This is a genomic window from Ralstonia sp. Ralssp135, from assembly GCF_047304345.1.
In the GTDB taxonomy this organism is placed as follows: Bacteria; Pseudomonadota; Gammaproteobacteria; order Burkholderiales; family Burkholderiaceae; genus Ralstonia; species Ralstonia chuxiongensis.
Genome location: NZ_JBGLYZ010000010.1, coordinates 1 through 113,993, shown reverse-complemented (window position 1 = coordinate 113,993; position 113,993 = coordinate 1). Strand labels below are relative to the sequence as shown.

The following is a 113,993-nucleotide window of genomic DNA, read 5'->3' as shown; positions in this document are numbered from 1 at the left end:
GCGACTTGCTGGCGCTCATTCGCGAAGTCGATCACGAGGCCGACGGCGAAGATTGCGCCGACCGCGCCCGCCGCGTATTCGACAAGATGAACCTGCGCCCGCTCAAGCAGCCCGCAGTAGAACCGCAGCCGCGCCCAGCAAGAAAGCGCGGCTGAGGCATGCAGACGGCGGCGGCTTTACGGTAAACGGAATCGAATCAAAACCCGCCCAGCGCGTGACGCAGCAGCAAGGCCGACAGCACGAGCATCGTCACGCCAATCAAGCCATCCAACACCTGCCACGCCCTCGGCCGGGCAAACCATGGCGCGAGCCAGCGCGCGCCAAACCCCAGCGACACAAACCACAACAGGCTGGCCGATCCTGCCCCCGCCACAAACCAGCCGCGCAATGCCGCGGCCTGCTGAGCGCCAATGCTCCCCACCAGCAACACCGTGTCCAGATAGACGTGGGGATTGAGCAGCGTAAAGGCCGCTGCCTGCGCCAGCGCCGCGCCCCGGCTGAGGCCATCGCCACCTGCGGCGGCCCGTAACTGGCTGGAATGCCGCGCACGCCGGAGTGCCTGCACGCCATACAGCAGCAGGAATGCAGCGCCCGCCAACGCAAGAAAACGCGCGAGACTGGGTCGTTCGCCCAATGCCTGCGCCATGCCAAGCACGCCCGCCAGAATCAGCAGCGCATCTGCCATCGCACAGAACAGCACCACACTGCCCACGTGCTCACGGCGCAGCCCCTGACGCAGCACGAAAGCGTTCTGCGCGCCAATGGCCACGATTAGCCCCAGGCTCAGGGCCAAGCCCTGCAGAAACACGGAAGAGGAAGTCGCAATCGATGTTGTCATGCGCGCAGCTTGCCGGTCGGGCTTGATGAAGACAAACTATCTTTTCTTCATCCAATTCAGTTTTACTAACCTTCATGCTCGACTATGCCGCCTTGGCCGCTTTGGCTGCCGTCATCCGAGAAGGCAGCTTCGAGCGAGCTGCCCGCGCACTCAATGTCACGCCATCGGCCATTTCGCAGCGGATCCGGCTGCTGGAAGAACGCGTCGGCTGCGCGCTCGTGGTGCGTGATCAGCCGTGCCGCCCGACTGAAACCGGCCGGCGGCTTTGCCAGCATGTAGACCGCGTTCGCCTGCTCGAACAGGAACTGCAAGGCGCGCTGCCAACGCTGGCGCCAGAAGGCGTCACCCGCGTTGCGCTGCCGATTGCCGTGAACGCCGACAGCCTGGCGACCTGGCTCGCCCCAGCGATCGCCACATTCGCAGCCGCACACCCGGTGTTGATGGAGGTGGCTGTGGATGACCAGGATCACACCAGCGAATGGCTGCGCAGCGGTGCCGTGCTGGCTGCCGTTACGGCCACCGCGCGGCCAGCCACGGGCTGCAACAGCCGCCCACTCGGCGCCATGCGTTATGTGGCCGCGGCCAGCCCGGCATTCGTTCAGCAATATTTCGCAGACGGCGTCGGCGCAGGTGCGTTGGCGCAGGTGCCCTGCCTCGTGTTCAACACGAAAGATGCGTTGCAGGCAACCTGGACAAGGCGCCTGTGCCATCGGCATGTGGAACTGCCGCGCCATCTGTTGCCGTCGTCACAGGCGTTTGTGACCGCAGCTGTGGCCGGCATGGGCTGGGGGCTGCATCCGCATGCGCTGATTGCGCAGCATCTTGAAGACGGTTCGCTGGTCGAGCTGGTGCCTGACACGCCGTTGGACATCCCGCTGTATTGGCAACACGCGCGTGCGGCATCGGCGCTGCTCGACGAACTCAGCCGCCAGGTGCTGAGCGCCGCGCGTGCCGCGCTGCTCGCGCCCTGACCGATTACAGCGCGTTCAACGGAATCTTGAGGTACTGCACGCCGTTCGGCTCCGCTGGGGGCAACATGCCCGCGCGAATGTTCACTTGAATGGCCGGCAGGATCAGCGTGGGCATGCTGAGCGTGGCGTCGCGCTTCGTGCGCATCTGCACGAACTCAGCCTCGGTCACGCCATCGCGCACATGGATGTTGGCGCGGCGCTGCTCGGCCACCGTTGTGTGGCAAATGGCTTCGCGGCCGGCGGGCGGATAGTCGTGGCACATGTAGAGCCGCGTGTCCGGCGGTAAATCCAGCAGGCGGCGGATCGACTGATACAGCGTGCCCGCATTCCCACCCGGAAAATCGCAGCGCGCCGTGCCCACGTCCGGCATGAACAGCGTGTCACCCACAAACACCGCATCGCCCACCTGATATGCCATGTCTGCCGGCGTGTGGCCCGGCACGGCCAACGCCTTGGCTTCCAGATTGCCGATATGGAACACCTCGTCCGGCGCGAACAGATGGTCGAACTGCGAGCCATCGAGCAGGAACGAGGGTTCGAGATTGAAGATCGGCTTGAACACGCCCAGCACAACCCGAATCCGCTCGCCGATAGCGATGCGCCCGCCGAAACGCCCGCGCAGATACGGCGCGGCCGACAAGTGATCGGCATGCGCGTGGGTCTCCAGCAGCCATTCAACGCGCAAGTCCTGCGCTTCGATGAACGCGGCAACGCGATCGGCTGAGCGGGTCGTCGTGCGGCCCGATTTCGGGTCGTAGTCGAGTACCGAGTCGATCACGGCGCACGGCGTGCCGGGCCCCGCGTGCACCACGTAGGTCATGGTGCAGGTATCGGCGTCGAAAAAGGATTCGATCTGGGCGTGCATGGTGGACTTTCCCGAACAATCTATATTTTTATAGAATATCGCCTGACATTCTGTCTGCCAATAGTGCAAACAGCGCGAATAGAACCCTGCGCCACGCCCCATGAGCCAATCCACTGCCAGTCCCGATGTTGTGCCGCTGCCCGAGGCGGCCATTTCCATGCTGCGCGCCTCTGCGTCGCAGGCGTGTGCCGTGCTCAAGGCCATGGCCCACGAAGACCGTCTGCTGCTGCTCTGCCAACTCACTCAAGGCGAGCGCAATGTCAGCGAGCTGGAAGCACTGGTCGGCCTGCATCAGCCCAGCCTGTCGCAGCAACTTGGTGTGCTGCGTGACGAGGGCCTTGTCACCACGCGGCGCGAAGGCAAATACATCTACTACCGGCTCGCCAGCTTCGAGGTCATCCAGATCATGCAGACACTCTCCGAGCTGTACTGCGGCAAGGTCTTGAAGAAGATGGCGGGACGCTGATCATGTCGCCGATCGAAGCGAGCTGGATCATCAGCGCGGGGCTGGGCTCTGTGGTGGGGCTCATCCTGGCGCTGACGGGCGCCGGCGGGGCCATCGTTGCGGTGCCGCTGCTGATTTTTGGATTGCACCTGTCGGTGCAGCAAGCTGCGCCGATTGCACTGCTGGCGGTGGGACTTTCCGCCGGGCTGGGCGCGATGCTCGGTTTGCGGGAAGGCAAGGTCCGCTACAAGGCCGCCGGGCTGATGGCGCTATGCGGCGTGGTGATCTCGCCGTTCGGTATCTGGGTTGCGCACCGCGTGCCAAACACGCCGCTCACGCTGCTGTTTGCAGTGGTGCTTGCCTACGTGGCGCTGCGCATGTTTCGGCAAGCGCGCGCGGCACCGTCAACCGAGCCCCAGCCAAGGCGAACCGCCCCGCCCTGCCACCTTGACACCACCACAGCCAAGCTGGTCTGGACGCTGCCGTGCGCGCGTGCATTGGCCGCTTCGGGCGTGGGCGCGGGCTTTCTGTCCGGATTGCTTGGCGTGGGCGGCGGCTTTGTCATCGTGCCCGCATTGCGCCGCGCGACCGATCTGCCGATGCAAACCATCGTCGCCACGTCGTTGGCGGTGATCGCGCTGGTGTCCATGGGCGGTGTGGTCGCCTCGGCGATCGGCGGGCATGTCGATTGGCATATCGCGCTGCCGTTTGCGGCCGGCGCGTTGACGGGCATGCTGGTGGGCAGGCGCTTTGCGCGGCGTTTGGCGGGGCCTGCGCTGCAGCAAGGATTCGCTGCATTTGCGGGCGCCGTGGCGCTCGGCATGATTGTCCGAACTCTGATTTGACCGGCGTGTTGCGAAAGCAGTACAATCGCGGTCTTCGGGGCGTAGCGTAGTCTGGTAACGCGTCCGGTTTGGGACCGGAAGACCGCGGGTTCAAATCCTGCCGCCCCGACCAGAATTGAGCAGCAAACAAAAACGGCTTACGTTCACCACGTAAGCCGTTTTTGTTTTGGTGACTATGCGTCTCTACCTACGCGCTCCATGAAGGTCCTCGCCGCCGATTACTTGAACCATCTGAAAACGGCGTTCTCGCAGTCTCCTTTTAACCCATAGGCCTTGATATAGGCCTCACAGTTGGGCTCATCTGCCAACTGGTCGCGTACGTAGCCATATCCGAACAAAGCCAGCAGCCCTGCGATCAAAGCCCACGTTGGTATCCGATTCAGGATAGTTGCCAGCATCATTTCACCCGTCAACGTTGGCCTGTCAATCAACATAGACAACGACGACAGCAACCTCAAGTCCGCGAATGCGTGGAGCGCCCTCGCCACTTGAGGCGTTACGACAACACGCTTGGCGCGGTTCGTTGCAACTTGTGATGTCATCTGGCGATGCTATAAAGGCAGCATCCGCATCCAGGCAATGTCGCTCACTTTCCCCATGAACCTCATCCTGTGGCGCCACGCTGAAGCCGAAGACGTGGCCGCATCATTGCGCATCCAGCGCAACACCGATCTGCAGCGGGAACTCACCAAGCGTGGTCACAAGCAGGCCGAGAAGATGGCCGATTGGCTGCGCCCTCGCCTGCCAGAAGACACACTCGTACTTGCGAGCCCCGCTGTACGCACGCAGCAGACCGCACGCGCCCTCACAGAACATTTCCAGACGCTGGCCGCACTTGCGCCCGGCGCCGATGTCAGTGCGATCCTCGATGCATTGGATTGGCCGTCGAATACGAACCTGCTGCTGGTCGGCCATCAGCCGTGGCTCGGCCGTCTCGCCAGCTTGCTCATCGCGGGCGTGGAAATGGACTGGAGCGTGAAGAAAGCCGGCGTGTGGTGGCTCAGCCGCCGCATGCGCGAAGACGAAGCGCAGACCGTGCTGCGCGCGGTGGCCAATCCCGATCTGGTGTGACACATCGCCCTCGTCACAGCATCGCCACGCAAAATTCACGCAACGGTCACGATTGACACGCTTTTGTCGCGGATCTGTCACGCAGCGTCTCTAGAATCGCCCCGAAATCCACCCTTGGGGATGCACGAATGCGAGACCTGCCGACGCCCACCCAGCCGTTGATCGACGCACTGCCGAGCCTGAATCTGGGCAACGCACGGAGGGGCCTTCCTCGCTCACCCGACGCTGTTCCGGCGCGTGACAAACCTGTTCTGGCCGTTTCGTGGGCGCGCCATCAGGATGAAGTGACCGAAGCGCAGCGCCTGCGCTACAAGGTGTTTGCCGAAGAAATGGGCGCCCGCCTGCCCTCGGCCCACACTGAACTGGACGTCGACATGTTCGACGCGGTGTGCGACCACCTGATCGTGCGCGACCAGAAGACGCTGCGCGTGGTCGGCACCTATCGCGTGCTGCGCCCGGACGCTGCCAAGCAAATCGGTTGCTTGTATTCCGAATCCGAATTCGACCTCGTGCGCCTGGCGCACCTGCGCCCGAAGATGGTGGAACTGGGACGCTCGTGCGTGCACCGCGACTACCGCTCGGGCAGCGTCATCATGGCGCTTTGGGCCGGCCTGGGCGAATACATGCAGCGCTACGGCTTCGAATCGATGCTGGGCTGCGCAAGCGTGTCGATGGGCGATGGCGGGCACTTTGCTGCAAGCCTGTATCGCAGCTTCGTTGACGATGGCTCACTCGCACCGATCGAGTATCACGCCTTCCCGCGCGTGGCGCTGCCGGTGGACGAGCTGAACCAGGATCTCGAAGTCGAGCCGCCTGCGCTCGTGAAGGGTTATCTGCGCCTGGGCGCACGCATCTGCGGTGCACCGGCGTGGGACCCCGACTTCAACGTCGCCGACTTCCTCACGCTGCTGCGTCTGTCGGACATCAACCCGCGCTACGCACGTCACTTCCTGCGCGGCTGATATCGCTCCGAACAGCGCCGCGCAAAAGAAAACGGCCCGGGTCACTCCGGGCCGTTTTGCTTGGGATGCGGCAAGATGCTTTACACGTACACCACCTTGTAGCGGCGGCCGATGCGCTGCCACTCATCGGCTTCCTTCATCAAGCTGTATTCCACCAGCGGATTCTGCTCGATCCAGCTCTTGGGCAGCTCCACCTCAAAACCGCCTTCATTCAGTTCGCCTTCGCTGTGGCGCACGCGCAAGCCCGGCAGTTGGATCGCTCCCCGTCGGCGGCACAGCACAAACGCCAGACGCAGGCTGAACAGCATCCGCCAATCCAGGAACTTGCCGCCGCCCGAGAGCTTGCCAAGCTTGCCTGCGTGGCCCAGCAGCAGCGTCGCCAGGCGCGCCTGATCGGTCTTGGAGAAGCCCGGCATATCGGCATGGCTGGCGATGTACGCCGAGTGCTTGTGGTACCCGCTGTGCGCGATGCTCATGCCGATCTCGTGCAGGTTTGCCGCCCAACCCAGCAGCGCGAGATTGTCTTCGCGGCGCTCATCGGGCGGGTCGGGAAACTGCGACAACAGCGCGGTCGCTGCATCGCGAACGCGGCTCGCCTGCGCGCGGTCGACGCTGTAGCGGCGCATGAACTGCTCAATCGTCACCGTGCGCATGTCTTCGTGATGCGTACGGCCGAGCAGGTCATACAGCACGCCCAGGCGCAAGGCGCCATCGGTCACGTCCATGCGGTCGACGTCGAGTTCTGCAAACACGCCGAGCATGATCGACAGCCCGCCCGGCAGCACCGGGATCCGGTCCGACTTCAGGCCGTTAAGCTTCAGCCGATTGGTGTTCTCCGACTTGACGAGCGCGCGCTTCAGGCGCTCCAGCCCTTCGCGCGTGATGCCGTGTTCGTTGCTCTTGTCGTTGAAGCCGTTTAGCTCGATCAGCTCAGCCAGCGCACGTGCGGTACCCGATGACCCAACCGCCTGGTTCCAGCCCGCCGTGCGGTACTGCTGCACGAGCACCTGGATCTCGCGACGTGCGGCCAGCTCGGCTTGCTTCATCGCGTATTCATCAACGTTGCCGTTCGGAAAGAAATGCCGGCTGTGCGAAACGCAACCGATATACAGCGACTCCATCAGCTTGGGCTTGTAGCCATTGCCGATGATGAACTCCGTCGAGCCCCCGCCGATGTCGACGACAAGCCGGTTGCCCTGGCACGCCGGTGCGTCATGCGATGCACCGAGATAGATCAGGCGTGCCTCTTCGCGGCCCGCAATCACTTCGATGGGAAAACCGAGGGCGGCCTCCGCCTCGATCAGGAATTCCTGCGCATTCTTGGCAACGCGCAAGGTGTTGGTGGCCACGGCACGCACATGTTCCGGCGGAAAATCACGCAGTCGATCGCCAAAGCGGCGCAAGGCATCGACGCCGCGCCGGCGCGCCGGTTGATCCAGGTATTTATCTTGCGTAAGCCCAGCGGCCAAACGGACCGGCTCGCGCAACGCATCAACCTGGAATATCTGGGTGCCCCCAGGAGTTTCGTCGACGCGGCCAATCATCAGCCGGAAGCTGTTGGAGCCCATGTCGACAGCAGCCAGCAGACGGGGGGTGGGACTCATGAATGAAAACGGGAGAGGAGCAAAATCAGGGGCGCGGAGTATTGTCGTTCGAAACAATGCGCAACAAAATATGTCTTTATTGTGTCCCGAACGTGACAAATCCAATGTGTCACAAATTTGACACTGAATTATGAAAAAGTGGCCGGATCGTCATCCGTCTGAACACAACATGTCGACATTGCCCGCGGGCGATCTGCTCAATCGCGAACTGGGCATCCTGGAATTCAACGCCCGTGTGCTCGCCCAGGCTGCTGACCCGGGTGTGCCGCTGATGGAGCGGCTGAAATTCATCTGCATCGTGTCGAGCAATCTCGATGAGTTCTTTGAAATCCGCATTGCCGGATTGAAGGAACAGATGCGCGACAACCCTTCATCGGTCACGCCCGACGGGCTGTCGGTGCAGCAGGCATTTGGCGTGGTTTCGGAGCGGGTGCGGCAGCTGGTCGCGCAACAGTATGCCATGTTGCAAGACGAGATCCTGCCCTTGCTGGAGAAGGAAGGCGTCTTCTTCCACATGACGACCAACTGGAATGAAGCCCAGCGCGCCTGGTGCCGCAGTTTCTTCCAGCGCGAACTGGTGCCCATCCTGACGCCGATGGCGCTGGACCCGGCGCACCCCTTCCCGCGTGTGCTCAACAAGAGCCTGAACTTCATCATCGAGCTGTCGGGCAAGGACGCTTTCGGCCGTGAAGCTGAACTGGCCATCGTGCAGGCGCCGCGCGCCCTGCCCCGGCTTGTGCAGATGCCGCCGGAGCTGTCGGGCTATCAGTATGGGTTCGTGCTGCTCTCGTCTTTCATGCAGGGCTTTGTGCACGAGCTGTTCCCGCAGATCGACGTACATGGCTGCTACCAATTCCGCGTAACACGCAACTCCGATCTGTTCGTGTCGGAAGATGAAATCACGGACTTGCGCGAAGCGCTGCAGGGCGAACTGTCCACGCGCCACTTTGGCGACGCGGTGCGCCTGGAACTCGCGCACGACACATCGCCGGCACTGGTGGTGCGCCTGCTTCAGGAGTTCGGTCTAACCGATGCGGACTGCTACCGCGTCAAGGGCCCTGTGAACCTCGTGCGCCTGCTGCAGGTGCCCGACATGGTCGACAAACCGGTGCTGAAGTACCCGCCGCACGTGCCGGCAACGGTGCGACGGGTCGCCAACAGCTCGAACGTGTTCGACGCCATCCGCCAGGGTGACATCCTGCTGCACCATCCGTACGAAAGCTTCACGCCCGTGCTGGAATTGCTGCAGCAAGCTGCGCGCGACCCAGACGTGGTTGCCATCAAGCAGACTGTCTACCGTACTGGCAACGAATCCACGGTGATGGAAGCGCTCATCAAAGCGGCGCGCAACGGCAAGGAGGTGACCGTTGTCGTCGAACTGCTCGCGCGCTTTGACGAAGAGACGAACATCAACTGGGCGGACCAGCTTGAATCGGCCGGCGCACATGTCGTCTATGGCGTGGTGGGCCACAAGTGTCACGCAAAGATGCTGCTGGTGGTGCGTCGCGAGGTATCCGGCAAGGGCAAGGCGGTCAAGCTGCGCCGCTACGCGCACCTGGGCACGGGAAACTACCACCCCAAAACCGCCCGCCTCTACACCGACTTTGGCCTGATGACGGCCAACGAGCAGATCTGCGAAGACGTGCATCACGTGTTCCAGCTGCTCACGGGCACAGGCGCGCAGATCAAGCTGCATCATCTGTGGCACTCGCCGTTCACGATGCACGACAACCTGATCGAGCACATCCGAGCCGAAGCGCGTGCCGCTCGCGCAGGCAAACGTGCGCGCATCATCGGCAAGATGAACGCGCTGCTGGAGCCGGCCATCATCGACGAGCTGTACAAGGCGTCGCGGGCCGGCGTGAAAGTCGACTTGATCGTGCGCGGCGTGTGCGCCCTCAAGCCGGGCGTGCCGGGGCTGTCGGAAAATATCAGCGTGCGCTCCATCGTCGGGCGTTTCCTTGAGCACCACCGCGTCTATTACTTCCATGCCGGCGGCGAGGAAGTCGTCTATCTCTCCAGCGCCGACTGGATGGACCGCAACCTGTTCCGCCGCGTGGAAGTGGCGTTTCCCGTGCTCGACCGCAAGCTCAAGGCGCGCGTCATCAGGGAAAGCCTGCAGGTGCATCTGCGCGACAACGCATCGGCGTGGGTCATGCAGCAGGATGGCAGCTACGTGCAGCGCCAGACGCGTGGCAAGCACGTGCGCATCAGCCAGCTGGAACTGCTGAACCACTTCTCGCCGCAGGCGGCTGCGGCGGCGGAGACGGCAGCCGCAGTGGCGGCGGCAACGGCTGCGGAACCGACGGTGCGCGCTCCGGTGGAGATCTCCGCGGGCTGATCCGCCAGCCTGTGTCTGCAAACAAAAACGCACGCTCAACAGCGTGCGTTTTTTATGCATTCTATGGATGGAAAGAACCGGCGATCAGGCAACGCGCTCATCGGTCACGCTGGCACTGCGCACCACCGTACGCTCCGGCGGGAACACGGCGCGGAAGGTGCTGCCCTTGCCATGCTCGCTGGTCACCTGCAGTTCCCCGCCGTGGCGTGACAGCACGTGCTTCACAATGGCCAAGCCCAGCCCGGTACCGCCGGTGTCGCGTGAACGGCTACGGTCCACACGATAGAAGCGCTCGGTCAGACGCGGAATATGCTCGGGCGCAATGCCGATCCCCGTGTCGGTGACGGAGTAAACCGCGTGCCCGTCGCGCACGCCCCAGTCGAGGCGGATCGTGCCGCCATCCGGCGTATAGCGCACCGCGTTCGACGCCAGATTGCTGAACGCGGAAAGCAATTCAAGCTCGGCGCCGCACACGCTGACAGTGGAGTCGCACGTCATGCTGACGGTGTGCCGGCCCGCAGACAGCGCTTCGATATCGTGCTGGAGCTGCAGCATCATGCGCTGCATCGGCACCGGCGCCAATGCCGGCGGCTCGGAATTGCCCTCGAGCGTGGCGAGCGCCAACAAGTCTTCCACCAAATGCTGCATGCGCATGGCTTGCGTATGCATCATGTCCAGGTAGCGCCTCTTGTCTTCTTCCGGCAGCGGAAGGTCGCGCACCGTCTCCAGGAAACCCGAGAGCACGGTCAGCGGCGTCTTCAGCTCGTGCGAGACGTTGGCCACGAAATCGCGGCGCATCGCTTCGGTATTCTCCAGCTTGGTGATGTCCTGCGACACCAGCAGCTTGCGGTCTTCGCCGTACGGCAAGATTTGGGCAGAGATGATGCTTTGCTTGTGCGGGCCCACGTCATGCATGGTGAGCGGCTCCTCGAACTCGCCGCGCGCCAGGTAGCGCACGAACTCCGGTCGGCGAATCAGGTGGGTAATGCGTTGACGCAGATCACGCCTGGCAGACAGGCCGAAGTGCTCTTCCGCCACCGCGTTGCACCATTCGATCTGGTCTTCACCGTCAAGCATGAGCACGCCGTTTGGCGAGGCCTGAATGGCCTGGATGAAGCGGCTGTGCTGCTGCTCAACCTGCAGCACCTGGGTGCGCCAGGCCTTCATCAATCGGTGCAGGCGGTAGTAGACCTCGCCCCACAGGCCCAGCGCGCTGGGGATCTCGCCATAGGCGGGCGAGTCCAGCACGCGCCACAGGCGTTGGATCTGATAGATGTAATAGAGGAGCATCGCCAGCAGCATTGCACTGAGCACGGCCAGCGCAACCACATGGTCGACGAAGAGATAGAGGCATGCCGTGACAATGCCCATGAGGGCGGCAAAGACGGCAAAGCGGGTCCAGAAGACGTTCATGAAGGCATTCTAAGCGCTGGACCGCGACGGACGTGTGAAAGCGCGATGGATCCCCCCGCTCGCGCGCTCGTCCGACTGCGACGTTATTGCCCCGGATTGCGCGCCAGGCGATAGCCGCTGCCGCGCACGGTTTCGATCATGTTGCTGTAGCCGCCCGGAGCGAGTGCTGCGCGCAATCGCTTGATGTGCACATCCACCGTGCGCTCTTCTACGAACACATGGTCGCCCCACACCTGATCAAGCAACTGCGAGCGGCTGTGTACACGCTCCGGATGCGTCATCAGGAAATGCAGCAGTCGGAACTCCGTCGGACCGAGGTCCAGCTTGATCGGGTTTTCTGCTTCGAGGTTCGTGGCCGTCACGCGGTGCGTGGCCGGGTCCAGCTTCAGGCCGTTGATCGCCACCACGTCGTCGGTCAGCTGCGGCGCGCGGCGGCGCAGGACCGCCTTGATGCGCGCCAACAACTCCTTGGGCGAGAACGGCTTCGTGACGTAATCGTCCGCGCCACTGTCCAAGCCCATGATCTTGTCCTGCTCTTCGCTGCGGGCCGTCAGCATGATGATCGGGATCTGGCGCGTGCGCTCGTTGGCGCGCAGCTCCTTGGCGAACATCACGCCCGACTTGCCCGGCAGCATCCAATCGAGCAGAACGAGGTCGGGCAATACATCGCTCATCAGCGAGAGTGCCTGCTCGGCGTTGTATGCGCGGATCGGGTAGTGCCCCGCGTGCTGCAGGTTGACGGCGATCAGTTCAGCGATCGCCGGTTCGTCTTCTACGACGAGAATACTGCTCGGCATGCTCACGTCTCCAGTCCTGCCCTTTATTCGCCCTCGCCGAGGATCTCGCGTGCCAGCGTCTCGCGTGAAGCGTGCCGGACGTCGGTGCCCTTGACGATGTAGATAATAAACTCGGCGATGTTCTTGGCGTGATCGCCAATACGCTCGATGGCCTTGGCAATGAACAGCAGATCCAGCGCTACCGAAATCGTGCGCGGGTTCTCCATCATGTACGTGATGAGTTCGCGCATGAAACCGCGGAATTCCTCATCGATGGCCTTGTCTTCCTGCAGGATCGACAAGGCAGCAGCGGTGTCCAGGCGTGCGAAGGCGTCCAGCGCGTGACGCAGGATGGTCGCGGCCATCTCACCCGAACGTTCCACACCGGCGTAGTTCAGCGCATGTGCCGACGGGTCTTGCATGATGCGCTTGGTGCGCTTGGCGATCTTCTCGGCTTCGTCGCCGGCACGCTCGAGGTTGGTGATGGTCTTGGAGATGGCCATCACCAAACGCAGGTCACGCGCGGTCGGTTGGCGGCGCGCGATGATGTTGTTGCAATCGCTGTCGATCTCGATCTCGAGCGCGTTGATTTCCAGCTCCACGGCCATGACTTGATCGCACATGGCGGTGTCGAAATTGGCCAGCGCACGCATGGCGCGTGCAATCTGTGCTTCCACCAGACCGCCCATCTGCAGCACCTTGGTGCTGATGGTGGTCAGGTCGGTGTCAAACTGCGATGACAGATGCTTCTCAGACATCGGTTTCTCCTTTTCGCTTCAGCGTCAGCGTTGTTGCAGGTCAGCCGAAGCGGCCGGTAATGTAGTCTTCTGTTTCTTTGCGCTGCGGCTTGATGAAGATCTTTTCGGTATCGCCGAACTCGATCAGCTCACCCAGGTACATGTACGCCGTGTAGTCGGAGCAACGCGCCGCCTGTTGCATGTTGTGCGTAACGATGACCACCGTATAGTCGTCTTTCAGTTCGGCGATCAGCTCTTCGATCTTGCCAGTGGAAATCGGGTCCAGCGCCGAGCACGGCTCGTCCAGCAGCAGCACTTCAGGGCGGATGGCAATGCCGCGCGCAATACACAGACGCTGCTGCTGCCCGCCGGACAGGCCGTAGCCCGACTGGTTGAGCTTGTCCTTCACTTCATTCCACAGCGCCGCCTTGGTCAGTGCCCATTCCACGCGGTCGTCCATTTCGGAGCGCGACAGGCGCTCGAACAGCTTCACACCGAACGCGATGTTGTCGTAGATCGACATCGGGAACGGCGTCGGCTTCTGAAACACCATGCCGACCTTGGCACGCAACAAGGCGATGTCCATGCGCGAGGTCAGCAAGTTCTCGCCGTCCATGTTGATCTGGCCTTCGGCGCGCTGCTCCGGATACAGCGCGTACATCTTGTTGAACGTACGCAGCAGAGTCGACTTGCCGCAGCCCGACGGGCCGATGAACGCCGTGACCTGCTTCTCGGGAATCTGCATCGAGATGTTCTTCAGCGCGTGGAACTTGCCGTAGTAGAAGTTCAGGTCGCGAACATCAATCTTCGGGCTTTGCGTGCGCACTTCGAGGGACGTAGCAGTCATGATCATTTCTTGGTGAACAAGGCACGCGCAAGGACGTTCAGCCCCAGCACACCCAGCGTAATCAGGAACACCCCGGCCCAGGCCAGTTGCTGCCACTCGGGGAACGGGCTCATCGCAAACTTGAAGATCACGGTCGGCAGCGTAGCCACCGGCTGATTCAGATCCAAGCTCCAGAACTGATTGTTCAACGCGGTAAAGAGCAGCGGCGCGGTTTCACCGGCAATGCGGGCGATGGCCAGCAGCACACCGGTAATCACGCCGGCATACGACGCCTTGAGCGTAATCGACAGGATCATCTTCCACTTGGGCGTGCCAAGCGCCATGGCGGCTTCACGCATCGCGTTGGGCACCAGGTTCAGCATGTTCTCGGTGGTGCGCACCACGATCGGAATCTGAAGCAGTGCCAGCGCAAGCACGCCCGCGATACCCGAGAAGTGCTGCACGCGGGCTACCACGACGGCATACACGAACAGGCCGATCACGATGGACGGCGCCGACAGCAGGATGTCATTGATGAAGCGCGTCGCGCTCGCAAGCATTGAGGTCTTGCCGTACTCGGCCAAATAGATGCCCGCCAGGATGCCCAGCGGCGTGCCGATCAGCGTGGCCATGCCCACCAGCAGGAACGACCCTGCGATGGCGTTGGCGAGGCCGCCTCCCGGCGTATCGGGCGCCGGCGTCATCTCGGTGAAGAGCGACATCGACAAGCCGCCCACACCCAGCGAAAGCGTGGTCCACAGAATCCATGCCAGCCACACCAGGCCGAAAGCCATGGCGGCAAGCGACAGCGACAGCGCAATCCCGTTGACGTTGCGGCGGCGGGCCTGCAGGCGTGCCTTGATCTTTTCAGAGTCGGGGCGGACGGCAGGAATGGAAGACGTACGCATGGTGTTGGGTCTCATAGCGTCAAGCAGATCGCGTTGGTTCACTTTTGACCCTCGCTCTTCTGCAAGCGCAGAAGCAGCAACTTGGAGGCCGCCAGCACGATGAACGTGATGACGAACAGGATCAAGCCCAGCTCCATGAGCGCCGCGGTATGCAGACCCTGCCCCGCTTCCGCAAATTCATTGGCCAGCGCCGACGTGATGCTGTTACCCGGCGAGAACAACGACGGATCGGACAGCAGGTTGGTGTTGCCGATCACGAACGTCACGGCCATGGTCTCGCCCAGGGCGCGCCCCAGGCCCAGCATCACACCGCCGATCACACCCGCCTTGGTGTAAGGCAGCACCACGTTCCACATGACTTCCCACGTCGTGCAGCCCACGCCGTAGGCAGATTCCTTAAGCAGCGTCGGCGTGATCTCAAACACGTCGCGCATCACCGCCGAGATGTACGGGATGATCATGATCGCCAGAATCACCCCAGCGCACAGCAGGCCGATGCCGATCGGCGCACCCTGGAACAGCGCTCCGATGACCGGGATCTTGCCGACGGTCGCGGCCAGCGGCTTTTGAAAGTATTCGCCGAAGATCGGCGCAAACACGAGCAGACCCCACATGCCGTACACGATGGACGGCACTGCAGCGAGCAGCTCGATGGCGGTACCCAGCGGTCGGCGCAGCCACGCCGGCGACAGCTCGGTCAAGAACAGTGCAATGCCGAAGCTCACAGGCACGGCAATGATGAGCGCGATCAGCGACGTGACCAGGGTGCCGTAGACGGGCACCAGCGCGCCATAGATGTCGGAGGGCGGATCCCACTCTGAATTCCACAGGAACGACAGGCCGAATTTCTGAATCGTGGGCCAGGAGCTGATGATGAGCGAGATGATGATGCCGCCCAGCAATAACAGCGTAACGATTGCGGCAAGGCGGGTCAGACCGCCGAACACCAGGTCGCCAAAGCGGCTGGGTGCTCGCATACGGGAAGCGCCAGAGGAATCAGAGAGCGTGGCCATGAGGGAAACCGGTCAGCCGAGAAAGAAGCTTTTGAAATGGTGCGGGCGGCCGATTCATACCGCCCTCCCGCACCTTGTGCTGCACCTACTTACGAACCCTTATGCAGCAGGCAACCATCATTGGTTGTAGACAACCTTGCCCGATGCATCCTTCACGCTCGACTTCCACGTTGCGCGGATCTGGTTCTTCACAGCGTCCGGCAGCGGCACGTAGTCCAGGCTCTTGGCAGCGTCATCGCCACCTTTGTAGGCCCAGTCGAAGAACTTCATGACTTCAGCGCCCTGCGCCGGCTTGGCTTGCGTCTTGTGCAGCAGGATGAACGTTGCACCAGCGATCGGCCATGCGTCCTTGCCCGGTTCGTCCGTCAGGATCTGGTAGTACGACTTGCTCCACTCGGCGCCAGCGGCTGCAGCCTTGAAGGCTTCAGCGGTCGGTTGAACGGTGGCACCCGACTTGTTCTGCAGGTTCACGTACGTCATCTTGTTCTGCTTGGCATAGGCGTACTCAACGTAGCCAACCGCACCACCCAGACGCTGCACGAAAGCGGCCACGCCTTCGTTGCCCTTGCCACCCGTACCGGTCGGCCAGTTCACGGTCGTGCCTTCGCCCACCTTGCTCTTCCACTCAGTATTCACCTTCGACAGGTAGTTCGTGAAGATGAACGAGGTGCCCGAACCGTCAGCACGGCGCACCACCAGGATGTCCTGGTCCGGCAGCTTGGCCTTCGGATTCAGCTTGGCAATGGCCGGATCATTCCACTTCTTGATCTTGCCCAGGTAGATGTCACCCAGCAACTGGCCGTTCAGCGTCAGCTCGCCCGGCTTCACGCCCGGCAGGTTGATCACAGGCACCACGCCGCCGATCACGGTCGGGAACTGGATCAGGCCATCCTTGTTCAACTCCTCGTCCTTCAGCGGCATGTCCGATGCGCCGAAGTCGACGGTCTTGGCGGTGATCTGCTTGATGCCGCCCGACGAACCGATACCTTGGTAGTTCACCTTGGTTTGGGTCGCCTTGTTGTAGTCGGCCGCCCACTTGTTGTAGACGGGTGCCGGGAACGTCGCGCCTGCGCCAGTGATATCTACAGCAAATGCGGCACCAGCGAAAGCCAGTGCAGCCACGCCAGCGATTGCGGTTTTGACCAGTTTCATGAGTTCTCCAGAGGAGCGGTTGAGCGATGACAGATTTTTGACATCCGAACTTTAGGCGGCTTGGATGACAGTTCTGTGACAACACGAAAACTTCTCATAACTGACCTGCAGCGCATGAAAGTCGACCCACGTGCATAAAAAAAGCGGCCCGAAGGCCGCTTTTTGACTCGCTTACTTGACCGAGCAGGAGCTTATTGCAACGTCGCGGCAAGACGCTCCGCATGTTGGTTGGCCAGCTCTGCGTCTTGCGCTTCCACCATCACGCGGACAACCGGCTCCGTACCCGACGGACGAATCAGCACCCGGCCCTTGCCGTCAAGCTCTGCCTCGCTGGCCTTCAGCGCCGCTTGCAGGCCAGCGTGCGATTTCCAGTCGAAACCCTTTTCGACCCGCACGTTGATTAGCTTTTGCGGGAACAGGCGCACGCCGTCCAGCATCTGGTCCAGCGTCTGGCCACTGCGACGCAATGCCGCAAGCACCTGCAGCGCCGAGATGATGCCGTCGCCCGTGCTGTGCTTGTCCAGGCAGAGCAAGTGGCCCGACCCTTCGCCGCCCAGCAGCCAACCATTCTTCTTCAGCTCTTCCAGCACGTAGCGGTCGCCCACCTTGGCGCGCACGAACTCGACGCCCTGCGCCTTGAGCGCCAGCTCCACGGCGAGATTGGTCATGAGCGTGCCGACCGCACCCGGCACCGTCTGGCCCGCCGCACGGCGCGCCTGCACCATGACGTAGAGCAGCTCGTCGCCGTTATAGAGGCGGCCATTGCGGTCCACCACCTGCAGGCGGTCGGCATCGCCGTCGAAGGCCAGGCCAATGTCGGCCCCATGCTCACGCGTGGCCTCGACCAGCTTGCCCGGCGCCGTCGCGCCATAGCCGTCGTTGATGTTGCGGCCATTCGGCTGGTTGCCGATCGACACGACGTCCGCACCCAACTCATGGAAGACGTGCGGCGCGATGTGATAGGCCGCGCCATGCGCGCTGTCCAGCACGACCTTCATACCGAACAGGTTCAAATCGCTAGGGAACGTGCTCTTGCAGAACTCGATGTAGCGGCCAGCGGCATCCTCGATACGACGGGCACGACCCAGCGCGTCTGAGGCCGCGTACACCATCGGTTTTTCCAGCTCGGCCTCGATCTGCAACTCGGTTTCGTCCGGCAGCTTGTCGCCGGTGGCCGAGAAGAACTTGATGCCGTTGTCGTAATACGGGTTATGTGACGCAGAAATCACGACACCTGCCGACAGCCGCAGTGCACGCGTGAGATACGCCACACCCGGCGTGGGCAGCGGCCCGCTCATCAAGACGTCAACACCCGCTGCGGTAAAGCCCGCTTCCAACGCGGCTTCCAGCATGTAGCCCGACAGGCGCGTGTCCTTGCCGATCAGCACGGTGGGACGGCCATGGCCATGCGCCTCTCCGCCGTGGGCCAGCACGCGGCCTGCTGCATAACCAAGGCGCAACACGAAATCCGGCGTGATCGGGCTTTCGCCGACACGCCCACGGATGCCGTCGGTGCCGAAATACTTCCTGGACATTGGGAGTCTCTCCTGGAGAATGTTTCTTTATTTGTTTGTAAGGCGCCGGCCATCGCCGGGCAATCCTCTATTTGCTTGACCCCCAGCAGCGTGAGGCTGGGGCGGCTGTCAGGCGACTGGCGGATCGACGCGTTCATGACGCATCGCCCACCACAGTTGAATCGCTTCCACCGTTGGCCGCACGTCGTGCACACGCACGATGAACGCGCCTCGCTCTGCGGCCAGCAATGCTGCCGCCACACTGGCCGTCACGCGCTCGGCCGGCGGTTTGCCGCCCAGCACAGCGCCGAGCGTCGATTTGCGCGATAAACCGACGAGCAGCGGCAGACCGATCCGATTGAACTCCGCCAAGCGATTGAGCATGGTGAGATTGTGATCCGGCGTTTTGCCAAAGCCAAATCCCGGGTCGAGCGAGATACGCTCGGCCGCCACGCCAGCAGCCATCAGCGCCTTTGTTTGCGCACACAGGAAGGTCTCAACCTCGCCCATCAGGTCGGCATAGCTAGGCGATTCCTGCATCGTTTCAGGGTCGCGCTGCATGTGCATGACGCACAGGCCCGCGTTGCCGCTGGCGACAGCGTCGATCGCGCCAGGCCGGCGAAAGCCCCATATGTCGTTGATCAAATCCGCGCCGGCATCCAGCGCGGCACGCATCACCTCGGGCTTATAAGTATCGATCGACAGCGGCTTTCCGCAGTCGTGTAACGCCTCGACGATGGGCATCACGCGGTCCAACTCAGCCTGCAGGCTGAGCGGCTCGGCGCCCGGCCGGCTCGACTCGCCGCCGATGTCGATCATGTCGACGCCTTCAGCGATCAGTTTTTCAGCATGGCGCAAGGCCGCATCGCGCGTGGCGTGCTGCCCACCGTCAGAGAACGAATCGGGCGTGACGTTGAGAATGCCCATGACCAGCGGACGCTGATCGCGCGCGTAACGGAATCGACCACACTGGAAGTGCGTTGTGGTGGGAATGGAAGCGGACAAGATAGATAGACGGAAATGCTGCGCAGGACCGGAATGCTACGCCAGGCACGCCAGAAAGCGCCAACAAAAAAGCCGGTGCGCTTGCACCGGCTCTTTTGCGTCGCTGCCAGGGCGACAAGCTAAGGAATCACCATCAGGCCGTGGCAGGCACGTTGCCCGGGTTCACACCAGCCGGCGTGCCACCACCCGGCGGGGTGCTTCCACCACCAGTCGAGCCGTAACGCGGCGGGCGCGGCGGCTTGCCGTCCATGATGTCGTTGACCTGGTCCGCGTCGATGGTTTCCCACTCAAGCAGCGCCGCAGTCATGGCTTCAACCTTCTCGCGATTCGCTTCCAGCAGCCCCTTGGCCAGGGCGTACTGTTCGTCCACGATACGGCGGATTTCCGAATCCACCTTCTGCTGCGTCGCCTCGGACACCGTCTTCGAGGCCATGCGGCCGAAGAAACCGTCCTGTTCCGTATCGACGTAGACCATGGTGCCGAGTGCGTCGCTCATGCCATAGCGCGTCACCATGTCGCGGGCCATCTTGGTGGCACGCTCGAAGTCGTTGGAGGCACCGGTACTCATCGCACCCAGGAACACCTCTTCCGCAGCACGGCCACCGAACAGAATCGCGACCTCTTCGAGCATCGTGTCCTTGTAGGCGTAGTGCTTGTCGTGCTCAGGCAGCTGCCAAGTCAGACCGCCCGCCCAACCGCGTGGCATGATCGTGACTTTGTGCACCGGATCAGCCTTCGGCAGCAGCTTGGCCACCACTGCATGGCCCGACTCGTGGTACGCCGTAGCGCGGCGTTCCTCTTCGCGGATCACAGCCGACTTGCGCTCCGGACCCATGTAGATCTTGTCCTTCGCATCTTCGAAGTCCTGCATGTCGACCACGCGCTTGTTACGGCGCGCAGCAAACAGCGCAGCTTCGTTGACCAGGTTGGCCAGATCAGCGCCCGAGAAGCCCGGCGTGCCACGCGCCAGCACCGATGCATCAACGTCGTTGCCAATCGGCACCTTGCGCATGTGCACCTTGAGAATCTGCTCACGGCCGCGAATGTCGGGCAGCCCAACGTAGACCTGGCGGTCGAACCGGCCCGGACGCAGCAGCGCCTTGTCGAGCACGTCAGCACGGTTGGTTGCCGCGATCACGATAACGCCCGAGTTGGCCTCGAAGCCATCCATCTCCACCAGCATCTGGTTGAGGGTCTGCTCGCGCTCGTCGTTGCCGCCGCCCATGCCAGCGCCACGATGACGGCCGACCGCATCGATTTCATCGATAAACACGATGCAAGGCGCCTGCTTCTTGGCGTTTTCGAACATGTCGCGCACGCGGGCAGCGCCCACGCCAACGAACATTTCAACGAAGTCCGAACCGGAAATACTAAAGAACGGTACCTTGGCTTCGCCGGCAATGGCGCGAGCCAGCAGCGTCTTACCGGTACCCGGAGGGCCCACCAGCAGTACGCCGCGCGGGATGCGCCCGCCCAGTTTCTGGAATTTCTGCGGATCCTTCAGGAAGTCGACCAGCTCGACGACTTCCTCCTTCGACTCGTCACAGCCTGCCACGTCAGCAAACGTGACGCTGTTGTTGTTCTCATCGATCAACCGCGCTCGCGACTTGCCGAACGAGAAGGCGCCACCTTTCCCACCGCCCTGCATCTGCCGCATCATGTAGAACCAGAACACGATGATCAGCAACGTCGGGCCAAGGTAGTAAAGGGCGGTGAGAAGCACACCTTGCTCTTCTTCCGCCTTGCCGGTCACCTGCACGCCGTACTTCATCAGGTCGCCCACCATCCAGATGTCGCCGGGCGAGATGATTGAGTACTTGTTGCCCTCGTTGGGCGTGACCAACAACGTGCGGCCCTGGACTTCGACGCGTTTAACCTTGCCAGCCTTCGCGTCATCCATGAATTGCGAGTACGTCACACCCTCTTGGGTGCGCGGCTTGTCGAACTGCTTGAAGACGGTGAACAGCACCAAGGCAATCACCAGCCAGATGGCCGCCTTCTGAAACCAGTTGTTATTCAAGGCGAGACTCCTTTAGAAATGCCTTGACGGGATGCTTGGCATTGTAATGCACGGACACCGCCGCGGGTTGATTGCCCGCAAGACCGAGGCACCACCATGCCAGCCGGGGCCCCTCTGTGAGTATCGTCCGTCAGCCCGGATGCTTGAGCTGCCGGCCCAACAAGAATGTTTCGGACGATTTGTCGCGGGAGGCTTTAGGCTTGCGCGGCGCAACGATCTTGAAATGGCGCTTGAACATCTCGACGATCTGACTATAGCCGCTGCCGTGAAAACATTTGATCAGCAGCGCGCCCTCAGGTTTCAGGTGCGCCATGGCAAATTCCACAGCCAGTTCAGCGATGTGCTCCATACGCGCGGCGTCTGCTGACGCCACACCTGAGAGATTGGGGGCCATATCGGACAAAACAAGGTCCACTTTGCCCCCGCCGGTGGCTTCCAGCACGATTTCTTCGAGTTGCCGGAAAACGTCGTCCTCACGGAAGTCGCCCTGGATGAAAGTGACGTCGGCAATGGCTTCCATCGGCAAGATGTCGATGGCGACGATTGCCCCATCGATACGGCCATCCTTGGCGCGCGGCGATGCGGCCAGCTTGTTGCGCACGTATTGGCTCCAACTGCCCGGCGCGGCGCCCAGGTCAACGATGACCTGGCCCGGCTTGATCAGCTTGTCTTGCTCGTCAATCTCTTTGAGCTTGTAGGCGGCACGTGCGCGATAGCCTTCGCGCTGCGCCAGCTTTACGTACGGATCGTTGATATGGTCGTGCAGCCACGACTGGTTGAACTTGTTCTTTGCCATCGAATTGGTTGCAATTTCGCCCGAATGTAGCGCCAAACATGGCAGCCCGGACTGGTTTTGGCGGATAATACGCGCCGTTTGTCTCTTTGCGTGATCCCGCCCTTATTTATGCCCGCCCTTATCCTCACCCCTGCCCAACGATCGGAACTGCGCTCCGAAGCGCACGCGTTGAACCCGGTCGTCATCATCGGTGCGGAGGGCCTGACCAAGCCCGTTCTGGCCGAAATCGACCGCTCGCTGGCGGCCCACGGACTGATCAAGATTCGCGTCTTCGGCGATGACCGCGAAGCACGCATTGAGCTTTATGACACCATCTGCGCCCGCCTGCAGGCCGCCCCCGTACAGCACATCGGCAAGCTGCTGGTGATCTGGCGCGAAGGCCCAGCGTACCTGAAGGAAAACCAGCCGCGCGACCTCAAGCCGCCACGCAAGACTACCGTTGGCGCCGGTCCGCGCTCCGTCACCGTGCGCAAGCCAAACCCGAACAGCGCACGTCGCCCGAAGCCGGTCCGCCTGAGCGTGCTTGGCAACGAACGCGTCACGGCCGGTGGCAACGTCAAGCGCGCCAAGCCGCGTCAAACCAGCCAGAAAAAGAAGGCGCTGTCCTGATCCGATCCGGGGCCGTACAAAAAAACGACCGGCTTTTCAGCCGGTCTTTTTTTTCTCAAACGGCTTGCCGAACATCGGCCGCCTTCCAGATCAGCACTAACCCCAGCAGACTCTGCACCAGATAGAACACGCTCGATACGCCGTGCAGCATGCCAAACTGTGCGCGGTAAGGCGAATCCCCCACCGCTACGCCTAGCGCATCGGCCTGTGCGCGCAGCGACGCCATGAAGGGCTGCAGACCGAAATAGCCCACCAGCACGCAAAGCAGCATCGCCAGCACAAGCCAGCGCAGCCGCCGGTATCCGGCCTGACCGCGACGCACCAGCGCCGTCGCAGCCAGCAGGAGCAAACATCCTGTCGCTAGGCCGATCCACGCTTGCGCATGAAACAACCGGCCGGCAATCGAGCCGGCCAACTGGCGATCGTCCAGCATCGCGAACAGCGTCGGAGCGACGATGTAACCGATGGTCCAGAGCGAACCGCACCATACCGTGGCAAGCAACTGGAAGAAGCGCTGCGGCATGGCGTTGCCTCGGATCGGGTTAGAGGTACTTGACGGCCAGGACTTCGTACTCGCGTTCGCCGCCCGGGGCGACCACGGTGGCGACGTCGCCTTCGAACTTGCCGATCAACGCACGGGCGATCGGCGAGCTGATCGAGATCTTGCCGGTTTCCAGATCGGCTTCGTCATCGCCGACGATCTGGTACGTGACGGGCTTGCCCGAATCCAAATCTTCCAGATCAATGGTTGCGCCAAAAACGATGCGACCGTCGGCATCCAGCGAAGCCGGATCGATGATCTGCGCGGCGGATAGCTTGCCTTCGATTTCCTGGATACGGCCTTCGATGAAGCCCTGGCGCTCCTTGGCGGCATCATAGTCGGCGTTTTCGGACAGATCGCCCTGGGCACGCGCCTCGGCGATGGCGTTGACGACGGCCGGACGCTCCTTGGTCTTCAGACGTTGGAGTTCGTCTTTCAGCATCTCGGCACCGCGCTTGGTAATCGGAATGGTGCTCATCGTAAGTCTTTCGGAATCACAAAAAAATCAGCCGCTGCGAAGCGGGAGGGCGCGTAGCGCACACCCGCCTGACGGCGGCTGTCGTTGTTTTGACACGGACGCTCTAGTTTAGGCGAACCGTCCGGAGGCGGCAACTGCCCCTCCTCCGGGAGGCCCGCCGCGACGCTATACCGCGTCGCGGGCCCTGAGGGCGGGCTTACAGGGTGGCGTGCAGGCCCTGCAGGTCATACACATCGAGGTGCTGCATGTGCTTCAGACCTTCCACCGCGGCGCGAGCACCAGCGATGGTCGTGTAGTACGTCACGCGCTGGGCCAATGCTGCCTGGCGGATGGAACGCGAGTCGGCAATCGCGGCACGCGTCTCGTCGACGGTCGTGAAGACGAGTGCGATCTCGCTGTTCTTGATCATATCGACAATGTGCGGACGGCCGTCCTTCACCTTGTTGACCACGCGCACCGGAATGCCGGCGGCTTCAATGGCCGAAGCCGTACCGCGCGTCGCCACGATCGGGTAGCCCAGCGTATGCAGCGCGCGGGCAACTTCCACGGCTTGCGGCTTGTCGCTGTCCTTGACCGTCATCAGCACGGTGCCCTTCTCGGGCAGGCGCGAACCGGCAGCCAACTGGCTCTTGAAGAGCGCCTCGCCAAAGGTCTTGCCAACGCCCATCACTTCGCCAGTGGAGCGCATTTCCGGTCCAAGCACCGGATCCACGCCCGGGAACTTGTTGAACGGGAACACAGCTTCCTTGACGCTGTAGTACGCCGGCACGACTTCCTTTTCGATGCCTTGCGAATCCAGCGACTGCCCCGCCATGCAACGAGCCGCGACCTTGGCCAACGACACACCGGTCGCCTTCGAAACGTACGGCACCGTACGCGAAGCGCGCGGGTTCACTTCCAGCACGTAAACGATGTCCTCGCCGTCCCTCTGCTGGATCGCGAACTGCACGTTCATCAGGCCAACCACGTTCAGCGCCTTGGCCATCGCAGCAGTCTGGCGCTTGAGCTCATCAACGGTGGCTTGCGACAGCGAATACGGCGGCAGAGAGCAAGCCGAGTCGCCCGAGTGCACGCCGGCCTGCTCGATGTGCTCCATCACGCCGCCGATGAAGACGTTCTTGCCATCGGAGATGCAATCCACGTCGCATTCGATGGCGTCGTTCAGGAAGCGGTCGAGCAGCACAGGGCTGTCGTTCGACACCTTCACGGCTTCACGCATATAGCGCTCGAGGTCGCGCGGCTCATGCACGATTTCCATCGCACGGCCGCCGAGCACGTACGACGGGCGCACCACCAGCGGGTAGCCAATTTCTTCGGCCAGCTTGAGCGCCTCGTCTTCCGCACGCGCGGTGCGGTTGGGCGGCTGGCGCAGGCCCAGCTCGTGCAGCAGCTTCTGGAAGCGCTCGCGATCTTCGGCCGCATCGATCATGTCCGGCGACGTGCCGATGATGGGCACGCCGTTGGCTTCCAGGTCGAGCGCGAGCTTCAGCGGGGTCTGGCCGCCGTATTGCACGATCACGCCGACCGGCTTTTCCTTGTCGACGATCTCGAGCACGTCTTCCAGCGTCACCGGCTCGAAGTACAGGCGGTCGGAGGTGTCGTAATCGGTCGAGACGGTTTCCGGGTTGCAGTTGACCATGATGGTCTCGTACCCGTCTTCGCGCAGCGCCAGCGCAGCGTGCACGCAGCAGTAGTCGAACTCGATGCCTTGGCCGATCCGGTTCGGGCCACCGCCCAGAACCATGATCTTCTTGTTGCTGGTCGGCTCGGCTTCGCACTCGCCGTGCTCAGCCTCATACGTCGAGTACAGATACGCGGTATCGGTAGCGAATTCGGCAGCGCAGGTGTCCACACGCTTGTAGACCGGACGGACCTTCTCGGCGATACGCTTCTCACGCACGGCCTTGGAAGTCGTCTTCATCAGCTTGGCAAGGCGGCGGTCGGAGAAGCCCTTCTGCTTGAGCAGACGCAGCTCGGCAGCCGACAGGCTGTCCAGCGTGCGAGCCTTGACCAGCGCTTCGGTCTTGACGATGTCTTCGATCTGCGCGAGGAACCAGGGGTCAACGGCGGTCTCGGAGTAGACCTCGTCGATCGACAGGCCCAGGCGGAATGCATCGCCCAGGTACCAGATGCGATCCGGACCGGCTTCACCGATCTCTTCGATGATCTCGTCGCGGTCGGTGGACTTTTCGTCCAGGCCATCCACGCCGACTTCCAGGCCGCGCAGCGCCTTCTGGAACGATTCCTGGAAGGTACGGCCCATGGCCATCACCTCGCCCACAGACTTCATCTGCGTGGTCAGGTGGCTGTCGGCCTGCGGGAATTTCTCGAACGCGAAACGCGGCACCTTGGTGACCACGTAGTCGATCGACGGCTCGAACGACGCCGGGGTCGCGCCACCGGTGATTTCGTTCTTGAGCTCGTCCAGCGTGTAACCCACGGCCAGCTTGGCAGCAACCTTGGCGATCGGGAAACCGGTCGCCTTCGACGCGAGCGCCGACGAACGCGACACACGCGGGTTCATCTCGATCACGATCATCCGGCCGTCCTGAGGATTGATCGAGAACTGCACGTTCGAGCCGCCGGTATCGACGCCAATCTCGCGCAGCACAGCCAGCGAGGCGTTACGCAGGATCTGGTATTCCTTATCCGTCAGCGTCTGTGCCGGGGCCACGGTAATGGAGTCACCGGTGTGGATGCCCATCGGATCCAGGTTTTCGATCGAGCAGACGATGATGCAGTTGTCGGCCTTGTCGCGCACGACTTCCATCTCGTATTCCTTCCAGCCGAGCAGCGACTCTTCGATCAGCAGCTCGTTGGTCGGCGAGAGGTCGAGACCGCGCTTGCAGATCTCTTCGAACTCTTCGCGGTTGTAGGCGATGCCGCCGCCCGTGCCGCCCAGCGTGAACGACGGACGGATCACGATCGGGTAGCCGCTCGTGCCGGTTTCCTTGGCGATTTGCGACTGCACGGCCACGGCTTCGTCCATCGAATGCGCAATGCCCGACTTGGCCGAACCCAGACCGATCTTGGTCATCGCGTCTTTGAACTTCTGACGGTCTTCGGCCTTGTCGATCGCCTCGGGCGATGCGCCGATCAGCTCGACGTTGTACTTCTTCAGCACGCCATGGCGATGCAGGTCCAGCGCGCAGTTCAGCGCGGTCTGGCCGCCCATGGTCGGCAGGATCGCATCCGGACGCTCCTTGGCAATGATGCGCTCGACCACTTCCCAGGTGATCGGCTCGATGTAGGTCACGTCGGCCGTGTTCGGGTCGGTCATGATCGTGGCCGGGTTGCTGTTGACCAGGACCACCTTGAAGCCTTCTTCACGGAGCGCCTTGCAAGCCTGCGCGCCGGAGTAATCGAATTCACACGCCTGGCCGATGATGATCGGACCCGCGCCGATGATCAGGATGGTTTTGATATCTGTACGTTTTGGCATAACCCGCTCGATTCGATTAATTCAGTGTGGCCGTCGCCAGCTTGGCGGAAAAGCCGATAAACATGGCGCCGACGCCGCTGCTCATACCTGCAGACAAACGTCGTCGCGCGCGGAACGCCGCGGCCAGCCGCGCGCCCACGAAGATGATGGTGGTCAGGTACAGGAAACTGCAGATCTGGCAGACCAGCCCCAGCACGACGAACGACACCACCGGCAGCGCGTAGTGCGGGTCGACGAACTGGATGAAGAACGAGATGAAGAACAGGATCGCCTTCGGGTTCAGCAGGCTGATGACCAGCGCTTTCTTGAACGGATGCGATTCGTCGGCCGGGGCCGCGGCCTGCTCGACGGACCCGCCGGCCTTGCGCGCGCGCCAATTGCGCACCGCGCCACGCAGCATCTGCAGGCCGATCCACGCCAGATACGCCGCACCGACGTACTTCACGACGTAGAACAGCGCCGGACTCGCCTTCAACAGCGAAGCCACGCCCGCTGCCGACAACACCATCAGGATGGCATCGCCCAGAAACACGCCACACGCACCCTGGTAGCCCGCGCGCACACCGCGGCGGGCTGCCACCGACAGCACGTACATCGAGTTCGGCCCCGGCAGCAGCACGATGAAGATCGTGCCGAGCAGGAAGGTCCAGAACTCGGTGATGCCGACGTGGGCGAGCATGAAAGCGTTCATGGCGATGCGATCTCGTTTGCTTTACTGCTTCGCTGCGTCCATCGCCGCGGTGAAGCGGTCAAACAGATACGCGATGTCGTGCGGACCGGGCGACGCTTCCGGGTGACCCTGGAAGCAGAACGCCGGACGGTCGGTCAGCTCGAAGCCCTGCAGCGTGCCGTCGAACAGCGAAACGTGCGTCACGCGCGCGTTGGCGGGCAGCGATTCCGGGTCCACCGCAAAACCGTGGTTCTGCGAGGTGATGACCACGCGGCCATCCTGCAAATCCTTGACCGGGTGGTTGGCACCGTGATGGCCGGTCTTCATCTTGAGCGTCTTGGCGCCGACGGCCAGGCCCATGATCTGATGACCCAAACAGATGCCGAACGTTGGCAGGCGACGCTCCAGGAATTCCTTGGCGGCAGCGATAGCGTAGTCGCACGGTTCCGGATCGCCAGGGCCGTTGGAGAGGAACACGCCGTCCGGGTTATGCGCCAGCACATCGGCTGCACTGGTTTGCGCAGGCACAACCGTCACGCGGCAGCCGCGCTCGGCCAGCATGCGCAGGATGTTGAACTTGACACCGAAGTCATACGCGACCACGTGATACTTCGGGGCTTCCTGCTTGCCGTAGCCGCGGCCCAGCGCCCATTCGGTCTGGGTCCACTCGTACGGCTCGGTCACGGACACGACCTTCGCCAGATCCATGCCCGACAGGCCCGGGAACGAACGCGCGAGGTCGATGGCCTTCTGCACGTTGTCTTCGCCGGCGAGAATGCAACCGTTCTGGGCGCCCTTCTCGCGCAGGATTCGGGTCAGCTTGCGGGTATCGATTCCGGCAATGGCGACGACCTTCTCACCCTTGAGGTAATGCGAGAGCGAGTGTTCCTTGCGGAAATTGGACGCGAGGATCGGCAGATCCTTGATGATGAGGCCGGCGGCATGGACTTTCGTAGCTTCGACGTCCTCACGGTTCACGCCGACGTTACCGATATGCGGATACGTGAGCGTGACGATCTGGCGCGAGTAGCTCGGATCGGTGAGGATTTCCTGATAGCCGGTGATGGCAGTGTTGAACACCACTTCGCCGATCGTATGACCGGCCGCACCGATGGAATAGCCACGAAAGACCGTGCCGTCTGCAAGCGCGAGGATGGCGGGCGGGAAAGACGGCAACACGGGTAGCTCCTGCTGGATTCACCCTGTGCCGACCTGATCACCTTGTCGCCGAAGCGGAATTCCGGCTGCGCGGAATCCGGGCCGTTCGCGAGTCGCGAGTCGGGCTGGGACAGAACTCACCAGGAATCACCGAGAAACGAGGCAGACGGGGCGGTAGGCGGGAGGTAGGAAGCGGTTGGCGCTAGGGTGATGGGTTTCTGAACTCAAACCCAAAAATTATACCCGGACGCCGCAAAAAACTCAATGAAAGGAAGGACTTAACGGCGAGCGCCAGCCGCATGGCGGCTTTCCGTCATGCCCTTACGTCCAGCTCCAAGCGGATGAGAACGTCGCGTTTGGAGTGCCCTACTCACCTCGCATGGCAGCCTGCACCTGAGCCAGTGCCGTGGGGTCTTCGATGGTGGTCAGATCACCCGGGTCACGGCCCTCCGCTACGGCCTGCATTGCGCGGCGCAGCAGCTTTCCGGAGCGCGTCTTGGGCAAGGCCCCGACAAAGAATACGCGCGAGGGCCGCGCCACTGCGCCGAGTTGCACCTCGACCGTGCGCATCAGTTCGCCCTCCAGGGCCAGACGCCCCGCCGCCTCGGTAATGCGCGAGGCATCACGCACGATGGCAAACCCCATCGCCACCTGCCCCTTGAGTTGATCGGCCACGCCCACCACCGCTACCTCGGCGATGGCCGGATGTGACGAAAGACTCTCTTCGATCTCGCGCGTACCGAGGCGGTGGCCCGCCACGTTGATCACATCGTCGGTGCGGCCGAGGATGGTCACGTAGCCTTCTTCGTCACGCACGCCCCAGTCGAAGCTCGAATAGATGTGCCGGCCGGGAAACGCCGACCAGTATGTTTGCAGGAACCGGGCATCGTCGCCCCAGACGGTGGTCATGCAGCCCGGCGGCAGCGGTGCGGCGACGGCGAGGAGCCCTTTCTCGCCCGGGGCGCATGGCTCTCCGGTCGCCTCATCCAAGATGTCGAGCTTATAGCCGTAGACCGGAAAGCCCGGCGAGCCGAGCTTTTGCTCAGAAGGCTCGACCCCTTGCGGAATGGCCAACATCGGCCAGCCAGTCTCGGTCTGCCAGTAGTTGTCGACGATGGGCTTGTGCAGCGCCTCGCCGATCCAGCTGGCGGTGGGCTCGTCCAGCGGCTCGCCGGCAAGGAACAGGCGCCGCAGACTCGACAGATCATGTCGCTGCAGTAGCGCCGGATCCTGCTTCTTGAGCACGCGAATGGCGGTGGGCGCGGTGAACATCACGTTCACGCGGTATTGCTCGACGATGCGCCACCAGACCGCGCCGTCTGGGCGGATTGGTGTGCCTTCGTACATGACCGTCGTCAGGCCCGCGAGCAGCGGCGCATAAACGATGTAGCTATGCCCGACCACCCAGCCGACATCCGATGCAGTAAACATCGTGTCGCCGGGCTGCGCGCCAAAAATGAGCGGCATCGACGCCGCCAGTGCCACCGCATAGCCGCCGGTGTCGCGCTGGACGCCTTTCGGTTTGCCGGTCGTACCAGAGGTGTAGAGGATGTACGAGGGCTCTCTCGACTCCATCCATTCGCATGGCACATCGGCATTCGCGTGCTCCGCCGCGAGCGTTGCGTAATCGACATCGCGCGGGTTGCGCTGCATGGGCGCGAGTTTGCGATTGACGAGCAACACGCGCTCGGGCTTGTGCGCCGCTAGGTCAATCGCTGCGTCAAGCAACGGTTTGTATTCGACCACCTTGCCCGCTCGCGAGCCCGCATCCGCACTCACGATCACACGCGGCGTGGCGTCGTCGATGCGCGTGGCGAGACTGTTGGATGCGAAACCGCCGAACACCACCGAATGGATCGCGCCGATGCGCGCACAGGCCAGCATGGCAAACGCAGCTTCGGGAATCATCGGCAGGTAAATCAGCACGCGATCGCCACGTCTGACCCCCAGCGCCTGCAGGCTCGCCGCCATGCGGTTGACCTCGCGATGGAGCTGGCGATACGTGTACGTTGTCTCCTGGCCGGTTTCGGTGGAGACATACACCAGCGCCGCTTGCTCGCCGCGCGTGGCGAGATGCCGGTCGACGGCGTTGTGGCACAGGTTGGTGCGTCCGCCCACGAACCACTTGGCGAACGGCAAGCGCGAATCGTCGAGGACTGCGGAATACGGCGTTTGCCACTCGATGCGCTGGGCCTGCTCGCCCCAAAAGCCTGCGGGGTCGTCAATGGAGCGCTGATACAGCGCGCGATACGCGGCGGACATGGACATGACGTTGTCTCCTGGCCATCGTGTTCGATGACTCAATCTTGATTGTGCTCGGATACACCTACTTTGCGGTCGCCAACTTACGCAGGTCTTACCGCCGCCCAAAAACAAAACGGCGCCCCGCAGGACGCCGTTTCTCTTGCCAGACTCAGCGCTTCTTGCGCTTGGCCGAACTCGATGAGGTAGCCACCGGTTTAGCCTTGACCACCGGCTTGCCGGCCACCTTTGCAGTTGGCACGCGCGTGGTTGCCGCTGTGGCGCGCGCCGTCGTGGCCGACACGCGCATCACGCGCACATGCCCACCGCGACTGCCACCGCGCGCTTGCGGCAGCATCAGCACGACGCTGTGACCCTTGGGGATGGCGTCGCCGGGGAGTTGATTCCACGCCCGAATCTGGGCGACGGACACGCCGTAGCGGCGCGACAAACCCGCAATCGTGTCGCGCTTGCCAGCGCGAACCACCACCTTTCTGAGATCTGGCATGTCGGGTTCGACCGCCATGGTGGCGTTCTCAGCCAATTCGGGGCTGATGTCGGGTGCGTTTTCCTGGGCGCCGTCGGCACGCGGCACGACCACGGTGGAGCCGGCCTTCAAACGCATGCCCTTCGGAATGCGGTTGATCTCGCGAATGGTGTCGGGATCAACCTTCAGCCGCGCCGCCAACGCTTCCACACGCTCGCGGTTACCGACCGTCACGGCCGTCCAGCTCGAAAGACCGCCGTGATAAGTATTCAGGTTGTACTGGAACGTTTCGGCGTTGTCGTACGGCAGCAGGATCTGCGGGTTAGACGCGCCCAGGATCACCGGCCGGTTGAACGATGGGTTGAGCGCCTTGAACTCATCCATCGGCAGATTGGCCAGCTTGGCGGCCAGCGTCACATCGATATCGCGTGACGTTGTGACGGTGACGAAGTACGGATGGTTCGGGATCTCGGGCAGCGTGACACCGTAGCGCTCCGGGTTGGCGATGATGTTCTTCACTGCCTGGAGCTTGGGCACGTACATGCGCGTCTCGGCGGGCATGTTCAGGTTGACGTAATCGGTCGACAGGCCCGCTGCCTGGTTGCGCGCAATCGCCCGCGCAACCGCACCTTCGCCCCAGTTGTAGGCAGCCAGCGCGAGTTGCCAGTCGCCAAACTGGTCGTGCAGCTTGGATAGATAGTCAAGCGCGGCATCGGTCGAGGCAAGCACATCGCGGCGCTCATCCTGGAAGACGTTCTGCTTGAGGTTGTAGGTCTTGCCGGTGCTCGGGATGAACTGCCACATCCCGGCGGCCTTGGCGCTCGATACAGCCTGGGGGTTGAACGCGCTTTCCACGAACGGCAGCAGGGCCAACTCCGTGGGCATGTTGCGCCGCTCCAGCTCTTCGACGATGTGATACAGGTAGCGGTTGGAGCGATCCACCATACGGCGGAAGGCATCGGGGCGCTGCGCATACCAGTCGGTACGATCGTCCACAGCCGAGCTTTGGAGATCGGGCATGGAGAAACCCTGGCGAATGCGCGCCCAGAGATCCTTGGCCGGCCCTTTCAGGGACCCCACGGGCTGCTGATCGACATTGACGACCGGCGCAGGGGCTTGGCCGGTGCCGGTGGAGGCGCTGGTGCTGGCTGTGTCGGCGTTCGGCCCGGGGGCCGTTGCACAGGCCGCAAGGAGCAGACTGAGCACAGTTGCCGCAAGAAGTCGCACGGATCGCATCAAGTTCTGTGAGGTTAGGGCTAAAAATTGCCCCAGATAGTAAGAAACGCATCCGACCGCGTCAACCCGCGTTCACCGGGCGTCGCACCTGCTGGATGCATCACATGTGGCCGCGGCATCGCCGCGCGCCCAGCATTCTCAACGGAAATCGTTCTTCCACTGACGCAACGCGGCGAATACCGCCACCGGATCATCCGCGTCGATACCGGCATGGCGTGCCACGGCATGCGTCACATTGGCGTCATCCGATCGCATGAAGGGATTGGTCGCGCGCTCATGGCCAACGGTAGTGGGTACAGTCGAGCGGCCCTCGGCCCGCAACGCCGTTACCTCATCCTCCCAGCCTGCCAAGTCGGCGTTGCCAGGTTCGACTGCACGCGCAAAGCGCACATTCGATGCAGTGTATTCATGCGCGCAGTAAACACGCGTATCGGGGGCCAGCGCCGCCAGCTTGGCCAGCGACGCGCGCATCTGCGCAGGCGTACCCTCGAAAAGCCGGCCGCAACCGGTGGCAAAGAGTGTATCGCCACAAAACAGGCTCGCCGATGCGGCATTACCCTGAAGGTGCCCCACATAGGCGACGTGACCACTGGTGTGGCCGGGCACATCGATCACCCGGAATTTAGCGGCCGGCTGCACAAGCGTGACGACATCGCCTTCACGCACGGCCTGAGTGCGGCCTGGAATCGATTCACCCGCCGGTCCGATGACCGGCAGCGGCACACCCTCGGGATTCTCCGGATACGCCGCGAGCAGTTCGCGCACGCCGCCGACGTGATCGCCATGATGATGTGTGATTACAATGGCACCGAGCGCGAGCCCGCGTTCCTTCAGGAAGCGCAGCACCGGTTGCGCGTCGCCCGGATCGACGACCGCCGCCACCCGACCATCGTGTAGTGCCCAAATATAATTGTCGGCAAACGCAGCGATCGCCTCGACCTCAAGCGCTACACCACGCGGCACACCACCCTGGACCATGTCCGACTCCTCTAACGATCGTCGCATTATAGATTGGCACCACTGGCTCGCTTCGCCGCCTGGGCAATACGTCCTGCGCTGGGAACAGGCCCAGTTCGATCGCACGGTGGCCGACATGTTCGGCTATCACGCGCTGCAGCTCGGCCACCCTGGTTTTGGGGCGCTGCGCGAGAACCGCATCCCGCTGATCGCGCGTGTGGTGGACGACATCGACCCGACGGCCCCCACTGAAACGCTCGACCCGATGGACGGCGATCCCGCCGATGCGGCCGACGGAGAGCCCGACACCAGCACGCCCCAGCGCCAGGCCACACCGCGCGTCATCTGCCGCTATGACGAACTGCCCTTCGCTTCGCAGAGCATCGACCTCGTCGCGCTGCCCCACGTGCTGGAGTTCACGGATGACCCGCATGAAGTGCTGCGCGAAGTGGCGCGCGTGCTGATGCCCGAGGGGCGTCTGGTCATCACCGGCTTCAACCCACTGAGCCTGTGGGGCATGCGCCAGGGCATGCGCCGCCTGGGCACGGAATCGTTTCTGCCTGCGCAAAGCCAGATGATTGCGTTCACGCGCCTGAAAGACTGGCTCAAGCTGCTCGGATTTGATATCGTGCGCGGCCGTTTCGGCTGCTACTGCCCGCCTAATCGCTCCGACAAATGGCTGCAGCGCACCGCCTTCATGGAAAAGGCCGGCGACCGCTGGTGGCCGATCTTCGGCGCGGTTTACATGCTGCAGGCTGTCAAGCGCGTGCGCACCATGCGCCTGGTCGGTCCGGCATGGAAGACGCGTAAGTCGCCGTCGCTGGTGCCGGCCGGTACGCCGGTCGCGACGCCTTCGGGCTCGCATTCGACCAAGGCGCCGTCGGCCACAGCGCGTGACGGCAAATCGGGCGCCTGATCGCGCCCGTTCCACTCACTGATCACCCATCGTTTTCTCAATGCAGGAAGTCACCGTCTATTCCGATGGCGCATGCAAAGGCAACCCCGGCCTTGGCGGCTGGGGCACCGTGCTCGTCTCGGGCAGCCACGAAAAAGAACTCTTTGGCGGCGAAGCGCTGACCACCAACAACCGCATGGAGCTGATGGCCGTGATCGAGGCGTTCCGTGCGCTCAAGCGGCCGTGTCGGGTGCAGGTGTACACCGATTCGCAATACGTGCAGAAAGGCATCAGCGAATGGTTGGCTGGCTGGAAAGCGCGCGGCTGGAAGACGGCCGACAAGAAGCCGGTCAAGAACGACGACCTCTGGCGCACGCTCGACGAACTCGTCACCGGCCATGACGTGAGCTGGCATTGGGTCAAGGGCCATGCCGGCCACCCCGGCAACGAGCGCGCCGATGCGCTGGCCAACAAGGGCGTCGAGATGGCGCGCCAGGCGAAAGCCTGACGCGGCCGGGTGCACGCTCACTTGCCCGCGCAACGCTGCGTGGGGATCTGCGGCGCATTTGCGGCGGTGGTCGTGACGTATTGCGGCTTGCCGTCCTGCGCATAAACCAGCCGCAGCGGGCCGCGCTTGGAAAGACCATCGTCGATATCGGCCTGCAACAGGCCTGTCTGCGCCCATAAATCACCACCGATGCTGCGCTTCTGCATCATGACGGGGCGATTTGCGCCCGGCTCCCAGTTGGCCTGGCGCTCTGGCACGTAGCGGTTGGGCAACGTGCCATAGGCGTAAAGCTGATTCAGCGTGTCCGCCAGGTAGTGCCCGGCTTGATCGTTGAACATCGGCAGATCCTGGTTTCCGAGTTCGCTGCGGATGCGCTGCGCCTCCGCCGTGCAGCTTGGCGCGACATTGTCGGCCGCGCGGGCGTAGGACACGCCGATCGCCACGGCTGCGGCGGCAAGCCAGGTCAGCACGCGATACAGGCGGCGCGGACGGGTGGTTGGAATCACGGACATCGGTTCGGTATGCATGCGAGCTTCTCCGGTGAAATAACGTGGTTTGAATCAGGACAGGAACAACTTGCGTTCGGCCTGACGACGCTTCGTCAGCCCCTTGAGCGGCTTGCCGCCTGCCTTGTCCCACAGCAGGAACTGGTTGGCCGCGCCGGCGTAGTCGCCGGCGTTGAGCTTGCGCAGCAGCGTTGACGAGCGCAGCCGCCCCGCTCCCAGGTTGAAGACGAACGACGCCAGCGCGTCGAACTGACCCTGCGTGATCGACACGCGCACGGCCTTGGCAATGCCTTGCTCGGTGTCGGCGAGGTCTTTGCGCAGCAGCGCCTCGGCCTGCTGCTGCGAGATCGGACCGTTGAAGGTCTCGCCGGGCCGAATCAGGTGGCCATAACCGATCGTCGGCTTGCCAACCGCATCCAGATACGTCGACAGACGCAGTCCTTCCGACTCCTTGATCAGCGCGAGGCCTCGCTCGCCGGTGGTGCGCGGGTTGTGCTCAGTGCTCATCGCTCTTCTCCTGGGGCGTGCTGGTGTTATCGCGGCCATCGGAGCCGCCGGCATTCGACTGCACGGGCCTTGGCACCAGCCGATTCGTGTATTCGTCAATCAGCCGCATCACGGCTTCTGGCGGCTGCAGCGCCGTGAACTTCATCTCGATGTCGATGTGCTCGCTGTCGCGGCCCGTATCCCGTTTGGAATGCGGTGCAAGCGAGACGTAGAACCGGCCAACGCCGCCCGCGGCTGCACCGTGTAAAGGCAGGGCCTCGGCGATGTCGCTGCGCACGGTCATGTTCACCGTCATTTCATCGAGCGCGATGCCGCGCGGCATCGCCAGCGAGACCAGCGGCAGCGCCAGCCGGTGCTGACTGTCGAGCGCGAGCTCCACCTCGCGGGCGACCAGCGTGCCGCTCTCGTCGGCATCGAAAAACTGGTCGAGCAGCGCGGTGTATTGCTGCGCAAGCATCTGGTTGGCAGACGCGGCGGCGTGCTGCATGCCGCGCGTGATGTCGTCGAGCGTCAAGCCATTCAAGCCCGGATGACCGTGGCTGTTGCTGCCACCACCGGTGCCACCGCCCGGCGGCGACGAACCTGGCGGCGGCGCAGGCGCATCGGATGCAGTCTCTGGAAACGGCGCTGCATCGGAAGGCCCAGCGGGCTGCGCTGACACAGGTGATGCTGGGGGCGCGCTGGTGGGCGGCGCTGGCGGTGTGGCGGGCGCTGACGACGCACGGTCATCATCACGCCCGCGGCGGCTGAAGAGATTGAACATGGTGTCGGGTCGGTCGGATCGATCAGATCAATAGGCGGCGCGCGCCAAGCGCGCACCGATCAGGACACCGGCCGTGGGGAGGCCGGCCGGCGTCCATCACCGTGGCGGCTTAGGGATTGGCCGGCGCCGGGGCCGGCGCGTTGCCGCCAGCGGGCGCCTTTTCGCCGATCATCGTGCCGTCGGTCGGCGTGGCGGGCAGCGGCTTGACGTCGTTCTCCTTGCCCTTGACGACCACCGGCTTGGTTGCCGCGTCAGTCAAAAATTCCATCACGCGCATCAGCGCTTCCGGCGGGTTCTGACGCTTGACCTGGGTGTGGAAGGAGTACTTGGCACGCGTGTCGGTGCTACGGGTCTGCTCCGACTTATGCGAGGCGCGGCCCGAGACCGAGACGCTGAACGGGCCCCAGCCGAGCTTGGCCTGGAACGACCCTTCTGCCTCGGTGCTGGACGACGATTTCTCCGACTGCGAAATCTCCAGCTCGAAATCGATCGTGCCTTCCTCGATGGCGATCACCGGATGCACGACCGCGCACAGCAACGGAATGCGCATCGTCTTCTGGATCGTGCCCTGCGACACGCCCTTCTCGTCGACGATGGTTTCGTCGTAGTCAAATTGCACCGCGACGGCTTTGCCGTTCTGAATACACACCTGCAGCAGAAAATCCGCATAGGATTTTGCCGCCGAGGTTTGCGCTGCGATCATCGCCTGCAGCGGCGCAGAGATCATCTTGTCGATCGGCAGCGCATTGATAACCGACCCGATAAGTCCGTTGTCCATTTAAAACTCCTCACATTGAATTATTTGGACGCACAGGTTTGTGTGCCCGAATCCAAAGTAAGAGTTTTTCCTGCGGGGTTCGATGCCTCGAAAGTCCCAGCCAAGGCCACGGAACAGCGGCCCAGTACCTGACGATAGGCTGCCCGTGACTTTCGGCACTGAACTTCCGTTTCAATGCATCCGGATCGATCCCGCTCTACAAAATAATCGGTTTCACCGAAAACAATTAACTGAAGTACGAGGGGTCGATGAATATTCTGGTAATCGATAGCTTGCCGCTTTTTGCGGCAGGTGTGTCCAATGTATTGAATGCACTCGACGCGCAGGGTGTGTTTATCGATACTCACTACGCCGTGCAAATCGGGCCGGCTTGCCGGCAAGCCGAACCCAGTGCTGTCGTGATGGAATGGAGCGCACAGGACGACGACGCACGGCAGCGCCTGTCGGAGTTGAAAGCGGTGTTGCCGGAAGTGCCCGTGCTGCTGACGGTGCAAGCTGTCGGTCGGCATGTGGTGGGCGACGCGCTACGCTTCGGCGCGGCCGGCGTGGTCGACCGGCAAGCCACGGCCGACGTTCTGCTCGAAGCCCTGCTGCGCATTACCTCAGGCGCGGTCTACTTGCCGCCCATCAGTAATCTGTTTCCAGACGATCCGCGCCAAAGTTCAGGAGAAAGCCCGGCCGAACTCTGGCGCCGACTCACGCCGCGGCAACATGAAGTGCTGCAACTGCTTGCAGAGGGCAAGTCCAACAAGCAGATTTGTCGCGTGCTCAACGTAGCTGAAGGCACCATCAAAAACCATCTGTACGCGCTGTTCCGGCAAATTGGCGTCAACAACCGGACCGAGGCCGCGCTCTGGCTCTCGCGCTGCAAGGCGAGCCTCGTCCGCCTGCAGATGTGTGCGATGTAGCGCCGCGATGCGCACCTGCCCGTGGCCTCCGCTGCCTTTTCGGACGTCACGGGCCCGGAGGTTCACCGCTGGGCGAAAACACTAAACTGACCACATTGCATTCACGCGACCACGCCATACACTGATTGGAAGGCGGCGCACGGTGCATCGCCGTCTTTTCATGGAGGCCGCCCATGGAAATCATCGAGTTCCACACCAGCCCGCCACGCTATTGCGCTGCGGACCTCACGCTCACCTGCACCGCCAGCGTCGACGGCACCCCGGCGTGCTATGCGGTGACGGCAGAAGCGCTCGAAGAACATTTCGGCGCCCGCTCATGGCGGCAGGAGGACCTGCTGCAAGCCATGGAAAGCCACCGCGGCACCATTGAAGACATGGCGCGCTCGCTGTTCAAGCTGACGGACTCGCACAACATCGTGCTGCGTAGCGGCCATTTCCGCTTCGGGATGTAGCTGCGCAGTGAGCAGCATGGCCGACATCCACGTCTGCAGCGAACAAAAAGAAGGCCAGCGCAAAGCTGGCCTTGTGGAAGCAGGCGCCTGCTAGTCAGGCTTGCACTCGTGCTTCATCTCGCGTCGCCCGTCTTCGTAGACAACCTCCAGCCGGCATGTAAAGCCCCACAGGCGTACAACGTGCCGCAGCATCTCTTCGTAGTTCGGCCCAAGCGGGCGGCGGCTGCTCTGCAAATGGCGCAGCGTCAATGAGCGATCTCCGCCCACGTCTACGTTGGTCACCTGGATGTTGGGCTCGATGTTGGACAAGTCGTATTGCCCTGCCAACAACTCGCGGATCTTGCGATAGCCATCGTCGTCATGGATGGCGGTGACGCGCAGCTTGGCGTCGCGGTCATCGTCGAGCACGGAAAACAGCTTCAATTCGCGGATCACGCGCGGCGAGAGGAACTGCAGCAGGAAGCTCTCGTCCTTGAAGTTGCGCATGGCGAAGTCGAGTGTCTTCTGCCAATCGCTGCCGGCGATCTCGGGCGCCCAGCGGTAGTCCTCTTCTTCTGGCGATTCGCAAATGCGCCGGATGTCCTGGAACATCAGAAAGCCCAGCGTGTACGGGTTCAGGCCGCTGTAGTACGGGCTATTGAACGGCGGCTGATAGATCACATTGGTATGCGCCTGAAGCAGCTCGAGCATGAACGCATCGTTGACGAGTTTTTCGTCGTACAGCTTGTGCAGGATGGTGTAGTGCCAGAAGGTGGCCCAGCCTTCGTTCATCACCTTGGTCTGGCGCTGCGGATAAAAGTACTGCGCGATCTTGCGCACGATGCGCACGATTTCTCGTTGCCACGGCTGCAACTTGGGCGCGTTCTTCTCAATGAAGTACAGCAGGTTCTCTTCCGGCTCAGGCGGAAACTGCGGATCAGGCTCGGGTACGTCGTCGGCCGTCGCCAGCACGCGTGCCCGGTGCGTGGGCAGCGTACGCCACAGGTCGTTCACCTGCGCTTCAAGGTATTTCTCGCGCTCCGCCTGGCGGGCCTGCTCTTCGTTGATCGACAGCTTCTTGGGCCGCCGATAGCGATCGACCCCGTAGTTCTGCAACGCATGGCAGGAGTCGAGTAGCAGTTCCACCTCCTGCTCGCCGTAGCGCTGCTCGCATTCGGCCACGTAGTTCTTGGCGAAGAGCAAGTAATCGACGATGGCGTCAGCGTTCGTCCACGTCCGGAACAGGTAATTGCCCTTGAAGAAGGAGTTGTGGCCGTAGCAGGCATGCGCGATGGTCAGCGCCTGCATCGGCATCGTGTTCTCCTCCATCAGATAAGCGATGCAGGGGTTCGAGTTGATGACGATCTCGTACGCCAGCCCCATGAGGCCGCGCTGGTAGCCGCGCTCCGAAGCAAGGAAGTGCTTGCCGTATGACCAATGGTTGTAGCCCAGCGGCAAGCCCGACGACGCATACGCATCGAGCATCTGCTCGGCGGTGATGATCTCGATCTGGTTCGGATAGGTGTCCAGGCCGAACTCTGCGGCAATCTGGGCGATGCTTTGGTCGTAGCGCCTGATCAGCTCGAAGGTCCATTCCGAGCCCGTAGATAGGTAGGCCATGCTCGTTCCCGTTGGTCTATCACACAGGGTCACAGGTGGCGTGCTCGCCATGGCACACGCTGTCTCTGCCCGGCGGCAGTGCCCAGCTGGGAGCAGCTCCTGCGGCCCGATCAGCGATCAGGCTGCGCGCTTCTGAAACAGCTCGTGCAGCACCGGATAGATTTCGTCCGCCTTGAGAATGCGCTGCATCGCGAAGTTCTCGTGCCCAGCCTTCAACGTAAGATACTCCTCCCACAGGTTCTGCGGCTCCGTCGAAACCACCTCAACATAGGCGTAATACTGGGTGAGCGGCAGGATCGACTCGCGCAGGATCTTCGCGCACAGCTCTGAGTCCCCAGCCCAGTTATCGCCATCCGAAGCCTGCGCGCAATAGATGTTCCATTGGCTTGGCGAATAACGCTCCTGAATCACTTCCGCCATCAGTTTGAGTGCACTCGACACAACAGTGCCGCCCGACTCGCGTGAGTGGAAAAAATCCTCCTCATCCACCTCCTTGGCCACGGTGTGGTGGCGGATGAAGACGACGTCGATGCGTTCGTAGTTCCGCTTCAAGAACAGATAAAGCAGCATGAAGAAGCGCTTGGCCAAGTCCTTGCGCGATTCGTCCATCGAGCCGGATACGTCCATCACGCAGAACATCACTGCCTGCGCCTGCGGACGCTTGCGCAGCACGCGGTTGTTGTAGCGCAGGTCGAGCTTTTCAATGAACGGTACGCGATCCAGGCAAGAGCGCAGATGGCGCATCTCCTTCATCAGCTCTTGCGCACGCACGCTGTATGGGCCGTCGTTTTCCAGCTCCTCGTTGTACTCGCCTTCCAGCTCATGCAGGCGGCGCTGATACGGGCTGGACAATGCAATGCGGCGACCGAGCGAGCTGCGCATCGTCCGCAGAATCGACAGATTGGACGGCGTGCCATCGAGCGAGAAGCCCGCACGCACCTTGCGCACCTCCGCGATCTTGGCAAGGCTGCGCTTGGCAAGATCGGGCAACGCCATGTCTTCGAAAAAGAAGTTCAGGAAGTCCTCGCGCGAGAGCGTGAAGATGAAATCATCTTCGCCCTCGCCCGAGTCGCTGGCTTGCGAACCGGAGCCGCCGCTGCCCTGCTGCGGGCGGTCGAAGCTGTCGCCGCGAATGAACTCTTTGTTGCCCGGGTGAACGCCTTCTCGGCGCCCGCCCGAGCCGTGGTGGAACATGGGCTCGGAGATGTCCTTGACGGGAATGGACACCTGCCCGCTCTGCTCGATGTCCATGATCTTGCGACCCGTCACCGCCTTGGCCACCGCACGGCGGATCTGGTCTCGGTAACGCTTGATGAAGCGTTGCTTGTTGACGGTGCTTTTGCCGCCACCGTTCTCCCGCCGATCAATGATCGTGCCCATGTGACTGCCCTCGATTGGAAGTTCGCTGGGTGTCTTTGCCCTCTCCTTATCTCCTTAAGATGACTTCCTGACGCGCAGGTACCACTCCACCAGCAAGCGCACCTGCTTTTGCGTATAGCCCTTCTCCACCATGCGGTTGACGAAGTTCTCGTGCTTCTCCTTGTCGTCGTGCGACGACTTGGCATTGAACGAGATCACGGGCAGCAGATCCTCCGTGGTCGAGAACATCCGCTTCTCGATCACCGCGCGCAGCTTCTCGTAGCTGGTCCAGACGGGATTCTTCCCCCCATTCCTGGCCCGCGCCCGCAGCACGAAATTGACGATCTCGTTGCGGAAGTCCTTCGGGTTGGAAATGCCCGCCGGTTTTTCCACCTTCTCCAACTCATCGTTCAACGCGCTGCGATCGAGAATTTCGCCAGTGTTCGGGTCGCGATATTCCTGATCCTGAATCCACAGGTCGGCAAACACCACGTAGCGGTCGAAGATGTTCTGCCCGTACTCCGAATAGGACTCCAGATACGAGGTTTGAATCTCCTTACCGATGAACTCCACGTACGGCGACGTGAGGTATTCCTTGATATAGGACATCAGCTTGGATTCCGTCTCCGGCGGAAACTGCTCGCGCTCGATCTGCTGTTCGAGCACATACAGCAAGTGCACCGGGTTGGCCGCCACCTCCGTCCCATCGAAGTTGAACACCTTCGAGAGCACCTTGAAGGCAAAGCGCGTCGACAACCCCGTCATGCCCTCGTCGATGCCGGCAAAGTCGCGGTACTCCTGATACGACTTGGCTTTCGGGTCGACATCTTTCAGGCTCTCGCCGTCGTACACACGCATCTTCGAGAAGATGTTGGAATTCTCCGGCTCCTTGATGCGCGTGAGCACCGCGAACTGGGCCATCATCTTCAGCGTGTTCGGCGCGCACGGCGCTGCGGCCAACGAGCTGTTGCGCAGCAGCTTGTCGTAGATCTTCACCTCGTCCGACACGCGCAGGCAATACGGCACCTTGACGATGTAGATCCGATCGAGGAAGGCCTCGTTGTTGCGATCGGACTTGAAGCTTTGCCACTCCGCCTCGTTCGAGTGCGCCAGGATGACGCCATCGAACGGGATCGCGCCAAAGCCTTCCGTGCCCTTGTAGTTGCCTTCCTGCGTGGCCGTCAGCAACGGGTGCAACACCTTGATCGGCGCCTTGAACATCTCGACAAATTCGAGCAAGCCACGGTTGGCCAGGCACAGCCCGCCCGAATACGAATACGCATCGGGATCGTCTTGCGGATAGTCCTCCAACTTGCGGATGTCGACCTTGCCCACCAGAGACGAAATGTCCTGATTGTTTTCGTCGCCCGGCTCCGTCTTGGAAATCGCAATCTGCGACAGCACCGAAGGATGCAGCTTCACCACGCGGAAACGCGTAATGTCGCCGTTGAACTCATGCAGCCGCTTGACCGCCCAGGGCGAGGCAATCGTGTTCAGATAGCGCCTCGGGATGCCGTAATCCTCCTCCAGAATCTTGCCGTCTTCGTCTGGGGAGAACAGCCCGAGCGGGGACTCGTGAATGGGCGAGCCCTTGAGCGCGTAGATGGGAATCTGTTCCATCAGCGCCTTCAACTTCTCGGCAAGCGAGGATTTGCCACCGCCCGGAGGCCCGAGCAGATAAAGGATCTGTTTGCGCTCTTCAAGACCTTGCGCGGCATGCTTGAAGAAGGAAACGATCTGCTCGATCGTGTCCTCCATGCCGTAGAACTCCCGGAAGGCCGGATAGATCTTGATGACTTTGTTGAAGAACAATCGTGACAGCCGAGGATCGTGGTGAGTGTCCACCAGTTCGGGCTGACCGATTGCGGTGAGCATGCGCTCAGCGGCAGTCGCATAGGCGGTCGAGTCTTTTTTGCAGATATCCAGATACTCCTGGATGCTGTACTCGTCCTCTTTGCGAGCTTCAAAACGCGTTGCGTAGTGGCGGAAAATATCCATATCTCCCCCGTAGATTTCTTCCCTACTCCACACCAACAAGCGAGAGCCAGGCTAGTTCTTGCGTGCGTTGCTGATTCCACTGTAGACGAATCACCGATGATCACAAGAACGGTTGAGAGCCTGGAACGGTGCACAACCGTTGCAATTGCGTTAGCGCTCGACAGCATGAAGTGCTAAACGGACCTTGCACGATGCATCAACACGCGTGCACCACGACGATCGGCTACCTCCAGCACAGCAGAAAGCGTACCCATGCCACCTGCCCGCGCTCGCAGGTTGGTACGTAACCGATCTGCGCGAGTTCCCGCGCGCACGCTGAATCCAGGAGGGGGATATCCCTGCGTTTTCGTGGCTCGCCAACTGTGGTATCGCGCATGGTGCGCACCAGCGACGCGACGCTTGTAGCGGCAGCTTTCTCCCTGAGCCGCAACAAAGCATTGCGCAAAGCATGGGGCGAAATACTTTTATCGCCCGGCATGCGCTCGCAGCTCGAAGGGGGAAAGACTGAAACAGATCGACCGAAAGTGTCTCTTTTTTGCGCCAGAGGGAAACTTGGCCGGACGCGACGAGGAGGCGGTCTGAAAAGCCGCGCACGGAGAGCGCGGACAAAGAAAAAGGCCCTCGGCGTTTGCCTGAGGGCCTTTTAAGCGATTTCTCGCCAGTTTGGTGGGTGGTACAGGGATTGAACCTGTGACCCCTGCCGTGTGAAGGCAGTGCTCTACCGCTGAGCTAACCACCCGAATGCGGTGAAAACGAGATTATGTCGAAAACGCGCGGCCGTGTAAATACCCAGACCGCACATTTTTTTGATCAGGCAGCCGGCGCCGCAGACTCCACAGCCTCGCGCGTCCAGACAGTCTTGCCGCCGCTGGCCTTGTCGATCTCCTTGAGCACGCCGGCGTGCGCTTCGGCCTCGGCTTCGGTCGCCAGCAGCACCGGCAATTGCAGCGCACTGAGGTCGACGGCAACGGCCTCGGCAGATGCGCCTTCGCCCGACTCCAGCATGTCGATCACCAGCGTGTTCTGGCCACGCGTCATGGCCAGGTAGACCTCGGCCAGAAGCTCCGCATCCAGCAATGCGCCGTGCAGCGTACGGTGCGCATTACTCACACCCAGACGGTCGCACAGCGCATCCAGGGAGTTGCGCTTGCCCGGGAACATCTGGCGCGCCTCGCGCAGGGTGTCGATGTGACCCGACAGGTGCTCGCGGAATGCTGGCAGGCCGAGACGCTGGAATTCCATATCCAGGAAGCCCAAGTCAAACGCCGCGTTGTGAATGATCGCCTCGGCGCCCTGCACGTAGTCGCGAATCTCGTTGACGATCTCGGCGAACTTCGGTTTGTCGGCCACGAACTCGTTGGTGATGCCGTGCACGGCCATCGCGCCGGCGTCGATCTCACGCTCGGGGTTGATGTAGAAATGCAAGTTGCGGCCGGTCAGGCGGCGGTTGACCATCTCCACGCAGCCGATTTCGATCACGCGGTCGCCGGTGGCGGCATTCAGGCCGGTGGTTTCGGTATCGAGAATGATCTGTCGCATCGCGCGCTCCCCTACTCTGACTGGATTACTTGAAGACGACGGTCTTGTGGCCGTTGAGCAGGATGCGGTGTTCCGCATGCCACTTCACCGCGCGGGCCAGCGCCACGCATTCCACGTCGCGGCCGACGGCGGTGAGCTGCTCCGGGTCCATGCTGTGATCCACGCGCTCGATTTCCTGTTCGATGATCGGGCCTTCGTCCAAATCAGCCGTCACGTAGTGCGCCGTTGCGCCGATCAGCTTCACGCCGCGCTCATGCGCCTGGTAATACGGCTTGGCGCCCTTGAAGCTCGGCAGGAATGAATGGTGGATGTTGATGGCGCGGCCTTCCAGCTTGCGGCACAGATCGTCGGAAAGAATCTGCATATAACGCGCGAGCACGACCAGGTCGATCTGCTGCTCCTGCGCGATCTCCCAGATGCGGGCTTCCTGCTGCGCCTTCTGCGCGTCCGTCGCCTGCAGCAACGGCAGATGCATGAACGGCACGTCGTACGACGCAGCCAGTTGGTAGAAATCGCGGTGGTTCGAGACGATGGCCGCAATCTCGATCGGTAGTTGCCCAGCGCGAGCACGGAACAGCAGGTCGTTCAGGCAGTGGCCGATCTTAGACACCAGGATCATCACGCGCGGCTTGATTGCGGCGTCGAACATGCCCCACTGCATGGAGAAACGGTCGCCGATAGGTGCAAAGTGGTCACGCAGCATGGCGAGGTCTAGCGGCTGGCCCTGCGGAACAAAATGCACGCGCATGAAGAAACGGCCCGTGAATTCGTCGCCAAACTGGTCCGAATCGAGAATGTTGCAGCCCTGCTCGAAAAGCAGGCCCGACACGGCGTGGACGATGCCCGGTTGGTCCGGGCACGACAGGGTAAGAATGAAACCGGAGTGACTCATGAAGCGTTTTATGTATTGTTGTCGGACGCAAACCGCTGCGGCGCCCGGGGCAAACTCAGGCGCGCCAGGGCGTCGAGGGTAACGAGCGTGGCGTCGACCGTCATCGCGAAGTCCGTCATGATATCAAGCGCCGCGTCGGGGCTGGCGCGCAAATGACCGGCGACCTCGCCGTCCTGATTGGCGGGGATGAAGCTGTCCGGCAGCGTCAGGTCGAAGGCGAACAGCGTTTCGCACTGGATGCCCTCGGGCACTTCGCGCAGCACATCCAGCGTGCCGCACGGCACCAGTTGCGCTGCCAGATCGGCGCCGATGCCCGCCTCTTCCCAGCACTCCTTCTCCAGCGCGCCGCGTGCATCGAAGCCATGGCCGATGCCGCCGGCGACGAGGTTGTCCCACATGCCGGGGTCGATTGGCTTGGTCGGGGCGCGGCGGGCCAGCCAGAGCACCGGCTTGGCACCGTCACCGCCGTCGATCAGGCCGTTCATGTGCGCAGCGTAGGTTCGGATGCCGAAGAAGCGCGCGGCGGCGCGTTCGATCAGCGCCAGCGTAGGCGCGCCCCAGCCGGTGTTGACGGCGAAACGCTCGTCGCGCCAGCCTCGCACATGGCCGTCTTCTGCCAGGCGCGTGATGACTTCGGCCAGCGCGGCGGTGCGCTCGGCCTCGCTGGCGAGCGTCTCGCGCAAATCGACCCGCTGCGCCGATACGTCGAACCACTGCGGCCAGCGCTCAAGCAGCGCAGCGCGCTCGCGACTCAGCCAGCCGACGCGCTGTCCGACAACAATCCAAGGAACGAGCGCATCAGCGTCGAACGCCTGCCGGGCGGCCAGGCCGTCTCGTATGCGCTGTATACGCGGGTCGGTCATTTCTGCGCCCCATCATGTCGGGCGTGCATTGTGCTTTCCGTGCAGCACGGGTCGCGCGATAATGCGCCGTTAATACAAGCCGTCATCAGACTGGAGAAACAAGGATGGATGAAATCGACGAGCTGTCGGATCTGCCGACCCCGCGGTTTATCTGGGGCTTCGCCATTGCTGTCACACCGTCCGGCGAAGTGTCGCACGATGAATTCGAATATCTGACGCACACCCGCACACCGCGCTTCACCTGCCGCGTGGTCGAACTCGAAGACGCACCGGCCGAGCCGGAAGACGAAGGTGACATCGACGGCCGCATCGTCCACTTCGACAACCCCAAGCGGATGTTCTACATCACGGACTTGGGCCTGGCGTTGATGAACTTCACGCTGTTCGACAAGGTGGATAACAAGTCCAAACTGAAGGACGCCTGCGACCAAGCCATCGCCGACTGGCTCACCCGCCGCGAATTCCTCGACTCCGAACCGGACGACGACGAGGATTGATCGCCTGATCGCCTAGCCCTGACCGGCGGCGCTGCCATCCTCGGCGAAGCGCAGGTCGGTCAGGCGCACATCGGCGTAGGAGCGCCCGGCATCCAGCAATGCCGAAACCTGTGCCTTCACCCGCTCTTTCTGATCGCGCAGCGCACGCGGCGGCACAGTCGAATCCTGACCGGTGTGGTGCAGATACAGCATCTTGTAGGTGAGTTGACTCACCATCCACTGCCGCAGCACGCGGCGCCGGCCAGCATGGTCCGCTTCCAACCCATCGATCTGACCAAGCAACGCGGAAAACGCCCGCGCCAAGCTTGCCGGCTCCGTTGCCCCGCCTGCAATGCAACGTTCGGCCAGGGCACGCGCTTCTGCGGGGGACATGGTGTCGCCCGTTTCAACGAAACGATCTGTCGTCGGGTCTGGACGCGGCGGTGCCGGCCGGCTTGCCAAGCGGGCAGACACCGCGGACAGCGCTTCCTGAGCACGGCGGATGGACGCATCCAGCGATTCCGCATTGCCCGGCACAATGCCAATGGTGGTCGGCATGTCGCCGGATTCTTCGTCGCGTTTTTGGACGTCCATCGCTCCCTCCGGTAATCGCCCTCGGCTATGGTGCCGGGCTGGCGAAGCGGAATTGTAGAACGCGACGCACATTTCGCGACAAATCAACGCAGATGTTCTTTATTGCCAAGGCAGCGCAAACGGTAACGTGGCGTCACAAAGCCACGGTGCACTGTTGGCGACGACCCACGCGGCGCGGCCTCGCCACGGGTAAAATGCCGGATTGCGCTGCCAGCGCATGCAATCAATAGCTGACCGCCCCTGTGCGGCAAGGAAATCGCCTTGATCAAGTGGATTATCGTGGCCCTCTATCTGGGCTCCATTCTGTACGTACACTTTCGTGGCAAGGTGCGCCTGAAATTCTGGCGCCAGATGTTCGATCACTCGGCCGTGGTCGCGCCGGTCAACTGCTTCATGTACGCGTTCTCGGGCGTGCCGCAGACGCCGTATGTGCCTGTCGAGCGCTTTCCGGATCTGGAAAAGCTGCAGGCCGCGTGGCCGCAGATCCGCGACGAAGGTCTGGCGCTCGTCAACCTGCGCAAAATCAAGGCTGCCGAGAAGAACGATGACGCCGGCTTCAACTCGTTCTTCAAGAATGGCTGGAAGCGCTTCTACCTGAAGTGGTATGAGGCGCATCACCCCTCAGCTGAACAGCTCTGCCCGCAGACCGTCGCGCTGCTGCGCGATCTGCCCAGCGTGAAGGCAGCAATGTTTGCCGAGCTGCCGCCGGGCGGCAAGCTGAATCCGCATCGTGATCCGTTTGCCGGCTCGCTGCGCTATCACCTGGGGCTGGCCACGCCCAACGACGACCGCTGTTTCATCGAAGTCGACGGCGAGCGCCACAGCTGGCGCGATGGCCAGGGCGTCGTCTTTGACGAGACCTATCTGCACTGGGCCGAAAACGCCTCCGACAAGGATCGTCTGATTCTTTTCTGCGATATCGAACGCCCGATGAAATTCGGCTGGGCGCAGCGCATCAACAAATGGCTGGGCCGCAAGGTCATGACTGCTGCCAGCTCGCCCAACGATGAGGGCGACCAGACCGGCGGCATCAACAAGCTGTTCCGCTATGTGTGGGTGATGGGCCAGTACCGCCGCCGCTTCAAGGCGTGGAACCGCAAGGTCTACTACGTGGTGAAATTCGGCCTGATCATTGGCGTGGCAGCGTTGATCATCTGGATCTGACCGCCAACCCTCCCCCTCTCCTGCTCTACACAAAGAACCGGCCTGAAGCGCCGGTTTTTTGTTGCGCGTGAAAAAGCTACCTGCATTGCGGTCGGCTTGCGTTTTTACAAAGCAGTGAAGCAAAAGCGCCACATGGGGCACAAATCTCGCCTAATGTCAGGAATTGAGCGCTCCGGCGCTTATGCGATATGGCGGGCACGCCGCTTGCTCCACCTTGGTCGACACCCTTGCTCAGCGCATGGGACCGAGTCAGAGCCGGGATGCGCGTGTGCCTGTGTCCCTCGTCAACAACAAAGACAGTGAGATCAATCGCCATGAAAAAGAACCTCATCAGCCGCCAGACCATCGTCACCCGCGCCGCCGCGCTTGCTGCTGTCGCACTGCTCGGTACCCAGATCGCGGCCTGTACCACGACCAGCCCCAATGCACAGGGCTCCGACGTGATGTCGTCCACCAACAAACACGCCACGACCAACTCACAGGCCGATTCAGTGCTCTCGCGGCTGTACACCACGGCCAACGGCTCGCGTGAGCTGGTGGGACGCGCCAAGGGCGTACTCGTGTTCCCGTCGGTGCTGAACGCCGGCTTTGTGGTGGGTGGCCAATACGGCGAAGGCGTGCTGCGCACCGGCGGCGGGCGTCCGCTGGGCTACTACAACATCGCCTCGGCGTCGGTGGGCTTCCAAGCCGGCGCGCAATCGCGTGCGCTCATCATCCTGTTCATGACGGATGAAGCGCTGCAGAAATTCCAGGCTAGCCAAGGCTGGACGGCCGGCGTGGATGCCACCGTGGCACTGGCAAAGATCGGCGCGAACGGCGCGGTCGATACCAACACCGCACAGCAACCGATCATCGGCTTCAACCTGACCAACGCGGGCCTGATGGCCGGCGCGTCAATCGAAGGTACGAAGATCACGAAGCAGAACAACTGATCAGCGCTTCGCTGACCAACCATACCGCCGTCTCGTACGGCGGTTTTTTTTTGCGCGGAACCCGCATGAAGCGTTGCGGCAATGTTGCAGCCCTAGGGAAATCCGGAGGGGGCGGCGCGGGGCTTCTCGGCTAGCATCGTCCGGCCGATGTTGCGGTGCACGCTGCCGTATCGGCATACGACAAAACAATCACCCAGAAAAAAGGGGGAGACATGACAGGTCGCAACGCTGCGTTGCGCAGCGCCATTGCATGCGCGTGGCTGGCGGGGTTGATGCTGGCATCTGGCCAAACCATGGCCGAACCGGGCATCACCGACACCAAGATCGTCATCGGCCAAACGGCGGGCTTCACCGGCCCCGCCGGCGAGCAGGTCAAGGAAATGACGCAGGGCGCCACGCTCTACTTGGACGCCGTGAACCGCGCGGGCGGCGTGAATGGACGCAAGATCGAGCTGATCTCGGAAGACGACGGCTTTGATGCGGCCGCCTCCAAGAAGCACGCGCACGCCCTGCTGGTCGATAAACAGGTCTTCGCCCTCTTCCTGCCGCGCGGCACGCCGAATACCGAAGCGATCATGACCGAGGCACGGCCTGTGGGCGCGCCAGTGGTGGCGCCGTCCACCGGTGCTTCAACGTTCTTTGATCAGCCTGATCCACTGCTTTTTGTGGTGCGCGCGAAATACCAGGCGGAGATTGCTGAGCTGGTGCATTACTTCGACACGCTGGGCTTGCGCCGTTTGGCGCTCGTCAACGTGAACGACACCTTCGGCAAAGACACCGAGATCGGCTTCAACAACGCCACGAAAAAACTGCCCGCCGACGCGCACAGCATCTTCACCGTCGACCGCCTGAAACCGGACATCGCCAAGGCGACGGCAGACGTCGGCAAGTTCGCGCCGCAAGCGGTGATCCTGGCCTGCCCGGGCACGACGGCGCGCGCCATGATCGAGGCGCTCAACAAGCAAGGCACGGTGACGCAGATTGCAGCGCTGTCCAACAACGCCGGCTTGGCGTTTGCGAAATCGCTCGGGGCGCTGGGGCGCGGCGTTGTGATCTCACAGGTGATGCCGTCACCTGTGCGCTCGACCTCGTTGCTGGGCCGGGAGCTGGAGTCCAGCGCGAAGTCTGCCGGCGTGACGCCGTCGTACGCCATGATGGAAGGCTATGCTGCCGCGCGCGTGCTGGTCGAGGGGATCAAGCGTGCGGGCAAGTCGCCCACGCGGGCCAGCTTTGTCTCGGGGCTGGAATCGGCCGGCACGATCGACCTGGGCGGCTTGGAAGTCCACTACGGCCCAAACCTGCGTAAGGGATCGAACTATGTCGAGCTGACGGTGATCGGGCCGAACGGCACCTTCGTCAAATAGATGCGGATGCGCCGCGGTGCAGCCTGCCTCGGCAATTGTTGCACCGCAGGAAATAGCGGTTGCCAGCGAAAAACGCATGAGTACATAAGAAAATACTATTTGGAACTCGCATACTGCCTCTACCAGAATGCACGAACTACATGCATGACTGGGATCAATCAGGCGGATGGAACTCCGACAACTCGAAGCGTTTGCCGCGGTCATGTCGACCGGCAGCGTCACCGCGGCGGGCAAGCTGCTGGGACGCTCGCAGCCCGCCATCAGCCGGCTCATCCAGGATCTGGAAGCTGAAATCGGCTATGCCCTGTTCACTCGCGCGGGGCCGCGCGTCTCGCCGACAGAGCAAGGTTTCCTACTGTACGAAGACGTTGAGCACACGCTGATCAGCTTACGGCAGATCCGCACGCGTGCCGAAGAAATCGCGCGCGGCGAGGCACGCCCGCTACGCCTAGCAGCGACGTCCGCATTGGCGGCCGGCTTGCTGCCCGCAGCCTTGGCCGATGAGCCGGAACTCGCGCAGCACATCCAGATTCGCAGCGCCTCGCCCGAGCAGGTTGTGCACGCCGTGCTGACCGGCGCCGCCGACCTTGGCCTCAGCAGCCTGCCGCTGGAGCATCGTGGCGTCACCGTGCATTGGATCGGGGAAGCCGCCTGCGTGGCTGCCGTGCAGACACACGATCCGTTGGCTGCCGGGAAGCGCGTGGCGTTGGCCGATTGCGCGGGACAGCGGATCATCACGATGCACAACCCATATCGATTGCGCCGCCGCCTGGACCAAGCGCTGGCGAAGGCCGGCGTGGAACCTGCCTCGCTCATCGAGACGAATGCCTCGCTGAATGCGCTGGCCGCCGTGCGTGCGGGCCTGGGCGTCGCGTTGCTCGAGCCGGTGACGGCGTACGGCGTGCCAATCGACGGCGTGACCGTGCGCCCGATCGACGCCGACATCCCCTTCTTCTTTGGTGTGATCACCCCCGAGGCCAAGCGGCCATCGGCGGCGGTGACTTCCCTGACCGACGCGCTCGCGCAGGCAGCGCGGCGCCTGCTGCCGGACTGCAAGCTGCACGACCCGGCGCGCCACGCCAGCATGCTGCAGGTGCTGTATGGCGAATCCATCAACGAAACCGAAGGCGCGTCCGCATGACCGCTGCACAACACGACAACGCGCCGCAAGTCACCGGGCTCGCAGCGCTGGAAGCCCGTTTGCACCAGGACCTCTCCTGGCTTGAACTCCCCGCGAAAAACTGGACGCTGCCACACACGTTAGAGGGCCAACCCGTGCTGGATGTGGCCGTTATCGGCGGCGGCATGGCTGGCCTGGCGGCAGCGGCATCGCTCAAGCATCTTGGCATCGGCGTGGTGATATTCGACCGCTCGCCCGCCGGCTTCGAAGGCCCGTGGGCAACAACGGCACGCATGGAAACGCTGCGCTCGCCAAAGCAACTGACGGGCCCTGCACTCGGCCTGCCGGCGTTGACGTTTCGCGCATGGTTTGAAGCGCAGTTCGGCACCGATGCGTGGGAGGTGCTCGACAAGATTCCGCGCCTGCAATGGATGGACTACCTGCGCTGGTACCGCCGCGTGCTCCAGCTCGACGTGCGCAACGACCACCACGTGAAGGCGATTCACCCGCGCGTGGATGGCGCCGTTGAACTGCTGATCGACGTGCCGGGCCAACCGACGCAGCGCGTGTTTGCGCGCCGCGTGGTGTTGGCCACCGGGCGTGACGGGCTCGGCGGTGCATCCGTGCCGGACTTTGCGCACCGGCTGCCGCGCCGCTGGTGGGCGCATTCGTCCGACGAGATGGATTACGGCACGCTGGCCGGCAAGCGCGTGGGCGTGATCGGCGCAGGCGCATCCGCGATGGATTCGGCCGCGACGGCGCTGGAAGCCGGTGCCGCCAGCGTCGACATGCTGATCCGCCGCCCCGACCTGCCGCGCGTGAACAAGGGCAAGGGCGCCGGCAGCCCGGGCCTGGTACACGGCCATCTGCACCTGCCCGACGCGTGGAAATGGCGCATCCGCCATTACATCAATGTCGAGCAGGTGCCCCCGCCGCGCGGCAGCACGCTGCGTGTGTCGCGACATCCGAATGCGCGCTTCAATCTCGGCTGCGGCATCCTGGGCGTGGACGAACACGACGGCGTGCTGCATGTGGCCACCACCAAGGGCGTCTTCCAACTGGACTTCCTGATCTTCTCGACGGGCTTTCGCACCGATTGGGCCTCGCGCCCCGAGTTCAGCGCATTGGCACCGCACATCCGCCAATGGCGCGACCGCTATACGCCGCGCCCCGGCGAGGAAGACGCGGAACTCGCCGATTCGCCCGACCTCGGCCACGCGTTCGAATTTCGCGAGAAGACGCCCGGCACGCTGCCCGGCCTGTCGCGCGTGCATTGCTTCTGCTATCCGGCGTCGGTCACGCACGGCAGCGTCTCGGGCGACATCCCGGCCATCAGCGAAGGCGCGAAACGCTTGGCGCAGGGCATTGCCGGCTTGCTGTATCAGGAAGACATCGACGCGCACTACGCCGCCATCCAGGCCTACGCCGAGCCGGAAATCTTTGGCGATGAATGGACGCCCGCCCCGCCGCCCGGCGTGGAAGCGAATACCACTTCCAGCCAGGAGGCTGCCCGATGACAGGTTGGCTAATCCGCCGTATCGGCCAGGCGCTGCTGGTCGTTCTGGTGATGACGGTGATCGTCTTCATCGGCCTGCACGCCATCGGCAACCCGGTCGACATCCTGATCGGTCAGGACGTGGACCAGATCGACCGCGCACGCATCATTGCCGAGCTGGGTCTAGACAAGCCGCTGTGGGAGCAGTACCTGGCCTTCCTGAACGGCGCGCTGCACGGCAATCTGGGCAAAAGCTTCGTCTACAACGAACCGGCCATCCAGCTGATCCTGCAGCGCCTGCCGGCCACGCTGGAGCTGGCGTTTTCGGCGCTGATCATCGCGGTGGTGATCGGCGTGCCGCTGGGGCTGTTCGCTGGGCTGTATCCGCGCCATCCGGTGTCGCGCCTGCTCATGACGGGCAGCGTGGTGGGCTTTTCGCTGCCGACGTTCTGGGTGGGCCTGATGCTGATCATGGCGTTCAGCGTGAGCCTGGGCTGGCTACCTGCGAGCGGGCGCGGCGAAACGGCGCGCCTGTTTGGCATCGAATGGTCGTGGCTGACGCTGGATGGGCTGCGGCACCTCGTGCTGCCGGCGGTCAACCTGTCGCTGTTCAAGCTTTCGCTGGTGCTGCGGCTGACCTCTGCCGGCGTGCGTGAGGTGCTGCCGCTGGACTTCGTGAAGTTCGCGCGGGCAAAGGGCCTGTCGCCATTGCGCGTGGTGCTGGCGCATGTGCTGCGCAATACGCTGATCCCGCTGGTGACGGTGCTGGGCCTGGAGCTGGGCTCGACCATCGCCTTTGCGGTGGTGACGGAGAGCATCTTCGCGTGGCCCGGCGCGGGCAAGCTGATCCTCGACAGCATCAACTCACTGGACCGGCCGGTCATCGTGTCCTACCTCATCGTCGTGGTGTGTCTGTTCGTGTCGCTCAACCTGATCGTCGACATCCTGTATCGGATGCTGGACCCCCGCGTGCGCGCGGCTGATAGCGCGGAGGCTGCATGATGAATACGACATCGCAATCCACGACGGCGACAACAGTGTCAGCCCCGCGCAGGCAATCGCCCTGGCGGCGCGTGGCGTCGGATTTCCTCGCCTCCAAGGCCGCCATCTTCGGGCTGGTGGTTGTGGTGGTGCTGATTCTGGCCGCGCTGGCCGCACCCTGGATCACGCCGCAGAATCCGTACGACCTGATGCAGCTCGACGTGCTCGACTCGCGTCTGCCGCCGGGGTCGCCGGCCGGCACAGGCACGTTCACGTACTGGCTCGGGACGGATGGCCAGGGGCGTGATCTCTACTCCGGCATCCTGTATGGCTTGCGCATCAGCCTGGGCGTGGGGATCGGGTCGGCAGCCGTGGCCGCCGTGATCGGCACGCTGCTCGGGTTGATTGCGGCGTATGCCGGCGGCCGTGTCGACAGCATCATCATGCGCACGGTCGATCTGCTGCTGTCGTTCCCGTCGGTGCTGGTGGCCATGATGATCCTCGCCTATCTCGGCAAGAGCATCACCAATGTCGTGCTGACGCTGGTGCTGCTGGAGTGGGCGTATTACGCGCGGACGGTACGCGGGCAAGCGCTGGTCGAACGTCGCCGCGAGTACGTGGAAGCCGCGCGTTCGCTCGCCCTACCCGGCTGGCGCATCGCGCTCAGGCACATCCTGCCGAACTGCCTGCCGCCGCTGATCGTCGTGGGCACGCTGCAGGTGGCGCGCGCGATCACGCTGGAAGCAACGCTGTCGTTCCTGGGCCTGGGCGTGCCGATTACCGAGCCGTCTTTGGGCCTGCTGATTTCCAACGGATACCAATACATGCTGTCTGGCCAGTACTGGATCAGTTTCTATCCGGGCATCGCGCTGCTGCTGGCGCTGGTAGCCATCAACCTGGTGGGCGACCGCCTGCGCGAAGTGCTGAACCCGAGGGCGCAACGATGACGGCGTCCACCAACGCGACCACACTCGAAGTCCGCAACCTGCGCACGCATTTCTTCACGCGGGAAGGCGTGCTGCCGGCGGTGGACGATGTGTCGTTCTCGCTCGCGCGCGGACGCATCCTGGGGCTGGTGGGCGAGTCGGGCTCGGGCAAGTCCGTCACCGGCTTCTCGATCATGGGCCTGGTGGACCCGCCCGGCCGCGTGCTCGGCGGCGAGATCCTCTACCAGGGCCGCGACCTCACCAAGCTCGCCCCGCGCGAGCTGCGCAAGCTCCAGGGCAACCGCATCGCCATGGTCTTCCAAGACCCGATGATGACGCTCAACCCCGTGCTGCGCATCGATGCCCAGATGATCGAGGCCGTGCGCGCGCACAGCAGCATGAGCCACAAGCAAGCCCGTGAGCATGCGCGCGACACGCTCGGCCTGATGGGCATTCCGAGCCCTGAAGAACGGCTGCGTGCGTATCCGCATCAGCTTTCCGGCGGCATGCGCCAGCGCGTGGCGATTGCCATTGCGATGCTGCATCGGCCTGACCTGATCATTGCCGACGAGCCGACCACGGCGCTGGACGTGACCATCCAGGCGCAGATCCTGTCTGAAGTGCAGAAGCTCGCGCGCATGCACGGCACGGCGCTGATCTGGATCACGCATGACCTGTCTGTTGTTGCCGGCCTGGCCGATGAGGTGGCCGTGATGTACGCCGGCCGCATTGTTGAACACGGACCGGTCGATGCCGTGCTCGATGCGCCGCTGCACCCCTACACCATGGGCCTGATCGACAGCCTGCCGAGCGAGAACCGCCGCGGCCAACGCCTGCGCCAGATTCCCGGAATGACACCGAACCTGCTATCGCTCCCGGCAGGCTGCGCGTTTGCGGCACGCTGCCCGCGTGCCACCGACGTCTGCGGCGTCCACCCGGAGATCACGCAACCGATCGTTGGCCGCCTCGTGCGCTGTTTCCACCCCGGTGCGCAGCAAGCGTCCTCGCGGGAGGTCGCATGAGCACGCCTCTCGTTGAACTCAAGCAGGTCAGCAAACGCTTTGGCGATCGCAAAATCGGCGCGGGTGATCGCGTCTTGCAACGCTTCGGCCTGGCACATCCGCCGGCAATCGTTCGTGCGGTCGACGGTGTCGACCTCGCGATCCAGCCAGGTGAAGTCGTGGGGCTCGTCGGCGAATCGGGCTGCGGAAAATCCACGCTCGGCCGGATTGCTGCCGGCTTGATGCGGCCATCAGACGGTGAGGTACGCGTTGACGGCAAGGCTGTCGATGCGCTCTCCGCAGACGAAGCCCGCGCCGCCCGCCTGAAGATCCAGATGATCTTCCAGGACCCGTATGCGAGCCTCAACCCGCGCCTGCGCGTGGAAGAGATCGTTGGCGAAGCGGCGCGCGTGCACGGCCTGACCGACCGCGCCCACTTTGCCGATTACGTGGCTGCGCAGATGCAGCGCGCGGGCCTGGACCCCGCCCTGCGCGACCGCTATCCGCACCAGTTCAGCGGCGGCCAGCGGCAGCGCATCGGCATTGCGCGTGCCCTGGCGGTGCAGCCGTCAATGCTGGTTTGCGACGAGGCGGTGGCAGCGCTGGACGTGTCGATCCAGGCGCAGATCCTGAACCTGTTCATGGACCTGCGCGAGCAGCTCAACCTGACCTACCTGTTCATCAGCCACGACCTGGGCGTGGTGGAGCACCTCTCGGACCGCGTGGTGATCATGTACCTCGGCCGCGTGGTGGAATCAGCACCGGCGGAGGAAGTCTTCCGCCGCCCGAACCATCCGTACACGCAGACATTGCTGGCGGAAATCCCGCGTCTGTCTGCCCGGCACAAGACGTTCACTGCCATTCAGGGCGAGATGCCGAGCCCGCTGCATCCGCCCACGGGCTGCCATTTCCACCCGCGATGCCCGCACGCCATGCCCCGCTGCAAGACCGAAACACCAACGCTGCGAGGCATTGCGGTCAACCATGTCAGCGCCTGTCATTTGAACGACGCGATCTGAACGACATTCAATAAGCCAACGATTCCAAAAACAGGAAAAGGGAACCCACGTGAAACGCCTCCTAGCCTCGTCGCTTGCCGTTGCGCTGTTTACCGCTGCCGGCGCTGTCGGTGCGCAAACGCTCAACATCGCCTTTGCCGATCCGCTGTCGTCGCTCGATCCGCAGTTGAACAACCACGCTGGCGACCGCTCCGTCGACGTGCATTTCTGGGATCTGCTGGTCGAGAACAAGTGGAACAAGCTGCAGCCCGGCTTGGCGCTGTCGTGGAAGACGCTGGACCCGAAGACGTGGGAATTCAAGCTGCGCCCGAACGTGAAATGGCACGACGGCCAGCCGTTCACGGCGGACGACGTCATCTTCTCGTATCAACGAGCGCGCAGCGTGCCGGGCAGCGTGGCAACGTTCGCGGGCTATCTGCGCACGGTGGAATCGGTCACGGCCAAAGACCCGCTCACGCTCATCATCAAGACGAACATCCCGAACCCGGACTTGCCGCTGAACCTGGCATCCGTGCACATCGTCAGCAAGCACGTGGGTGAGAAGTCGTCGACTGAAGACTACAACGCCGGCCGCGCCGTGGTGGGCACCGGCCCGTACAAGTTCGTCTCGTATGTGCCGGGCGATCGCGTGGTGATGGCGCGCAACGACAATTACTGGGGCGGCAAGCAGCTCTGGGAGAAGGTCAACTACCGCTACATCAACAACGCTGCCGCGCGCACGGCCAACCTGCTCTCGGGCGAAGTGGATGTCATCGACAAGGTGTCGGTGTCGGACCTCGCGCGCTTGCGCCAGTCGCCCAGCGTGAAGGTCTTCGCCTACCCCGGCCTGCGCGTGATGCTGCTGCAGCCGAGCTTCCGCAAAGGCGAGAACCAGTACATCACCGGCAACGACGGCAAACCGCTGCCGAACAACCCGCTGCTGGATGTGCGCGTGCGCCGCGCGCTGTCGCTGGCGATCGACCGCAAGGCGATCGTCGACCGCATCCTGCAAGGCGCCGCTACCGTCGCCAACCAATGGATGCCGTCGGACACGTACGGCTACAACCCCGATGTGAAGGACATCGCCTACGACCCTACGCAAGCCAAGAAGCTGCTGGCCGACGCGGGCTTTCCGCAGGGCTTCAACTTGGTGATGCACGTGCCGAATGATCGCTACCCGCAAGGCCCCGAGACGGCGCAAGCGGTGGCGCAGTTCTGGACCCGCATCGGCGTGAAGGCACGCGTGGAAGTGGTGCCCTGGTCGGTCTACTCCGGCCGCGCCAACAAGAATGAATATGCGATGAGCATGCTGGCGTGGGGCAACGGCACGGGCGAGGCGAGCTACGCGTTGGTCAACGTGCTGGCCACGGTCGACACCAAGAAGGGCCTGGGCGCGTCCAACTGGGGCCACTACAGCAATGCGGCTGTCGACAACGCGCTGAACGCCTCCACTGAAGAATTCAACGTGGAAAAGCGTGCGGCCATCCTTCGCCACTCCGTCAAGCTGGTGTCGGATGACGTGGGCGTAATGCCGCTGTACCACTACCAGAACGTGTGGGCCGCCAAGAAGGGCCTAAAGGTAACGCCGATGACGAGCGATCGCACGGCTGCCCAAATGGTCACCAAGGACGGCAAGTAAGCGCCATGGGAACATTCGCGATCAGCGTGACGCCGGCGGATGACCTGATCGACGTATCGCGCGGCATCGTCGTGACGGGGCTTGCGCCCGGCGCGCAGGTCGGCATCGTGGCGCAAACGCGTCGCGGCAATGGCGTGCTGTGGCACAGCCGCGCCGCGTTTGTTGCCGATGCGCAAGGCACCGTCGACCTCACGCGCGATGCGCCCGTCTCGGGTGATTACACCGGCGTCAGCGCGATGGGCATCGTCTGGAGCCAGCGTCCGGAAGACGGCAAGGCACGCGAGGTGTTTCCGCAGCCAGCCACGGAGCCATTGACGACCACGCTCACGGCCACGGCCAACGGCGAATCGGTCCACGCGAGCTTCGTCCAACGGCTGGCCGCGCCGGGCGTGACGCGCCACGATGTGCGTGCACCGGAGAATGAGGACGGCCTGGTCGGCACGCTGTACCTGCCCGATCCATATGCGCACCCGGGCCCGCGCCCGGCCGTGCTGATCCTCAACGGCTCGGGCGGCGGCATCAACGAACCGCGCGCGGCGCTATATGCCTCGCACGGTTACGCGGCATTCGCGCTGGCGTACTTCAAGGCACCGGGGCTGTCGGACTACATCTCGAACACGCCGCTGGAATATTTCGAGCGGGCGCTCGCCTGGCTGCGCAAACGCGTGAAACCGCTGCATGACTTCGTTGCCGTGAGTGGCCAGTCGCGCGGCGGGGAACTCGCATTGCTGCTGGGCGCGACGTTTCCTGAAGCGGTGTCTGCGGTGATCGGCTATGTGCCGGGCGCCGTCGTGCACAGCGGGCAGAACGCCGCCGACCCCGCTGTCGGACGCGAGGGCCCGACGTGGCTGTATCGCGGTCAGCCGCTGCCGCATCTGTGGGAAGGCAACCGCACCGCAACCTGGGCACCGTTTGACGAAGGCCCCGCGCCCCATCGGCATGAACGCGCCATCCGCACTGCGCTGCAAGATGCCGATGCCGTGGCACGCGCGCGTATTCGTATCGAACGCGCACGCGGGCCGGTGCTGCTGCTCTCCGCCACGGATGACGGCTCCTGGCCCTCAAGCGATTACTCGCGCATGGTCACCGCCAAGCTGGCCGAGGTACGCCACCCCTACCCCGTCCAGCACTTCGACTACGAAGGCGCGGGCCACGCCATCGTCTTCCCGTACGTGCCAACCACGCAGCTCGTTTATGCGCACCCGGTGTCGGGCCGCATCAGCACCGGCGGCGGCGAGCCACGCGCCAACGCCCGTGCCGATGCCCAGTCGTGGGCGGCGGTGCGGCGCTTCCTCGCCAGCGCGGTGGCTGCGCGCGGCGCCTCCGTACCCGATTCTCGGAGCCTTTCATCAATGGATTTCACGCCTGCACAAGACGTGGTCGACCAGATTGCTGACCTGGGCGACGGCAGCCCCACGCATGCGCTGCGCCACACCCGCGAAAAAGTCGCATCGGCCACGCAAGGCAGCTACGAAACGCTATTCGATGCCGTCCTGCCCGGCCTCACGCTGGGCGAACGCCTGCTCGTGGCGCTGTACGCCTGCCGCCTGACGCCGGCGCCGGAACTGGCCGAGCACTACCGCGCGCGCCTCGCGAACACGCCTGTCAACACAGATGCCCTGCAAGCGGTCGACCACGGCGATATCGACACGCTGACCGACGCGCGCCTCCGTGCCATCCTCACCTTCACGCGCACGCTCGTCGAACGACCCATCGAGGGTGACCGCGACGCGCTGTTGCGCTTGCCCGCGGCTGGCCTTGCCACGGCCGACGTCGTGACGCTCGCGCAGCTCATCGCCTTCCTGTCGTATCAGACGCGGCTTGTTGCTGGCCTGCGCGCGCTTCGCGAAGCTGCGGGCGCCGGCAGCGCCACCGCTTCCACGGAGACCGCAGCATGACCGAGATCATCCGCGCCCACGGCTTCACCAATGAATCGCTGGAGTGGCATGCGTGGCTCGACGTGGTCGACCTCGACCAGGCCACGCCCGAGCAGATCGCCGTGCTGGAAGAAAGCCACCCGAAGGCGAAAACGTCGGATTACTACCGCTTTCTCGTTCACCAGCCCGAGATCCTGCGTCAGCGCTCAGCGGCATTCAACGCGATCATGTATGCGCCGGGCGGCCTGTCGCGTGCCGAACGCGAACTCGCGAGCGCCGTGGTGTCGCGTGTGAACGGCTGCGTGTATTGCGCATCTGTCCACGCGCAACGCTTCGAGCAGCTAGCCAAGCGCAACGACGTCATCAAGCAGGTCTTTGAAGATCCGCACATTGCAGGCACGAATGCGCGAGAGCGTGCCATCGCGCTGTTCTCGATCGACCTGACGCTGCGCCCAGGCGATGTGCGTGGCGAAGACCTGCAGCCGCTCAAGGCCGCTGGCCTGACCGACGCGGAGATTCTCGACCTGATACACGCGGTGGCCATCTTTGCGTGGGCGAATCGCCTGATGCTGAATCTGGGCGAACCCGTGTTTCCGGGCGCGGCCTGAGCCCGGCAGCATCGCTCCAAAGAAAAAGCCGCAGGTTTGCGCCTGCGGCTTTTTCGTTTCAACACTTCAGCATCACACCATCGGCAACTGCCTCACCGGCTTGCCCGTCAACTGAGCCACAGCATGGGCCACGGCCGGCGCGATTGGCGGAACACCCACCTCGCCCATGCCGCTGGGTTCTGCCGTGCTCGGCACGATGTGCGTTTCAATGACGGGCGCCTCAGCCATCTTGAGCGCCGGGTAGTCGGGGAAATTCGACTGCACGACCTGGCCATCCTTGATGTCGATCCGGCCATACAGCGCCGCCGTCAGACCAAAAATGACCGCGCTTTCCATCTGCTGCGCAACGATGCCCGGGTTGACCACCGTGCCGCAATCGACCGCGCAGACGACGCGATGCACGCGCGGCTTGCCGTCCTTCATCGACACCTCCACCACCTGCGCGACCACGGAGCCGAAGCTCGGATGCAGCGCAATGCCGCGCGCACGCGGCGCACCGTCGGCCGCCGGGGCGAGCGGCTGCCCCCAGCCGGCTGCCTGTGCGGCCGTATCCAGCACCTTCAGCTCACGCGGATGAGCCTTCAGCAAGTCACGCCGCATCGCCAGCGGGTCAAGCTTGGCTGCCGCCGCCACATCGTTGAGAAAGCCTTCCAGGAAGAACCCGTTGTACGAGTGGCCAACGCTGCGCCAGAACCCCACGGGAACCGGCAGATCGACTGCCAGATGCGCAATGTGCTCGTGCTCAATTTCGTACGGCAGGTCGAACAGGCCTTCGGCGGTGTAGCGGTCGATACCCACCGACGGCGCGCCAAACAGGCGATCCAGCTCGCCTGCCAGAATCGATTGGCCAGCGCTGCGCGACGCGATCGCCGTGACCTTGCCGTTCTCGACACGCGCCTTGAGCCGTGCGATGGCCTGCGGGCGATAAAAGTCGTGACGAACGTCTTCCTCACGCGACCAGATGACCTGCACGGGCTTGCCATCGGTCTTGGTGGCGATGGAGACGGCTTGGCCGATGAAATCCGATTCCAGTCGCCGCCCGAAACCCCCGCCGATAAGCGGGATGTCGATATGCACCTTGTCGCCGCTCACACCTGCCGCGCGCGCCGCCACCAGCTGCGCCAGCGTGGCGACCTGCGTAGGCGCCCAGAGATGCACGCCGTCCTGCGTTACCTGTGCGGTGCAGTTGATCGGCTCCATCGTGGTGTGCGCAAGATACGGCGCGGTGTATTCCGCCTCGACAATGGTGGCGCCATCGGCCTTGTCGAAGGCTTTCAGGCCATCGCCCATCGATCGATACGTGAAGCCGCCCTTGTCGCTATCGAGCGCGCTGACGAGCTGCTGCCGAATGCCCGCGGAATCGAGCTTGGCATGCGGGCCGTTGTCCCACACGGGCTCGATCGTTGCCAGCGCCTGACGCGCCTGCCAGTAATGATCCGCCACCACCGCCACGCCCGGTGCGCCACCGGCAGTGCCTTCAAACGGCACCACGTAACGCACGCCCGGCATGCCGAGCGCCGCTTTCGATTGAAACGTCTTGAGCTTGCCGCCAAAAACGGGGCACATCACGACGGCGGCATACAGCATGCCGGGCAGGCGCGTGTCGATGGAAAAGCGCGCGCTGCCATCTGTCTTGGCCGCAAGGTCGTTGCGCGGCGCCGGTTTGCCGATCAACTGGTATTGCGAAGCCGGCTTGAGCGTGACGTCGGACGGCGCAGCAATACCGCGCGCCGACTTGGCCATGTCGCCAAACGTGGATTGCTTGCCGCCGGGGCCCATCAACTGGCCGTTGCGGATGCTGACTTCCGCAGCCGACACGTTCCATTCGCGCGCTGCGGCTTGCACCAGCGCCGCACGCGCCGTGGCGGCGGCCTCACGCACGGGCTGCCAGCCATCGGCGGTGCTGCTGCTGCCGCCGGTGATGATGAGGCCGATCTCGCGCGCACTCTTGGCCATGATCCAGTGCAGTGCGCGGGCCCAGGTCTTGTCGGCGCTATCGGGATGCAGCGGCAGGGAGCTGTCGCCCATGGCGACGACGTTGCCGTAGATGCGCTCCACGGGCGAGCTTTCGATGCTCACGCGCGAGAGCGGAATGTCCAGCTCTTCCGCCGCCAGCATCGACAGCGCGGTGTGGATGCCCTGCCCCATCTCCACGCGCGGCATGGCGAGCACAACGTTGCCTTCGGGCGTGATCTTGATCCAGCCGTTCAGCGCAATCTCACCGTTGTGCTCGGGGAAGATGGACGGATCGCCCACGCGGCTGCGCGGTGGCATCACGCCCCAACCCACCACCAGTGCGCCGCCAATACCAAGCGCGCCGAGCAGGAAACGGCGGCGTCCGCTACGCGGTTTCGTTGCTTTCGCGTTCATGCGCGGGCCTCCCGCAACGCCTTGGCTGCGCGCTTGATGGCAGCGCGCATGCGCGGATACGTGCCGCAGCGGCAGATGTTGGTCATGGCCGCGTCGATGTCGGCATCGCTCGGATCGGGGTGTTGGGCAAGCAAGTCCGCCGCGGCCATCAGCATGCCGGATTGGCAGTAGCCGCACTGGGGCACCTGCTCGTCTATCCAGGCTTGTTGCAGTGCGTGGCGTTTGCCCTCGCCGCCGGCAAGTCCCTCGATGGTGGTGATGTGCTTGCCGGCCACAGCCGCCACCGGCAGCACGCAGGACCGCACGGCCGCGCCGTCCACGTGCACCGTGCATGCGCCGCACGCCGCAACGCCGCAGCCGAACTTCGTGCCGGTCAGGTTCAGGTGGTCACGCAGCACCCACAACAGGGGCGTGGCCGGGTCGCAATCAACGCTGACCGGCTTGTGGTTGACGTCCAAATCCATGGGGCGGTGGTCTCCTTGGCTTTTGTGATTTTTTTGCTGGCCAAGCGTACGTTCAAACGGCTGATGTCAGCAATAGTGGACACCCTCGGTCGCTCGCCACGCGAAGAACCGACAACCTGGCCCGGACCAAGGCCGGAGGGGTTGGCTAGCTCGCCCGGTGTGCTACAATCGCGGGCTTCCGGAGAGATGGATGAGTGGTTTAAGTCGCACGCCTGGAAAGCGTGTATAGGTTAATAACCTATCGGGGGTTCGAATCCCCCTCTCTCCGCCAGAATACAAATGCCCGCGCAAGCGGGCATTTTCGTTTCCAAGGCACATTCCCGTAGCTCCAAAGCAAAAAGGCCCCGTCTCCCGACAAGGCCTTTTGCATCCCACCGCCGATACGTCTTGCGCGATCGGCATCCCCTCGCATAACTCAATGCAGCGTGACTTGCGTCTCGTTCGTCAGCAGCGTCTGCGTGACCTGATCGCGAATCGACTGCGCTTTGAGCAGCAGGCGCAGGGCAATATCGGCACCGCGGGCGTTGGCCACGTGCTCGATAAACGCGGCGCGTGCGCGTTCATTCAGCGTGGCGACGTGCGCGGCTTCTGACCACACCCGCCACGCGGCAGGCTGACCAACAAACTGCTCGCGGCGGCGGAGCAGGTCCGAGTCGATGGCAGCGGCAATTTCGACGTCTTGAATGGTGCGGTTCATGATGGCCCCTTACTGTCTGTGCTGTTGTTGCGCTCTTCGTGTGGCGCCCTGTGCCGGGCGCGCAGCCTGAATATGCAACGTCCATGCCAACACCGATGAGCCGCTCAACGTGCGCTTTTTGCATGCACGCGTTGTCGTTTTGATCTGTTTGAAACACCCTGTTGACGGGGCTTCGCGGGCAGCATCCCTCCGTTGGTGGGGTGCGAATTCCTCATCTGAAAACGGCAGCACCAGGCCCCTCGTTACGCGGAACGTTACGTAACGCCGGTAGCGTTCCGAGACCCAACGCACGTGCCACACCGCCGTACGGCGCCATCTGCGGGTGTCGTGCCGTGGGCATGCTTGGTGCTTTATCCATGCGCCCAAGCCCGCTGGTGCGCGGTCGGTCGTGTCACCCACCCCTCTTCTGCGCCGGCCTCTTCGCTTGCTCCGCTTCCGAACCGGAAGCGATCGGCCGCGTGCCGCCACCTTCGGCGCGCCGCCCCCCCTACACAACAAAAGCATTCAAGAGGAGACACCCCATGCAAATGGGTAACCCACGCGTGCGGCGCAGCCGCATGCTGATGTCGGCGCTGCTGTGCGCGGCGCTTTCGCTGTCGGGCTGCGGCGGCGGTGACGGCTCGACCGTCGCCAACAGCATCCCCGCAGATTCAAACACCATGCAGCCAACACAGCCGGTGCAGCCGGCCGCAGTCAACTGGACCACGCTCGGTACGCGTGCCACACCGGCGCAACCGGGAACGTCCATCAAGAGCAACGCGGGCGCGAAGTGGGTCGACTACAACCCGCCCATGCTTTACGCGGGCGTCGCGCGCCAGGCCACGCAGTACATCACCATGCCGGACGGCACGAAGCTCGCGGCATATGTGACCTTGCCGGCCGACGCATCGGGCAACGCCGCTGCCGGCACGTTCCCCACGGTGCTGGTGCAAACCTCGTACAACGGCGGCAACGCGCAATACGAAGCCTCGATTGGCGCAGCGCTGGGCGCGGCCGATCCGTACATCGTCCAGCACGGCTACGCGACGGTGGTGGTGGACGTACGCGGCACCGGCCAGTCGCAAGGCACATGGGACGCCTTTGGCGCCGATGAGCAAAGCGACTACGGCCACGTGGTCGACTGGGTGACCCAGCAATCGTGGAGCAACGGCGCCATCGGCCTTTACGGCGTGTCGTACCTCGGGATCACGACCGTCATCACGGCGGCGCAGAACCATCCGGCGGTCAAGGCGGCCTTCCCCATCGTGCCGATTGGCGACGGCTACCGCGACATCGTCTTCACGGGTGGCCAGACGAACCTGACCTTCATCCCGGCGTGGTTCGGTCTGGTATCAGTGCTTAGCTTGACCGATCCGACGCTGGTGACAGACCCGACAATCGGTTTGCCGGCCGTGCTGCAGCACCTGGTGTCTGCAGTCACGACGTTCCAGTTGCCGACCATGCTGCAGGCGCTGCTCGGCACGACGGCCACGGCCTATGACGGCGCGTTCTGGGCGACGCGTTCGCCGCTGGAAAACGACGGGAAGATCAAAGTGCCGACCTTCGTGGTGGGCGGCCTGCACGATCTTTTCCAGCGCAGTGAACCGCTCACGTACGAGAGCATCAAGACGCAGGCACCGGCCAAGCTGCTGATCGGCCCGTGGACGCATCTGCAGGCCGCTTTGGGCAGCGGGTTGCCGGTCGATGGCGTGCCGCCGCTGAACCACATTCAGCTGCAATGGTTCGACCAGTACGTCAAAGGCATGAACGTGGGCGCCGATGCGCTTCCCAACGTTACGCAATACGTGAGCGGCCTCGGCCACTACGCCACCGCTACAGACTGGCCGCATCCGCAGGTGCAGGCGCAGCAGCTCTTCCTGCGCAGCGACAAGAGCCTGTCGGCCGCCGCGCCTGCGGCAAACGAAGCGTCCAACACGGTCGCACAGCTGCCGCTGAACGGCGCATGTTCGATCAGCCTGTCGCAATGGACGGCTGGATTGACGGGTTTCCTCCCGCTGCCGTGCCAGACCGACGACACCATCGCCGAAGCCGCCGATGTGAAGTTCGAGACGCCACCCATGCCGGCGGATGTCTACCTCAACGGGCCGATTGAGGCCGATGTTTGGATCTCGACCACCGCTCTGGACGCCGGCGTCTCGGTACGCATTGACGACGTGGACGCGGCGGGGAACGTCACGCCACTCACCGATGGGCTTCAGACGGCCTCGCTGCGCGCGGTGGACGCGAGCCGTTCGCGCACGATGAATGGCCTGATGATCCAGCCATGGCATCCGTTCACCCCAAGCTCCGTGCAGGCACTCATGCCGGGCCAGGCCGTCATGGTGCCGGTGGAGGTGTTCCCGACGAGTGCGCTCATCGCCAAGGGGCACAAGCTGCGGGTGGCCGTGGGCGCAAGCAACCTGCCGCAAGGCGTACCGCCGCTGCCCACGCTGCTCAACTCGCTCGTCGGTGTGCTGACGATCTACAGCGATGCGGCCCATCCATCCAAGGTTGTGCTGCCCGTTGTGTCGGCCACGGCGCTGTAGCAAGGCCCGTCCGCGTTGATCTGACGGCCCGCTTCGCGGGCCGTTTTCTTTAGATACCAGGCACCACCAAAATATGTAATCCGCTAAATACGTCCGTGAAACTACGCATCGCGAATACCGTAGTGAAATTATCAATATCTGAATATAAATAACGCAAATAGAGTAGGAAAACGTTGGCACCATCCAGCCTGCATAATCCGTGGCACGATTCGAAACGATGGCGCCCCAGGCCTTGCCAGATAAGGTTTCACCGGTAAAACAAAGGTTCTCAATTTGCATTAAGTGAAAACGCTCAGAAAGAATGTTATTCAGGATTTTCTTTTCAATGCCGATAACCCCGTGGAGACCCAAAAATCCGACGCATACAAATCGGTCATACCGTGACATAACCTGCATCTTTCTCGAGTACGCAGTCCTTACACATAACAACGTGGTTGTCGACCGTCTTTTTTAAAGCCGCTCCGGTGCGCGACCACCTCTCAATCCATTCAGCAAACCGGAGGACGCAGTGAACTTTCTTCAGATGACCATCAAAGCCAAGCTCACAACGGGCTTTGGCGTGCTGGCAGCCATTGTCGTCGTGGTATCGGGCATGTCGCTGCGGGCGCTGTCCGAATCGACTGAAGGGTTCTCGAACTACGTGCACGGCATCAGCGCCCGCGCAGATGTGGCAAACGACGTGCGCACGGCGGTGGATCGGCGCGCCATCGCCGCGCGCAACCTGGTTCTCGTGGTCACGCAAAAAGACCTGGATCTGGAGAAGGCCGACGTCTTTCAGGCGCACGACGATGTGAAGAACAAGCTCAAGCAGCTCAACGACATGATTGCGGGCGCCAAGGACACCAGCGACCGCGCGCGTAAGCTGGTTGAAGACATCAACCGCGTGGAAGCCAAGTACGGCCCCGTGGCGACCGACATCGTCGGGCTGGCACTGGCCGGCAAACACGACGAAGCCATCCAGAAGATGGACAACGAGTGCCGCCCGCTGCTGGCCGCCCTCATCAAGACCACGGACGCGTATGCCACGTACACGCACGAGCGCCAGGAGCAGCTCGTGCAGGCGTATGAGGCGCAGTACGTCATGCAGCGCAATCTGTTGGCCGGCCTGTCGATCGGCGCGGTGTTGCTGGCAATTGTTGCCGGCATCATCATCACGCGCTCGATCACACAGCCGATCCGCACCGCCGTGGATGTCGCCCGGACGGTGGCACGCGGTGACCTGAGCAGCCGCATCGAGGTGCAAGGCAAGGATGAGACAAGCTACCTGCTCTCTGCCCTGCGCGACATGAACGGCCGCCTGACCGAGATCGTCGACAAGGTACGCGACAGCAGCACCAGCGTGGCCGGCGCAGCCAAACAGATTGCGGCGGGCAATGCCGACCTGAGCCAGCGCACGGAAGCACAGGCATCGTCGCTGCAAGAAACGGCCGCCAGCATGGAAGAGCTGACGTCCACCGTCAAACAGAATGCAGAAAACGCCCAGCACGCCACCGCGCTCGCCTCCACCGCGTCCGAAGTGGCGCTCAAGGGCAGCACGGTCGTCAGCCAGGTCGTATCGACCATGCAGGACATCAGCGACCGATCAAGCAAGATTGCCGACATCACCGGCATCATCGAAGGCATCGCGTTCCAGACCAATATCCTCGCTCTGAATGCCGCCGTGGAAGCCGCACGCGCAGGCGAGCAGGGACGCGGCTTTGCGGTGGTCGCCAGCGAAGTGCGCAGCCTGGCGCAGCGCTCGTCAACGGCGGCCAAGGAGATCAAGGAACTGATCGCGTCGTCGGTGGAGCGCATTCACGACGGCTCCACGCTGGCGGGCGAAGCCGGCGAGACCATGACGGAAGTCACGCAAGCCGTGGCCCGGGTCACACACATCATGGAAGAAATTGCCGCCGCATCGGTCGAGCAGAAGCGCGGCATCGAACAAGTCAACCAGGCGATCTCGCAGATGGATGAAGTCACCCAGCGCAACGCGGCGCTGGTGGAAGAAGCCGCAGCCGCATCGCAATCGCTGCAGGACCAGGGGCAAGAGCTGAACGCTACGATGTCCTTCTTCCGGGTCGATCCGCACGCCGCCCGCGCCTGACCGGAGCACGGTCACCGTCGTAGTTGTTATCTCCAAGCTGTCATTGCGCCCGCCGCCGAAAGGCCGCGGGCGTTTTCTCTTTTCTGTCCTGTGTCTTTCGTTAGGCCGTCGTTCGTGACTTCCGCTGCATTGGCGGACTCGCACGGGCGACGCAAAGTGGACTGGCCCCGTGTGAAACAAGCAACGGGGCAAGCCGGGGCCGTGCACGGCCCACCCTGCCGACGAAAGCCACCATGCGACACAACAGCCCACACCTGCAACGCGGCTCGCTTTCCATCATCCTGCCGAGCACGCCATCCAACGACGGGAGGCCTGCATGACCCCGCTCGGCTTCGCGCATTGGCTGCGCCCGCGTGCGGCACCGCAGGCACAACCAAACCCGCCCCTCGTTGAACAACTGCGCGAAGAATGCGAAGCGATGGCCCGCTACGCCCTGCACCACGGCTTGCCGGTCGCGCCGGAACTCATCGCCCAGCTCGGCCCGCTCATCGACCGCCAGATGCCACCGCAGGCCACGCCGCACCACGCGCTGGCAGCCATCCACCGCAAACTTGCGGCCGCCATCGCACCGGCTACCCCGCAGGCCGTCACGCTGCTCGACGCACAGCATCGCAGCGATCACCCATTCCCATGGCTCGGTCCTGTGCCGTTGATTCGGCTGCTGACCAGCGCCGCGATCGTCTTCCTGATCGCCGTGATTGCCACCGGCATGTCGCCCGACGTATCGAGCGCAAACATCGACCGAGGCTTCCTAGATTCGGACGGCGCGCCCCTGTTATGGAACACGCTGTTCCTGCTGTTCTGCGCGGGCCTGGGCGCGTCGTTTGCCACGCTGTTTCAGGCACATCGCTATGTGGCCGCAGCCACCTACGACCCGAAGTACGACGCCTCCTACTGCGCACGGTTGATCCTCGGCGTGATTGCCGGATTGATCCTCGTCGAGATGCTGCCGGCGCATCTGTTCGACGGGGGCAGCATGCACAACTTCGGCAAACCGACGCTGGCGATGCTGGGCGGCTTCTCTGCCACCGCTGTGCACCGGTTGCTGCAGCGGCTGGTGGATGCGCTCGAAACACTCGTACGCGGCGACCGCTCGGCCGATGCCGACGCTGCCATGCAGACCTACCGTGCGCGCGCCGCCAGTGAGCGCACGCAGTGGCAAAGCGAACTCGCCGCAAACCTGATCGATCTGCAACAGACGTTGGATAGCAGCGCCTCACCCGAAGCGATGCGCCAACGCCTGGCCGACTTCACGCGCGCCATGCTCGCGACCAGCGACCCGGTGGCTCCTGCGCCCCCGCCCGCCTCCAACAGGCCATCCAAGGAGTGACCTCATGCTGTTCCTCTACAACATCCCCGCATGGGCGATGGGCGCTGTCATCGTCTTCGCCACGCTGTTCGTGGCATTGGGCGGCTACGTGCTGTTTCGCCGCGTTTTTCCAGTCGCGCTCGACGCCGAACAGCGCAACATGACCATCGCCATGATGACGGCCGTCACGACCATCAACTCGTTGCTGGTCGCGTTCTCGGCCATCTCGGTATGGGGTGCGTATCAAGCCGCCGCCGACATCGTGGCCGCCGAAGCTGCGTGCGCCACGGAACTCGCGCGCGATCTCTCGGCGTTCTCGCATCCGAGCGCCACCACCGCGCGGCGCGAGCTGATCACCTATCTGGAGCACGTTGTCCGTGACGAATGGCCGAGCATGCAGCAGCAAGCGCGTCCTGATGCCGACACGGAGGCTGCGTTCAACAGCATGTTTGCCACGGCCAACCGCATCACGCCCCGCGACGACCGCGAGCGCGTGCTGCTGATCGAAGTGCTCGCCCGCGTCAACGAGATGGTGAAGTACCGGGAAAAACGCCTGCAGAACCTGGAAGCCGCCATGCCCGGCACGCTCTGGGGCGTGATGCTGATCGCCAGCGGCTTGTCGTTGTTGCTGCTCTATGCGCTGCCGGCCACGCGCTTTCACATGGCGCTGGTGGCGGTGTGGGCGACCACGCTGGGTCTGGCGTTCTTTTTTGTGCTGGCCGTGGACCGGCCCTTTGCAGGCGAAGTCAGCGTCAGTGCGGCACCGCTGGAGCGGGCCATCCAGACGCTATCGAACGACAAGCCGCAGGCGCATCCCATGCCCGACTGAGCGCGCCGCCTCGCCGCGCTGCCCCACTCGCGTTGTGGGCTGGCGGGAGAGGTCAGCCCCGGGGCCGGAGCCCCCACGCTTCGGCCCTGCCCTTTGCCGGCTCGTCGGGAGCCGGCTTTTTTACTGCGGATCGCGAATGTAGCCAACAAGTTTGTCGACCACTGGCCGGTTCGGTCTGGTGAGCAGGCTCACGACAATCGCCGCAACAAAACCCGCCGGCACGCCAAACGCACCCGAGGCAATCGGGTCGACGCCAAACCACGGCTGGCCAAGCACGCCCGTCATGCGCGTGAAGAACGGGTAGTTGGCGATGATGTAGTACACGCTCACGCCCAGCCCCGTCAGCATGCCCGCGATGGCACCGGCACGATTGGTGCGCTTCCAGAACACGCCCAGCACCAACACCGGAAAGAAGCACGACGCCGCCAATGAGAAGGCCGCGCCCACCAGGAAAAGAATGTTGCCCGGCTTCAGTGATGTCACATACGCGGCCAGCAGCGCCACGCCCAGCAACACCACTTTGGCGCTCGTCACGCGCCGCTGGTGGCTGGCCGTGTTGTCGATCATGTGGAAGTACACGTCGTGCGATAAGGCGTTGGCGATGGTCAGCAGCAGGCCATCAGCAGTCGACAGCGCCGCTGCCAACGCACCCGCCGCAATCAACCCGGATAAGACGTACGGCAGCCCGGCAATCTCGGGCGCGGCCAGCACGACCATGTCCGGCTGCATCATCACCTCCGCCCACTGCACGATGCCGTCGCCGTTGATGTCATGCAGAGCAAACACGGCCGGATCAACCTTGCGCCACGGCACGATCCACTGTGGCAGGTCGGCAAACGGCGCCCCGACCAGATGCTGCAGCAGGTCGAGCTTGACGAGCGCCGCCAGCGCTGGTGCCGAGACATACAGCAGCGCCACGAAAACCAGCGTCCAACTCACGGAATTGCGTGTCTCGCGCACCGACGGCGTGGTGTGAAAGCGCGTGAGGATGTGCGGCAGGCTGGCCGTGCCGACCATCAGGCAGAACACCAGCAGCACGAAGTTCAGCCGCTCGGTGCCGCGCTCGTTTTGCGACGCCGACGGAAATGGCTCGATGGATGGCGGCGCCATGCGGCTGCGCGCCAGCGCGTCTTCACGCTGCTGGTTCCACAGGATCGACGCGGCGGCCGCATCCGGCGGAAATTCTTCGCGCTGGCGCTCCAGAGACTTGATCTCGCGCAGCGGCGCATTGCGTTCGCGTGCAAGCTTGAGCTGCGTGTTCAGTGTTTCCCGCGCCTGCTCGAACGACTGCGGTAGCTGCGAGATGCGCTCCTGCAGCGCCTGCGCCTCGCTCAGGAACTGGTCGCGCACGTGCTGCTCTGCAGGGTCGTGCGCGATGCGCTGTTCCTCTTTCTCGATCTGCAGCAGCAGGCGACCCGTCGAAAGCTGCGGCAGCGGATCGTGATACCGATGCCAGCCGATGATCGACACCACGCCCAGAAACGACACGATCATGATGATGTACTGCGCCACCTGGGTCCACGTCACCGCACGCATGCCGCCCAGGAACGAACACACCAGAATGCCCGCCAGCCCGAAGAACACGCCCACCGAAAACTCGACGCCGATAAAACGCGTGACCACCAGCCCCACACCTTGAATCTGCGCAACGAGGTAGACGAACGAACACAGCGTCGCGCCCAGCACCGCGATGCCGCGTACGACAGAACTGCCGCCGCGCTCGCCGTTGCCGTAGCGATTGGCCAGGAAATCCGGCACCGTGTAACCACCGAACTTGCGCAGGTACGGCGCCAAAAGGAAAGCGACCAGGCAGTAGCCGCCCGTCCAGCCCATCACATAAGCGAGGCCCTCGTAGCCCGAGGCGAACACGATGCCCGCCAGGCCGATGAACGAGGCGGCGCTCATCCAGTCGGCCGCCGTGGCCATGCCGTTGAAGAACGCCGGCACGCGGCGCCCTGCCACGTAATACTCGGTCAGATCGGCCGTGCGGCAGATCAGTCCGATACACGCATAAATGGCGATGGTGACGAACAGGAACACATAGCCGAGCCACACGCCCGGCCCGCGCACGCGCTCGATCGCGCCCATCATCACGATGAAGAGCAGCAGCCCTACGGTATAGAGCCCGTAATACAGAAACAGCCGCTTGCGAAAGCGGCTGTCTTGTTGGGAGTCGGCGGCCAAGGTTGGCGACCAGCGCTGGCGGTTAGCGCGTTTCCTTCAGTTGATCGAGGATGGCCGGGTTCTCAAGCGTGGACGTGTCCTGCGTGATGTCCTCGCCCTTGGCCAGCGAACGCAACAGGCGGCGCATGATCTTGCCCGAGCGCGTCTTGGGCAGGTTGTCGCCAAAGCGGATGTCCTTCGGCTTGGCGATCGGCCCGATCTCCTTGCCAACCCAGTTGCGCAGCTCGTTGGCGATCTGCTTGGCTTCCTCGCCATCGGGGCGCGAGCGCTTGAGCACCACGAAGGCGCAGATCGCTTCGCCCGTCATGTCGTCGGGGCGGCCCACCACGGCAGCTTCGGCAACAATCGGGTTCGCCACCAGCGCCGACTCGATCTCCATCGTGCCCATGCGGTGGCCCGAGACGTTCAGCACGTCATCGATGCGACCCATGATGGTGAAGTAGCCGGTGTCCTTGTCGCGGATGGAGCCATCGCCCGCCAGATACAGCTTGCCTCCCAGCTCTTCCGGGAAGTAGCTCTTCTTGAAGCGCTCCGGGTCGCCCCAGATGTTGCGGATCATCGACGGCCACGGACGCTTGACGACCAGGATGCCGCCCTGCCCGTTCGGCACGTCGTGCCCGGTTTCATCGACGATGGCAGCCATGATGCCCGGCAGCGGCAGCGTGCACGAGCCCGGCACCAGGGGTGTGGCCCCCGGCAGCGGCGTCATCATGTGGCCGCCGGTCTCGGTCTGCCAGAACGTATCGACGATCGGGCAACGTCCGCCACCAATGTTCGTGTGGTACCACATCCAGGCTTCCGGGTTGATCGGCTCGCCCACGGTGCCGAGCAGACGCAGGCTGGAGAGATCGTACTGCTTTGGGTGGACCTTTTCGTCAGCTTCGGCGGCCTTGATCAGCGAGCGGATTGCCGTCGGTGCGGTGTAGAACGTGTTGACCTTGTGACGCTGGATCATGTCCCAGAAGCGGCCGGCGTTCGGATACGTGGGCACACCTTCAAACACGACCTGCGTGGCGCCGGCTGCGAGCGGGCCGTACGCGATGTAGCTGTGGCCCGTCACCCAGCCGATGTCGGCCGTGCACCAGAAAATGTCGTCGGGTTTCAGGTCGAACGTCCACTGCATGGTGAGCAACGTCCACAGCAGGTAGCCGCCCGTGCTGTGCTGCACGCCCTTCGGCTTGCCGGTCGAACCCGAGGTGTAGAGGATGAACAGCGGATGTTCCGCGCCCACCGGCGTCACTTCGCAGGTGTCGGGCTGGCCGCCTTCGACCTCGTCCATCGCGCGGTCACGACCTTCCACCCAGTTCACGTTGCCGTTGGTGCGGCGGTAGACGATGACGTGCTTGACCGCGTCGGTGCCTTCCATGGCGAGCGCTTCATCGGCGATGGCCTTGAGCGGCAGCGCCTTGCCGCCGCGCATCTGTTCGTCGGCCGTGATGAGCGCCACGGCGCCCACGTCGACAATGCGTTCCTGCAGCGACTTGGCCGAGAACCCACCAAACACCACGGAGTGCGTTGCACCAATGCGCGCGCACGCCTGCATGGCGACGATGCCTTCGATCGACATCGGCATGTAAATCACGACGCGATCGCCCTTCTTGATGCCCAGGGCCTTCAGGCCATTGGCGAAGCGGCAGACGCGTGCGTGAAGTTCGCGGTAAGTGACGCGCGATACCTTGCCATCGTCGGTCTCGAAAATGATGGCGACCTTGTCGGCGTTGCCGTTCTCAAGGTTGCGTTCGAGGCAGTTGTACGAGGCGTTGAGCTCGCCGTCTTCAAACCACTTGTAGAACGGTGCGTTGGACTCATCCAGCACCTTGCTGAAGGGCTTGTGCCACAGCAGATGCTCGTGTGCGAGGCGCGCCCAGAAGCCTTCGTAATCGTGCTCGGCTTCGGCACACAGCGCACGGTACGCATCCATGCCGGCGATGTTTGCCTGTTTAACAAAGGATTCGGGCGGGTCGAACACGCGCGTTTCCTGCAGGACAGATTCAATGCCAGCCATGGTGTCTCCTGATAGCGATGTCTGTTGTCGTTTTGCGGCGAATCTAAGGGGCTGACCTGACTCCAGCCTTACGCATTTCTGCACCGCAAGCCGACGTGAAGGGCACTACTATAATGCGTCACTTCACGTTACGGCACGCATCGCAACGCAACATAGCCGGCTACAGAGCCGCGCCCCGTGCCGGTTTCCACTGATTCCTCATCGTGCCCATCCACGCCCTTTTCCTGATTGCTGCCATGGCATTGGTCGGCAGCAACGTCGGTTTCGGCAAATCGATCGTCGCCGTCATGCCGGTGATGTTGTTTGCATTGCTGCGCTTTCTGATTGCTATCGTCTGCATGGCGCCGTGGTACAAGCCATCGCGCATGCGCCGCGTGACGCGTGGCGAGTGGACCAACCTTTTCCTCCAGGCATTTTTCGGTACGTTCGGCTTCACGCTGCTCATGCTCAACGGCGTGCGGCTGACCTCTGCACTGGCTGCGGGCATTATCACGAGCACGATTCCGGCCACGGTAGCCCTGCTGTCTTGGCTCGTGCTGCGCGAAAAGCCTTCAGGCCGCACGCTGGTGTCGGTGGCGCTCGCGGTGGCGGGCGTCGCCATTCTCAACGCCTATCGCGGGGGTGAATCTTCAGGCGCTGCGCCCGCCGATGCCTCGCAAGCGCTGCTCGGCAACGCACTGGTGATGGGCGCGGTGTTTTGCGAATCGATCTACGTGATCCTGTCGCGGCGGCTGACACAAACGTTGCCCGCCATCGAGATCTGCGCGTACACGCACCTGATCGGCGGCCTGCTGATGCTGCCCCTGGGGCTGATGCCGCTGCTCACCTTCAATGTGTCGAGCGTGCCGCTGCCCATCTGGGGCCTGGTGCTCTGGTATGCGCTCTCGGCCAGCATCTTCTCGTTCTGGCTGTGGATGAAGGGCATCCGGCATGTGCCAGCCCACCTTGCAGGCGTGTTCACCTCGGTGCTGCCGATTGCGGCAGCCACCTACGGAATCGTCGCCCTGGGCGAGACGCCGGGCTGGCCGCATGGCATCGCGCTGGCGTGCGTGGTGGCGGGCATTCTTGTGGCGAGCTGGCCTGCACGCCCTCGCCCGGCGATACAGCGGGGGCGGCAGCGCGGCCGCGTGGCCGATCCGCTGGACCCGCTCGACCCGTCACTCGATCAGGAATAAAGCGCATCGCAAGCGTTTTCCTGTAAGCGATGTTGTAATCACGGAACGTTACAATCACACGGCCTTTCGACCCTCCGCTCCGTTCCGCCAAATGAAGTCGCCCATCGCCCCGCTGCGCCCGATTCCGCGCCTGATCTTCTTTTCCCGCTGGCTGCAACTGCCGCTGTATCTGGGGCTGATCATCGCCCAGGCAGCGTATGTGTATCTGTTCATTGTCGAGGTCTGGCACTTGGTGTCACACCTGGGCGACTTGGACGAAACGAAGATCATGCTCGCCGTGCTGGGCCTGATCGACGTGGTGATGATCTCCAACCTGCTGATCATGGTGATCATCGGCGGGTACGACATCTTCGTGTCCAAGCTCGGCATCGAGGGCCATGAAGATGAGCCCGAATGGCTGGATCACGTCAACGCGGGCGTGCTGAAGGTCAAACTGTCGATGGCGCTGATCAGCATCTCGTCGATCCACCTGCTCAAAACGTTCATCGATGCGGCCCAGAAAGACACGCACACGATCCTGTGGCAGGTGGTCATTCACGTGGCGTTCCTGGTCTCTGCGCTGGTGATGGCGTGGGTGGACCGCATCGTTTCGCATGCGCATCCGCACGGCGAGGCTGTCGACGCACATTGACGCTGCGCCCTTGCTGGCGCGGCGATTCCGACGAACGCGCTCGGACAATCCGCGCCCGACATTGGGTGTATGATCTCAGGCTGTTCTGAGCCTGCGGCGCCCGCCGTCCAGGCCACAGGCAGGCAGCAAAAGTCACTGACCACTGCCCTGCCGCACCGGCTTTTCATTCCTATACGTTGGTCCCCCACCATGACCGTCATTCGTCAAGAAGACCTCATCCAGAGCGTCGCCGACGCCCTGCAGTACATCAGCTACTACCACCCGATGGACTACATCACTGCTCTGGGCCGCGCCTATGAGCAGGAGCAGAGCCCGGCCGCCAAGGATGCCATCGCGCAAATCCTGACCAACAGCCGCATGTGCGCTGAAGGCAAGCGTCCGATCTGCCAGGACACCGGCATCGTCACCGTCTTCCTGAAGGTCGGCATGAACGTGCGCTGGGACGGCGCCACGATGAGCCTGGAAGACATGGTCAACGAAGGCGTGCGCCGCGCGTACAACGACGTCGACAACAAGCTGCGCGCAAGCGTGCTGGCCGACCCGGCCGGCAAGCGCACCAACACGAAGGACAACACCCCGGCCGTGATCAACATGTCGATCGTGCCGGGCGACACGGTGGATGTGATTGTCGCGGCCAAGGGCGGCGGCTCGGAAGCCAAGTCGAAGTTCGTGATGCTGAATCCGTCGGATTCCATCGTCGACTGGGTGCTCAAGACCGTGCCGACCATGGGCGCGGGCTGGTGCCCGCCGGGCATGCTGGGCATCGGCATTGGCGGCACGGCTGAAAAGGCCATGCTGCTGGCCAAGGAAGCACTGATGGAGCCGATCGACATTCAAGACCTGATCGCCCGCGGCCCGAGCAACCGCGCTGAAGAGCTGCGCATCGAGCTGTACGAAAAGGTCAACGCGCTGGGCATTGGCGCGCAAGGCCTGGGCGGCCTGGCCACCGTGCTCGACGTGAAAATCCTGGACTATCCGACCCACGCAGCCAACCTGCCGGTCGCCATGATCCCGAACTGCGCTGCCACACGCCACGCGCACTTCACGCTGGACGGCAGCGGCGTCGCCAAGCTGGAAGCGCCGGACCTGTCGCAATGGCCGAAGGTCGAGTGGGCACCGAACACGGAAACGTCCAAACGCGTGGATCTGAACACGCTCACGCCGGAAGAAGTTGCTTCGTGGAAGCCGGGCCAGACGTTGCTGCTCAACGGCAAGATGCTGACGGGCCGCGATGCCGCACACAAGCGCATCGCCGACATGCTGGCCAAGGGCGAGAAGCTGCCCATCGACTTCACCAACCGCGTGATCTACTACGTCGGCCCGGTCGACCCGGTGCGCGATGAAGTCGTTGGCCCGGCAGGCCCGACCACGGCCACGCGCATGGACAAGTTCACCGAGACGATGCTCGCGCAGACGGGCCTGATTGCCATGGTGGGCAAGGCCGAGCGCGGCCCCGTCGCCATCGATTCCATCAAGAAGCACAAGTCGGCTTACCTGATGGCCGTGGGCGGCGCGGCGTACCTGGTGTCGAAGGCCATCCGCGGCTCGAAGGTGCTGGCGTTTGAAGACCTGGGCATGGAAGCCATCTACGAATTCGACGTGAAGGACATGCCTGTCACCGTCGCCGTGGACAGCTCGGGCACATCGGTCCACAAGACCGGCCCGGCGGAATGGCAAGCGAAGATCGGCAAGATTCCCGTCGCAGCAGGCTGATCCATTCACGCGATATGACGACACGCGCGCAGGCACCGGTCGGAGTCTTTGACTCTGGCCTTGGGGGGCTCTCCGTCCTGCGCGCGATTCGCGCCGAACTGCCGGCCGAATCGCTTCTCTACCTGGCGGATTCCCGCCATGCCCCGTACGGGGAAAAATCTCCCGAATACATTGCCGAGCGCACGCTGCAAGTGTGCGAATGGCTGGTCGACCAAGGCTGCAAGGCACTGGTGATCGCGTGCAATACCGCCACGGCGCAAGCTGTGCACGTGCTGCGCGAAAAGCTGGCGGTGCCGGTGATTGGCGTCGAGCCGGGCTTGAAGCCAGCGGTTGCCACGTCGAAGAGCCGTGTGGTTGGCGTGCTCGCCACCGAAAGCACGCTGCGCAGCGAGAAATTTGCACGCCTGCTGGCAGCTGCCTCCGGCGATTGCAAGGTGCTGAGCCAACCGGGCTATGGCCTCGTCCCCCTGATCGAGCGCGGCGATACCCACTCGCCTGCGGTGCTTGAGTTGCTGCAGGCCTATCTACAGCCGATGCTCGACGCGAATGCCGACACGCTGGTGCTCGGCTGCACGCACTACCCATTTCTGGAAGATGCCATCCGCGAGATTGCGGGCGACCGGCTGACATTGATCGACACCGGTCACGCCGTCGCGCGCCATTTAGGCCGCACGCTGGCGGCAGCGGGATTGCAGGCATCGGGCCAAGCCGCATCGCCACGCTTCATGAGCACCGGCGACGTGCTTCCGCTGCAAGCCATGGTGGCTGCATTGCTGGGAGAGTCGCCGATGGCACAGCGCGTCGACATTGGCGATGCGCCCCTGAGCCCGGCCGTGACCTCGCTCGCCTCTCAGCCCGAATAACGCCGTCCAAATATGACAACGCCGCCCTGAAAGGCGGCGCGCTGTCATCTTGGCTTATGGTCAGCCGACGTTTGGCTGCGGCTGCATTGCAGGTTCGGCGGCTTCCGCCACCGCATCCTCTTCTGCCGGCTCATACTTCGCCACCACGGCGGTGGCCAGGCTGTTGCCGATCACGTTGGTGGCCGTGCGGCCCATGTCGAAGAACTGGTCGATGCCGATAATCAGCAGCAGACCCGCTTCCGGCAGGTGGAACATCGGCAGCGTGGCCGCCACCACCACCAGCGAGGCACGCGCCACACCGGCCATGCCCTTGCTCGTGAGCATCAGGACCAGCAGCAGCGTCAGTTGCTGGGTGAAGCTCATCTCGATGTTGTAGGCCTGCGCGATGAACAGCACCGCAAATGCCTGGTACATCATCGAGCCATCCAGGTTGAACGAGTAACCCAGCGGCAGCACGAAGCTGGAGATGCGCTTGGGCACGCCAAAGCGGTCCAGCGCCTCGATCGTCTTCGGATAAGCGGATTCGCTGCTTGCGGTGGCAAACGCCAGCAGCGTCGGCTCGCGAATCAGCCCCAGCAGGCGGCCCAGCGAGCGGCCCAGCAGAAGGTAGCCGACAAAGAACAGGATCGCCCACAGCAGCGCCAGACCCAGGTAGAACTCACCGATCAGCTTGCCGTAGGTCCACAGCACACCCACGCCTTCCACCGTGATGGCGGCGGCCATGGCGGCAAACACACCCAGCGGCGCAAAGCGCATCACGTAGTCGGTAATGCGGAACATCAGCTTGGTCAGCTCTTCCAGGCCACGGCCGATCACGCTGTCCATCGGGTTCTTCATGGTCGACAGCGCAGCGCCGAAGAACAGCGAGAACACCAGGATCTGCAGGATCTCGTTGGTGGCCATGGCTTCCACGATGCTGCGCGGGAACACGTGCGTGATGAAGGCCTTGAGCGTGAAATCACCCGTCTTCAGGCCCGACGTGGCCGACACATCCGGCAGCGCGAGGTTCATGTGCACACCCGGCTGGAAGAAGTTGACCAGCAGCATGCCCAGCGCCAGCGACGTGGCCGATGCACACACAAACCAGATCATCGCGCGCAGACCCACGCGGCCGACCGAGCGACCGCCGCTCATGCTTGCCAGGCCCGTCACCAGCGTCGAGAACACCAGCGGCGCGATGATCATCTTGATCATGCGCAGGAAGATGTCGGTGATGATGCTGAAGTACGAAGCGATGTCCTTGGCCGCCGCAGCGTCCTTGGCATATTCGTGGCAGCCCCAGCCGACGGCAATGCCCAGCAGCATTGCCAGCCCGATATGGGAGGTCAGACGTTTGGTGTTCAAGACTTTCTCCAAGGAATACCGTGGCCGGAGGGACGGCGCGCGATAGACGCGGATCTCATGGGGCCAGGGCTGGCCCAACTTCGTCACGCTTTGTAAAAAGCGACGATATTAGACAAGCGCATGGCGATCGTTATGTCGATGTTGCATGGCACCATGCAATTTCTGCATACATTGATCTGGCGCCGTTGAAACCTTGCTGCAATGCCGCACGGGCAGTGAAACCAGCCGGTGAGAAGCGGATTATTGAGCCGCACGCAATGCCGTCACGGCGCACCAACAAGCGCCGTTTCGAGCGCATTAAATGCGACGCCTGCGCCACGTAAGCCGCTGATACCATCATGGGCTTACGTCACCCACCGGAGTCCCCGATGAAAATGGTGCCCTTCGCCTTTGGCACGACCGACTGGTCCACCGTTGAACCTACCGAACACACTGGCGAGACCGGCATGGCGATCTGGCGCACCCGTTACTTTGGGGACGAGTCAAACCGCATCCGTGTGCGCATGGTCGAGTACACGCCCGGCTACCTGGCTGACCATTGGTGCAGGAAGGGCCACATCCTGTTCTGCCTGGATGGCGAGCTGGAAACTACACTGGAAGATGGCCGCAAGTTCATCCTCACGCCCGGCATGAGCTATCAGGTGGGCGACGATGCGGAAGCCCATCAGTCGTACACCAGGAACGGCGCCCGGCTGTTCATCGTCGACTGACAGCGCGACGCACTTTCCGCGTCGCACGCGGCCCCGGTTGACCGGGGTCAAGCGATTCAAAAATCAAGGTCTTTAGGGCTCACCAACCACAATATGTAGTGCTAGTCTGACTCCATACCACTAGATGGAGTACCTCATGACGGGCACACAGGTCACTAGGCAAGTCACCAAGCGCGACGGTTCATTGGCTCCGTTTGATGCGCAAAAGATCCGCCAGGCCATCGCGGCAGCCGGGCAGGCCACGGGTGAATTCGACGCCGTCGAAGCGCTGCGCCTGACCACGGGCGTGCTCGAACATCTCGACCCGCTCCCCTGCCCCGCTATCGAAATCATCCAGAACTGTGTGGAAGAGGTGCTGGTGGACGCCGGCTATTGGCGCACCGCGCGTGCCTACATCGTCTACCGCGAGCAGCACGCCCGGCTGCGTTCACTCAAGCACACGCTGGTCGACGTCGAGAGCACGATGGACGAGTACCTCGAGCAGCGCGACTGGCGGGTCAACGCCAACGCCAATCAGGGGTACAGCCTTGGCGGTCTGATCTTGAACGTGGCAGGCAAGGTCACGGCCAACTACTGGCTTTCGCACGTCTACAGCCCCGAAGCGGGCGCAGCGCATCGCGAGGGCGACATCCACATCCACGATCTCGACATGCTGTCGGGCTACTGCGCAGGCTGGTCGTTGCGGCAGTTGCTGACGGAGGGATTCAACGGCGTGCCGGGCAAGGTGGAAGCGACGCCGCCGCGGCATATGTCTGCAGCCATCGGACAGATCGTCAACTTTCTCGGCACGCTGCAGAACGAATGGGCTGGCGCGCAGGCGTTCAGTTCGTTTGATACGTACATGGCGCCGTTCATCCGCCGCGATGCAATGTCGTATGCGGCGGTCAAGCAGTCCATGCAAGAGCTGATCTACAACCTGAATGTGCCCAGCCGCTGGGGAACGCAGACGCCGTTCACCAACCTCACGTTCGACTGGACTTGCCCTGCCGACCTGCGCGAGCAGATTCCGTACATCGGCGGCGAAGAGATGCCGTTCACCTACGGCGATCTTCAGCCCGAGATGGACATGATCAACCGCGCGTACATCGAGGTCATGATGGCGGGCGATGCAAAGGACCGCGCGTTCACGTTTCCGATTCCCACCTACAACATCACGCCGGATTTCGATTGGGAACACCCCAACACCACGTTGCTGTTCGAGATGACGGCCCGCTACGGGCTGCCCTACTTCCAGAACTTCCTCAATTCCGATCTGGAGCCGCACATGGTGCGCTCGATGTGTTGCCGCCTGCAGCTCGACCTGCGCGAACTGCTCAAGCGCGGCAATGGGTTGTTCGGCTCTGCTGAGCAGACTGGTTCCATTGGCGTGGTGACGGTGAACTGCGCGCGGTTGGGCTATCTCTACGCGGGCGATGAGGCGGCGCTGCTGGCGCGGCTCGATACGCTGCTCGCTCTCGGCCGCGACGTGCTGGAAGTCAAACGCAAGTTCGTCCAGCGCCTGATCGACCAGGGGCTGTATCCGTACACGCGACGCTACCTGGGCACGCTGCGCAACCACTTCAGTACGCTCGGCGTGAATGGCATCAACGAGATGGTGCGCAACTTCACGTGCGACGCCGACGACATCACCACGCCATTCGGCCACGCCATGGCGGTGCGCCTGCTCGACCACGTGCGTCAGCGCATGACCGAATTCCAGGAGGCGACGGGGCACCTGTACAACCTCGAAGCCACGCCTGCAGAGGGCACGACCTACCGCTTCGCCCGCGAAGACCGCAAGCGCTGGCCAGGCATCCTGCAGGCCGGTACGACAGAACAGCCGTACTACACCAACTCCAGCCAGTTACCCGTCGGCTACACCGACGACCCGTTCGAAGCACTGGCGCGGCAGGAAGCGCTGCAGAGCAAATACACGGGCGGCACGGTGCTGCACCTGTACATGAACGAAGCCATTTCCTCGCCGCAGGCGTGCAAGGAACTCGTACGGCGCGCGCTGGCGAACTTCCGCCTGCCGTACATCACCATCACCCCGACGTTTTCGATCTGCCCGAAGCACGGCTACCTGTCCGGCCATCACGCGTTCTGTCCGAAATGCGACGCGGAACTGCTGGCACAGCAGCCTAGCGACAAGTGCGGTTGCACAACGGCGGGCACTCCAGGTTCTTCCACCCACCTCCATCACGAAGGAGCCTCCGTATGAGCACCGTTGCACACACCACCAACCTCACCGTTGCACTCGACGACAGCCAGCGCACGCGCTGCGAAGTCTGGACACGCGTGATGGGCTATCACCGGCCCGTCAGCTCGTTCAACATCGGCAAGCAAGGGGAATTCCGTGAACGCCGCTTCTTTGTTGAAGACCGCGCCCGCTGAGCCACCGCACTGCCCGCCGCCGGCCATCGGCGGCCTGGCACCGTTCTCCAGCGTCGACTGGCCCGGGCAGCTTGCGGCAGTGGTGTTCGTGGCCGGCTGCCCGTGGCGCTGTCATTACTGCCACAACCCGCACCTGCAAACGCGGGCCCGCACGCTGGACTGGGACGACGTCTTTGCCTTTCTGCAGCGCCGCGTGGGGCTGCTCGACGCGGTTGTCTTTTCCGGCGGTGAACCGCTGAGCGAGCCGCAGTTGCCGCAACTGATGCGCGACGTGCGCGCGCTGGGCTACAAGATTGGCCTGCACACCGGCGGCATTTATCCGGCGCGCCTGGCCGATGTACTGCCGCTGGTGGACTGGGTGGGACTCGACATCAAGACCAGCGCACCGCGCTACGATGCACTCACGGGCCGCCGCGGCAGCGCTGCGCCGGTCGACGCGTGTCTGGATCTTCTGCTACAGAACGGCGCCGCATTCGAGTGCCGCACCACGTGGCACCCCGACTGGTTGCCCGAACCGCAGCTTCTTGCGCTGGCGCAAAACCTCAGCCAACGCGGCGTGAAACACTACGCACTACAAGCCTACCGAAGTGCCCCCGGAACCCCGGCCATCACGCTGCCCAGCGAGGGCGCCCAGCGCGCATTGGCCGCCTGTTTTTCTTCTTTCTGTTGCCGGTGACACCATGCAAGACCCCCTCAATGTGGGCGATCTGCTCAAGCACAGCCCGCTGTTCCTGGACTTCGACGACGATGACATGGCTGTGCTCACGCGAGACAGCCACGCAGTGCGTGTGTTGCGGCACGACTTCGCGTTTCACCGCGGCGATCGGGCAGATGGTTTCTATGTCGTGGTGGTCGGCGCGATCAAGCTCGTATTGCCGGGGGCGCACGGCCAATGCAAGGTCATTGAATTCTTCGGGCCCGGCGAGTGCTTTGGCGAGCCCTTCATGTTCCTGAACCGCCCTTACGCGGCAGATGCACAAGCCATGGAAGACAGCCTGCTGGTCTGGATCGACAAGCGCGCCATCGACGACGCACTGCACGTGCATCCGCGCCTTGCGCGGCAGATGCTCGCAGGGCTGTCCGCGCGCTTGCACACGTTGATGTGCGACATCGAAACCGTGAACCTGCAAAGCGCCAATGAACGGCTGATCGGGTATCTGCTCTCGCTGCCGCGCAAGTTTGACCGCACGCGGTTTCCATGCAGCAAGAGCCTGGTCGCGTCCAAGCTGGGGCTGGCGCCGGCCACGCTTTCCCGCACGCTGCGTCAATTGATTCGCGACGGGCTGATCCGGGTGGAAGGCCGCGAGGTTGTCATCCCGAACACCACGGCGTTGCAGCGCCAGCTCATGGCGGGATAAAAGCAGCAAGCCAATGCGGATCAATCGCCTGCGGTGTCGAGGCGATGCTGGAGCGTGTTGACGGCGTCATCCACCAGCGCGGCGGCGGCAGTCAATTCATCGTCACTGCAATCGGCGTGATAACGCTTCTTGGCGCCGCACTGGTTGAGCACGAGGTGAATATCTGGCGCCACGCCCGCCGTTGCCAGGCAGGCCTTGACGCACGCCAGTGCGCAACCGTCGAGCGCAAGAATGGGGCGCCCGCTGCGTGCTGTCTTGACGAGCGCGCGCACCCCGCCGCCGACACCGCTGATGCAGGACATCTCTGCCCTGCCTGCGCGGTCCAGATCGACGGCCAGGCGGTTTGCCGCTTGCGCCACACTCGAACAACCCGAGCATGCATAGACGAGCGGCAATGCACGTGATGACATGGCGCCCCTCGCTATCGCGATTGCCAGCGTGCAAGCCACGCCGGGCGTGCAGCCGCATCGAGCCAGTTCTTGACGATCAGCCCCAGCTCCGTGTCACCCGCAATCTTGAGGCGGCGTTGGAAGAAGAGCGTGTCTGCGTCGGCAGTGCCGCGAATGAGCGCAACGAAATCGCCCACGCCGGCACGCAACTCCAGTTCGGGTTCGGGGCTTGACGCGGAAAGCGTGTGGAACGCTCCACCGCGGCAGCAAAAGCAGGCGCGCAGGCCGAGGTCTTCCACGGTGATGGCAAAGCGCCGCCCTTCCAGTTCCGGGGGCGGCGTCAGCCAAGACAGGCGCCGGGCCAGATCGAGGCCCATCACAAACGGGAACGATGTCAGCGGCACCGGTAGGCTACGCGCCATGCGGACGAACACTTCAGGTGGGCGCAGTCGCGTCATTGCGGCGCCTCCAGCCATTCAATGCCGGACTGCCCGTGCCAGTAGCCGTTGCAGCGTCCAATGCCCTCCGGAGGCTGCACGTCCCGCACAGGCAGGCCAAGGCGCAGTGCATCCAGTGCCGCCACAGCCTCCAGCGTGCCTTGCGATTGCGGGCTGACACGCAGCACCTTCACGCCCAGCGCAGACAGCGCGGGCGCCTGATCGAGAATGTCGAGACATTGCCCCGATTGCGTCTGGATACCGTTGATGGCGAGAAATTCCTGCCCTTCGCGCGTGCGCACCGCCAGGCCATCAGGATGCTCGATGCAGCGGAAACCGCAGTCGTCCTTGTTGAGGCGAAAGTGTCGCGCCGTAAAGCAGCGTGCGGAAAATGCCAGCGGCAAGCGTCCCCACACCATCGCTTCGATCGCCAGCTCGGCAGGCTTCTCATGCATCAGATCGGCCAGTGTGGCCTGGCTCATCTCCAGCGGCATGACCGCACGCACCGCGCCCAGCCCCGCCAGCCATGCCAGCGTCGCGCCGTGATACGCGTTGCAATGCGGCCCTGCAACGAATGGCCGGCCGTTCAGCAACCGCACAGCGCCAAGCTCGCCGGCTTCGACCATCCAGTCGTCCTGCTGACATTGCTTGCGCAACGCCTGCGCTTCGGCGCTGGTTTCGATGAGCGTGCGCGTTGATAGCACCACCGATTTGCCCGCCTCGCGCAGCATGGCCGCGATATCGAGCCAGTCGTCCGCGCGCAATTCGTGGCGGCGGCTGCAGACCGTCTCGCCCACGTAGACGATGTCGACAGGGCTGGCGGCAACCTCCGCGTAGAAGTCGAACGTCTGTAGCCGCGGCCAGTAATACAGCAGCGGACCAAGCGAAATTTCGTAGGACATGATGTGCCTTTCTATTTCCAGGGGCGATCAAACGCGCCTTGCGTGACGTGCGCGCCTTCTGCGTGGCGCACGAGTGCCGCCTGCCAGTCGGGCTTGACGGAAAAGCGCGCCGGGTCCGCCTGTGCCGCATCCAATGCGGCGCGCAATGTGGCCACCACCTGCGCAACGTACGCCGGACTGCGCTGGCGCCCCTCGATCTTGATTGCCGATACGCCCATGGCGATCAACCTGGGCAACAGGCTGAGCGCATTGAGGCTCGTGGGCTCTTCCAGCACGTGGTCGACCTCGCCGTCGACGAGGAAGCGCCCCTTGCACAGCGTCGGATACCCGGCCGGTTCGCCCGGTGCGTATTGGTCGATCATGATGTTGTTCAGGCGGGCATCCAGGCTGCCGTCGCGCTCCACCCAGCGCACCGCATGCGCTGGCGAACACACGCCCTTGTTGTTAGGCGAATCGCCCGTGGCATACGACGACAACAGACAACGCCCTTCGGCCATCACGCACAGGCTGCCAAAGCCGAACACCTCGATCTGCACCGACGTCTGCTGGATCACGCGTTCGACTTCGGTCAAGGTCAGCACACGCGGGAGCACGGCGCGGTGGATGCCGAACTGCTCGCGCATCAGCTCAATGGCGCCGGCATGCGTAGCCGAACCCTGCACTGACAGATGCAGCCGAAGGTTTGGATAGCGGTCGCGCGCATAGGCCATCAACCCGGGGTCGGCCAGGATGACGGCATCGGCGCCCAGCATGTAGGCGGCATCGACGGCCATGCGCCACTCGATGGCGCGGCCGGGCTGCGGAAACGTGTTGATGGCAAACAGCACCTGTCGCCCTTTCCGATGCGCATATTCAACGCCAGCGCGGATGTCGTTCTCGGTAAAGTTCAGGCCGGCGAAGTTGCGCGCGTTAGTGGCGTTCTTCAAGCCGAGGTAGACGGTATCAGCCCCGGCCTCCACGGCCGCCTTGAGTGCGGCCAGGCTGCCTGCGGGCGCCACCAGTTCAATGGGGGAAGCGTTCTGTGTCATGGCGGCCAGTCTGCGACTTGTCCGCCAATGTGGTTTTGCGTTCCGTCAACCGGGCGCAAACGCTCGCGAGACACGGCGAAACGTCAGCAACGCCCGGCACAGCATCGCCCCCAGCCACACGTGCGACAGCGCGAATAGCACGCCAGCAATCACCGCCATCCGTTCAGGCTGTAACGGCACCAGCAACAATGCCAGCAACACGAGCAGCAGCAGGCGAGCATGCCAGTGCTGTTGCCGCTCGCCGATCAACGTTTGCATGGCCGGTAGCCGTACATGCCGCGGCACCCGCCTGCGCAGGTGCATCCAGATCATGAACGGGATGATCTTGCCGAGCATCGCATTGACAGGCAGCACGCCGCCGCCCACGAGGGCCAGCACGCCGATCTCCCACGCGATGGGCCAGTCTGTCGGCAGCCAGGACGCGGTCAGACCCAGCACGGCAACCACCAGCCAGGCGACGGAAGCCGCCAGCCACAGCCGCCAGCCCGGATCGTGCCGACGACGCGCGCTGCGCACGGCATGCACGCCCACCATCGCCAGCGCTGCCAGCGCGAGCCAGCCCCACGATTGCCAAAGCACCGCGCCGCGCCCGACGCCCCACAGAGTGCCAATGATCAGCGGTGCCCACAGCCACCACGGCATCAGCCGATGCCAAGGCTCCGGCAAACGCCGCGTCTGCCAGAACATCGGCAGCACGGTCGACGCCACACCCGCGACCAACGTTGCCAGCCAGCCGCCGAGGCCCCAGCCGACATGCAAAGCCAGCAGCCCGGATGATGGCGCGAACCATCCGCTGGCCAATGCCGTGGCGAGCGTTGCACCGCTGGCCAGCGTTGCCAACACCGCCCAGCCGATGCGGCGCAGTGTTCGCACTGTCGCATGCGTGCTGCGCGTCTGCACCACGCGCATCCCCGCAAGGACGATCAACGCGGCGGGCACGGCCAGCAGCGGCGCCCCCAACCATGCAGCCAGCACGAACGCGCGATGGTCCGCGCCCAGGAAACCCGTTGCAAGTGCAGATGCCGTTGCCACGCACGAGAGCGCCACCCACGGCGACACCCATCTCGCGCCACGCACAGGCACGCCGGCCACCACGGGAAGCAATTGAAATAGCGCACCGAGCATCGCCGGCAAGAGCATGCCGACGGCCAAGGCGTGAACCAGCGCGAGCGACAGCGGCGCAAATCGGTCAGGCAAACCCGCAGACGGCCCCAGCGCCAGCAGAAGACCAGCCGCCGCGCCCACCCACGGCACCGGCAGCAGGCAGCCGAACACCACGCCGGCGGGCGGCATGCGTTCGTAGAACAGCGTGGGGGCGGTTGGCATCGGGGCGGCTGAATATCTTTGTCCAGCCGACCACGTTAGCGGAGATGCGTCTGCATGCGCTTGATGTGCGTTAAGCGTCAGCGCGGTGTGAATCCGATGGAACGCCGCTCGCGCAGTTCCGGCTTGATGGAATGCTCCTGCCGCAGTTGTGCGAGGAAGGCTTCCGGATCAAGCGTCTCGCCCAACAGCAAAGACTGCTGCTTGACCACCGCAAAGTCGCCCGGCGTGAGCATGTCGAGCGACGCCAGCATCTCACGCCACACAGGCTTGAGCGCCTCGGCTTTGCCGCCCAGCGCTTCCGCAATGAACATCTGTTCGCGCTGTGCGCGCACCAGCGGCTTGAAGCGGATCTTGAACGCAAACCGCCGCAGCGCCGCCTCGTCAATCCGATCAAACAAGTTGGTCGTACAGACGAAGATGCCGTCAAAGCGCTCCATGCCCTGCAGCATCTCGTTGACTTCTGACACTTCGTAATTGCGCACCGCGCCCTGGCGGCTCTGCATGAAACTGTCCGCCTCGTCGAGCAGGAGCAGAGCGCGCTCTTCTTCGGCTCGCGAGAACATCGCCGCAATCTGCTGCTCGGTTTCGCCAACGTACTTGCTCATCAAGTCCGACGCGCGGCGAATCATCAACGGCATGTCGAGCTGCGCCGCGATGTGCTCGGCCAGCACCGTCTTGCCCGTGCCCGGCGGCCCGTAGAAGCACAGCGTGCCGCGTCGCCGCGCGCGCAGCGCTTCGATGATGCGCTCGACAGAAAACCGGGTTTCCAAGTTCAGATAGTCCAGCTTGTATTCGGTCACGACGCGATGCGCCTGCACGTCGGGCCGCAAGCCCATCGCCTGATCAGCGTGGTCAAGCTGACGCTCGATCAGTGACTCGGCGGGCTCTTCCATTGCCGGCTGCGTCAGGCGGGCAAAGCGTGCGGCAGAATCGATCTGCGCAGGTGTGAGCGTCTTGCGCGCCGCCAGCTTGGCCATGAACGCGTCCGACACCTCCAGCCCTTCCAGATGCTTGCGGATGATGCTCTCGCGCACCGTCGGCGGCGGCACCTTCAGCTCAAGGTGGAACTGGAAGCGGCGCAGATACGCCGGGTCGATCTGGCGGATGGAATTCGACACCCAGATCACCGGCACGGGGTTCTGCTCCAGGGTCTGGTTCACCCACGCCTTGCCGTTGACCGAGCCACGCGGCTCTTCGTGGCCGAAGAGACTCATCAGTTCGCGCGTCGGGCCGGGGAACACATCCTCCACCTCGTCGAACAGCAGTACCGCGCCGGGCCGCCCGCGCAGGAACGCCTGCGACACCTGCAGCGAGCGGTAGCGGTCTTTGCCCGTGAGGCTGTTGCCGTCCTTGTCGAGGCAATCCACTTCGTACAGTTCGCAACCGGCGTCACGCGCCAGCACGCGCGCGAGTTCCGTCTTGCCGGTGCCAGGCGCGCCGTACAGCAGGATGTTGACGCCCGAGGCACGCTGCTGCGAGGCGTTCTCCAACAGCGCGGTCAGGTAGCGCGCATCGGTTTCCACATGCGGGTAATCGGACTGCGACAGCGTGGTCGACGGGGCGGGCCGCGTGAAGACGGCCATCATGTCCGCCTCGCTGGCGTAGTCGCCCAGCAGCACGTGCAGAAGGCGGTCGGAGATGCGCATCAGATCGCCCAGGTCGGTGACGCTGTTCTCGGGCAGCGGCGGCTCGATGAGACCCAACGTCTCCAGCCGCGAACCGGGCCGCAATGACGCAGCAACTTCGGACGTGCTCGCCCCCGCCAGGCTGGCGAGCAGCTGGAACGCTTCCTGGCTGTGCGCGACCTTGCAATCGACCATCACCGCTCGCAGGTCGCGCTTGTATTTCACCAGGGAAGCAAACAACAGCAGCGCGCGTTCGTGCGGCGGCAGGCCGAGCACGCGGGCCAACATGTCGATGTTGCCGACGAGCAGGACACGTTCACCGGAGAGCCGCTCGCCCAGCGCATCGCACGACGCGCCAAACACGGTGAACATGTCTTTGGCGTGATGCTTGACGTACTCGTCGAGGTAATAGAACAGCGAGCCTTCATCGAAGGCGCTGCTCCACTGGCCGTGGCGGTCCATGAAGGTGGGCAGGTCGAGCTTGCCGACCGCGCGCCAGCCCGGCATGTCGGCGCAGCGTGCAGACAGAAAGCGCTGCAGCCGCTGGATGACCGTGACGGGCCAGATCAGCTCCGGCGCGCAAACGGTGAGAATGTCATTGATATTGGTGCGCAGGTTGAAGCGCAGGCCCATCGCACAGACCGTGCGCAGCGCAAATTGTGCACACATGGAATCGAGCGACGACAACAGCAGCGCCTGCGGCTGCCTGCCGCCCGTGGGGACGAACGTACCATCGTCGTCAGCGTCGTCCATGTTGAGGTTGGCTTCATCCATGGTCGCCCCCTTCTTCCCCGTTTCACGGTTGGCCGGCCGGTCACCGTGTTTGAATGATTTTCATCCTAGCGCGTTTGCGCACACAGCGTACCCCGGGTGGACCCGTGTCTTTGCAAGTGGCGAGCCCGAGGCGTCTTGAATGGCCCACCGCCTGCACAGGCAGTTTCTCGCCATCAGCCGTCTGGACGTGAGCCTCACCCCACGAAAGACAGGGAATTTCTTCGCAAATAGGAATCATTATCGTTTATACTTTACCTATCGACACAATAGGCTGAACGCAAACTGTGCTCAGTTGTCGCAACACTGTTGCAGTTGCAGGCCTACAATACCTGTCACGCTGGCGGTGACCCCGCCGGCTTCAACGCTAGGCGCCATGGAATTGCTCCTGAGTCTGCTCATCAGCATTGGGGTTTCACTGATCGTCTTCGGCAAGCGCTAACGCTGGCCGCTTTCGTTGTTCATCCCACCACCATCGCATTGCATTCCTTTTTTCTGCTTTCGATTCCCGGTCGTTGATGATTCACCCTCGTACTCTCAAGATTCTGGTGGTCGTGCTGTTGCTGCACGCGGGCGTGCTGATGATGATCCAGCTCGGCCTGATCGCCCCCCGCCCGCCTGTCGAAGAACCGCTGGAAATCCAGGCGCACATCATTCCGGCCGCGCCCGAGCCGATCAAGCAACCGGAGCCGCCCAAGCAGCAGCCGGTCAAGCAAGAGGCGCCCAAGCCCGTCAACATCGTCAAGCCGGTCGCGCAACCCAAGCCCACGCCGATGCCGACGCCCACGCTGCCGCCGTCGGACAACGCTCCCGTGGTGCCCGCCGCGCCGCCTGCACCGCCGGCACCGGCTCCTGAACCCACGCCCGCGCCAGCACCGGTTTCGTCTGGCCCGATCAGCGTCGGTATCAACGACATCCAGTGCAGCGATCCGCCGCTCGTCTATCCCAGCATGTCGCAAAAAATGGGCGAAGAAGGCCGCGCCATGGTCAAGATCTCCATCGGCACGGCGGGTGAAGTCACCAACGTGACGGTCACCTCGTCGTCCGGCTCGCCGCGCCTTGACCGTGCCGCCACTGATGCCGCGCGCGCCATCAAGTGCAGCCCTTACAAGCAGAACGGCCACGCCGTGCCCGTGGTGGCCAGCAAGCCGTTCGTCTTCAAGCTCGATAACTAATTCGATTCCGCTTCTCGCTTAGCCTCTCGCTCAATTCAGGACATTCATCATGCAGGAACTCGGTCTTTCCCACCTCTGGACACAAGGCGATATCGTCACCCGCGCCACGGCAATTCTGCTGCTCATCATGTCGCTCGCCTCGTGGATCGTCATCTTCACCAAGGCATGGGACATCGTGCGCCTGAAGTCGATGGCGCACGGCGCTGAAAAGCGTTTCTGGCACTCGGATGATTTCGATCACGCCATGCAGACGCTGGGCTCAGCCAAGGACAACCCGTTCCACATGTTGGCGCAAACCGGCCGCGAGGCCGCACAGCACCATCGCGCCAGCCAGCCGCAGCTGCACGATGTGATGGACATCTCCGACTGGATCACGCGCTCGCTAAAGAGTGCTATCGACGAGTCGGTGGGCCAGATGCAATCGGGCTTGGCCGTACTGGCATCGGTCGGCTCCACTGCACCGTTCGTCGGTCTGTTCGGCACGGTGTGGGGCATTTATCATGCCCTGCTCGGCATCGGCGCCGTGGGCGTGCCGACCATCGACAAGGTGGCCGGCCCGGTGGGTGAATCGCTCATCATGACCGCCTTCGGTCTGGCCGTCGCTATCCCGGCGGTGCTCGGCTACAACGCCCTCACGCGCGGCAACAAGGCCATCATCGCCAAGCTCAACCGCTTTGCGCACGACCTGCACGCTTACTTCGTGACCGGCGCGCGCCTGCGCCCGGGCACTTCGCGTGACGACGCCGGCGTGCGTCTGGCGGCGGTCAAGCAGCAGTAAGGAGAGACCATGTCCTTCGGATCTTTCGACAGCGACGACGAGGTGATGAGCGAGATCAACATGACGCCGCTGGTCGACGTCATGCTGGTGCTGCTGATCATCTTCATCATTACCATTCCGGTGATCAACCACGCGGTGAAGATCGACCTGCCGCGCGCGTCCAACAAACCCGACGACGCCAAGCCGCAAAGCGTGAACGTCGAGATCAACGCAGACGGCCAGGTGTTCTGGAACAACCAGCCCGTTGACGAGGCGACGCTGCAAGCCGACATCGCGCAGGCTGCGCAACAACAACCGCAGCCGGAAATGCACCTGCGTGCTGACCGCAACGTGCGCTACGAGCGCGTGGCGCAAGTAATGGCCTCCATCCAGCGCGGCGGCCTTTCGCGCATCGGCTTCGTGACGGAGCCGCAGCACTAGGCAGCACGCTTCACCATGCCCAACGAACCTCGTCTTCGAGGGTTCGTCGCTTCAGAACCTAACGCAACCGGGCCACGCGCCCGGTTTTTTTTTCGGGCACGGATCAGCACATTCTCAGATCACACTTGTAATGATAACGATTCGCATTTAATCTATCTCGCATTCGCTGGGAATGCTTCACCAGCCAGCGCCCCAGCCTCGTTTTTCGCTCGCCAGGACATTGCTATGAATGTTGCCGAACACCAAGACGCAGGACGCACCGTGACGCGTCGTCGTCACGTCATCGTGGCTCGCAAGCGCCCCGCTGATCTGAATGCCGCGCCCGAAACATCCGCCGCATCAACAGCATCCGAAGCCGTTCGGGATCTTCCCGCCACCATCGGCGACACGCGGGTAATGACTTCCGAACAACTCTTTGCCGGTCAGAACGCCGTCGCCATCCGCCATAACGGCGCGATCTACACGCTGCGCGTGACGCGCTTCGGCAAGCTGATTCTTACCAAGTAACACCGCAACACGCACCGGCTTTTGTGGGGACGTCTCTCTCAGGAGACATTCGGCCCTAGCCAGCCGTCGTCGTTTCGCATTGCTGTTTGCATGGCCAGACGACCGCCAGCCACGCCGCTCTTTCCCCTGCATCGCGCGCCCAAAGAAAAAGGCGCGACCACTGCCGCGCCCTTCCCTTTGCTGATCCGTCTAGCGTGATTGCGTATCAGCAGATCACGTTCACAGCGGCAATGCCTGCCTTGGCGATCACCACGTCTTCCGTGGACTTCACGCCCGACACACCCACCGCACCGGCACACACGCCTTCCACCATCACCGGCACACCGCCTTCGAGCATGCCCTGCAGATGCGGCGCCGACAGGAACGAAATGCGACCGTTGTTGATGATGTCTTCGTAGATCTTCGACTCGCGACGGCCCAGCGCTGCGGTACGCGCCTTTTCCGGAGCGATGTACGCCGAGATGGTGGCGCAGCCGTCCATGCGGCGCAGGCCCATCAGATGGCCGCCATCGTCCACCACGGCGATCGTCACGTTCCATTGGTGTGCGCGCGCTTCTTTCTCGGCAGCATCCAGGATCTTGGTGACATCGTCCTGGCACAGGCACGGTTTCGTTTTCATGACGTTCTCCTTGGTGGTTGTAATGCAAAGGCGCAAGGGCTGTGTAAAGCCCGTATCAGGCAAAAGTATGCCATCGGCAGTGATCACTTCCACAGCATGATCCCGCACCAATGACGCAAAAGAGCCGATACATTCCTGCACTTCAGTATCGTTGAGTATCGTTCCGCCTGCGCCGTACGCCTGCGTTTCCTTAGTCCCTTGCGAGCCCACGTTAACACGCGGCATGCGTCAGAAAGATGCACAAAGAAAAAGCCCGGGTATTGCCCGGGCTTGATGTTGCGATACGGCGGCAAACCTGCCGCTCTCAGTTTATGACTGACGGCCGCTGCAGGCGCCATCGGTGTATGGATCGGCGCGCCCCATCTTCGCCCCGTCGGTATAGGGGTCGGTGCGGCCCATTTTTGCGCCATCGGTGTAGGGATCAGCACGGCTGACCTTGGCTCCATCGGTATAGGGATCGGCGCTGCTCACCTTATGGGTGGCCTGATATGGATCGATCGAGCCGGCGTGCGCGACCGCCGCGCCTAGCGCCAGGGCCAAGCCGCTTGCGGCTGCAACCAAGGTGCGCGTTGCAAAGCGTTGCGTGGTGACTTGCATGAGGACTCCTTCGGTCATGACACTGCGAACATGACGTGCGCCGGCGTGACACACGTGTCCGCGTCGTTCACGCGGACATCATTTCGACCGGATAAACGAGCCGCCAGTTCTCCGGCGCGCTGCTTTGTCACGGGGCCGGCTACTCGATTACCTGTCATCCAAATCGACGCACGTGCCATGCCACGAGGGCGCCTGGCGCCAAAGAAAAAAGGCTCCCGAGGGAGCCTTCTTTTGGCGGATGCGCCGCTTAACGCCAGTGGCCCCAGTGGCGGCCGTCGTACCAGCGATAACGCGGGCCCCACCGGTACCAACCCGCGCCCACCACAATTGGTGCGGGGCCATAAGCGGGCGGACCGTAATACACGGGCGCCGGGGCGTAATACGCCGGAGGCGGCGGTGGCGCGTAGTAGACCGGAGGCGGCGGCGGGTAGTACACCGGTGCCGGTGCCACATACACAGGCGCCACCGGCACGCCAAACCCGATGCCGACGCTCACGTGCGCCGACGCCATCTGCGGCACGGCCAGCACTGCCAGTGCGGCTGCACCTGCAATCCACAGCAAATTGCGTCGAATCATCTTGATCACCTGCAGCTAAAGCGCCGAGCGAGTCCGTAGCCGGCGCGGAATACGGTATCTGTATTGTATTCAGGGCCGCTGACACAGGTGATACGGCACTGGCGAATTAGTAACAGAACGTAACGCCACTCCGCACATCACGCTCGCCCCGTCAGTTCAGCGCGGGGCTGCAGTCGAATTCGCCGGAGGCGATCATCGCCTCGGCATACGCTCTAGCGGCCTCAAGTGCGCTGGCGGCGCTCGGATATGTATTCGCCGACTCGCGCACGGTGGTGCGGGCTAACAGGGTCTCACCGTTACTGGCGCGCAAGATGCTCACTTCGGCGCGCCACGCTTGCGGCGAGAGTTCATAGGCAGATACTTCGATTTTGCAGTCGTCTCGGAAAGTCATGTGGCCTCCGGTTCGTATTGGATAGGTCGAGCTCCGTGTCAATGCACGAAGAGCCAGATCACCAGCAACACAAGCGCGGGAACACCCAAGAGCCACGCAACGAGATAGGGCATGACAACCTCCCACATGTTGATAGGCATGTAGGAAGTGTAGAGACGCGCGCACGGGAGGAGTGTCGAGCTCCGCCCGCGCCGTTTTGTAGGACTGTACCGAAATGACTGTCGGCCCACGCCGACGCTTCTCACCCGTACAGAGGAGCCTCAGCGTGCAGTACCGTCCTTGGCGGCTACGTCACTTGGGCTCGGGATACGGCTCGCTCCGGCCTCTTCAGCCGCCTCTGCCGCGGCCACTTCCAGGCCGACCGATGCTTTGAAGAAATTCACGGCGGCCTCGGCGCCAGGAGGCGCGGCGTCCACAAAATTTTCCGCGACGAAGCCCCATTGCCGGCGCACTTCGTCACCGTGTTGCTGCAAGGCGCGGGCGATCCCGTTTTGCGTCTCGACGCCGATCTCAACAAAGTTGCGCGTATAGCCAGAGACACGTTCGCCAGCCGGTTGCAGATAACGCGCTTGTGCATTCCACCATTCGCCGGCGTCGTGCGCACCGGCGGCGTCGTGCAGGCAGTGCTCCGTCTCGCCAAGACCGGTCTTGAGGGCCTGCAGATTGAGCCCGATCAAGCGATTGACGCCGTTCACGGCCTCTTCCGTGACTGCCATCCAGGTTTCGAGCTGCGATCGTTGCAGAACGCCGAGTTGCTCCAGAGTCATCATGTCGGTTACTCCCTCGTGAGATCGGTGAATACGTCCAGCATGTGCCGGGCGTTTCAGTGTAGCCGCGCACGATACCGATTTCCTTGACCTCAACCATTTGTCCTACAGGTGTTTCGGACGCCATCGCCTGCGGTGCCAGCCATGTGCGCGTTAGAGTGAATCGCATCCGTCACCAGACCACGGAGTCACGATGAAACGTCTCGCCGCTGCCCTGATTGCTACCGCCACCATTGCCGCCACACCGCAGGCATTCGCGCAGGTCGCGGGCCACGCTGCGCTAGGGGTATCCGTTACCGAACTCGATGCCGTCATCAAGGGCGTGAGTGTGAAGAAGCAGGTGCTGGGCAAGCCGGTCTACAACGAGGCCAAGGAGAAGGTCGGCAATGTGCAGGACTTGATCGTGACGCCGGAGAACGCCGTGTCGTTTGCCATCGTCGGTGCAGGCGGCTTCGTGGGCGTCGGCCGTCATGACGTAGCCATTCCTGTGAATCAGTTCCAGTACGACCAGGGCAGAATCGTGCTGCCGGGGGCTACCAAAGACGCCATCAAAGCGCTGCCGGAATTCAAATACGAGCGACAGCAAAAGCCTGCCAAGGCCTGATGCGCTTGGGAACTTTGTCCTCTGCAGCGGCGCTGAAGGTGTGGGAATCGACTGACAAGCCTTTCAGGCAACCTGACCTGCACATACTGGCGTGCGTGTTCTTGAATGAAGATACACAGACGACAAAAGGAGTTTGTTATGCGTGCCTTCGTATCCTTGATTCTGGCGGCCGCATTGGCATCCGTCAGCGGATGCGCGGACATGACGCCAAAGCAGCGCAACACTGCGCTAGGCGCAGCCGCAGGTGGTGTCGCCGGGGCGGCCATCTGGGGCGGTCCGGGCGCCACGCTGGGTGGTGCGGCACTGGGTGGCGTGGTCGGTAACGCCGTCACCAAGTAACCCCGCCAGAGCGCGCAGCGATGCGCGCGCTGCAAGCTCGGGCCAGGCCATGTCGCCTGGCCCTTTTTATTGCCTGAGAGCGGCGCAATGTCATCGCACATTCCCCTCATACGCATATGCGAATGCCGGCGCATAATCGGCGTTTTGCAACGGAGGCAATGTGCGATACGAGCAAGAAGGTTTTGGCGTGAGCAGCACACCGATCCTCAGTGTCGAAGGCCTGCGCAAACGTTACGGCGACCAGACAGTCGTCGACAACCTGAGCTTCAGCGTGCGGCGCGGCCAGTGCTTTGGCCTGCTCGGCCCGAACGGCGCGGGCAAGACCACCACGCTGCGCATGCTGCTCGGCATGACGATGCCCGATGCGGGCAGCCTGAGACTGTGCGACGAGCCCGTTCCCGAAGCCGCGCACCGTGCGCGCATGCGCGTAGGCGTCGTGCCGCAGTTCGACAATCTCGATCCTGATTTCTCCGTCTCGGAAAACCTGCGCATCTTCGGACGCTACTTTGGCCTGTCGTCCGCGACCATCCGCGAGCGCATCCCTACCCTGCTGGAGTTCGCGCGGCTCGAACAGAAGGCCGATGCGCCTGTACGCGCCCTCTCGGGCGGCATGAAGCGGCGGCTGACGGTAGCGCGCGCGTTGATCAACGACCCCGACATCCTCGTCATGGACGAGCCCACCACGGGGCTCGACCCCCAGGCGCGACACCTGATCTGGGAGCGCCTGCGCTCATTGCTCGCCGCCGGCAAGACCATCTTGCTGACCACGCATTTCATGGAAGAAGCCGAGCGCCTGTGCGATGAGCTCTGCGTGATCGACAACGGCCGGAAGATCGCACAAGGCAAGCCGCAAGAACTCATCGCACACGAAATCGGCTGCGACGTCGTTGAAGTCTACGGCGACGACCTCAACGCCCTGCGCGCGCTGCTCACGCCGCTCGCTGATCGCGTCGAAACCAGTGGCGAGACGCTCTTCTGCTATGCACGCGATCCTCAGCCGCTGGTCGCGGCGCTGCGCGCACAGTCAGAAAAGCACACCATGCCCGGGCTGCGCTACCTGCACCGCCCGGCCAATCTCGAAGATGTGTTCCTGCGCCTGACCGGCCGCGAAATGCGCGACTGAGAGAACCGCCTATGTCCACTGAAACCGCACTCACTCCAACGCACAAACAGGCCTTTCCGCAGCCGCTGCTGCCACTGAACTTTCGCAACTGGCAGTACGTCTGGCTGCGCAACTTCATGGTGTGGCGCAAGCTGGCCATTCCGTCGATGGCCGGCAATCTGGCTGACCCGATGATCTACCTGTTCGGCCTTGGGCTCGGCCTGGGCCTGCTGGTCGGGCGCGTCGACGGCGTGTCGTACATCGCATTCCTGGCAGCCGGCACGGTGGCGTCCAGCACGATGATGTCGGCGAGCTTTGAAGCGATGTACTCCGCGTTCTCGCGCATGCACGTACAACGTACGTGGGAAGCAATTCTGTACGCACCGCTCAGTCTGGGCGACGTGGTCCTCGGGGAGCTGTTCTGGGCTGCCAGCAAGTCGGTGCTCTCGGGCTTGGCGATCATGCTGGTTGCCGGTGCGCTCGGCTATGCGTCGATGCCGCAAGCGCTGCTCGCCCTGCCCGTCATCGTGCTGACCGGCTTTACCTTTGCCTGCCTGGCGATGAACATGACAGCGCTTGCGCCCAACTACGACTTCTTCATGTTCTACCAGACGCTGGTGATCACGCCGATGATGTTGCTCTCGGGCGTGTTCTTCCCACTGTCGCAACTGCCTGCGCCCGTGCGCGCGGCGACGAACGTACTGCCATTGCCGCACGCGGTGGATCTGATCCGCCCGCTGATGCTGGGCCGCACGCCCGACAACATCCTGCTGCACCTCGGCGTGCTGTTGCTGTACGCCGTTGGCGCGTTGCTGCTGTGCCTGTGGCTGCTGCGTCGTCGCATGCTCAAGTAAGGCGCAGTCCGAACAGCCAACAAAAAAGCCCGTCGCGATGACGGGCTTTTCCTTTGCTGCGTTCGAGACTCACTCGTTCACGGCAGAGCGCTGCAGATGCAATTGCGTACGCGGATCATCGTTCTGCGCATTCTCACGATCGGCTTTGGCCGAGCTGTTGCGCGCGGCCTCCAGGCGATCGAGGTACGCCTCGTCAATGTCGCCGGTCACGTACTTGCCGTCAAAGCATGACGCATCGAAATCCTTCAGCGCCGGATTGACGTCGCGCACGGCGCGCTTCATATCTTCCACGTCCTGGTACACAAGCTGGTCCGCGCCGATGATCTTGGCAATCTCTTCGTGCGTGCGGCCATAAGCCACCAGTTCGCCGCGCGTCGGCATGTCGATACCGTACACGTTCGGGAACTTCACCGGCGGCGCGGCCGAAGCGAAGATCACCCTCTTCGCGCCGGCATCGCGCGCCATCTGCACGATCTCCGACGACGTCGTGCCCCGCACGATGGAGTCGTCGACGATCAGCACGTTCTTGTCCTTGAACTCGATCGCCATGGCGTTGAGCTTCTGGCGCACGGACTTCTTGCGCACCGCCTGGCCCGGCATGATGAAGGTGCGGCCCACGTAGCGGTTCTTGAAGAAGCCTTCGCGATACGGCACGCCCAGGTGGTTGGCCACTTGCATTGCGGCCGGACGCGATGAATCCGGAATCGGCATCACCACGTCGATCTTGTCAGTCACCTCGCGCTTGATCTTCTCGGCTAGGTAATCGCCCATGCGCAGGCGCGCGTCGTACACCGACACGCCATCCATGCGCGAATCCGGACGGGCGAGATACACGTATTCAAAAATGCACGGCGAAAGCACCGGGTTCGCGGCGCACTGCTTGGTGTGCAGCTTGCCCTCGAGATCGATGAAGATGGCTTCGCCAGGGGCCACGTCGCGCTCGAACTTGAAGCCAATGCCTTCCAGCGCCACGGATTCCGAGGCAACCATATATTCGATGCTGCCCTCTGGCGTTTCCTGGCTGCCCAGCGCGAGCGGGCGGATGCCGAACGGGTCGCGCACAGCCAGCACGCCGTAGCCGGAAATCTCGGCAGCGATGGCGTACGAACCGCGCACGCGGCGGTGCAGGCCTTCCACCGCGGTGAAGATGGAATCGCGATTCAGCGGGATGTCGTTGCTGGCGCGCTGCAGCTCGTCGGCCAGCACATTGAGCAGCACTTCGGAGTCGGACTGCGTGTTGATGTGGCGGCGATCACGCCGGAACATCTCGTCGCGCAGTTGATCCGAGTTCGTCAGGTTGCCGTTGTGTGCCAACACGATGCCGAACGGCGCGTTGACATAAAACGGTTGGGCTTCTTCCTCGCTGGAGGAACCTGCGGTCGGGTAGCGCACTTGGCCGATGCCGCTCGTGCCGGGCAGGCCGCGCATGTTGCGCGTGCGGAACACGTCACGCACCATGCCATTGGCTTTGTGCATGTGGAAAGTGCTGCCTGAAGCGGTGGCAATGCCCGCCGCGTCTTGCCCCCGGTGTTGCAGGAGCAACAGACTGTCGTAGATCAGCTGATTGACGGGCGTGGCTGAAACCACCCCAACGATACCGCACATGTCGAACTCCAGCGAGAACGTATTTGGTGGCGCCCACACCCGTTGCGGGCGCCGAAAAGGCTTCCCCGGATTGCCTAGCTTGTGGCCAGACGCTCCAGATCAATAGTGAACATACTTCGCGACATCAGGGGGCAACAACGGCTTGGCTGCTTGTGCTGCCTGCTCCGCATAAGGCCTTGTAATCGCATCGCGCCAGAACGGCTGCTCAGGCAGGCTGGTAAAGCCGGCCACCGTCATCAACACGAGGATGATCACGCCACCGCGTGCCAACCCGAACACCATACCCAGACCGCGATCCGCCGGCTTGAGCCCCGCGCTCGCTAGCGCCGCCGAAAGTAGTGCGCCCACCAGCGAAGTTGCAATCACCGTCACGATAAACAGTAGGACGAAACCGAGAATGGTGCGTGCGACCGGCCCACCGGGCAGCGATTCCGGCATCCAGCCCGCCGCCACGCCTGAAAACGTGTACGCCACCCACGCGGCAAACAACCACCCGAGCAGCGCCAGCACTTCGCGGATCAGCCCGCGAAACAACCCAATCAGCGCCGACGTGACGATGATGAACAGCACACCGTAGTCAAAGAAAGTCGGTTGCATCGGGCAGCGGCTTGGATTGACTGAGGCGGAATGTGGCGTGACGAATCAGCAAATCTGGCGAGCGCGCTATGTACACGTTCGGCCGCATCGTCATTGCTGCACGAGTTTGGGCGTCAGGCCAATCTGCTCGGCACGCTTCTGCGCCGCTTCTGCAGACGCACGATCGTTGAACGGACCCGCTCGCAGCAAGGCCAGATCGCCCTTCTCAGGCACTTTCTTGTGTTCGATGTAACCCGGAATCTTCTCGCTCTTGAGCTTGCCCAACCAATTTCGGGCGCGGTCTTCGGAAGCGAACGCGCCGATCAGGAGAATGAACTTGCCACCGTTGGCATCGGTGCTCGCTGCGGCCGTTTGCTGTGTGGGCTGGGCTGCCGGTTGGGCAGGTTTCGCTGCGGGCTTGGATTCAGCAGGCGGCGTCGGACTGGTGACGGGCTTGGGCGGTGTCGCTGGCTTGGCTGCAGCCGGCGGGTTCTGAGCTGCGGGCGGCGCGTCATTGCTTGCAACAACCTCTTCGCCCTGGTCAAGCGCCTGCGCCTGATCCGTCGACGAAGCTGCAGGACGCGACGCGGAACGCCGGCTGGCGACCTTCGGCTCATCGGTCGAGGCCTTGGCGCCACGATCGACCGGCTGATCCTGGATCTGCACGGCCACCGCATCGGTCACGGGGCGCGGCTTGGCATCAAACACCAGGGGCAGCACGATCACGGCGGCGCCAACCAGTACCAAGGCGCCGATCAGCCGACGGCGAGCGCGTTGCTTTTGCGGGAGTTCGGGATCAAGACCGTCGTCGTCATCGTCGGTGCGACGGGAGGCGCGGCTGCGAGCATTCGACGATGCGCGCGAACCACGCACCGCAGCGCGAGCCACATCGGCAGCACTGCCGGCGGCTGCGCCGCGTGTGCGTTCGCCTTCAGCGTTCTTGCGGGAGGAGAAAATGGAAAACAGTCCCATGAGGGCCCCGGTTTTAGTGCGCGCGACTCTTGCGCTCCGCCAGCACGCCGGCAACGGTGTAGAACGATCCGAAGACCACGATTCTATCATCCTCGGTGGCCCGCTCCATGGCGTTGCGATAGGCTGTGGCGGGATCGCTGAATGTGCTCACGCTCGATTCCTTGCCTGCGCGGAAACCGGCGTCGGTCAGCGCCTGCGCCAAGTTTGCAGCGGTCGCAGCGCGCGGCGTCGGCAAGTCGGTCAGGCACCAGTGATCGACCTTGTCCAGCATGTGCCGGAGTACACCTTCGATGTCCTTGTCCTGCATCGCACCGAACACCGCGTAGGTGTAGCGGTAGAAACCCATGTTCTCGAGGTTCTGGCCCAGCGCGGCCGAGGCGTGCGGGTTGTGTGCGACGTCCAGGATCACGGACGGACGCCCCGGCAGAACCTGGAAGCGCCCCGGCAGCACCACCTGCGACAGCCCCAGACGCACGTCCTGCGCCGAGATCGGCAACCGATCGCGCACTGATTCCAAAGCAGCCAGCGCTGCCGACGCATTCAGCAGTTGGTTCGCCCCGCGCAATGCGGGATAGCCCAGGCTCGGCCAACGGCGCCCGCGGCCGCTAAAGCCCCACTGCTGCTTGTCACCTTGGAAGTTGAAATCGCGACCGATCAGCCAGAGATCCGCGCCAACGGCTTCAGCGTGCTTGACCAGGGAGATGGGCGGCACCGGGTCAGAGCAGATCGCCGGCTTGCCCACGCGGAAGATGCCGGCTTTCTCAAAGCCGATCGCCTCGCGGGTATCGCCCAGGTAGGCCATGTGATCGAGATCGACGCTGGTGATGATGGCGCAATCGGTATCGACAATGTTGACCGCGTCCAACCGGCCACCCAGGCCGACTTCCAGGATCACCGCATCAAGGCCCGCATTGGCGAACAGATGCATGATCGCCAGCGTCGTGAATTCGAAATAGGTCAGGCTGACAGGTTCGGGGAAGCTACAGCGCGCACGCTCCACGGCCTCGAAGTGCGGCAGCAACATCGCGTCTGTGGCGATCTCGCCATTCACGCGAGCACGCTCGTTAAAGTCGATCAGGTGCGGCGAAGTATGGCAACCCACCTTGAAGCCGGCCGCCAGCAGGATCGCCTCCAGCATCGCGCAGGTCGAGCCCTTGCCATTGGTGCCGCCCACCGTGAAGACGACTGACTTGAATTCCAGCCCGAGCGCCTCGCGCACGCGACTGATGCGGGCCAAGCCCATGTCGATGCCGACCGGGTGTGCGATTTCCAGGTGGGCCAGCCAGTCGGGCAACGTGTCGAATGTAGGCATGCGAAATAAGTGGCGCGGCTTCAGGGAAACGGGCCGCGCAAAAACAAGAAGCGCGGACTCACGCCCGCGCTTCGGTTCAACAGATGTGCTGCATCAGGCCAGTGCGTCGGCTGGTTGCTTCTGCAGGAGCGCCAGGAGCTCGGCGATCTCGCGACGCATGTTGCGGCGATCGACAATCATGTCGATGGCGCCCTTCGTCAGCAGGAACTCAGCGCGCTGGAAGCCTTCCGGCAGTTTCTCGCGCACGGTCTGCTCGATCACGCGCGGGCCGGCAAAGCCGATCATTGCCTTGGGCTCGGCGATCACCACGTCGCCCATGAATGCGAAGCTGGCTGACACACCGCCCGTGGTGGGATCGGTCAGTACGCTGATGAACGGCAGCTTGGCTTGCGCCAGCTTCTGGACCATCGCAGTGGTCTTGGCCATTTGCATGAGCGACAGCAGGCTTTCCTGCATGCGCGCGCCGCCCGACGCCGTCACGCAGATGAACGGCACCTTCTGTTCCAGCGCCATCTGCGCGCCACGCGCGAAGCGCTCGCCCACCACCGAGCCCATCGAGCCCGTCATGAACTCGAACTCGAAGCAAGCCACCACCACCGGCAGCGCATGGATGGCGCCGCCCATCACGACCATGGCATCGGTCTCGCCGGTGTTGTCCATGGCCGCCTTGATGCGGTCGGGGTACTTTTTGCTGTCCTTGAACTTCAGCGCGTCGACCGGGAGGATCTCCTGGCCCAGCTCATAGCGGCCTTCGGCGTCCAGCAGCGCGTCCAGACGCGCACGCGCGCCAATGCGCATGTGGTGGTCGCACTTCGGGCAGACGTGCAGATTGGCTTCGACGTCGGTACGGTACAGCACCGACTCGCAGGCCGGGCATTTGACCCAAAGGCCTTCCGGAATGCCCTTGCGTTGCGACGGATCGGTCTGTTGGATCTTGGGCGGAAGCAGTTTGTCCAGCCAGCTCATGCGTGCTCCTTGAATGCGGTGTCGCCGAGATCAGGCGTCGAGCGCCTGGCGAATCTCCGCGATGAAATCAGTCAAGTATTGTACCGCTTGTTCGCGAGGTGCTTCTTCAAGCAATTGCACAATGCGGGATCCGATGACCACCGCATCGGCCACGCCGCTGATCGCACGTGCCGTTGCCGCATCACGGATACCGAAACCGACGCCCACCGGCAACCGCGCGTGCTGGCGGATTTGTGGGATGCGTGCCGCCACAGCGTCGAGGTCGATGGTGGCCGCGCCGGTCACACCTTTGAGCGACACGTAATAGATGTAGCCACTCGCCACGCGGGCGATCTGGGCGATGCGCGCTTCGGTGGACGTGGGCGCCAGCAGGAAGATCGGATCAATGCCGGCGGCGCGCATGGTGTTGGCAAAGGCCTCGCACTCTTCGGGCGGATAGTCGACCACGAGCACGCCGTCCACGCCCGCTTCGGATGCAGCCTTGGCAAAGGCCTCCACGCCCATGCGCTCGATCGGGTTGGCGTAACCCATGAGCACCACGGGCGTCGTTGAATCTGTGGTGCGGAATGTGCGCACATACTCCAGCACCGTGCGCAGGCCGACTTTGTTGGCCAATGCGCGCTCCGACGCACGCTGGATGACAGGGCCGTCGGCCATCGGGTCTGAGAACGGCACGCCCAGTTCGATGACGTTGGAGCCGCCCTTGACCAGCGCGTGCATCAGGTCGACGGTCATCTCGGGGTACGGATCGCCCGCCGTGATGAACGGAATCAGGCCCTTGCGACCCTGTGCGGACAACTGCGAAAAAGTTTGAGCAATGCGGGACATAGCGGGATCAGTGTGTCAGGCGACCTTGATGGTGTCGGGCGCCGGAGATTCAGTCGGTTGGGCGGCAAATTCGGCAGCGGCATGCACGGCAGCCACCCGCTCGCGCGCCACGCGGCAATAGTCGGCGTTGATCTCGAAGCCGGCGAAACGGCGACCAAGCCGCGCACATGCCGCAGCCGTGGTGCCGCTGCCCAGAAACGGGTCCAGCACCAGGCCGCCCGGCGGGCAGCTTGCCAGGATCATGCGTTCCACCAGTTCCAACGGCTTCTGCGTCGGATGCTCGGCGCGCTCCGGGTCTTGCCGGTGCAGGCGCGACACGCTCCACACGTCTTTCGGGTTGCAGCCGACTTCCAGCCACTTCTTGCCCTCGAAACGCTTGCGGCTGCGCGCTTTCTTCGTCTCGGCGTCGTACGGAATGCGCACGGCGTCGACGTCGAAGTAGTACTCGCGTGACGCGGCAAAGAAGCCGATGTTGTCGTGCACCGATGAGAACTTGCGCGTGCTGCCGCCCATGCTGGGCACGCGACGGTCCCAGATGATCTCGTTGACCATCGTGAGACGCCGCTTGAGCATCACGAACAATTCCGGCGCGTATTGCCACGTGCAGAACAGGTAGAGCGATCCGTTGCGCGCCAGCTTAGGCCGCACCGCATCGATCCAGCGTTCGGACCAGGCGAGGTACGCGTCGCCCGACAGCTTGTCGGAGTCGTTGCCGTAATCCTTGCCCAGCCCGTACGGCGGATCGGCGATGACGAGGTCCACACTGCCGTCGGCCAGATGCTCGACCCCGGTAATGCAGTCCTCGTTGAAGATGCCGTCGATGGCGCGCTCGGTCATGCGTGTGCCAGTGCCGTTAGAGTTTGATGCCGGAGAATTCGGCGACGGTATGCATATCCTTGTCGCCGCGGCCGGACAGGTTCACCAGCAGGATCTTGTCCTTCGGCAGCGTCGGCGCCAGCTTGCATGCATACGCCAGCGCATGGCTCGATTCCAACGCCGGGATAATGCCCTCCATGCGACACAGGTCGTGGAAGGACTGCAGCGCTTCCTTGTCGGTAATGCCGACGTATTCCGCGCGCTTCACATCCTTCAACCACGCATGTTCCGGGCCGACGCCCGGATAATCGAGCCCGGCCGAGATCGAATGCGTCTCGATGATCTGGCCGTCTTCATCCTGCAGCAGATAGGTGCGGTTGCCGTGCAGCACGCCCGGTGAACCGCCCGTGAGCGACGCGGCGTGGCGGCCAGTCTCAATGCCCTCGCCTGCTGCTTCAACGCCGATCAGCTTCACGTCGGCATGGTCGATGTACGGATAGAAGATGCCCATGGCGTTGGAGCCGCCGCCCACGCAGGCGATAACGGCGTCCGGCTGGCGCCCAATCATCTCCGGCATCTGCACTTTGCATTCCTCGCCGATCACGGCCTGGAAGTCGCGCACCATCATCGGGTACGGATGCGGGCCCGCCACCGTACCGATGATGTAGAAAGTGTCCGCCACGTTGGTCACCCAGTCGCGCATCGCTTCATTCAGCGCGTCTTTGAGTGTGCGCGAGCCCGACTCCACCGGCACCACGGTCGCGCCCAGCAGCTTCATGCGATAGACGTTGGCGGCCTGGCGGCGCACGTCTTCGCTACCCATGTAGACGACACATTCCATGCCGTAGCGCGCGGCAATCGTGGCCGTGGCCACGCCGTGCTGGCCCGCACCCGTCTCGGCAATCACGCGTGGCTTGCCCATGCGGCGTGCCAGCAGCGCTTGGCCGATCACGTTGTTCACCTTGTGCGCGCCGGTGTGGTTCAGGTCTTCGCGCTTGAGGTAGATCTGCGCGCCGCCGCAGTGTTCGGTCAGACGGCGAGCGTGATAGATGGGCGACGGGCGGCCGACGAAATGCTTCAGCTCGTATTCGTATTCCTTGACGAATTCTGGATCGTGCTGGTAGCGCGCGTAGGCGTCGCGCAATTCATCGAGCGCGTGGGACAGCGTTTCCGCAACGAAGGTGCCGCCGTAGGGGCCGAAATGGCCGTGGGCGTCGGGCAGGTTGTACATGGCAATCTCTCGAGGCATCCGCCGAGGTCAGGATGAAGACCTGTCGGCGGAGATATTCAGGAAGGCGTACGTCGCGAGAAACCTGCCAGATCGGCTCAGGTCTGAATCGATGCGCCCAGGGCTGCATCGGCCTCGCGGACCGCACGCACAAATGCGGTCATCCGGGCGTGGTCTTTCACGCCCCGTGCGGCCTCGATCCCGCTGCTGACGTCAACAGCGTACGGCCGCACGCGTTCAATCGCGCCAGCGACGTTTTGCGCGCTCAACCCACCACTCAAAACGAGCCGAGGAGCGGCGCTTGTGGTTGGCAAGGATGGCGATTGCGGGAGCCATTGCGGAGGAATGAGGGTCCAGTCGAATACATGGCCGCCGCCGCCATAGCCCTCAACAAATGCGTCGAGCAGCAGGCCTTGAGCAGCGGCAAACCGATCGGCGAATTCTACCAAATCGGCCCCGGGCTGAACACGCAGGGCGCGCAGCCACGGCAGCCCCACCTTTCCGGCAATCTCGGCGCACAGCTCTGCCGGCTCGTCACCGTGAAACTGAAGCAGCGTAAGCGGCACTTGGTCGAGCACGCGCGCCACGTCGTCCGCGCTGGCGTTGACGAACAGGCCCGTCACGGTGACGAACGGACCAGCACGGCGGGCCAGCTCTGCCGCACGTTCAGCGGCGACGTAACGCACGCTGGGCGGATAGAAGACGAGCCCGATTGCATCGGCGCCGAGCTCGACGGCGTGATCGACGTCGGCCGGCTGGGTCAGGCCACACAGCTTGATACGGGTACGGTGCAACGGCATGGTGGATGCGGAATTCACGAGCCGGCGTGTTCGTCGAACACGCCACGAAACAGGCTGGACGATGCCGGAGAAGCCGGCAACGAGAAGACATCAGGATAGCCGACCTCGGCCAGATACAACCCGTCGGGCATGAAAGTCGGGGCGGCGGCGACGCGGCTACGGGCAGCCAGCACATCGCGCATCCAGGAAGCCGGCTGCCGGCCGCGCCCGATCGCCACCAGGCACCCCATGATGTTGCGCACCATGTGATGGAGGAATGCACTGCCGCGAATACGCACGAATACCCACTCGCCCTCGCCTCGCAACTCGATCGAGTACATCGTTTTGACGGGCGACTTGGCTTGGCATTCGGCCGCACGGAACGACGAAAAATCGTGCTCACCGACCAGCACCTGCGCGGCCTCGTTCATGGCTGCCACGTCAAGGGATTGGCCGGGCGGCAGCATCACGTAGCCGGCCTTATCTTCGAGCAACGGCGCGCGCGTCGGGCCGAAGGTCAGCGCGTAGTAATACGTGCGGCGATGTGCGGAGAAGCGCGCGTGAAAATCCTCCGGCATCTCCCGCGCCCATCGCACAGCCACCGTGGGGGGCAGAAAGGCGTTGGTGCCGCGCACCCACGAAAACGGCTCGCGCACGAGGTCGGTATCCAGGTGGACGACCTGGCCCAGCGCATGCACCCCTGCGTCGGTGCGGCCGGCCACCGTGGTCGGCAGCGCCACGCCGGCAAACTGCCGCAATGCCGCCTCCAGCGCGTCCTGCACGGTGTTGCCGTGCGGCTGCGATTGCCAACCCGAAAACGCGGCACCGTCGTACTGAATGCCAAGCGCGATGCGCGTCATGCCGTGTGAATCCTCGTGCGGAAAGAAAAACGCCGGCAGGATACCACCCTGCCGGCGCTGTCGATGGCGTAAAACGCGTTGCGTCAGCCGATCTGGCGCATCAAGGCTTGCGCCTCGGCGTGGAACGACGGATCGCCCAAATCCAGCACTTCCTGCAGCAGTTCGCGAGCGCCTTCCTTGTCGCCAATCTCGATGTAGGCCTTGGCCAGATCGAACTTGATCTGCAGATCGCGCACACCGTCGGCACCATGCTCGCCGGACAGCGTGTGCGGCAGGTTGGTGTCCAGACGGATGGCCGATTGCGGCTCGTCGTTCGCGACCTCCGCGTGATGCGGCTCGGACTCGAAGCGCATCGGAGCCTGCGACAGGTCAGTCGGCTGAGCCCAGCTCGGCAGGCTTTCCTCTGCTGCAACCGAGGCTGCCGGAGCAGCCGTTTCTGCGGCGGGCGGCGTCGGGTTCAGATCCAGCGACAAGTCCGACAGATCCATGTGCAGCGGGGGCGCGGCCACGGGCTGATAAGCCTCGCCAGCGTGCGCGTTGAACTGCGGCAGATCCGCTTCGGGTTCGGCATGCACCTTGAAGATGTCCGATGCTTCTTCCGGCGCGGTGATCGGCTCGCCTGCTGCCGGCGCCGGGAACGACTCCAGCGGCAGATCGAAATCGGCCAGTTGCGGTGCCTTGGTCGACGGCGAGGACGGGTCCAGATCCGGAGACAGCGTAGTCCAGTCGTCCCCACGGCGGGTGGTCTGCCCCGTCACCGTCGGGCTGAAGGCTTCGGCAGCCACCGCGGCGCCCACACCGGCCAGCGCAGCGGCACCTGCCACTGCGGCGCCAGCGTGGCTCGGCTCTGCATGTGCTTCGGCGCCCGGATGGTTTCCATCACCCTGCACCGTCAGGTACAACGGGTTAGCCGGATCGAACTTGCGGCCCATCGCAGCAGCCTCTGCCCATTCCGACGAGGCCGCGCCAACTTGCGCCAGCATCTCTTCAGCAATGGTCTGGAAGCCATGGGCGTCCTGACGATTGGCGTAAATTTCCATCAACTTCAGGCGAATGGCTTGGCGCTCCGGATGCTGCTCCAGGGCCTCGCGCAGGATTTCTTCGGCTTGTACGTCGCGACCGTAGGCGATGTAGACATCGGCCTCGGCAATCGGGTCGACTTCATTGCTCTCGTTGCCGCCGCCAATGCGGAAATCCGCACCGAACACGCTGTGCTGCGAGGTGTCGACGCTTTGACCACCTGCCGCGCCAAACAGCGAGTTGGCACCCGCCATCACGGTGCTTTCCTGCGACAACAGGCTGTCCTGGAAGCCATGTGCCTGCTCAGGCTTCTGCTGGCGACGGCGATACACAACCAGACCACCCAGCAAGGCGACCACCAAGCCACCCAGGCCCAGGGCCATCGGGTTGCCCAGCAGCGACGAGAGGAACGATTCCTCTTGAATCGGGGGCGGCGGAGCCACCACGACGGGCGCCTTCTTCGGCGCGGCGGCGGGAGCCGAGGCAGCCGCCATCGAGGCGCTGGCCGCCTGCGGTGCCGAGGC

Annotated in this window: 108 protein-coding genes and 3 tRNA genes (1 of these 111 running past the window's edge); 48 read left to right on the top strand and 63 right to left on the bottom strand. The window is 63.2% G+C overall.

From position 1 onward, the window contains the following. Positions 1-155: the 3' end of a MerR family transcriptional regulator gene (locus ACCD03_RS10135; RefSeq protein ID WP_413411462.1), read on the top strand. Its footprint begins 304 nt before the window's first position; the window shows 155 of its 459 coding nt (coding positions 305-459); its start codon lies off the left edge, out of view; the stop codon is at positions 153-155. A gap of 41 nt (positions 156-196) precedes the next feature. On the opposite strand, the gene ACCD03_RS10130 is transcribed toward ACCD03_RS10135, so the two are convergent. Continuing rightward, entirely contained in the window at positions 197-838 is a 642-nt protein-coding gene (locus ACCD03_RS10130) for a LysE/ArgO family amino acid transporter (RefSeq protein ID WP_413411461.1), read from the bottom strand. Between the two features lie 74 nt (positions 839-912). Between ACCD03_RS10130 and ACCD03_RS10125 the strand changes: the two genes are divergently transcribed. After that, positions 913-1,809: a LysR family transcriptional regulator ArgP gene (locus ACCD03_RS10125; protein ID WP_413411460.1), complete on the top strand. Its 897-nt coding sequence runs from the start codon at positions 913-915 to the stop codon at positions 1,807-1,809. Positions 1,810-1,813: 4 nt separating this feature from the next. Here ACCD03_RS10125 and ACCD03_RS10120 read toward each other — a convergent pair whose 3' ends face one another. Further along, positions 1,814-2,674 carry an MBL fold metallo-hydrolase gene (locus ACCD03_RS10120; protein ID WP_413411459.1) on the bottom strand — a complete coding sequence of 287 codons (861 nt, stop codon included), beginning with the start codon at positions 2,672-2,674 and terminating at the stop codon, positions 1,814-1,816. A 100-nt stretch (positions 2,675-2,774) separates the two neighbouring features. Here ACCD03_RS10120 and ACCD03_RS10115 point away from each other — a divergent pair, with 100 nt between their 5' ends. The 3 genes from ACCD03_RS10115 (at position 2,775) to ACCD03_RS10105 (ending at position 4,076) form a co-directional block, all read left to right on the top strand. Then, positions 2,775-3,140 carry an ArsR/SmtB family transcription factor gene (locus ACCD03_RS10115; RefSeq protein ID WP_413411458.1) on the top strand — a complete coding sequence of 122 codons (366 nt, stop codon included), beginning with the start codon at positions 2,775-2,777 and terminating at the stop codon, positions 3,138-3,140. 2 nt (positions 3,141-3,142) lie between these two features. Next, positions 3,143-3,964 (top strand): sulfite exporter TauE/SafE family protein, encoded by an 822-nt coding sequence (locus tag ACCD03_RS10110; protein ID WP_325652087.1) that lies wholly within the window; start codon positions 3,143-3,145, stop codon positions 3,962-3,964. Between the two features lie 35 nt (positions 3,965-3,999). Beyond that, a tRNA-Pro gene (locus ACCD03_RS10105) sits at positions 4,000-4,076 on the top strand. A 106-nt stretch (positions 4,077-4,182) separates the two neighbouring features. On the opposite strand, the gene ACCD03_RS10100 is transcribed toward ACCD03_RS10105, so the two are convergent. Next, the gene (locus ACCD03_RS10100; protein ID WP_413411457.1) at positions 4,183-4,506 is read right to left on the bottom strand and encodes a hypothetical protein; all 324 of its coding nucleotides are present in this window, start codon (positions 4,504-4,506) and stop codon (positions 4,183-4,185) included. Between the two features lie 55 nt (positions 4,507-4,561). On the opposite strand from ACCD03_RS10100, the gene sixA reads away from it, so the two are divergent. Both sixA and ACCD03_RS10090 read left to right on the top strand, forming a co-directional pair. Beyond that, positions 4,562-5,035 carry a phosphohistidine phosphatase SixA gene (sixA, locus tag ACCD03_RS10095; protein WP_413411471.1) on the top strand — a complete coding sequence of 158 codons (474 nt, stop codon included), beginning with the start codon at positions 4,562-4,564 and terminating at the stop codon, positions 5,033-5,035. Positions 5,036-5,163: 128 nt separating this feature from the next. After that, positions 5,164-5,997 carry a GNAT family N-acetyltransferase gene (locus ACCD03_RS10090; RefSeq protein ID WP_004634231.1) on the top strand — a complete coding sequence of 278 codons (834 nt, stop codon included), beginning with the start codon at positions 5,164-5,166 and terminating at the stop codon, positions 5,995-5,997. Between the two features lie 80 nt (positions 5,998-6,077). Here ACCD03_RS10090 and ppx read toward each other — a convergent pair whose 3' ends face one another. Then, complete coding sequence (gene ppx, locus ACCD03_RS10085; protein ID WP_045203224.1) at positions 6,078-7,601, bottom strand: exopolyphosphatase; 1,524 nt, start codon at positions 7,599-7,601, stop codon at positions 6,078-6,080. A gap of 169 nt (positions 7,602-7,770) precedes the next feature. Between ppx and ppk1 the strand changes: the two genes are divergently transcribed. Next, a complete protein-coding gene (ppk1, locus tag ACCD03_RS10080) occupies positions 7,771-9,942 on the top strand; it encodes a polyphosphate kinase 1 (protein ID WP_316676650.1) in 2,172 nt (723 codons plus the stop codon). An 84-nt stretch (positions 9,943-10,026) separates the two neighbouring features. Here the strand turns inward: ppk1 and phoR are convergent, their stop codons facing one another. The 11 genes from phoR to ACCD03_RS10025 all read right to left on the bottom strand — a co-directional run bounded on the left by phoR (position 10,027) and on the right by ACCD03_RS10025 (position 22,102). Further along, positions 10,027-11,355: a phosphate regulon sensor histidine kinase PhoR gene (phoR, locus tag ACCD03_RS10075; protein WP_325652082.1), complete on the bottom strand. Its 1,329-nt coding sequence runs from the start codon at positions 11,353-11,355 to the stop codon at positions 10,027-10,029. Between the two features lie 83 nt (positions 11,356-11,438). After that, positions 11,439-12,152 carry a phosphate regulon transcriptional regulator PhoB gene (phoB, locus tag ACCD03_RS10070; protein WP_045203227.1) on the bottom strand — a complete coding sequence of 238 codons (714 nt, stop codon included), beginning with the start codon at positions 12,150-12,152 and terminating at the stop codon, positions 11,439-11,441. Between the two features lie 23 nt (positions 12,153-12,175). Beyond that, entirely contained in the window at positions 12,176-12,889 is a 714-nt protein-coding gene (gene phoU, locus ACCD03_RS10065; protein WP_045203228.1) for a phosphate signaling complex protein PhoU, read from the bottom strand. A gap of 40 nt (positions 12,890-12,929) precedes the next feature. Further along, a complete protein-coding gene (gene pstB / locus ACCD03_RS10060; RefSeq protein WP_045203229.1) occupies positions 12,930-13,721 on the bottom strand; it encodes a phosphate ABC transporter ATP-binding protein PstB in 792 nt (263 codons plus the stop codon). Continuing rightward, positions 13,718-14,602 (bottom strand): phosphate ABC transporter permease PstA, encoded by an 885-nt coding sequence (gene pstA, locus ACCD03_RS10055; protein WP_045203230.1) that lies wholly within the window; start codon positions 14,600-14,602, stop codon positions 13,718-13,720. The genes pstB and pstA overlap by 4 nt, the downstream gene beginning before the upstream one ends. A gap of 38 nt (positions 14,603-14,640) precedes the next feature. After that, the gene (gene pstC / locus ACCD03_RS10050) at positions 14,641-15,615 is read right to left on the bottom strand and encodes a phosphate ABC transporter permease PstC (RefSeq protein ID WP_045203231.1); all 975 of its coding nucleotides are present in this window, start codon (positions 15,613-15,615) and stop codon (positions 14,641-14,643) included. 117 nt (positions 15,616-15,732) lie between these two features. Beyond that, positions 15,733-16,767 (bottom strand): phosphate ABC transporter substrate-binding protein PstS, encoded by a 1,035-nt coding sequence (gene pstS / locus ACCD03_RS10045; protein WP_253539927.1) that lies wholly within the window; start codon positions 16,765-16,767, stop codon positions 15,733-15,735. 191 nt (positions 16,768-16,958) lie between these two features. Further along, positions 16,959-18,302, bottom strand: coding sequence for a phosphoglucosamine mutase (gene glmM, locus ACCD03_RS10040; RefSeq protein ID WP_413411456.1), 1,344 nt, complete (start codon positions 18,300-18,302; stop codon positions 16,959-16,961). A 108-nt stretch (positions 18,303-18,410) separates the two neighbouring features. Continuing rightward, complete coding sequence (gene folP, locus ACCD03_RS10035) at positions 18,411-19,274, bottom strand: dihydropteroate synthase (protein ID WP_325652154.1); 864 nt, start codon at positions 19,272-19,274, stop codon at positions 18,411-18,413. Positions 19,275-19,419: 145 nt separating this feature from the next. After that, positions 19,420-21,306 (bottom strand): ATP-dependent zinc metalloprotease FtsH, encoded by a 1,887-nt coding sequence (ftsH, locus tag ACCD03_RS10030; RefSeq protein WP_004634256.1) that lies wholly within the window; start codon positions 21,304-21,306, stop codon positions 19,420-19,422. Between the two features lie 130 nt (positions 21,307-21,436). After that, the gene (locus ACCD03_RS10025) at positions 21,437-22,102 is read right to left on the bottom strand and encodes an RlmE family RNA methyltransferase (RefSeq protein ID WP_027681159.1); all 666 of its coding nucleotides are present in this window, start codon (positions 22,100-22,102) and stop codon (positions 21,437-21,439) included. Between the two features lie 108 nt (positions 22,103-22,210). Between ACCD03_RS10025 and ACCD03_RS10020 the strand changes: the two genes are divergently transcribed. After that, complete coding sequence (locus tag ACCD03_RS10020; protein ID WP_024975433.1) at positions 22,211-22,711, top strand: YhbY family RNA-binding protein; 501 nt, start codon at positions 22,211-22,213, stop codon at positions 22,709-22,711. 55 nt (positions 22,712-22,766) lie between these two features. Here the strand turns inward: ACCD03_RS10020 and ACCD03_RS10015 are convergent, their stop codons facing one another. The 8 genes from ACCD03_RS10015 to gloB form a co-directional block, all read right to left on the bottom strand. Then, positions 22,767-23,234 (bottom strand): DUF4149 domain-containing protein, encoded by a 468-nt coding sequence (locus tag ACCD03_RS10015; protein ID WP_045203235.1) that lies wholly within the window; start codon positions 23,232-23,234, stop codon positions 22,767-22,769. A gap of 19 nt (positions 23,235-23,253) precedes the next feature. Continuing rightward, positions 23,254-23,730 carry a transcription elongation factor GreA gene (gene greA, locus ACCD03_RS10010; RefSeq protein WP_024975432.1) on the bottom strand — a complete coding sequence of 159 codons (477 nt, stop codon included), beginning with the start codon at positions 23,728-23,730 and terminating at the stop codon, positions 23,254-23,256. Positions 23,731-23,926: 196 nt separating this feature from the next. Beyond that, positions 23,927-27,172: a carbamoyl-phosphate synthase large subunit gene (gene carB / locus ACCD03_RS10005; protein ID WP_045203237.1), complete on the bottom strand. Its 3,246-nt coding sequence runs from the start codon at positions 27,170-27,172 to the stop codon at positions 23,927-23,929. Positions 27,173-27,188: 16 nt separating this feature from the next. Continuing rightward, complete coding sequence (gene leuE, locus ACCD03_RS10000; RefSeq protein WP_325652071.1) at positions 27,189-27,863, bottom strand: leucine efflux protein LeuE; 675 nt, start codon at positions 27,861-27,863, stop codon at positions 27,189-27,191. Between the two features lie 21 nt (positions 27,864-27,884). Beyond that, a complete protein-coding gene (gene carA, locus ACCD03_RS09995; RefSeq protein WP_206275250.1) occupies positions 27,885-29,021 on the bottom strand; it encodes a glutamine-hydrolyzing carbamoyl-phosphate synthase small subunit in 1,137 nt (378 codons plus the stop codon). 345 nt (positions 29,022-29,366) lie between these two features. Next, positions 29,367-31,268: a propionate--CoA ligase gene (gene prpE / locus ACCD03_RS09990; RefSeq protein ID WP_325652068.1), complete on the bottom strand. Its 1,902-nt coding sequence runs from the start codon at positions 31,266-31,268 to the stop codon at positions 29,367-29,369. A 145-nt stretch (positions 31,269-31,413) separates the two neighbouring features. Beyond that, positions 31,414-32,964 (bottom strand): transglycosylase SLT domain-containing protein, encoded by a 1,551-nt coding sequence (locus ACCD03_RS09985; RefSeq protein WP_253539935.1) that lies wholly within the window; start codon positions 32,962-32,964, stop codon positions 31,414-31,416. A 138-nt stretch (positions 32,965-33,102) separates the two neighbouring features. Continuing rightward, positions 33,103-33,942, bottom strand: coding sequence for a hydroxyacylglutathione hydrolase (gene gloB / locus ACCD03_RS09980; RefSeq protein WP_413411453.1), 840 nt, complete (start codon positions 33,940-33,942; stop codon positions 33,103-33,105). Between gloB and ACCD03_RS09975 the strand changes: the two genes are divergently transcribed. Beyond that, positions 33,941-34,837 (top strand): class I SAM-dependent methyltransferase, encoded by an 897-nt coding sequence (locus ACCD03_RS09975; RefSeq protein ID WP_325652065.1) that lies wholly within the window; start codon positions 33,941-33,943, stop codon positions 34,835-34,837. The two genes, gloB and ACCD03_RS09975, sit on opposite strands and share 2 nt — an antisense overlap. A 40-nt stretch (positions 34,838-34,877) precedes the next feature. Next, entirely contained in the window at positions 34,878-35,324 is a 447-nt protein-coding gene (gene rnhA / locus ACCD03_RS09970; RefSeq protein ID WP_325652063.1) for a ribonuclease HI, read from the top strand. A 17-nt stretch (positions 35,325-35,341) separates the two neighbouring features. On the opposite strand, the gene ACCD03_RS09965 is transcribed toward rnhA, so the two are convergent. The 4 genes from ACCD03_RS09965 to ACCD03_RS09950 form a co-directional block, all read right to left on the bottom strand. Then, a complete protein-coding gene (locus tag ACCD03_RS09965) occupies positions 35,342-35,851 on the bottom strand; it encodes a hypothetical protein (protein ID WP_325652061.1) in 510 nt (169 codons plus the stop codon). Between the two features lie 33 nt (positions 35,852-35,884). Further along, positions 35,885-36,337, bottom strand: a complete 453-nt coding sequence (locus tag ACCD03_RS09960; RefSeq protein ID WP_012762196.1) for a lysozyme — start codon at positions 36,335-36,337, stop codon at positions 35,885-35,887. Then, a complete protein-coding gene (locus ACCD03_RS09955) occupies positions 36,327-36,998 on the bottom strand; it encodes a DUF2589 domain-containing protein (RefSeq protein ID WP_413411451.1) in 672 nt (223 codons plus the stop codon). The genes ACCD03_RS09960 and ACCD03_RS09955 overlap by 11 nt, the downstream gene beginning before the upstream one ends. Positions 36,999-37,209: 211 nt before the next feature. After that, positions 37,210-37,878 (bottom strand): DUF2589 domain-containing protein, encoded by a 669-nt coding sequence (locus ACCD03_RS09950; RefSeq protein ID WP_024975421.1) that lies wholly within the window; start codon positions 37,876-37,878, stop codon positions 37,210-37,212. A 248-nt stretch (positions 37,879-38,126) separates the two neighbouring features. Between ACCD03_RS09950 and ACCD03_RS09945 the strand changes: the two genes are divergently transcribed. Both ACCD03_RS09945 and ACCD03_RS09940 read left to right on the top strand, forming a co-directional pair. Then, positions 38,127-38,786, top strand: a complete 660-nt coding sequence (locus ACCD03_RS09945) for a response regulator transcription factor (protein ID WP_045203246.1) — start codon at positions 38,127-38,129, stop codon at positions 38,784-38,786. A 173-nt stretch (positions 38,787-38,959) separates the two neighbouring features. After that, complete coding sequence (locus ACCD03_RS09940; protein WP_045203247.1) at positions 38,960-39,238, top strand: DUF1488 domain-containing protein; 279 nt, start codon at positions 38,960-38,962, stop codon at positions 39,236-39,238. A gap of 90 nt (positions 39,239-39,328) precedes the next feature. Here ACCD03_RS09940 and ACCD03_RS09935 read toward each other — a convergent pair whose 3' ends face one another. The 7 genes from ACCD03_RS09935 to ACCD03_RS09905 all read right to left on the bottom strand — a co-directional run bounded on the left by ACCD03_RS09935 (position 39,329) and on the right by ACCD03_RS09905 (position 47,488). Continuing rightward, positions 39,329-40,837: a SpoVR family protein gene (locus tag ACCD03_RS09935; protein WP_045203248.1), complete on the bottom strand. Its 1,509-nt coding sequence runs from the start codon at positions 40,835-40,837 to the stop codon at positions 39,329-39,331. A 117-nt stretch (positions 40,838-40,954) separates the two neighbouring features. Beyond that, positions 40,955-42,217, bottom strand: a complete 1,263-nt coding sequence (locus ACCD03_RS09930; protein WP_024975417.1) for a YeaH/YhbH family protein — start codon at positions 42,215-42,217, stop codon at positions 40,955-40,957. Between the two features lie 54 nt (positions 42,218-42,271). After that, a complete protein-coding gene (locus ACCD03_RS09925) occupies positions 42,272-44,194 on the bottom strand; it encodes a PrkA family serine protein kinase (protein WP_253539941.1) in 1,923 nt (640 codons plus the stop codon). 664 nt (positions 44,195-44,858) lie between these two features. Continuing rightward, positions 44,859-44,933, bottom strand: a tRNA-Val gene (locus ACCD03_RS09920). 71 nt (positions 44,934-45,004) lie between these two features. Then, positions 45,005-45,733 carry a DNA polymerase III subunit epsilon gene (gene dnaQ / locus ACCD03_RS09915; RefSeq protein ID WP_045203251.1) on the bottom strand — a complete coding sequence of 243 codons (729 nt, stop codon included), beginning with the start codon at positions 45,731-45,733 and terminating at the stop codon, positions 45,005-45,007. Positions 45,734-45,758: 25 nt separating this feature from the next. After that, positions 45,759-46,625, bottom strand: a complete 867-nt coding sequence (gene purU, locus ACCD03_RS09910; RefSeq protein WP_413411450.1) for a formyltetrahydrofolate deformylase — start codon at positions 46,623-46,625, stop codon at positions 45,759-45,761. 8 nt (positions 46,626-46,633) lie between these two features. Next, positions 46,634-47,488 (bottom strand): DUF4743 domain-containing protein, encoded by an 855-nt coding sequence (locus tag ACCD03_RS09905; protein WP_413411449.1) that lies wholly within the window; start codon positions 47,486-47,488, stop codon positions 46,634-46,636. A 104-nt stretch (positions 47,489-47,592) separates the two neighbouring features. On the opposite strand from ACCD03_RS09905, the gene ACCD03_RS09900 reads away from it, so the two are divergent. Next, complete coding sequence (locus tag ACCD03_RS09900; protein ID WP_024975412.1) at positions 47,593-47,985, top strand: hypothetical protein; 393 nt, start codon at positions 47,593-47,595, stop codon at positions 47,983-47,985. Positions 47,986-47,997: 12 nt separating this feature from the next. Here ACCD03_RS09900 and ACCD03_RS09895 read toward each other — a convergent pair whose 3' ends face one another. Continuing rightward, complete coding sequence (locus tag ACCD03_RS09895; RefSeq protein ID WP_413411448.1) at positions 47,998-48,558, bottom strand: hypothetical protein; 561 nt, start codon at positions 48,556-48,558, stop codon at positions 47,998-48,000. Positions 48,559-48,819: 261 nt separating this feature from the next. On the opposite strand from ACCD03_RS09895, the gene lpxO reads away from it, so the two are divergent. From lpxO to ACCD03_RS09835, 12 genes are all read left to right on the top strand, one after another. Then, on the top strand, positions 48,820-49,722 hold the full coding sequence (lpxO, locus tag ACCD03_RS09890) for a lipid A hydroxylase LpxO (protein WP_045203255.1): 903 nt from the start codon (positions 48,820-48,822) through the stop codon (positions 49,720-49,722). Positions 49,723-50,036: 314 nt separating this feature from the next. After that, positions 50,037-50,654, top strand: coding sequence for a YSC84-related protein (locus ACCD03_RS09885; protein ID WP_024975409.1), 618 nt, complete (start codon positions 50,037-50,039; stop codon positions 50,652-50,654). Positions 50,655-50,866: 212 nt separating this feature from the next. After that, positions 50,867-52,018, top strand: a complete 1,152-nt coding sequence (locus tag ACCD03_RS09880) for an ABC transporter substrate-binding protein (protein WP_413411447.1) — start codon at positions 50,867-50,869, stop codon at positions 52,016-52,018. Positions 52,019-52,184: 166 nt separating this feature from the next. Further along, on the top strand, positions 52,185-53,159 hold the full coding sequence (locus ACCD03_RS09875; RefSeq protein ID WP_413411446.1) for a LysR family transcriptional regulator: 975 nt from the start codon (positions 52,185-52,187) through the stop codon (positions 53,157-53,159). Then, positions 53,156-54,655 carry an FAD-dependent oxidoreductase gene (locus tag ACCD03_RS09870; protein ID WP_413411445.1) on the top strand — a complete coding sequence of 500 codons (1,500 nt, stop codon included), beginning with the start codon at positions 53,156-53,158 and terminating at the stop codon, positions 54,653-54,655. The genes ACCD03_RS09875 and ACCD03_RS09870 overlap by 4 nt, the downstream gene beginning before the upstream one ends. Then, positions 54,652-55,635 (top strand): ABC transporter permease, encoded by a 984-nt coding sequence (locus ACCD03_RS09865; protein ID WP_252691270.1) that lies wholly within the window; start codon positions 54,652-54,654, stop codon positions 55,633-55,635. The genes ACCD03_RS09870 and ACCD03_RS09865 overlap by 4 nt, the downstream gene beginning before the upstream one ends. Continuing rightward, positions 55,632-56,561: an ABC transporter permease gene (locus tag ACCD03_RS09860; protein WP_253539999.1), complete on the top strand. Its 930-nt coding sequence runs from the start codon at positions 55,632-55,634 to the stop codon at positions 56,559-56,561. Before ACCD03_RS09865 ends, ACCD03_RS09860 begins: the two co-directional genes overlap by 4 nt. Beyond that, entirely contained in the window at positions 56,558-57,562 is a 1,005-nt protein-coding gene (locus ACCD03_RS09855) for an ABC transporter ATP-binding protein (RefSeq protein WP_413411444.1), read from the top strand. Before ACCD03_RS09860 ends, ACCD03_RS09855 begins: the two co-directional genes overlap by 4 nt. Next, positions 57,559-58,560, top strand: coding sequence for an oligopeptide/dipeptide ABC transporter ATP-binding protein (locus tag ACCD03_RS09850; RefSeq protein ID WP_325652036.1), 1,002 nt, complete (start codon positions 57,559-57,561; stop codon positions 58,558-58,560). Before ACCD03_RS09855 ends, ACCD03_RS09850 begins: the two co-directional genes overlap by 4 nt. Before the next feature lie 49 nt (positions 58,561-58,609). Beyond that, on the top strand, positions 58,610-60,178 hold the full coding sequence (locus ACCD03_RS09845; RefSeq protein WP_413411443.1) for an ABC transporter substrate-binding protein: 1,569 nt from the start codon (positions 58,610-58,612) through the stop codon (positions 60,176-60,178). A gap of 5 nt (positions 60,179-60,183) precedes the next feature. Then, positions 60,184-62,076 (top strand): CMD domain protein, encoded by a 1,893-nt coding sequence (locus ACCD03_RS09840; protein ID WP_413411442.1) that lies wholly within the window; start codon positions 60,184-60,186, stop codon positions 62,074-62,076. Further along, positions 62,073-62,663 (top strand): peroxidase-related enzyme, encoded by a 591-nt coding sequence (locus tag ACCD03_RS09835; RefSeq protein ID WP_413411441.1) that lies wholly within the window; start codon positions 62,073-62,075, stop codon positions 62,661-62,663. The genes ACCD03_RS09840 and ACCD03_RS09835 overlap by 4 nt, the downstream gene beginning before the upstream one ends. A 72-nt stretch (positions 62,664-62,735) precedes the next feature. On the opposite strand, the gene ACCD03_RS09830 is transcribed toward ACCD03_RS09835, so the two are convergent. Then, positions 62,736-65,033, bottom strand: a complete 2,298-nt coding sequence (locus ACCD03_RS09830) for a molybdopterin cofactor-binding domain-containing protein (RefSeq protein ID WP_413411440.1) — start codon at positions 65,031-65,033, stop codon at positions 62,736-62,738. After that, on the bottom strand, positions 65,030-65,497 hold the full coding sequence (locus ACCD03_RS09825; RefSeq protein WP_413411439.1) for a (2Fe-2S)-binding protein: 468 nt from the start codon (positions 65,495-65,497) through the stop codon (positions 65,030-65,032). Before ACCD03_RS09825 ends, ACCD03_RS09830 begins: the two co-directional genes overlap by 4 nt. 180 nt (positions 65,498-65,677) lie before the next feature. Here ACCD03_RS09825 and ACCD03_RS09820 point away from each other — a divergent pair. Then, a tRNA-Ser gene (locus ACCD03_RS09820) sits at positions 65,678-65,768 on the top strand. A gap of 144 nt (positions 65,769-65,912) precedes the next feature. Here the strand turns inward: ACCD03_RS09820 and ACCD03_RS09815 are convergent. After that, positions 65,913-66,194 carry a hypothetical protein gene (locus tag ACCD03_RS09815; protein WP_413411438.1) on the bottom strand — a complete coding sequence of 94 codons (282 nt, stop codon included), beginning with the start codon at positions 66,192-66,194 and terminating at the stop codon, positions 65,913-65,915. Positions 66,195-66,715: 521 nt separating this feature from the next. Between ACCD03_RS09815 and ACCD03_RS09810 the strand changes: the two genes are divergently transcribed. The 4 genes from ACCD03_RS09810 (at position 66,716) to ACCD03_RS09795 (ending at position 72,943) form a co-directional block, all read left to right on the top strand. Next, positions 66,716-68,719, top strand: a complete 2,004-nt coding sequence (locus ACCD03_RS09810; protein ID WP_413411437.1) for a CocE/NonD family hydrolase — start codon at positions 66,716-66,718, stop codon at positions 68,717-68,719. A gap of 523 nt (positions 68,720-69,242) precedes the next feature. Next, a complete protein-coding gene (locus ACCD03_RS09805) occupies positions 69,243-70,805 on the top strand; it encodes a methyl-accepting chemotaxis protein (protein WP_413411470.1) in 1,563 nt (520 codons plus the stop codon). A 316-nt stretch (positions 70,806-71,121) separates the two neighbouring features. Further along, positions 71,122-72,135, top strand: coding sequence for a hypothetical protein (locus ACCD03_RS09800; RefSeq protein WP_413411435.1), 1,014 nt, complete (start codon positions 71,122-71,124; stop codon positions 72,133-72,135). 4 nt (positions 72,136-72,139) lie between these two features. After that, complete coding sequence (locus ACCD03_RS09795; protein ID WP_413411434.1) at positions 72,140-72,943, top strand: DUF4239 domain-containing protein; 804 nt, start codon at positions 72,140-72,142, stop codon at positions 72,941-72,943. Positions 72,944-73,063: 120 nt separating this feature from the next. Here the strand turns inward: ACCD03_RS09795 and ACCD03_RS09790 are convergent, their stop codons facing one another. Then, complete coding sequence (locus ACCD03_RS09790) at positions 73,064-75,127, bottom strand: VC_2705 family sodium/solute symporter (RefSeq protein WP_413411433.1); 2,064 nt, start codon at positions 75,125-75,127, stop codon at positions 73,064-73,066. Positions 75,128-75,149: 22 nt separating this feature from the next. Next, a complete protein-coding gene (gene acs, locus ACCD03_RS09785; RefSeq protein WP_045203274.1) occupies positions 75,150-77,132 on the bottom strand; it encodes an acetate--CoA ligase in 1,983 nt (660 codons plus the stop codon). Positions 77,133-77,335: 203 nt separating this feature from the next. Here acs and ACCD03_RS09780 point away from each other — a divergent pair, with 203 nt between their 5' ends. The 4 genes from ACCD03_RS09780 to murI all read left to right on the top strand — a co-directional run bounded on the left by ACCD03_RS09780 (position 77,336) and on the right by murI (position 81,514). Next, complete coding sequence (locus tag ACCD03_RS09780) at positions 77,336-78,307, top strand: DMT family transporter (RefSeq protein ID WP_413411432.1); 972 nt, start codon at positions 77,336-77,338, stop codon at positions 78,305-78,307. A 91-nt stretch (positions 78,308-78,398) separates the two neighbouring features. Next, complete coding sequence (locus ACCD03_RS09775; protein ID WP_045203275.1) at positions 78,399-78,938, top strand: TIGR00645 family protein; 540 nt, start codon at positions 78,399-78,401, stop codon at positions 78,936-78,938. A gap of 189 nt (positions 78,939-79,127) precedes the next feature. Then, positions 79,128-80,651, top strand: a complete 1,524-nt coding sequence (locus tag ACCD03_RS09770; protein WP_045203276.1) for a fumarate hydratase — start codon at positions 79,128-79,130, stop codon at positions 80,649-80,651. Positions 80,652-80,665: 14 nt separating this feature from the next. Beyond that, positions 80,666-81,514 carry a glutamate racemase gene (gene murI, locus ACCD03_RS09765; RefSeq protein ID WP_413411431.1) on the top strand — a complete coding sequence of 283 codons (849 nt, stop codon included), beginning with the start codon at positions 80,666-80,668 and terminating at the stop codon, positions 81,512-81,514. Positions 81,515-81,574: 60 nt separating this feature from the next. Here the strand turns inward: murI and ACCD03_RS09760 are convergent, their stop codons facing one another. After that, positions 81,575-82,858, bottom strand: a complete 1,284-nt coding sequence (locus ACCD03_RS09760; RefSeq protein WP_413411430.1) for a dicarboxylate/amino acid:cation symporter — start codon at positions 82,856-82,858, stop codon at positions 81,575-81,577. A 368-nt stretch (positions 82,859-83,226) separates the two neighbouring features. Here ACCD03_RS09760 and ACCD03_RS09755 point away from each other — a divergent pair, with 368 nt between their 5' ends. From ACCD03_RS09755 to ACCD03_RS09735, 5 genes are all read left to right on the top strand, one after another. Then, entirely contained in the window at positions 83,227-83,568 is a 342-nt protein-coding gene (locus tag ACCD03_RS09755; RefSeq protein WP_413411429.1) for a DHCW motif cupin fold protein, read from the top strand. 136 nt (positions 83,569-83,704) lie between these two features. Then, positions 83,705-85,768: a ribonucleoside triphosphate reductase gene (locus tag ACCD03_RS09750; RefSeq protein WP_413411427.1), complete on the top strand. Its 2,064-nt coding sequence runs from the start codon at positions 83,705-83,707 to the stop codon at positions 85,766-85,768. Continuing rightward, entirely contained in the window at positions 85,765-85,941 is a 177-nt protein-coding gene (gene nrdD, locus ACCD03_RS09745; RefSeq protein ID WP_045203281.1) for an anaerobic ribonucleoside-triphosphate reductase, read from the top strand. Before ACCD03_RS09750 ends, nrdD begins: the two co-directional genes overlap by 4 nt. After that, positions 85,904-86,617 carry an anaerobic ribonucleoside-triphosphate reductase activating protein gene (locus ACCD03_RS09740; RefSeq protein WP_253540052.1) on the top strand — a complete coding sequence of 238 codons (714 nt, stop codon included), beginning with the start codon at positions 85,904-85,906 and terminating at the stop codon, positions 86,615-86,617. Before nrdD ends, ACCD03_RS09740 begins: the two co-directional genes overlap by 38 nt. Positions 86,618-86,621: 4 nt before the next feature. Next, on the top strand, positions 86,622-87,299 hold the full coding sequence (locus ACCD03_RS09735) for a Crp/Fnr family transcriptional regulator (protein WP_045203283.1): 678 nt from the start codon (positions 86,622-86,624) through the stop codon (positions 87,297-87,299). Between the two features lie 20 nt (positions 87,300-87,319). Here the strand turns inward: ACCD03_RS09735 and ACCD03_RS09730 are convergent, their stop codons facing one another. From ACCD03_RS09730 to ACCD03_RS09705, 6 genes are all read right to left on the bottom strand, one after another. Further along, positions 87,320-87,709: a putative zinc-binding protein gene (locus ACCD03_RS09730; protein WP_045203284.1), complete on the bottom strand. Its 390-nt coding sequence runs from the start codon at positions 87,707-87,709 to the stop codon at positions 87,320-87,322. Positions 87,710-87,720: 11 nt separating this feature from the next. Next, complete coding sequence (gene ubiT, locus ACCD03_RS09725) at positions 87,721-88,146, bottom strand: ubiquinone anaerobic biosynthesis accessory factor UbiT (RefSeq protein ID WP_316667545.1); 426 nt, start codon at positions 88,144-88,146, stop codon at positions 87,721-87,723. Then, positions 88,143-89,027, bottom strand: a complete 885-nt coding sequence (locus ACCD03_RS09720; protein ID WP_413411426.1) for a U32 family peptidase — start codon at positions 89,025-89,027, stop codon at positions 88,143-88,145. The genes ubiT and ACCD03_RS09720 overlap by 4 nt, the downstream gene beginning before the upstream one ends. A gap of 11 nt (positions 89,028-89,038) precedes the next feature. Further along, the gene (gene ubiU / locus ACCD03_RS09715; protein WP_045203287.1) at positions 89,039-90,055 is read right to left on the bottom strand and encodes a ubiquinone anaerobic biosynthesis protein UbiU; all 1,017 of its coding nucleotides are present in this window, start codon (positions 90,053-90,055) and stop codon (positions 89,039-89,041) included. Between the two features lie 45 nt (positions 90,056-90,100). Next, positions 90,101-91,381, bottom strand: coding sequence for a hypothetical protein (locus ACCD03_RS09710; protein WP_413411425.1), 1,281 nt, complete (start codon positions 91,379-91,381; stop codon positions 90,101-90,103). 77 nt (positions 91,382-91,458) lie between these two features. Then, on the bottom strand, positions 91,459-93,780 hold the full coding sequence (locus tag ACCD03_RS09705) for an AAA family ATPase (protein WP_413411423.1): 2,322 nt from the start codon (positions 93,778-93,780) through the stop codon (positions 91,459-91,461). 515 nt (positions 93,781-94,295) lie between these two features. On the opposite strand from ACCD03_RS09705, the gene ACCD03_RS09700 reads away from it, so the two are divergent. From ACCD03_RS09700 to hemP, 4 genes are all read left to right on the top strand, one after another. Then, entirely contained in the window at positions 94,296-94,952 is a 657-nt protein-coding gene (locus ACCD03_RS09700; RefSeq protein ID WP_413411422.1) for an energy transducer TonB, read from the top strand. A 49-nt stretch (positions 94,953-95,001) separates the two neighbouring features. After that, the gene (locus ACCD03_RS09695; protein WP_325655230.1) at positions 95,002-95,730 is read left to right on the top strand and encodes a MotA/TolQ/ExbB proton channel family protein; all 729 of its coding nucleotides are present in this window, start codon (positions 95,002-95,004) and stop codon (positions 95,728-95,730) included. Positions 95,731-95,739: 9 nt separating this feature from the next. Further along, a complete protein-coding gene (locus tag ACCD03_RS09690) occupies positions 95,740-96,150 on the top strand; it encodes an ExbD/TolR family protein (RefSeq protein ID WP_024975369.1) in 411 nt (136 codons plus the stop codon). 225 nt (positions 96,151-96,375) lie between these two features. Then, positions 96,376-96,657, top strand: coding sequence for a hemin uptake protein HemP (gene hemP / locus ACCD03_RS09685; RefSeq protein WP_045203292.1), 282 nt, complete (start codon positions 96,376-96,378; stop codon positions 96,655-96,657). 205 nt (positions 96,658-96,862) lie between these two features. Here the strand turns inward: hemP and ACCD03_RS09680 are convergent, their stop codons facing one another. The 5 genes from ACCD03_RS09680 to ACCD03_RS09660 form a co-directional block, all read right to left on the bottom strand. Continuing rightward, positions 96,863-97,276: a GlcG/HbpS family heme-binding protein gene (locus tag ACCD03_RS09680; protein WP_024972523.1), complete on the bottom strand. Its 414-nt coding sequence runs from the start codon at positions 97,274-97,276 to the stop codon at positions 96,863-96,865. A gap of 309 nt (positions 97,277-97,585) precedes the next feature. After that, the gene (locus ACCD03_RS09675; protein WP_253540070.1) at positions 97,586-97,873 is read right to left on the bottom strand and encodes a hypothetical protein; all 288 of its coding nucleotides are present in this window, start codon (positions 97,871-97,873) and stop codon (positions 97,586-97,588) included. A 247-nt stretch (positions 97,874-98,120) separates the two neighbouring features. Beyond that, positions 98,121-98,450, bottom strand: a complete 330-nt coding sequence (locus ACCD03_RS09670; RefSeq protein WP_045203334.1) for a hypothetical protein — start codon at positions 98,448-98,450, stop codon at positions 98,121-98,123. 151 nt (positions 98,451-98,601) lie between these two features. After that, complete coding sequence (locus ACCD03_RS09665; RefSeq protein WP_045203294.1) at positions 98,602-98,841, bottom strand: hypothetical protein; 240 nt, start codon at positions 98,839-98,841, stop codon at positions 98,602-98,604. 260 nt (positions 98,842-99,101) lie between these two features. Next, entirely contained in the window at positions 99,102-99,611 is a 510-nt protein-coding gene (locus ACCD03_RS09660; RefSeq protein ID WP_045203295.1) for a phasin family protein, read from the bottom strand. Positions 99,612-99,801: 190 nt separating this feature from the next. Here ACCD03_RS09660 and ACCD03_RS09655 point away from each other — a divergent pair, with 190 nt between their 5' ends. The 4 genes from ACCD03_RS09655 to ACCD03_RS09640 all read left to right on the top strand — a co-directional run bounded on the left by ACCD03_RS09655 (position 99,802) and on the right by ACCD03_RS09640 (position 102,507). After that, on the top strand, positions 99,802-100,212 hold the full coding sequence (locus ACCD03_RS09655; RefSeq protein ID WP_045203296.1) for a PRC-barrel domain-containing protein: 411 nt from the start codon (positions 99,802-99,804) through the stop codon (positions 100,210-100,212). A 138-nt stretch (positions 100,213-100,350) separates the two neighbouring features. Beyond that, on the top strand, positions 100,351-100,551 hold the full coding sequence (locus tag ACCD03_RS09650; protein WP_004634401.1) for a glycine zipper 2TM domain-containing protein: 201 nt from the start codon (positions 100,351-100,353) through the stop codon (positions 100,549-100,551). Between the two features lie 160 nt (positions 100,552-100,711). Then, entirely contained in the window at positions 100,712-101,674 is a 963-nt protein-coding gene (nodI, locus tag ACCD03_RS09645) for a nodulation factor ABC transporter ATP-binding protein NodI (RefSeq protein WP_325655236.1), read from the top strand. A gap of 11 nt (positions 101,675-101,685) precedes the next feature. Then, a complete protein-coding gene (locus ACCD03_RS09640; protein WP_316676822.1) occupies positions 101,686-102,507 on the top strand; it encodes an ABC transporter permease in 822 nt (273 codons plus the stop codon). A 69-nt stretch (positions 102,508-102,576) separates the two neighbouring features. On the opposite strand, the gene purF is transcribed toward ACCD03_RS09640, so the two are convergent. The 11 genes from purF to ACCD03_RS09585 all read right to left on the bottom strand — a co-directional run. Beyond that, positions 102,577-104,112 carry an amidophosphoribosyltransferase gene (gene purF / locus ACCD03_RS09635; protein ID WP_045203299.1) on the bottom strand — a complete coding sequence of 512 codons (1,536 nt, stop codon included), beginning with the start codon at positions 104,110-104,112 and terminating at the stop codon, positions 102,577-102,579. Positions 104,113-104,211: 99 nt separating this feature from the next. Continuing rightward, entirely contained in the window at positions 104,212-104,709 is a 498-nt protein-coding gene (locus ACCD03_RS09630; RefSeq protein ID WP_102067533.1) for a CvpA family protein, read from the bottom strand. A gap of 90 nt (positions 104,710-104,799) precedes the next feature. Continuing rightward, positions 104,800-105,660, bottom strand: a complete 861-nt coding sequence (locus tag ACCD03_RS09625; protein WP_253540078.1) for an SPOR domain-containing protein — start codon at positions 105,658-105,660, stop codon at positions 104,800-104,802. A gap of 13 nt (positions 105,661-105,673) precedes the next feature. Next, complete coding sequence (gene folC / locus ACCD03_RS09620; RefSeq protein WP_413411420.1) at positions 105,674-106,972, bottom strand: bifunctional tetrahydrofolate synthase/dihydrofolate synthase; 1,299 nt, start codon at positions 106,970-106,972, stop codon at positions 105,674-105,676. A gap of 93 nt (positions 106,973-107,065) precedes the next feature. Continuing rightward, complete coding sequence (gene accD / locus ACCD03_RS09615; RefSeq protein WP_024975356.1) at positions 107,066-107,938, bottom strand: acetyl-CoA carboxylase, carboxyltransferase subunit beta; 873 nt, start codon at positions 107,936-107,938, stop codon at positions 107,066-107,068. 30 nt (positions 107,939-107,968) lie between these two features. Further along, a complete protein-coding gene (trpA, locus tag ACCD03_RS09610) occupies positions 107,969-108,766 on the bottom strand; it encodes a tryptophan synthase subunit alpha (protein WP_253540082.1) in 798 nt (265 codons plus the stop codon). A 15-nt stretch (positions 108,767-108,781) separates the two neighbouring features. Further along, positions 108,782-109,603: a DNA-methyltransferase gene (locus ACCD03_RS09605; protein WP_413411419.1), complete on the bottom strand. Its 822-nt coding sequence runs from the start codon at positions 109,601-109,603 to the stop codon at positions 108,782-108,784. Between the two features lie 16 nt (positions 109,604-109,619). After that, on the bottom strand, positions 109,620-110,813 hold the full coding sequence (gene trpB / locus ACCD03_RS09600; protein WP_045203305.1) for a tryptophan synthase subunit beta: 1,194 nt from the start codon (positions 110,811-110,813) through the stop codon (positions 109,620-109,622). 95 nt (positions 110,814-110,908) lie between these two features. Beyond that, positions 110,909-111,628 carry a phosphoribosylanthranilate isomerase gene (locus tag ACCD03_RS09595; protein WP_413411418.1) on the bottom strand — a complete coding sequence of 240 codons (720 nt, stop codon included), beginning with the start codon at positions 111,626-111,628 and terminating at the stop codon, positions 110,909-110,911. After that, positions 111,625-112,449 carry a tRNA pseudouridine(38-40) synthase TruA gene (gene truA, locus ACCD03_RS09590; protein WP_253540087.1) on the bottom strand — a complete coding sequence of 275 codons (825 nt, stop codon included), beginning with the start codon at positions 112,447-112,449 and terminating at the stop codon, positions 111,625-111,627. Before truA ends, ACCD03_RS09595 begins: the two co-directional genes overlap by 4 nt. An 83-nt stretch (positions 112,450-112,532) precedes the next feature. After that, positions 112,533-113,993: FimV/HubP family polar landmark protein (locus tag ACCD03_RS09585; RefSeq protein WP_413411417.1), on the bottom strand; the 1,461-nt coding region annotated here is incomplete at its 5' end.

Bases quoted from the DNA above. Each gene is read 5' to 3' on its own strand.
- ACCD03_RS10130 (WP_413411461.1), bottom strand. From the start codon at position 838: ATGACAACATCGATTGCGACTTCCTCTTCCGTGTTTCTGCAGGGCTTG.
- ACCD03_RS10125 (WP_413411460.1), top strand. From the start codon at position 913: ATGCTCGACTATGCCGCCTTGGCCGCTTTGGCTGCCGTCATCCGAGAA.
- ACCD03_RS10120 (WP_413411459.1), bottom strand. From the start codon at position 2,674: ATGCACGCCCAGATCGAATCCTTTTTCGACGCCGATACCTGCACCATG.
- ACCD03_RS10115 (WP_413411458.1), top strand. From the start codon at position 2,775: ATGAGCCAATCCACTGCCAGTCCCGATGTTGTGCCGCTGCCCGAGGCG.
- ACCD03_RS10110 (WP_325652087.1), top strand. From the start codon at position 3,143: ATGTCGCCGATCGAAGCGAGCTGGATCATCAGCGCGGGGCTGGGCTCT.
- ACCD03_RS10100 (WP_413411457.1), bottom strand. From the start codon at position 4,506: ATGACATCACAAGTTGCAACGAACCGCGCCAAGCGTGTTGTCGTAACG.
- sixA (WP_413411471.1), top strand. From the start codon at position 4,562: ATGAACCTCATCCTGTGGCGCCACGCTGAAGCCGAAGACGTGGCCGCA.
- ACCD03_RS10090 (WP_004634231.1), top strand. From the start codon at position 5,164: ATGCGAGACCTGCCGACGCCCACCCAGCCGTTGATCGACGCACTGCCG.
- ppx (WP_045203224.1), bottom strand. From the start codon at position 7,601: ATGAGTCCCACCCCCCGTCTGCTGGCTGCTGTCGACATGGGCTCCAAC.
- ppk1 (WP_316676650.1), top strand. From the start codon at position 7,771: ATGTCGACATTGCCCGCGGGCGATCTGCTCAATCGCGAACTGGGCATC.
- phoR (WP_325652082.1), bottom strand. From the start codon at position 11,355: ATGAACGTCTTCTGGACCCGCTTTGCCGTCTTTGCCGCCCTCATGGGC.
- phoB (WP_045203227.1), bottom strand. From the start codon at position 12,152: ATGCCGAGCAGTATTCTCGTCGTAGAAGACGAACCGGCGATCGCTGAA.
- phoU (WP_045203228.1), bottom strand. From the start codon at position 12,889: ATGTCTGAGAAGCATCTGTCATCGCAGTTTGACACCGACCTGACCACC.
- pstB (WP_045203229.1), bottom strand. From the start codon at position 13,721: ATGATCATGACTGCTACGTCCCTCGAAGTGCGCACGCAAAGCCCGAAG.
- pstA (WP_045203230.1), bottom strand. From the start codon at position 14,602: ATGCGTACGTCTTCCATTCCTGCCGTCCGCCCCGACTCTGAAAAGATC.
- pstC (WP_045203231.1), bottom strand. From the start codon at position 15,615: ATGGCCACGCTCTCTGATTCCTCTGGCGCTTCCCGTATGCGAGCACCC.
- pstS (WP_253539927.1), bottom strand. From the start codon at position 16,767: ATGAAACTGGTCAAAACCGCAATCGCTGGCGTGGCTGCACTGGCTTTC.
- glmM (WP_413411456.1), bottom strand. From the start codon at position 18,302: ATGTCCAGGAAGTATTTCGGCACCGACGGCATCCGTGGGCGTGTCGGC.
- ACCD03_RS10025 (WP_027681159.1), bottom strand. From the start codon at position 22,102: ATGGCAAAGAACAAGTTCAACCAGTCGTGGCTGCACGACCATATCAAC.
- ACCD03_RS10020 (WP_024975433.1), top strand. From the start codon at position 22,211: ATGCCCGCCCTTATCCTCACCCCTGCCCAACGATCGGAACTGCGCTCC.
- ACCD03_RS10015 (WP_045203235.1), bottom strand. From the start codon at position 23,234: ATGCCGCAGCGCTTCTTCCAGTTGCTTGCCACGGTATGGTGCGGTTCG.
- greA (WP_024975432.1), bottom strand. From the start codon at position 23,730: ATGAGCACCATTCCGATTACCAAGCGCGGTGCCGAGATGCTGAAAGAC.
- carB (WP_045203237.1), bottom strand. From the start codon at position 27,172: ATGCCAAAACGTACAGATATCAAAACCATCCTGATCATCGGCGCGGGT.
- leuE (WP_325652071.1), bottom strand. From the start codon at position 27,863: ATGAACGCTTTCATGCTCGCCCACGTCGGCATCACCGAGTTCTGGACC.
- prpE (WP_325652068.1), bottom strand. From the start codon at position 31,268: ATGTCCATGTCCGCCGCGTATCGCGCGCTGTATCAGCGCTCCATTGAC.
- ACCD03_RS09985 (WP_253539935.1), bottom strand. From the start codon at position 32,964: ATGCGATCCGTGCGACTTCTTGCGGCAACTGTGCTCAGTCTGCTCCTT.
- ACCD03_RS09975 (WP_325652065.1), top strand. From the start codon at position 33,941: ATGTCCGACTCCTCTAACGATCGTCGCATTATAGATTGGCACCACTGG.
- gloB (WP_413411453.1), bottom strand. From the start codon at position 33,942: ATGGTCCAGGGTGGTGTGCCGCGTGGTGTAGCGCTTGAGGTCGAGGCG.
- rnhA (WP_325652063.1), top strand. From the start codon at position 34,878: ATGCAGGAAGTCACCGTCTATTCCGATGGCGCATGCAAAGGCAACCCC.
- ACCD03_RS09965 (WP_325652061.1), bottom strand. From the start codon at position 35,851: ATGCATACCGAACCGATGTCCGTGATTCCAACCACCCGTCCGCGCCGC.
- ACCD03_RS09960 (WP_012762196.1), bottom strand. From the start codon at position 36,337: ATGAGCACTGAGCACAACCCGCGCACCACCGGCGAGCGAGGCCTCGCG.
- ACCD03_RS09950 (WP_024975421.1), bottom strand. From the start codon at position 37,878: ATGGACAACGGACTTATCGGGTCGGTTATCAATGCGCTGCCGATCGAC.
- ACCD03_RS09945 (WP_045203246.1), top strand. From the start codon at position 38,127: ATGAATATTCTGGTAATCGATAGCTTGCCGCTTTTTGCGGCAGGTGTG.
- ACCD03_RS09940 (WP_045203247.1), top strand. From the start codon at position 38,960: ATGGAAATCATCGAGTTCCACACCAGCCCGCCACGCTATTGCGCTGCG.
- ACCD03_RS09935 (WP_045203248.1), bottom strand. From the start codon at position 40,837: ATGGCCTACCTATCTACGGGCTCGGAATGGACCTTCGAGCTGATCAGG.
- ACCD03_RS09930 (WP_024975417.1), bottom strand. From the start codon at position 42,217: ATGGGCACGATCATTGATCGGCGGGAGAACGGTGGCGGCAAAAGCACC.
- ACCD03_RS09925 (WP_253539941.1), bottom strand. From the start codon at position 44,194: ATGGATATTTTCCGCCACTACGCAACGCGTTTTGAAGCTCGCAAAGAG.
- dnaQ (WP_045203251.1), bottom strand. From the start codon at position 45,733: ATGCGACAGATCATTCTCGATACCGAAACCACCGGCCTGAATGCCGCC.
- purU (WP_413411450.1), bottom strand. From the start codon at position 46,625: ATGAGTCACTCCGGTTTCATTCTTACCCTGTCGTGCCCGGACCAACCG.
- ACCD03_RS09905 (WP_413411449.1), bottom strand. From the start codon at position 47,488: ATGACCGACCCGCGTATACAGCGCATACGAGACGGCCTGGCCGCCCGG.
- ACCD03_RS09900 (WP_024975412.1), top strand. From the start codon at position 47,593: ATGGATGAAATCGACGAGCTGTCGGATCTGCCGACCCCGCGGTTTATC.
- ACCD03_RS09895 (WP_413411448.1), bottom strand. From the start codon at position 48,558: ATGGACGTCCAAAAACGCGACGAAGAATCCGGCGACATGCCGACCACC.
- ACCD03_RS09885 (WP_024975409.1), top strand. From the start codon at position 50,037: ATGAAAAAGAACCTCATCAGCCGCCAGACCATCGTCACCCGCGCCGCC.
- ACCD03_RS09880 (WP_413411447.1), top strand. From the start codon at position 50,867: ATGACAGGTCGCAACGCTGCGTTGCGCAGCGCCATTGCATGCGCGTGG.
- ACCD03_RS09875 (WP_413411446.1), top strand. From the start codon at position 52,185: ATGGAACTCCGACAACTCGAAGCGTTTGCCGCGGTCATGTCGACCGGC.
- ACCD03_RS09870 (WP_413411445.1), top strand. From the start codon at position 53,156: ATGACCGCTGCACAACACGACAACGCGCCGCAAGTCACCGGGCTCGCA.
- ACCD03_RS09865 (WP_252691270.1), top strand. From the start codon at position 54,652: ATGACAGGTTGGCTAATCCGCCGTATCGGCCAGGCGCTGCTGGTCGTT.
- ACCD03_RS09860 (WP_253539999.1), top strand. From the start codon at position 55,632: ATGATGAATACGACATCGCAATCCACGACGGCGACAACAGTGTCAGCC.
- ACCD03_RS09855 (WP_413411444.1), top strand. From the start codon at position 56,558: ATGACGGCGTCCACCAACGCGACCACACTCGAAGTCCGCAACCTGCGC.
- ACCD03_RS09850 (WP_325652036.1), top strand. From the start codon at position 57,559: ATGAGCACGCCTCTCGTTGAACTCAAGCAGGTCAGCAAACGCTTTGGC.
- ACCD03_RS09840 (WP_413411442.1), top strand. From the start codon at position 60,184: ATGGGAACATTCGCGATCAGCGTGACGCCGGCGGATGACCTGATCGAC.
- ACCD03_RS09835 (WP_413411441.1), top strand. From the start codon at position 62,073: ATGACCGAGATCATCCGCGCCCACGGCTTCACCAATGAATCGCTGGAG.
- ACCD03_RS09830 (WP_413411440.1), bottom strand. From the start codon at position 65,033: ATGAACGCGAAAGCAACGAAACCGCGTAGCGGACGCCGCCGTTTCCTG.
- ACCD03_RS09825 (WP_413411439.1), bottom strand. From the start codon at position 65,497: ATGGATTTGGACGTCAACCACAAGCCGGTCAGCGTTGATTGCGACCCG.
- ACCD03_RS09815 (WP_413411438.1), bottom strand. From the start codon at position 66,194: ATGAACCGCACCATTCAAGACGTCGAAATTGCCGCTGCCATCGACTCG.
- ACCD03_RS09810 (WP_413411437.1), top strand. From the start codon at position 66,716: ATGCAAATGGGTAACCCACGCGTGCGGCGCAGCCGCATGCTGATGTCG.
- ACCD03_RS09805 (WP_413411470.1), top strand. From the start codon at position 69,243: ATGACCATCAAAGCCAAGCTCACAACGGGCTTTGGCGTGCTGGCAGCC.
- ACCD03_RS09800 (WP_413411435.1), top strand. From the start codon at position 71,122: ATGACCCCGCTCGGCTTCGCGCATTGGCTGCGCCCGCGTGCGGCACCG.
- ACCD03_RS09795 (WP_413411434.1), top strand. From the start codon at position 72,140: ATGCTGTTCCTCTACAACATCCCCGCATGGGCGATGGGCGCTGTCATC.
- acs (WP_045203274.1), bottom strand. From the start codon at position 77,132: ATGGCTGGCATTGAATCTGTCCTGCAGGAAACGCGCGTGTTCGACCCG.
- ACCD03_RS09775 (WP_045203275.1), top strand. From the start codon at position 78,399: ATGAAGTCGCCCATCGCCCCGCTGCGCCCGATTCCGCGCCTGATCTTC.
- ACCD03_RS09770 (WP_045203276.1), top strand. From the start codon at position 79,128: ATGACCGTCATTCGTCAAGAAGACCTCATCCAGAGCGTCGCCGACGCC.
- murI (WP_413411431.1), top strand. From the start codon at position 80,666: ATGACGACACGCGCGCAGGCACCGGTCGGAGTCTTTGACTCTGGCCTT.
- ACCD03_RS09755 (WP_413411429.1), top strand. From the start codon at position 83,227: ATGAAAATGGTGCCCTTCGCCTTTGGCACGACCGACTGGTCCACCGTT.
- ACCD03_RS09750 (WP_413411427.1), top strand. From the start codon at position 83,705: ATGACGGGCACACAGGTCACTAGGCAAGTCACCAAGCGCGACGGTTCA.
- nrdD (WP_045203281.1), top strand. From the start codon at position 85,765: ATGAGCACCGTTGCACACACCACCAACCTCACCGTTGCACTCGACGAC.
- ACCD03_RS09735 (WP_045203283.1), top strand. From the start codon at position 86,622: ATGCAAGACCCCCTCAATGTGGGCGATCTGCTCAAGCACAGCCCGCTG.
- ACCD03_RS09730 (WP_045203284.1), bottom strand. From the start codon at position 87,709: ATGTCATCACGTGCATTGCCGCTCGTCTATGCATGCTCGGGTTGTTCG.
- ubiT (WP_316667545.1), bottom strand. From the start codon at position 88,146: ATGACGCGACTGCGCCCACCTGAAGTGTTCGTCCGCATGGCGCGTAGC.
- ACCD03_RS09720 (WP_413411426.1), bottom strand. From the start codon at position 89,027: ATGTCCTACGAAATTTCGCTTGGTCCGCTGCTGTATTACTGGCCGCGG.
- ubiU (WP_045203287.1), bottom strand. From the start codon at position 90,055: ATGACACAGAACGCTTCCCCCATTGAACTGGTGGCGCCCGCAGGCAGC.
- ACCD03_RS09710 (WP_413411425.1), bottom strand. From the start codon at position 91,381: ATGCCAACCGCCCCCACGCTGTTCTACGAACGCATGCCGCCCGCCGGC.
- ACCD03_RS09705 (WP_413411423.1), bottom strand. From the start codon at position 93,780: ATGGATGAAGCCAACCTCAACATGGACGACGCTGACGACGATGGTACG.
- ACCD03_RS09700 (WP_413411422.1), top strand. From the start codon at position 94,296: ATGATTCACCCTCGTACTCTCAAGATTCTGGTGGTCGTGCTGTTGCTG.
- ACCD03_RS09695 (WP_325655230.1), top strand. From the start codon at position 95,002: ATGCAGGAACTCGGTCTTTCCCACCTCTGGACACAAGGCGATATCGTC.
- ACCD03_RS09690 (WP_024975369.1), top strand. From the start codon at position 95,740: ATGTCCTTCGGATCTTTCGACAGCGACGACGAGGTGATGAGCGAGATC.
- hemP (WP_045203292.1), top strand. From the start codon at position 96,376: ATGAATGTTGCCGAACACCAAGACGCAGGACGCACCGTGACGCGTCGT.
- ACCD03_RS09680 (WP_024972523.1), bottom strand. From the start codon at position 97,276: ATGAAAACGAAACCGTGCCTGTGCCAGGACGATGTCACCAAGATCCTG.
- ACCD03_RS09675 (WP_253540070.1), bottom strand. From the start codon at position 97,873: ATGCAAGTCACCACGCAACGCTTTGCAACGCGCACCTTGGTTGCAGCC.
- ACCD03_RS09670 (WP_045203334.1), bottom strand. From the start codon at position 98,450: ATGATTCGACGCAATTTGCTGTGGATTGCAGGTGCAGCCGCACTGGCA.
- ACCD03_RS09665 (WP_045203294.1), bottom strand. From the start codon at position 98,841: ATGACTTTCCGAGACGACTGCAAAATCGAAGTATCTGCCTATGAACTC.
- ACCD03_RS09660 (WP_045203295.1), bottom strand. From the start codon at position 99,611: ATGATGACTCTGGAGCAACTCGGCGTTCTGCAACGATCGCAGCTCGAA.
- ACCD03_RS09655 (WP_045203296.1), top strand. From the start codon at position 99,802: ATGAAACGTCTCGCCGCTGCCCTGATTGCTACCGCCACCATTGCCGCC.
- ACCD03_RS09650 (WP_004634401.1), top strand. From the start codon at position 100,351: ATGCGTGCCTTCGTATCCTTGATTCTGGCGGCCGCATTGGCATCCGTC.
- ACCD03_RS09640 (WP_316676822.1), top strand. From the start codon at position 101,686: ATGTCCACTGAAACCGCACTCACTCCAACGCACAAACAGGCCTTTCCG.
- purF (WP_045203299.1), bottom strand. From the start codon at position 104,112: ATGTGCGGTATCGTTGGGGTGGTTTCAGCCACGCCCGTCAATCAGCTG.
- ACCD03_RS09630 (WP_102067533.1), bottom strand. From the start codon at position 104,709: ATGCAACCGACTTTCTTTGACTACGGTGTGCTGTTCATCATCGTCACG.
- ACCD03_RS09625 (WP_253540078.1), bottom strand. From the start codon at position 105,660: ATGGGACTGTTTTCCATTTTCTCCTCCCGCAAGAACGCTGAAGGCGAA.
- folC (WP_413411420.1), bottom strand. From the start codon at position 106,972: ATGCCTACATTCGACACGTTGCCCGACTGGCTGGCCCACCTGGAAATC.
- accD (WP_024975356.1), bottom strand. From the start codon at position 107,938: ATGAGCTGGCTGGACAAACTGCTTCCGCCCAAGATCCAACAGACCGAT.
- trpA (WP_253540082.1), bottom strand. From the start codon at position 108,766: ATGTCCCGCATTGCTCAAACTTTTTCGCAGTTGTCCGCACAGGGTCGC.
- ACCD03_RS09605 (WP_413411419.1), bottom strand. From the start codon at position 109,603: ATGACCGAGCGCGCCATCGACGGCATCTTCAACGAGGACTGCATTACC.
- trpB (WP_045203305.1), bottom strand. From the start codon at position 110,813: ATGTACAACCTGCCCGACGCCCACGGCCATTTCGGCCCCTACGGCGGC.
- truA (WP_253540087.1), bottom strand. From the start codon at position 112,449: ATGACGCGCATCGCGCTTGGCATTCAGTACGACGGTGCCGCGTTTTCG.